The following is a 115,343-nucleotide window of genomic DNA, read 5'->3' as shown; positions in this document are numbered from 1 at the left end:
CGTCCGGGAGACGCTGCGGTGCCTCACCCCCAGGGTGCGCGAGAAGAGCGGCCGCAAGTTCCTGGACCGGATGCTGAAGAAGCACGCGGACGCGCTGGAGGGGGTGGTCAAGGCGTACACCCGCAAGGTGGAGAAGCACGTCCCGATCCACCCCGAGTACGTCGCCTCGGTGCTCGACGAGGAGGCCGCCGACGATGCGGTCTTCACCGTCGACACCGGCATGTGCAACGTCTGGGCGGCCCGCTACCTCACGCCCAACGGGCGCCGGCGGGTGATCGGTTCGTTCAGCCACGGCTCGATGGCCAACGCGCTGCCGCAGGCGATCGGCGCCCAGTTCGTGGACCGCGGCCGGCAGATCGTCTCGATGTCGGGCGACGGCGGCTTCTCGATGCTGATGGGCGACTTCCTCACCCTGGTCCAGTACGACCTGCCGGTGAAGGTGGTGCTCTTCGACAACTCCTCGCTCGGGATGGTGGAGTTGGAGATGATGGTGTCGGGGCTGCCGGCGTACGGCACCACCAACCACAATCCCGACTTCTCCGCCATCGCCCGCGCGGCCGGCGCGTACGGCGTGCGGGTGGAGAAGCCCAAGCAGCTGCGCGGGGCGCTGCGCGACGCCTTCCGGCACGAGGGGCCGGCGCTGGTCGACGTCGTCACCGACCCCAACGCGCTGTCCATCCCGCCGAAGATCAGCGCGGAGATGGTCTCCGGCTTCGCGCTCTCCGCCGGGAAGATCGTGCTGGACGGCGGGGTCGGGCGGATGGTGCAGATGGCCCGCTCCAACCTGCGGAACATCCCGCGGGTGTGAGGCCGGGGGACCGGGGGCGCGGTGGGGCGGGCCCGACGGGCGGGGCGGGCCGACGGGTCGTCAGGCCGGCGGCGCGGCGGACGGGTACTGCGGCCGGAGCCGCAGGGTGCGGATCTCGAACGGGCGCAGGGTGAGCGTCAGCTCCGAGGTCGGGCCCTCCTCCTCGTCCCGCAGGGGGCGTTCCAGCAGGTCGGTGACGGTGGCGTGGGCGAGGGGGAAGCCGGGGGTGAGGGTGCCGGTGGCACGGCTGCCGCGGGACTCGTAGAGCCGGACGACGACGTCGCCGCTGCGGTCGTCGGCGAGCTTGACCGACTCGACGGTCAGGGCCGGGTGGTCGACCCGGACCAGCGGGGCGCGGTACCGGGGAGCGGGGGCCGGGGCGGTGCGCAGCGGGAGGTTGAGGGCCAGGCCGCCGGCGACGGCGTCACCGGTCCCGGCGCCGGGCAGCAGCGCGTAGCGGAAGCGGTGGCTGCCCTGGTCGGTCTCCGGGTCCGGGCTGTGCGGGGCGCGCAGCAGGGTGAGCCGCACGGTCGTGCCGAGGCCGTCCTCGTGGGGTGCGCGGGTGACGTCGTGGCCGTAGGTGGAGTCGTTGAGGAGGGCGACGCCGTAGCCGGGTTCGGCGACCCGGAGCCAGCGGTGGGCGCAGATCTCGAAACGGGCCGCGTCCCAGCTGGTGTTGGCGTGGGTGGGGCGGTGCACATGGCCGAACTGGATCTCGGCGGTGGACCGTTCGGCGTGCACGTCCAGCGGGAACGCCGCCTTGAGGACCTTCTCCGACTCGTGCCAGTCGATGTCGGTGGTGATGTCCAGGCGGCGCGAGCCGGCGTGCAGGGTCAGGTCCTGGGTGAGGTGGGAGTCGCCGAAGGTGCGGGTGACCCGCACGGTGGCAAAGAGCGGTCCGGCGGCGACGAGTTCGACGGCGTCGGCGGCGGTGAGGTCGGTGTGCCGGTTGCGGTAGTGCCGGTCGAGGTCCCAGGCGTCGTACTGGTTGGGGTGGTCGGGGTGCAGCTGGAGGAGGTTGCCGCGGGCGCCGGGCGCCAGCACCTCCCGGCCGGCGGTCAGATCGCGCACGGAGGCCAGCAGGCCGTCGGCGTCGATGCGGACCCGCAGCCGCCCGTTGTCGAGGGTGAGGTGGTGGGCCTCGGCGGTGGCGCGCACCGGGACCGGTCCTGACCCGGACCCGGGCCGGGGGAGCGGGGCGGAGCCGAGGGCGGGGACGTGGACGGCGACCGCGGCCGGGCCGTCGTCGCCGGTGTGCTCCTCGCCGGCGGGCAGTGCGACGATCTCGTGGCGGTCGTAGGGCGAGGCGTTGAAGACCGCGCGGCCGGGCGCCGCCCCGGCCGCGAGCGCGGCGAGGGCCTCCTCGGTCAGTGCGGTCAGTTCGGCCGCCACCGCCGCGTAGGTGTCGCGGGCCTCGCGGTGGACCCAGGCGATCGACGAGCCGGGCAGGATGTCGTGGAACTGGTGCAGCAGCACGGTCTTCCAGAGCCGGTCCAGGGCCTCGTACGGATACCGGTACGCGGCGCCGTCGGTCGCACCGGCGGTGCGGACGGCCGCGGTCGCGGCCCACAACTCGGCCTCCCGCAACAGGTGTTCGCTGCGCCGGTTGCCCTGTTTGGTCCTGGCCTGCGAGGTGTAGGTGCCGCGGTGGAACTGGAGGTAGAGCTCACCGGACCACACCGGGGCCGCTGCCCCGTACTCCTCGTGCGCGGCCTCGAAGAAGCGGGCCGGCGGCTCGACCGTCACCCGCGGGGAACCCTCCAGGGAGCGCAGTCGGCGGGCCCGCTCCAGCATCTCCCGGGTCGGACCGCCGCCGCCGTCGCCCCAGCCGAACGGCACCAACGAGCGCGTGGCTCGGCCCTGCTCGGCGAAGTTCCGTTCGGCGTGGGCGAGTTCGCCGCCGTGCAGCTGGGAGTTGTAGGTGTCGACGGGCGGGAAGTGGGTGAAGATCCGGGTCCCGTCGATGCCCTCCCACCAGAAGGTGTGGTGCGGCATCCGGTCGGTCTGGTTCCAGGACAGCTTCTGGGTGAGGAACCACTTCGCCCCGGCCAGCCGTGCCAGCTGCGGGAAGGCGCCGGTGTAGCCGAAGGAGTCGGGCAGCCAGATCTCCTCGGTCTCCACGCCCAGCTCGTCCAGGAAGAACCGTTTGCCGTGCACCAGCTGCCGTGCCAGGGCCTCGCCGCCGGGCATGTTGGCGTCGGACTCCACCCACATCGAGCCGACCGGGGCCCAGTTCCCCTTCCGCACCGCCTCCTTGATGCGGCTCCAGATGTGCGGCTGGTGCTCCCGCACCCAGGCGTACTGCTGCGCCTGCGAGCAGGCGAAAACCAACTCCGGGTATGCGGTGACGAGTTGGGTGACGTTGGCGAAGGTGCGGGCGGCCTTGCGCACCGTCTCGCGCAGTGGCCACAGCCAGGCGGAGTCGATGTGGGCGTGCCCGGTGGCCGAGACGCGGTGCGCGCTGGCGGCGGCCGGGCGGTGCAGGACGTCCTCCAGTTCTGCCCGGGCCGCGGCCGCCGTGCCGCCGACGTCGTGCAGGTCGAGCGCGTCCAGCATGTTCTCCAGCGCCCGCAGGATGCCGTGCCGGCGCGGCCGGTCGACCGGCAGTTCGTGCATCAGCTCCGAGAGCACCTCGATGTCGAGGATCAGCTGCCAGACCGTCTCGTCGAGCACCGCGAGGTCGGCGGCGGCGAAGCGGTGGAGCGGCCGGCGCGGGGCGGTGTGGATGTCGCCGAGGTCGGTGGGGCGGAAGTCCCGCAGGACGGTGGGGTTGGCGGCGGCCTCCAGCAGCAGCCTGACCTGTTCGCCGCCGCGTGCCGGGGCCGCGACGGGGACGTACCGGTTGCGCGGGTGGATGCCCTTGAGGGGCACGCCGGCCGCGTCGTGGACCAGGCCCTCCGCCTGGAAGCCCGGCCCGTCGTCGGTGAAGCCCGGGTCGAGGACGGCCTCCACCCGGCGCCCGGCCCACTCCGCGGGCACCTCGCCGGTCAGCCGGAACCAACTCGTCGACCACGGCGGTCCCCAGGCGTCCCCGACCGCGAACGGCTCGTAGTCGGCCGACAGCGCCTCCGCGGCCGGACGGGTTCCCTCCGCTCCGGGCACGTGCCACACCTCCAGCCGCAGCGGGACCCGGGCCGGGTACTGCGCGGGCCGGATGTGCTGCCCGAGCGCCCGCGCGAGGCGCCCCTCCACCAGCAGTCGGTCGTCGTGCACAGCGGGCTCCTCACGCTCGTACGGCACGCGGGCCCGGGGCCGGCCCGCGGACCGGCTCGCTCCGGGCGGTCGCGGAACGTATACCCACCTCGGCCCGCCGGGGCCCGTGCCGGCGGGTCGCCGCTGACCGCCCGCCGGGCCGCCGCGCGGGGCGGACGCCCGCCGACGACAAGCGGAAGCATGGGGGCGGGCCCGGTGGGAATGCTGACCGTGAGGCTGTTCGAGGTGGAGCGCCGATGGTTCGTTGGGGGCGGGGGAGAGCATGCGTCAGCCTGTGCGGTGCGAGGAACGGAACAGAAGGCAGCGAGCGGACGGCGGGCACGGGGGCGGGCCGGTCGCGGTGCGGGCGCCGAGGATGCTGGAGCGCAAGGTGCGGCAGGCCGATCTGAAAGCGGTCGGCGAGGTGCGCCGGGAGTTGCGGGAGTTACTCGGCCGCTGGGCGCCGCCGGACGGCGGAGCACCGGCGGATCCGGAGCTGGCGGCGCTGCTGACCAGCGAGTTGGTGACCAATGCCCTGCTGCACACCGAGGGCGGGGCGGTGGTGACGGCGTGGGTCACCGACCGGCTGCGGGTCGAGGTGCGGGACTTCGCGGAGAGGTGTCCGGAGCCGCGTGCGCCGTCGGTCGACGGGACGTCGGGGCGGGGGCTGATGCTGGTCCGGGCCCTGGCCGACGCGTGGGGCATCCGGCCCGAGCGGGTCGGCAAGTGCGTGTGGTTCGAACTGGGCGGCGGACCGGCCTGACGCGAAGCCGGGGGTGAGGGTCGGCGCGGTCCGCCACCGTTCAGCCGAACTGCCTTTCGATCTCGGCGAGTTTCTCCTCCAGGGAGTCCAGCCGGGGGATCGTCTGGGTGTCGTCCTCGGCGGTGAGGTCGACGGTGCCGCGCCGGCCGGGCGCGTCGGGCTCGGCGCCGGCCACGGCCTTCAGGGCCGGCCGGGGGCGCTTGGCCGGGTCGCCGTGGCGCAGCGGCGCCGCATCGACCGGTCCGGCGGCGTCCGGCCCGGCCGACGGAACGGGCTCCGCGGTGGGTGCCGCGGACACCGCCGGCGGGCTCACCGTGACGGCGACCTGGCGTCCGCCGCCCCGTCCCCAGGAACGGTGCTGCCGGTTGAGGGCCTTGATCCGGGCCCGGTCGAGCTTGCCCTGCTCCCGCCTGCGGAGGCGGCTTCGGGCCTTCTCCCGCTTGTCCTCGCGGACCTCTTCGACCGCCTCGTCCAGCGTCCGGACGCCTTCCAGCAGCATCAGCGACCAGGCCGCGAAGGTCTCGCGGGGCGCGCGCAGCCAGCGCACGATCCGGATCTGCGGCAGCGGGCGGGGCACCAGGCCCTGCTCGCGCAGCGCCGCCCGGCGGGTCTGCTTCAGCGCCCGGTCGAAGAGGACCGCCGCCGACAGCGACATCCCGGCGAAGAACTGCGGGGCGCCCGCATGGGCCAACCCGCGGGGCGCGTGCACCCAGTTGAACCACGCGGCCGCGCCGGCGAACGTCCACACCAGCATCCGGGAGCCGAGCGCCGCGTCTCCGTGACTGGCCTCGCGCACCGCCAGGACGGAGCAGAACATCGCGGCGCCGTCGAGTCCGAACGGCACCAGGTACTCCCAGCCCCCGGAGAGGCCGAGGTTCTGCACGCCGAAGCCGACCAGGCCGTGGAAGGACAGCGCCGCGGCGACCGCGGCACAGCAGAACAGCAGCACGTAGGAGGCGGAGGCGAAGACGGCCTCTTTGCGGCGGCGACGTTCCTCGCTGCGCTCCCAGGAGTCGTCGGCGCCGGCCGGCCGGCCCGCTCGTCTGCCGCGCAGCAGGAGGACGGCGGTGGTCATGACCCCGGCGAGCAGCAGAATCGACGGAATCAGCCAATTCAGCGATATATCAGTCATTTTCATCCCGGAATCCCTTGTTCAGGTTGCGGCACGTTCGCGGATTCGCGAGTGCGCGCGCCATCCTGACGGAACCCGTCACGCCCGCACGGGGTTTCGGAGCAAGAGAACGCCAAGGGGTAGCGGGGTGGGCAGTTGAGCCGTTCCGGGCTCGAACTGCCGTGCAGTGACCGGCGGTTGTGTACGAGACGCGACCGCCGGTGCGGGTGGCGGCCGCGTCAGGAGGTTGCGGTGAGGCGGCTGATGCGCTCCGCGTCGCAGGTGCGCGGGCAGGTGACGCAGGTGTCCTCGGGGCGCAGCGTGTAGTACATGCAGCAGCTGGCCCGGTCCCGGGTGGGCAGGGCGGTGCCGTCCGGCCCGGTCAGCTCGCGGAACCCGGCGCCGGCCGCGTACGGCGCGGTCGAGCCCGGCAGCAGCCGCGCCAGCTCCGCCGCCGCGCGCCGCTCCTCGCCCAGCAGGTGCCCGATGTACCAGAGCCCCTCGACGATCTCGTCGGACGCCATGCCCCAGGCCGCGCGGGGGCCGCGCCGCATCCGGGAGCGGAAGCCGTCCAGGATCGGCCGCAGGTGGTCGGCGACCGCGCCGCGGACCTCGGCGCGCAGCGCCTCCTCGTCCGGCACCACCCGGGCGCCGGGCAGGGCCGCCGCCGGGTCGTCCGGAAGGCACCCGAAAGAGCCTGCGCGTACCGCCATCCGGCGTAGCTCGCGGTGGAAGCGGACGTCTCCCGCGGCGAGGTGCGGCACCCGGCGGTGCAGGAACCACGGGACGGTGATCAGCAGACAGGCCGGCCAGGCGTAGCGGTGCAGCGCGAAGCCGGCGACCACGTCGGGCCGGGCGGCCCGCCCGTAGTCCCGGGTGATCCGGGCCGCCTCGTCGGCGAGGAAGCCGTCCAGCACCGGCCCGTCCGTGAACAGGGCGGACGCGTCCAGCCAGTCGTCCCCCTCGGGGGGCGTGGCGCCCCAGAGCGTCACCTGCAGGTCCGGGAAGACCTCGGCGAGCCGGGCGTAGGCGTCCGCGGCGGGGTGGGCGGCGGGGGCGACGGGCGCGGCAGCAGCGGCAGGAGGCATGCGGGGGACCACCGAATCGAGATCGTTGGCAGGTAAGGCTTACCTTATCCGAAATCTCTACCCGTGCCCGCTGAGGTGTGAACCGGTACTTCGGGCGCTTATGGTGCTATGGCCCCTCGCCCGGCGCCCGGTACGTCCGCCCGGCGGACGACGCGGGGCGGCGACGGGCCCGAGCCCCGATCGCCGGACGCCCGTCGTCCGCCCGGACCCAGCACGCCAGCAGGAGGAACGCCATGGAGCAGGGCACAGCGGAGCCGCAGCCGGAGGCCCGGGTGCGGGCGCCCGGGTCCGGCCCCCTGCTGCCCCGGCCGCGCCGGCACTCGGTGCGCGGCCAGGTCCTGGACGCCCTGCGCCAGGCGCTGGCCGCCGGCGAACTGCTCCCCGGCGAGGTCTACTCCGCGCCGGCCCTCGCCGAGCGCTACGGCGTCTCCGCGACCCCGGTCCGCGAGGCCATGCAGCAGCTCGCCACGGAGGGCGCAGTCGAGGTCGTGCCCAACCGCGGCTTCCGGGTCAGCGAGCGCAGCTCCCGCGATCTCGCCGAGCTCGCCGAGGTCCGCACCATGCTGGAGGTGCCCGCGATCCTCCGACTGGCCAGGGCGGTGCCGCCCGATCGCTGGGAGAAGCTCCGCCCGCTGGCCGAGGACGGGGTGGCCGCCGCGGCCCGGGGCGACCGGGCCGGGTACGCCGACGCCGACCACGCCTTCCATCAGGGCCTGATGGCGCTCACCGGGAACCGCCGACTCACCCAGGTCACCGGCGACCTGCTGCGCCGTGCACAGTGGTCGGCCGGCGGCGGTGCCCGGCTCCGCACGGCCGAGCTGCTGGCCGACGCCTCCGAGCACACCGCGCTGCTCGACGCGCTGATCGCCCAGGAGTACGCGGTGATCGAGCGGATCGCCCGCGAGCACCTGTCGGCGGCCCGGCACCCGTACTGAGGCGGCGGGGGCGCGGCGCGGGCTCAGAGGGCCGGCAGCAGCTCCGCCAGCGGCAGCGCCGCGACATCGGCGGCGGGCCGGGAGACGTACAGCTCGGCGTGGTAGAAGCCGTCGGCCTCCTTGCCGCCGACGGTCAGTCCGCGGGTCGCCAGCGCGTCCAGGGCGGCCCGTCGCTCGGCCTCGTCGGCGAACTGCCGCTGCCGGAACGACCGTGTGGTGAGTCGCTCGGTCACCAGCCCGGCCCGGGCCAGCAGCGCGGAGACCGGCCGGTACGACACCGTGCGCAGCACGAACGCGGCGACCCAGGGCGGCGCGGTGATGCAGTCGAAGAGCCGGGCGAAGGTGCGCGCGGTGATGTAGCCGACACCGCCGGTGACGGTGATCAGGTCGGTGCCCTCCAGCGCCCGGCACAGCTCCGGGGCGGGCGCGTCGGCCTCCAGGTTCGCCGCGAAGCCCTGGTCGAGCAGGCCGGCCGCCACGGCGTAGCCGACCGCGCGTTCCGCCGCGTCGATGCCGATGATCCGGGCGGCTCCGGGCCGCCGCAGGGCGGCGTAGAAGGGCCGGTCCTCCTGGGCCAGGCGGTCGCCCTGCGGGGCGTCGGGCCCGGCGTCGGCGTAGCGGTGGTAGAGGTCGTCGAGGGTCACCCGGTGGTTGAGCAGTGCCGCGTTGACCCCGTAGGAGCAGCACAGGTCCACGACGCGGAGCGGCCGACGTCCGCCGCGGTGCTGTTGCAGGGCGTCGGCCAGCGCGCGGAAGATCGCCTGGCCGTGGTGCGGGATCTGGTAGGCGAGGGGTTGCAGCGTGCTGAAGTACCGGCGCGGATCAGGGCAGTTGTAGATCGACTCGAAATGCGCCTTGCCCCAGTCGATTCCGGTGCTGGTGTGGGTCACTCCTGCCACGGTGCGCCTCCTGACAGGCTTTGCCAAACGGAGCTGGTCCCGGACCAGCATCCAGGCCGCGCCGTCCGGTCGCAGTGCGACTTGTGGCCATTCTCGGGGCAGGTGGTGCGTGGCGCTACCGACCGGTCGGCGACCGGGTACCCGCCGCCAGCCCCCTCGGCCCGGCCGATCCGCCGCCGGCGGGGGTACGGATCCGGCCAATCGGCGCGGCGCGCGGCATGGCCGAGGTCGGGGGGTTGACGACCGGGACGCGCCCGCCGGGGCCGCTCCCGGGCGCGGGGAACCCAGGGCCTGCCCTGCCCGATGGGTCGGGGTCGGGGTCGGACAGACCCTAGGCCGCGTCGGTCGGCTGCTCCGGCTGCTCCGGAGGGGCCGGGGGGAGCTGGTGCGCGAGCCAGGTGGGGACGCCGCCCATGAGGCGGAACAGGCGGGCGGCCTCGGTGCGCAGGCGGACCGCCTCGTCCTCCGGTGCGGCATCGGCCAGGGCCGCCAGTGCCGGTGCGGTGCCGACCAGGAAACCCAGCTCCTCGCGGATCCGCAGGGACTCCGCGAAGCCGTGCCGGGCCTCCGCCAACTCCCCGTCGCGCAGGGCGAGTCCGGCCAGGTGACGCCAGGTGAAGGAGAGCAGTAACGCATCGCCCTGGGCGGTGGCGCCGGCGTGTGCGCGGCGGTAGGCGGCGCGGGCGGCGTCCGGGCTGTCGGCGATGTGCTCGGCCATCAGGCCGCGGCGGAAGTCCAGCAGCGGGCGGCCGGCCGCACTCGGGGCGAGCAGCGCGGCGGCCCGGCCCAGCGCCGACCGCGCCTCGTCGGCCCGGTCGCGGATGCCCAACACCGTTGAGGTGTAGGCGAGTTGGCCGCGTTCGCAGGCCGCTCCGCCGCGCTCCTCGTCGTCGCCGGCCAGGGCCTCCGCGGTGCGCAGCGCGTCCTCGGCCTCGGCCCAGCCGGTGGCGGTGAACATGCAGCGTTCCACCAGGAGCGCGGCGCGGCGCAGCGCGGCGGGTGCCTGTCGGGCCGCGCGGGGTTCCAGGAGGGCGGCCGCGTCGGCCCAGCAGCCTCGGGAGCGCAGTCGCCACACGGCGCGGTCCAGGGGGTCGTCCCCCGCCGGGCCGGTCGCCGCCGGTGGGATTCCCGGTCGTGGTGCCGGGACCGGTGCCTGATCCGCGGACCTCATGGAATCCGCGGGATCCGCGGATCCGGACATGGCGGTATCCGCCACAGTGCCCTCCCCGAGCGCCATTGAGCGGGAACACAGGATGCTGTGGGCGCATCTCAGCACGAATCCCGTCGTCGGGCCAAGGGGGTGGGTGAAAGATTTCACAATCGCGCGGGGCGGTCATGGTGGCCGATACGCGGTGGTTTGGCGGCGTCGCGGGGCGGAGCGTTCGCCCGGCGCGGCAACGGTGTTGACGCGATGCCGCCCGATCGGGGGAACCCCGGAGGAGGCGGGGTGACGGTGGCGCGGTACACGCCGGGCGGGTCGGTGCGCGCTCCGCGCCGACCCGCCCGACATCGCCCGCCTGACAAGCCGTCAGCTCATCCGCAGGGCCAGGAAGAAGTCCAGCTTGTCCTCCAGGCGCGAGAGGTCACGGCCCGTCAGCTGCTCGATCCGGCCCACCCGGTAGCGCAGGGTGTTGACGTGCAGGTGGAGGCGGGTGGCGCAGCGCGTCCAGGAGCCGTCGCAGTCGAGGAACGCCTCCAGGGTGGGGATCAGCTCGGCCCGGTGGCGGCGGTCGTAGTCCCGCAGCGGGTCCAACAGCCGCGCGGTGAAGGCCCGGCGCACGTCGTCGGGGACGAACGGCAGCAGCAGCACGTGCGAGGCCAGCTCCTCGTGGCCGGCGGCGCAGACCCGGCCGGGGCGGGCGGCGGCGACCCGGCGGGCGTGCCGGGCCTCCTCCAGGGCGCCGCGCAGTCCCTCGGCCGAGTGGACGGAGGCGCTGACGCCGATGGTGAGCCGACCGTCGCCGTCCAGGCCGCGGCCGAGCGGCTCATGGATGGCGCGCAGCAGGTGGTCGGCGTGCAGGCCGTCCGTGGTGGCGGTGTCGGTGGAGTCCTCCGGGACGGCCGGCAGCGGCACCAGCGCCACCGCCTCGTCGCCGGTGTGCGCCACCGCGATCCGGTCCGAGGGCTCGGGGCCGAACGTGCCGGGATCGACCAGCACCTCCTCCAGCAGGCTCTGCGCCACCGGGCCGCCGGGGACGTCGCCGCCCTCCCACTCGACCCGGGCCACCACGATCTGCCAGTGCGGGGCGGCCCCCAGACCGGGCAGCAGGACCGGGGCGGCCACCCGCAACCGGGCGGCGATCTCGGCCGGCGGGGCGCCGGTCTGGACCAGCTCCAGGACCTCCTGCGCGAGCCGGCGGCGGACCGTGCGGGCGGCGTCCCGGCGGTCCCGTTCGACGGCGATCAGCTGGGTGACGCCGTGCAGCAGGTCCAGGCGCTCCTCGGACCAGTCGCCGGCGTCCGCCTCGACCGCCAGCAGCCAGTCGCTGAGCAGCGTCTGCCGCAGGTCGCGGCCCTCGTGGCGGATCGGGAAGAGCGAGTAGGTGGCCCCGGCCCACCCGTCGCCCGGCCCCCGCCCCTCATCGAGGCGCTGCGCGCCGCCCCCTTCGATGGTGATCCGGTGCGGGCCGCGGCGGCCGCTCCGGGCGGCGGCCAGGTGCTCGCCGGCCAGGCGGGCGCCCAGCTCCGCGGGCAGCTCCGGCCCGGCGCCGGCCAGCGAGGAGCCGGCGATCTGCCGGCCGGTGGGGGAGAGCACCCAGGCCCGCAGGTCCAGGTCGGAGCCGAGCAGGTCCAGGACCACCTCGGGGCCGCCGCCGGCCGGCCCGGAGGTCATCAGCCGCCGGTGCCGGTCCACCACGGCGGCCAGGTCGCCGGCCCGTTCACTGGAGACCTGCCGGACGACGTGCTCGGTGATCGAGGCGAAGGAGACCTTCTCGTCGACCGCGAACAGCGGCAGCCGGTGCCGGGCGCACGCCTGGACGAGGTCGTCGGGGATGGCGCCCAGCTCGGCCTCGCCGGCCGCCAGCCCGGCGACGCCCGCGCCGGCCAGGATGCGGACGAACCGCTCGGAGTCCTCCGGTTCCCGGCGCCAGGCCAGGCCGGTGAGGACCAACTCGCCGCCCGAGAGGTAGCGACTGGGATCCCGCAGGTCGGTGGTCATCACGCCACGGACGGTACGGTCCAGCTCATCCTCGCCCCCGAGGAGCTTCAGGCCCAGAGAGTGTGTGTCCAGGAGTGCGCGGAGCCGCATGACCTCGCCCGCCGTTCTGTGCTGTCTCGTGTTGCCGGTGGAATGCCGCGAGGTTTTGATCCCTCGTCTTTCGTTCGAATCTACAAGACGGGCGGCGTGGCCAGCCAACCGCTTCATGGTTTCAGTGACTGCACCGGGTGGGTGCCGGGCGCGTTCACTAAGCCCAACCGCGTTAACAAGACATGAACGGCAGCATGGCGACAGGGTCCGAAGGTCCCGACCATGTGCAGCGAACGACCCGATTTCGTAGAAGAGGCCAACCATGGACTTCCTTCGCCCCGCCAGCTGGGAGGAGGCGCTCGCCGCCAAGGCAGAGCACCCTACCGCTGTACCCATCGCGGGCGGTACGGACGTGATGGTCGAGATCAACTTCGACCACCGCCGCCCGGAGTACCTGCTCGACCTGAACCGGATCGGTGACCTGGGGGAGTGGGAGGTCGGGGAGAAGACCGTACGCCTGGGCGCCTCCGTCCCGTACACCAAGATCATGGAGAACCTGCGGGGCGAGCTGCCGGGACTGGCCCTGGCCTCGCACACCGTGGCCTCCCCGCAGATCCGCAACCGCGGCGGCGTCGGCGGCAACCTCGGCACCGCCTCCCCGGCCGGTGACGCGCACCCGGCGCTGCTCTCCTCCGGCTGCGAGGTCGAGGTCGAGTCGGCCGCCCGCGGTGTGCGGATGATCCCGATCGACGAGTTCTACCTCGGCGTGAAGCGGAACGCCCTCCAGGCGGACGAGCTGATCCGCGCGGTGCACCTGCCCAAGGCCGACGGCCCGCAGCAGTTCTCCAAGGTCGGCACCCGCAACGCCATGGTCATCGCGGTGTGCGCCTTCGGTATCGCGCTGCACCCCGAGACCCGCACGGTCCGCACCGGCATCGGTTCGGCCGCACCCACCCCCGTGCGGGCGAAGGAGGCCGAGGCTTTCCTCGCCGCCGCGCTCGAAGAGGGCGGGTTCTGGGAGAACGGCAAGATCATCACCCCGTCGGTCGCCAAGCAGTTCGCGGACCTGTGCTCCGCCGCCTGCAACCCCATCGACGACGTGCGCGGCACCGCCTCGTACCGCCGTCACGCGGTCGGCATCATGGCCCGCCGCACGCTCGGCTGGGCCTGGGAGTCCTACCGCGGCCAGTCCGCCCGCACGGAGGGAGTCGCGTAATGCGCGTCAATTTCACGGTCAACGGCCGTAAGCAGGAAGCCGACGACGTGTGGGAGGGCGAGTCCCTGCTGTACGTGCTGCGCGAGCGGATGGGCCTTCCCGGTTCCAAGAACGCCTGCGAGCAGGGCGAGTGCGGTTCGTGCACCGTCCGCCTCGACGGCGTGCCGGTGTGTTCGTGTCTGGTGGCCGCGGGACAGGTCGAGGGCCGCGAGGTCGTCACCGTCGAGGGGCTCGCCGACTTCGCCAAGAACCGCTCCTGCGGCGGCCACGAGGGCGACGCCTGCGGCACCTCCCTGCAGGAGGCCCAGGGCTGGTCCGCCAAGGGCACCGACTCGCAGACCGGCGAGGGCACCGAACTCGCCCCGATCCAGCAGGCGTTCATCGACGCCGGCGCGGTGCAGTGCGGCTTCTGCACGCCGGGTCTGCTGGTCGCCTCCGACGAGCTCCTGGAGCGCAACCCGAACCCGAGCGACGCGGACATCCGCGAGGCGCTGTCGGGCAACCTGTGCCGCTGCACCGGCTACGAGAAGATCATGGACGCGGTGCGCCTCGCCGCGGCCCGCCAGTCCGAGCCCGAGGGGGTCTGACGCCATGGCAGACACACGCACCACCGGTATTCCGTCCAAGGTCACGCAGGGGTCGCAGACCAAGGGCGGCATCGGCGAGTCCACGCTCCGTCCCGACGGCATCCTGAAGGTCACCGGCGAGTTCGCGTACTCGTCCGACATGTGGCACGAGGACATGCTGTGGGGCCAGATCCTGCGCTCCACCGTCGCGCACGCCGAGATCGTCTCGATCGACACCAGCGAGGCGCTCGCGACCTCCGGCGTCTACGCGGTCCTCACCTACGAGGACCTGCCGACCGAGGTCAAGAACTACGGCCTGGAGATCCAGGACACCCCGGTCCTGGCCCACGGCAAGGTCCGCCACCACGGTGAGCCCGTCGCCCTGGTCGCCGCCGACCACCCGGAGACCGCGCGCCGCGCCGCCGCGAAGATCAAGGTCGAGTACAAGGAGCTGCCGGTCATCACGGACGAGGCGTCCGCGACCGCTCCCGACGCCGTCCTCGTCCACGAGAACCGCGACGACCACCACAGCGGGCACGTCCCGCACCCGAACATCGTGCACCGCCAGCCGATCATCCGCGGCAACGTGGCCGAGGCCCGCGAGCGGGCCGACGTCATCGTCGAGGGCGAGTACACCTTCGGCATGCAGGACCAGGCGTTCCTCGGCCCGGAGTCCGGCCTCGCCGTGCCGTCCGAGGACGGCGGTGTCGACCTCTACGTCGCCACCCAGTGGCTGCACTCCGACCTCAAGCAGATCGCCCCGGTCCTCGGCCTGCCCGAGGACAAGGTGCGGATGACGCTCTCCGGCGTCGGCGGCGCGTTCGGCGGCCGCGAGGACCTGTCGATGCAGATCCACGCCTGCCTTCTGGCGCTGCGCACCGGCAAGCCCGTCAAGATCGTCTACAACCGGTTCGAGTCGTTCTTCGGCCACGTCCACCGCCACCCGGCGAAGCTCTACTACGAGCACGGCGCCACCAAGGACGGCAAGCTCACGCACATGAAGTGCAAGATCGTCCTGGACGGCGGCGCCTATGCGTCGGCCTCCCCGGCGGTCGTCGGCAACGCCTCCTCCCTCTCCGTCGGCCCGTACGTCATCGACGACGTCGACATCGAGGCCATCGCGCTCTACAGCAACAACCCGCCCTGCGGCGCCATGCGCGGCTTCGGCGCGGTCCAGGCGTGCTTCGCGTACGAGGCGCAGATGGACAAGCTGGCCGACAAACTGGGCATGGACCGGGTGGAGTTCCGCCGGCTCAACGCCATGGAACAGGGCACGATCATGCCGACCGGCCAGCCGGTCGACTCCCCGGCCCCGGTCGCCGAACTGCTGCGCCGCATCAAGGCGATGCCGCTGCCGCCCGAGCGTCAGTGGGAGTCCAGCGAGGGCGCCGACGTCCGTCAGCTGCCCGGCGGTCTGTCCAACACCACGCACGGCGAGGGCGTCGTGCGCGGTGTCGGCTACGCGGTCGGCATCAAGAACGTCGGCTTCTCCGAGGGCTTCGACGACTACTCCACCGCCAAGGTGCGCATGGAGGTCATCGCCGGCGAGCCCGTCGCCACCGTGCACACGGCCATGGCGGAGGTCGGCCAGGGCGGCGTCACCGTCCACGCGCAGATCGCCCGCACCGAGCTCGGCGTCCACCAGGTGACGATCCACCCCGCCGACACCCAGGTGGGCTCGGCCGGTTCGACGTCCGCGTCGCGTCAGACGTACGTCACCGGCGGCGCCGTCAAGAACGCCTGCGAGCTGGTGCGCGAGAAGGTCCTGGAGATCGGCCGCCGCAAGATGGGCACGTACCACCCGGCGTGGGCGACCGCCGAACTCCTGCTGGAGGGCGGCAAGGTCGTCACCGACGGCGGCGAGGTCCTCGCGGACATCGTCGACGTGCTGGAGGACGAGGTGGTCGAGCTGGAGGAGGAGTGGCGCCACCGGCCCACCGAGGCATTCGACCTGACGACCGGTCAGGGCAACGGCCACGTCCAGTACTCCTTCGCCGCGCACCGCGCGGTCGTCGAGGTGGACACCGAGCTGGGCCTGGTCAAGGTCATCGAGCTGGCCTGCGCCCAGGACGTCGGCAAGGCGCTCAACCCGCTCTCCGTCATCGGCCAGATCCAGGGCGGCACCACCCAGGGCCTGGGTGTGGCGGTGATGGAGGAGATCATCGTCGATCCCAAGACCGCGAAGGTGCGCAACCCCTCCTTCACGGACTACCTGATCCCCACCATCCTCGACACCCCGACCATCCCGGTCGATGTGCTCGAACTCGCCGACCAGCACGCCCCCTACGGGCTGCGCGGCATCGGCGAGGCCCCCACCCTGTCGTCCACCCCGGCCGTCCTCGCGGCGATCCGGAACGCGACCGGGCTGGAGCTCAACAAGACCCCGGTACGGCCCGAGCACCTGACGGGTTCGTAACGGAGCACCGCCTGGGGGCCGCCTCCCCAGGCCCCCGATCCTCCGGGCGGTGCGCGGCAAGGGGTGTCCCTGTCCGTCCTCCTTCGCGCACCGCCCGGAGTCTCCCCGCACCATCCGCACCATCCCCAGGCTGACCTGCTCCAACTCGACGCAGGCAGTACCACGTTCGTCTCGGGCCGTCCCCCGGGTCGTGCAGCCGAATATCCATCCCAAATCTCGTCGCCTCGGCGAGGGCCCCTATGAACCTTGGGAGTAAGGCACCATGACCCAGCAGTCCACTGAGCCGAGGACCACGGCGGAAGACGCGGGTGACGGCTCGCGCCAGCCCGCCGGCCGTTCCTGGCTCGACCGGTACTTCCACATATCCGACAGAGGGTCGACCCTCGCGCGGGAGACGCGCGGCGGCATCACCACCTTCATGGCGATGTGTTACATCCTGCTGCTCAACCCGGTGATTCTGGGCTCCGTACAGGACGTCCAGAAGCACGGCCTCGATCACTCCGCCCTGGTGACCGCCACGGCCCTGGGCGCGGCGGTCTGCACCCTGCTGATGGGCTTCATCGGCAAGGTGCCGCTGGCCCTCGCCGCCGGCCTCAACGTCTCCGCCGCACTGACCACCCAGGTGGTCCCGCACATGACCTGGCCGCAGGCGATGGGCATGTGCGTGATGTACGGCGTCGTCATCTGCCTCCTGGTCGTCACCGGGCTGCGCGAGATGGTCATGAACGCCATCCCGCTCGCGCTCAAGCACGCGATCACCATGGGCATCGGCATGTTCGTCGCCCTGCTCGGCCTGGTGAAGGCCGGCTTCGTGGGCAAGGGAGCCGGCGGCCCGGTCACCCTCGGCAGCGACCTCTCGGGCCACCTGGTCGGCTGGCCGGTCCTGTTCTTCTGCATCACCCTCCTCCTGATCTTCATGCTCCAGGCCCGCAAGGTGCCCGGCGCCATCCTCATCGGCATCGTCGTCGGCTCCGCGCTGGCCATCGGCGCCACCAAGCTCGGCGGGCTGACGGCCAAGGACTGGGGCGGCACGCCCCCGACCCTGGACGGCAACGCGGTCTCCATGCCGGACTTCGGGCTCTTCGGGCACGTGGAGTTCGGCGGCTGGGGCTCCATCGGCGCACTCAGCGTCACCATGATCGTCTTCACCCTGGTGCTGGCCGGGTTCTTCGACGCGATGGCCACCATCATCGGTGTCGGCACCGAGGCCAAGCTCGCCGACGACAAGGGCCGGATGCCGGGCCTGTCCAAGGCGCTGTTCGTCGACGGCGCCGGCGGTGCGATCGGCGGTCTGACCGGCGGTTCCGGCCAGACCGTGTTCATCGAGTCGGCCAGCGGCGTCGGCGAGGGCGCCCGGACCGGCCTGTCGTCCGTCATCACCGGTCTGCTCTTCGCGGCCTGCCTCTTCTTCACCCCGGTCACCCAGCTCGTGCCCGCCCAGGTGGCCGCCGCCGCGCTGGTCGTCATCGGGTCGATGATGATGAGTGTGGCGGGGCACGTGGACTGGAGCGACCGGGCGACGTCGATCCCGGTGTTCCTCACCGTGGCTCTGATGCCGTTCACTTACCAGATCACCACCGGCGTCGGTGCCGGCGTCATCGCCTACACCGCCATCAAGGCGGCCCAGGGCAAGTGGCGCGAGATCGGTGCCTTCATGTGGGTGCTGACCGGCATCTTCCTCGTCTACTTCTCGCTCCATCCGATCGAGCAGTGGCTGGGCGTCAAGTAACGCCCGCCCCGCTCCCATCCGTAAGGAGACCGACATGCTGGACATCGCCGACGAGCTGAACCGGTGGGTCGAGCAGGGACGCACCTTCGCCGTGGCCACGGTCGTGGCGACCAACGGCAGTGCGCCCCGCCAGCCCGGCGCCGCGCTCGCCGTCGACAGCGACGGCACGGCGATCGGGTCGGTCTCCGGCGGATGCGTGGAGGGAGCGGTCTACGAGCTGTGCCAGGAGGCACTGCAGACCGGTCGGCCGGTCCTGGAGCGCTTCGGCTACAGCGATGAGGATGCCTTCGCGGTGGGTCTGACCTGCGGCGGAATCATCGACATCTTCATCACTCCGGTACGGGCGAGCATCCCCGGCGCCGCCGCCGACGGCGGCCCCGCGGGGGACCCGGTGGACAGCGACGCCGCGACGCTCGCCGCCGCGCTGACCGCCGCCTCCTCAGGGGAGGCGGCGGCGGTCGCGCGGATCATCAAGGGCCCGGACGATCTGCTCGGCCGCGCCCTCCTCGTCCGCCCCGACGGCAGCCACACCGGCACCCTCGGCGGACACCCGGCCCTGGACCGCACCGCCGTCGAGGAGACCCGCGCCCTGCTGGACGCCGGGCGGACCACGACGGTGGAGATCGGGGCGGACGGTTCGCAGTGCGGCCGGCCGGTGCTCCTGCTCGTCGAGTCCTCGGTGCCCGCCCCGCGCATGATCGTCTTCGGGGCGATCGACTTCGCGTCCGCGCTGGTCAGGGTCGGCAAGTTCCTCAACTACCACGTCACCGTCTGCGACGCCCGCCCCGTCTTCGCCACCCGGACCCGCTTCCCGGACGCGGACGAGATCGTCGTCGACTGGCCGCACCGCTACCTCGATTCCCAGGAGCTCGACTCCCGCGCGGTGCTCTGCGTCCTCACCCATGACGCGAAGTTCGACATCCCGCTGCTGGAGCGGGCGCTCAGGCTCCCGGTCGCCTACGTCGGCGCGATGGGCTCCCGCCGCACCCACCTCGACCGCCAGCAGCGGCTGCGGGACGTCGGACTCACCGAACTGGAGCTCAACCGGCTGCGCTCGCCCATAGGGCTGGACCTGGGCGCCCGCACGCCCGAGGAGACCGCGCTGTCCATCGCCGCCGAGATCGTCGCCAACCGCCGCGGCGGCACCGGCGCCCCGCTGACCGGCGCGCACACCCCCATCCACCACGATGCCCCCCGCTCGGTGGGGCGGATCGGCGAGGTTGCCTGACGCATCGTCAGGAAGGCGTGGAGGGGCGCCTGTTGACGCACCTACCGCCGTTCCCGGACCCGTACCGGACGGCGAGTGCCGCGGCGCACCGCCGCACACGGGATGCACCAGACCTACGGGACCGGTGTACCTGACACCGCCGGTCCCGCGGGAGGGCGGGCGTGCCGTCCGTCACGGCACGGGCGTGGCGTGGGGGCCGTGCCCGTGCCGGCTCGCCTCCTGATCCCGCTCGGGACCCGGCGCGGCGCCCGGCGGCCCGGACCGGCGGCGCCGCACCAGCGCGGTCACCCCCAGCGCCAGGGCCAGCAGCGCCAGTCCGGCCGGCACGGTCAGCCCCGCGTGATAACCGGCGAGCGCGGCGCCCGGCGAGCCGCCGGACCCGGTCACCGCGACCGTCACCGCGGTCACCGCCGACAGCCCGAAGGCCGCACCGAACTGGAACGAGGTGTACAACAGGCCGCCGGCCAGGCCCTGTTCGGCGGCTTCGATCCCGTCCGTCGCCACGATCGTCAGCGGCCCGTAGACCAGGGCGAAGGCGATCCCCACCAGCAGCATGCTGGGGAACATCGCCGGGTACGGCCAGTCCGCGCCCACCGGCAGGAACAGCGCATAGCCCAGCCCGGCGCACAGCAGGCCGGCGACGATCACCCGGGCATGCCCGAACCGCCGCACCAGCCGCGGGGTGAGCACCGGCGCCAGCACCGCATCGGCGCCCATCGCCAGCATCGCGTAACTGGTCCGCTCGGCCGACCAGCCGCGCAGCTCCTGGAAGTAGAGCACCGCGACGAACTGGAAGCCGAAGAAGCCCGCGGTGAACAGCAGCGCCATCGCATTGGCCCGGACCAGCGGCCAGGAGCGCAGCAGGCCCAGGCGCACCAGCGGCGCAGCGGACCGCCGCTCGATCACCACGAACGCCGCCAGCAGCGCCACCCCCGCGGTGAGCACCGCCGCGGTGCGCAACACCGGTGCGTGCGCGGCCTGTTCGACGCCGAGGACGAGCAGCAGCACCGCGCCGGTCACGGTGAGCGCGCCGGCCAGGTCCACCGGTGGCCGGCCACCGGTGCGCACCGGGTCCCGGGGCACCAGGCGCAACCCGGCCATCAGCACCAGCAGCGCCGGCACCATCGGCGCGAAGAACACCCAGCGCCAGTCGACCGCGGTCAGCAGCCCGCCGGCGATCAGTCCGGCCGAGAAGCCGCCGCCGGAGGTCCCGGAGTAGATCAGCAGTGCCCGGTCCCGGCGCGGTCCGGCCGGGAATCCGGTGGTGATGATCGACAGCCCGGCGGGCGCCATGAACGCCGCGCACACCCCGGTCACGAAGCGCGCCGCGATCAGCGTGGCGCCCTCGGTGGCCAGCCCGCCCAGCCCCGAGAAGACCGTGAACACCGCGAGCGGCACCAGGAACATCCGGCGCCGCCCGAACAGGTCGGCGGCCCGCCCGCCGAGCAGCATGAACCCGCCGTAGCCCAGCACGTAGGCGCTCATCACCCACGTCAACGCGCCGGTGGAAAGGCCCAGTTCGCCGCGGATCGGGGGCAGCGCGACATTCAGCATGCCGATGTCGATGCCCTCCAGGAAGATCGCCCCACACAGGACGAGCAGCAGCGGCCAGGACGCCGCCGGGGACCGGGACATAGCGGTGCTCCTTACATGACGCGCATGGTTACCTCTTGTTACTGACCGCATCGTGCGGCACCGTTGGGGATCATGGAAGAAGGCACTATGAAGTCACCCGGTCACCTGACAGGAACCATGGGCGGACAACCGGCCGCCGCTGCCACTGCCGCCGTTCCCGGCGTTCCCGGCGGCTGTGCCGACGGCGGCGCGGCGGACGCCGACTGCGACTACGACGCCCGCCAGTGGGACGTCCGGGAGGGCTGCGAGGTCCGGCAGATCCTCGACCGGGTCGCCGACAAGTGGTCGCTGCTGGTCATCGCCCTGCTCGACCGGCGGGTGCTGCGCTTCACCGAACTCCGCCGGGAAATCGACGGCATCAGCCAGCGGATGCTGACCGTCACCCTCCGCCAGCTGGAGCGGGACGGCCTGGTCGGCCGGACCGTCCATCCGGTCGTGCCGCCCCGGGTGGATTACGAACTCACGCCGCTGGGCGCGACCCTGCACGACACCATTCAGGCCCTGGTCACCTGGACCGAGGAACACCAAAGCGAAATCGCGGTGGCCCGGGCCGCCTATGACGAGCGGGTCGCCCGCGAACGAGGCGACGCAGCTCACACCCCGCACTGAGGGAATGGGGTGAAAGAATGACGGGCAACCGGTGAACGTATGGCAGTATGGGGCAGCGAGGGGCCCTTCCAAGGGGTGTCCCCGCGATGTCCGCGCGAGCAAGGAGGTGATCGGGATGAGTCCCGAAGGAAGTCCTTGCCGCAGCGCTGCCCGCTGCTGATCGCGCCGTTCTCCGCGTGATCGCGGCTTTTCCCCGCACTGCTGTGTGCTCCCACCGGTGAATCCCGGGCGCTTTCCGCTGCCCGCCGGACCCGGCACATCCGCACGCCCGCAAGGGTGCGGAGCCTTCGGTCCCAGGGTGCCGGCGGTACCTCCGCACGGTCCGGTTCACCGATGAATGCCTTTCCCGGTAATTTTCCGTAATTCTCAGCGCCCGCGCGCACCGGTTTCTTCGGCCTGCCCGAAAACATTCCGACAAGGATTCCGTCCGGCGAATTCCGGACGCAGGGATCACCTCCTCCGGGGGATTCTCCTGTGTTTTCCGACCGTTCTCCGGCTGATTCCCCAAGGACCCCACCCGGTCTTCTCCCCGCCTTCTCCCGGCTTTTCCCGCTCTCCTCCCGGTCGTCCATCGACCTTCTCCCGGCCTGCTCCCGGATGTTCTTCCGGACCGTTCGCGGGGGGGGGCTTCCGGGACTTCCGGGGGCTTCCGGGATTTCCGGCGGAGGCCGGGGCCGGCCCGCCCGCGGGTGCGTCAGGAGGTTTCGTCATGATCACGAAGACCACCCCGACCACCACCCCCACCCCGCCCACCCCCGAGACGCTCGCGCCGCCGGGCCGCCGCCCCCGCCGGGAGCGCCGGGCCGCCGAGCTGGCGGCCCGCACCCGGCGGATCGCCGGCCGGCTCTCCGAGTTCAGCGCCCTCCCCGCCGAGACGGTCCTGCACGACCTCGGCAGCACCCCGGCCGGCCTCACCCACCGCGAGGCGGAGCTGCGCCGGGAGCGGGACGGTGCCAACGCCATCGCCCAGGACCGCCCGGCGCGCTGGTACGTCCAGTTGGCCAAGGCGTGTCGGAACCCGTTCATCCTGGTGCTCGCCGTGCTGGTCGCCGTGATGTACGGGCAGTGGCTCCAGGTCTCCGACACCGAGCCGTTCGACCTGAAGATCGTCATCCTCGGCGCGATGGTGCTGATCAGCGTCGGACTGCGGTTCTGGCAGGAGTACCGCTCCGGGGCCGCGGCCGACGCGCTGCGCGCCCTGGTCACCACGACCACCGCGGTGCAGCGCCGGGCCGGCCGCGGCCGGATCCCGGCCACCGTCGAGATCCCCATGGCCGACGTCGTCGCCGGCGACGTCGTCAAGCTGGCCGCCGGCGACCTCGTCCCGGCCGATCTGCGGCTGCTCGCCGCCAAGGACCTGATGGTCAGTCAGGCGGCGCTGTCCGGCGAGTCGCTGCCGGTCGCCAAGGCCGACACCCGGCTGGCCACCGACCGCGGCGAGGACACCACCCGCGACCCGGTCGAGGCCGGCAACCTCGTCCTGACCGGCACCTCCGTCACCTCCGGCAGCGCCACCGGCGTCGTCGTCGCCACCGGCGCGGACACCTACCTCGGCTCGATGGCCGGCGCGCTGGTCGGCGAGCGCCCGGAGACCAGCTTCGACACCGGCGTGAAGAAGGTCAGCTTCCTGCTGATCCGCTTCATGATGGTGATGGTCCCGGTGGTGTTCCTGCTCAACGGGCTCACCAAGGGCGACTGGGCCGAGGCGTTCACTTTCGCGGTGGCCGTCGCGGTCGGCCTCACCCCCGAGATGCTGCCGATGGTCGTCACCACCAACCTGGCGCGCGGCGCGGTCGCGCTGTCCCGCCGCAAGGTCGTCGTCAAGCACCTCAACGCCATCCAGAACCTCGGCGCGATGGACGTGCTGTGCACCGACAAGACCGGCACCCTCACCGAGGACCGGATCGTCCTCGACCGCTACCTCGACGTGCACGGCCGGCCGGACACCGAGGTCCTCGAACACGCCTACCTCAACAGCCACTTCCAGACCGGGCTGCGCAACCTGATGGACCAGGCCGTCATCGACCGGATGCACGAGGCCGAGGAGGTTGTCGTCGACGCCCGCTTCACGCTGGTCGACGAGATCCCCTTCGACTTCGCGCGCCGCCGGATGTCGGTCGTGCTGCGCCGCAACGACCTCGACGGCCCCGCCGCCGAACACCTCCTGATCACCAAGGGGGCGGTGGAGGAGGTCCTCGACCGGTGCGACCGGGTCGCCCACGCCGGCGACAGCGTCGAACTCACCGGCGCGCTGCGGGACAGCGTGCTGCGCACCGCCGAGGACCACAGCCGGCAGGGCATGCGGGTGCTGGCGGTGGCCGTCCGCACCCTGCCCGCCGACCCCGACGGCACGGAGACCGTCCGCACCTCCTACGGCGTCGCGGACGAGGCCGGGCTGACCCTGATCGGCTTCCTCGCCTTCCTGGACCCGCCGAAGCGGGACGCGGCCGAGGCGCTGCGGGCGCTCGCCGACAACGGCGTCGCGGTCAAGGTCGTCACCGGCGACGGCGAACTGGTCGCCGCCCGGGTCTGCGAGCAGGTCGGCATCGACCCCGGCACCCCCGTCACCGGCGCCGAGATCGACGCCCTCGACGACCTGGAGCTGCTCGACCGGGCCCGTACGGCGACCCTGTTCGCCAAGGTCAACCCGGTGCAGAAGGCCCGCATCGTGCGCGCCCTCCAGGCCGACGGGCACACCGTCGGGTTCCTGGGCGACGGCATCAACGACGCCGCGGCGCTGCGCGACGCCGACGTCGGCATCTCCGTCGACACCGCCGTCGACATCGCCAAGGAGTCCGCCGACATCATCCTGCTGGAGAAGGACCTCACGGTCCTCGGCCAGGGCGTGCTGCGCGGCCGGCTGACCTTCGGCAACACCATCAAGTACCTGAAGCTGACCGCCTCGTCGAACTTCGGGAACGTCTTCTCGGTGCTGGTCGCCTCGGCGTTCATCCCGTTCCAGCCGATGCTGGCGCTCCAGCTGCTGGTGCAGAACCTCCTGTACGACATCTCCCAACTGGCCACGCCCTGGGACCGGATGGACGCCGACTACCTGCGCACCCCGCGCACCTGGGACGCCCGGGGCATCCGCCGCTTCATGCTCGTCCTCGGCCCGACCAGCTCCGTCTTCGACATCACCACCTTCGCGCTGATGTGGTACGTCTTCGGCGCCGACAGCGAGGTGCACCAGGCGCTGTTCCAGTCCGGCTGGTTCGTCGAGGGCCTGCTGACCCAGACCCTGGTCGTCCACATGCTGCGGACCCGGCGGGTCCCGTTCGTCCAGTCCCGGGCCACCTGGCCGGTGCTGCTGATGACCGCGCTGGTGATGGGCGTCGGCCTGTGGCTGCCGTTCTCGCCGCTGGCCGGGGCGCTGGGCCTGCAGGCGCTGCCGCTGGCCTACTTCCCGTGGCTGGTGGCGACGCTGGCGACGTACTGCCTGCTTACCCAGGGCGTGAAGCGCTGGTACATCCGCCGGTTCGGCGAGTGGCTGTGAGCCGACCCGCGGCGGGCCCCGCGCCCGCGGCCCCGGACCTACGCGCCGGGGCCGCGGGCGCGGGGCCCGCCGCGTCCCCGGACGGCGGGGCGTGCCGGAGCCCGCGCACCGCCCCCGACGCCAGCGGCGCCACCGCGGCCAGCGCGGACACCGCCCCGGCGACCGCGACCACCCGGGAACCGCCGTACGCCTGGGCCAGCGGGCCCACGCACAGCTGTCCCAGCGGGATCGCCGCGTACGCCAGCAGATCGGCGCAGGCCGCGACCCGGGACAGCGCATGGGCCGGGACGTGCTCCTGGAGCGAGGTGTCCCAGGCGATGCCGGTCACACAGACCCCGAGGCCCGCCGCGAAACCGGCCGCGATCAGCCAGGGCGCGCCCAGCCGCGCCCCGAGCACCAGCAGCGGCACCGCCCCCAGCGCACTCGCCACCTGCCCCAGCGCCAGCAGCCGGCCGACCGTCAGTCGGTACAGCACCGCCCCGCTCACCAGCAGTCCGATGCCCCGGGCGCTGAGCACGAGCCCCCAGGCGGCCCGGCCGGCGGCCCGCTCGGTCAGCGCCGGGCCCAGGATCTGCCAGGTCCCGGTCTGCACCAGATTGATCACGAAGAACGACAGCGTCGCCGGCCCGGCCCACCGGACCCGCCGGAACTCCCGCCAGCCGCCGCGGACCCCGGCCCACACCGAGGCCGGCCGCCGCGCGGGCGCGGCGCCGTGGCCCGGGAGCCGCGTCAGGCAGCCGGCGGCGACCGCGTAGCTCACCGCGTCGCAGGCGATCGCCGGCCCGCTGCCGACCGCCACCACCAGCAGCCCCGACAGGCTCGGCCCCAGCACCTTGGTGGCGTTCCGCACCGTGCTCAGCAGGGCGTTGGCGGGCCGCAGCGACGCTGTGCCGACCAACTCGGGGACCAGGCCGCGCAGCGCGGGGGTGGTGAACGCCGCGCACACCCCGCCGAGCACCTCCAGTGCGGCGACCGGGGGCAGCGCGTAGTGCCCGGTCAGCAGCAGCGCGGCGACCGCGCCCTGGGTGCCGGCGGCGCCCAGGTTCGCGGCCATCAGCACCGTCCGGCGCCGGAACCGGTCCGCGGTCGCGCCGCCCACCAGCAGGAACGCCAGCAGCGGCAGCATCCGGGCGGCCAGCACGACGCCGAGGTCGCCGGGCCGACCGCCCGAGCCGTCCAGCACCGCGAACGCCAGCGCCACCGGCGCCATGGCACTCCCCAGCAGCGACACCGCCTGACTGGTCAGGAACCAGCGAAACCCAGGGCGGGAGAGGGGGGAGGCGGCTGCGCGGGAGAGGGGGGAGGCGGCTGCGCGGGAGGGCGGCGGGGCGGGGGCATCGGGGTCGACGGCATCGGGGGAGGGGCGGGAGGCGGAGTCCATGGCCGGAGTCTGCGCGGACCGGCGCGGAATCCTATGCTTTCGGCCGGAGACGAAAGGTCCGGGCACCGGCCGGCGACACCCGGCCCGGCCCGGTGACGACCGCGGGCGAACGGCCGGAGGGAGGCGGCGGCGGATGGCTGTGCTGCGGCTGAGCCCCCTGGCCCTCTCCCGGTCCCGCTTCGCGCTGTCGCCGCTCGCTGAAACGCTCGGCACGGCGATCGCGCTGGCCCGGCCCCGGCCCGCCCCCTGGCTCGCGACCTGGCACGCCCGCCAACTCCCGGCCTTCACCGGTGCGTTGGCCGCCAACCCGTTCGCGGCCGGCCTGGTGGGGCTGGTCGGTACGACGACCTGGCTGCCCCGCTGCGTGGCGATCCCGCCGCCGGACGGCCTGCGCACCACCCTCGTCGACGAACTCGCCGCCGTGCGCGCCGTCCCCGACGCCGTCTTCCGTGCCGAACTGGAGACGTCGCTGGCCCACCCGCATCCCCGCTACGCCGCCGACCCCCGCCGCCCCCGCGACCTGTCCTTCCTCACCGGACAGGGCTGGGGCGCGCGCACCGCCGCTGTGCTGCACGCCCTGTGGGCGGCACACATCGCCCCGGAGTGGCCCCGCCGCCGCGCTCTCCTGGAGCGCGACATCGCCCACCGGGCCGGCCTGCTCGCCACCCGCGGCTGGCCTGGCGCGCTGGACCAGATGAGCCGACACAGCACCTGGGAGGGGCCGGACGCCATCCGCTTCGGGCGCCGCCCCGGGCCCGACCGCGTCATCAGCGACAGCGGGATGCTCTTCGTGCCGGTGAGCCTGGCCACCGGCACCTGGCTGTGCGAGGGCCCGCCCGGCCACTACGCCCAGGTCTATCCGGCGCGCGGCGCCGCCACCGCGCACACCGCCCCGGCGGCCGCCACCACCGGCCCCGGCCGCGCCCTGGAACGTCTCCTGGGCACCGGCCGCGCCACTCTCCTGCACAGCCTGCGGCAGCCCGCCACCAGCACCGAACTCGCCGCCCGGCTCCAGCAGTCCCTGGGCACCGTCGGTGGCCACCTGGCGGTGCTGCGGGACGCCGGGCTGATCGTCGGGACGCGGGTCGGCCGGCGGGTGGTCTACCGGCGCACCGAGCGCGGCGAGCTGCTGGCGGGCGACGGCGACGAGGGCGGTGACGGTGACGAGGGCGGCAACGGGGGTCCGCCCGGGAGTGGGCACCGGGCCGGGGCGCCACGTGGCCGAGATGCGCCCCGGCGCGGAAGACGGGACGAGGGCGGCGGACCCACCCGGTCAGCGTCCCCGACGTGACCCTCGCGCACCGTAGGGACCCGATCGTCCGCGATGCCCCCGACGCGGCACCGGAGACCCAGCGGCTGTCGTTCGACGGGGAGGACTACTGAGCCGGCCCGGCCGGTCGCAGCGCCGCCATCACCAGCACGTCGTGCCAGGCCCCGTCCCAGTACAGGGCCTCGCGCAGCCGGCCCTCCAGGGCGAAGCCGCACCGCTCGTAGGCGCGCCGGGCCCGCTCGTTGTAGGAGTAGACCTCCAGCTGGACGCGGTGCAGGCGCACCCGGTCGAAGGCGTGGTCGAGCAGCAGCCGGATCGCCTCGGGGCCCAGGCCGCGGCCGGTGGCGGCGGGGACCAGGGCGATCCGGAGGGAGCCGTGGGCGTTGTCCCGGTCGATCCGGCTCAGCGCCAGGTCGCCCAGATAGGCACCGCTCTGTCGGTCCTCGATGGCCAGATCCAGCCGGTCGGTGCGGTCGGCGCAGCGGGCCGTCCAGTCGCCGATCTCGGCCCGCGTCCAGTGGTGATGGGTGCCGGTCAGCCGTCTGGTCTCGGGGTCCTGGAAGGTGGCGTGGAAGGCGTCCGCGTGCCGCGGTGCGAGCGGTACCAGCCGGATCCGGTCGCCTTCGAGGACCGGCTTCGCGGCGAGCGCGGTGGCATCGATCATGGAGGGAATGATGTCCGCGCCGTCGCCGGCGCGGCAACGGAATTGAACGGTGGGCGACCGCCGTTGGGAGCCGGTGGCCGACGGGGGCCGTGGCCCTCGGGGCCGGGGAGGGGCGGGCATGGAACTGCAACAGGTGCGCTGTTTCGTCGTGGTCGCGGAGGAAGGGCGGCTCGGACCGGCCACCCTGCGCCTGGGCCTGGTGCGGTCGGCGGTGCAGCAGCGGATCCGCCGGCTGGAACACGAGCTGCGGACCGAGCTGTTCGACCCCGGGACGCCGCAGCCGCGGCTGACCGCCGCGGGTGAGCGGTTCCTCCCGGAGGCCCGGGCGCTGCTCGCCGCCGAGGAGCGCGCCCGTGCCGTGGTCGCGCCCCGCTCGGCCGCGGCGTCCCTCCCGGTGGCCGCCGTCCCGGCCGGCACCCTGCGGCTGGGCACCAGCCGGGGCCTGGCCGGGCGCCTGGACGGGGTGCTGGCCGTGCTCGCGAGGACCGCCCCGCGGCTCACCGTCGGGCCGGTCCTCGTACCGGCCCGGGAGCGGCCGACCCTGGTCGCCTCCGGCGCCCTGGACGCCGCGTTCGTGCGCGGCCCGGCCCCCGGCCCCGCCCTGGGCGGGCTGCGCCTGGTGCCGCTCTGGCAGGATCCCCTGGTCGCGGCCGTCCCGGCCCGGCACCCGCTGGCCGCCCAGCCGGGCGCCCTCAGCCTCGGCGAACTCGCCGGCGTCCCCCTGGCGCTGACCGACCGTCGGCACAATCCGCCGCTGGTCGACCTGGTCGTCACCGTCTGCCACGGCGCCGGCTTCACCCCTGCGCCGGGCCCCCGGTACGACTCGCTGGACGCCACCCTCGCCGCGATCGGCGCCTGCACCACGCTCGCGGGGATGTGGACCGTCGTCTACGACGCGCACGCCCGCCGGCTGCCCGCGCCCGGCGTCGCGTACCTGCCGTTCCGCAACCCGGGCATGGAGTTGACCACCTCCCTCGCGGTGCGCCGCGCCGGCCCGCCCGACGGCGTCGACCTGCTGCTGCGGGCCTGCGCGGCGGCGGGGGAGAGCGGCGCCCCGGCCATCTGCCGCTGACCCGCCCGCCCCGCCGACCCGGACCCCGCTTCCCCCCAACAGGGGGTGGTGGGAGCTCCGTCCCTGCTTACACGATGGCTTGCGACGGGGCGGCGACCAGGACGACGGCCGACACTGCCAGACTCCACCCCACCTCGCGGACGTGTTTGTTCCGGGTACTTCGAGCACAGGAGAGACAGCATGCGGACACCGATGACGATCGCGGACTTCCTGGACCGGGCCGAGTTGGGGTTCCGGACGAGCCCGGGCGTGGTCGACGAGCCGCGGCAACCCGCCCCGCCGGTGCCCGAGTCGACCTACGGCCGGTTCGCCGAACGCATCCGCGCCTGGCAGGCCGGCCTGGACGCGCTGGGCGTCGGCGAGGGCGAGCGGGTGGCGGTCGTCAGCCACAACTCCGCACGCCTGCTGGAGCTGCTGTTCGCGGTGCCGATGAGCGGCCGGATCTGCGTCCCGGTCAACTTCCGCCTCAGGCCCGAAGAGGTCGACTACCTGGTCGAGCAGAGCGGCTCCTCGGTCCTCCTCGTCGATCCGGAACTCGACGAGGCCCTCTCCGGCGTCAAGGCACGCCACCGTTTCGTCCTCGGCGAGCAGACCGAGACCGGCCTGATGCGGTTCGGCGTCGAACCGCGCCCGTGGTCCCGCCCGGACGAGGACGCCACCGCGACCATCAACTACACCTCGGGCACCACCGCCCGCCCCAAGGGCGTGCAGCTGACCCACCGCAACATCTGGGTCAACGGCATGACCTTCGGCCTGCACACCCGCGTCTGGGAGCGCGACGTCTACCTGCACACGCTCCCGATGTTCCACTGCAACGGCTGGGGCATGCCCTACGTCATGGCCGGACTGGGCGTGAAGCAGGTGGCCCTGCGCAAGGTCGAAGGCGCGGAGATCCTGCGGCGGGTGGAGGAGCACGGCGTCACCCTCATGTGCGGCGCCCCCGCCGTGTGGAACATGGTGCTGGACGCCGCGGCGACCTGGGAGGGCGAGATCCCGGGCCGCGACCGGGTGCGGATCGTCTGCGCCGGCGCCCCGCCGCCGACCAGGACCATCCAGCGCGTGGAGGAGGAACTGGGCTGGGAGTTCACCCAGCTCTACGGCCTCACCGAGACCTCACCGCTGCTCACCTTCAACCGCACCCGCCCCGCCGACGTGGGCCTGCCGGCCGAGGAGCGGGCCCGCAGGCTCTCCCGCGCCGGGGTGCCCGCGCTCGGCGTCCGGCTGAAGGTCTCGGAGGCCGGCGAGGTCCTGGCCCGCTCGAACACGGTGCTCCAGGGGTACTGGGAGAAGCCCGAGGAGACGGCGGAGGCGCTGGAGGACGGCTGGTTCCACACCGGCGACGGCGGCACCCTCGACGAGCACGACGGCCATCTGACGATCTCCGACCGCAAGAAGGACGTGATCATCACCGGCGGCGAGAACGTCTCCTCGATCGAGGTGGAGGACACCATCTTCGGCCACCCGGCCGTCGCCGAGGTCGCCGTCATCGGTGTCCCCGACGAGAAGTGGGGCGAGACGATCAAGGCGCTCGTCGTACTCGCCGAGGGCGCGACGGCGCAGGAGTCCGACATCATCGCCCACTGCAAGCGGCACCTGGCCGGCTACAAGGCACCGACCTCCGTCGAGTTCCGCGACGCCATTCCCCGCACGGCCACCGGCAAGATCCAGAAGTTCAAGCTCCGGCAGCCGTACTGGTCCGAGCTGGAGCGCGGGGTCAACTGACCGGCGCCTGCCGGAGGTTGGCAGGACGTAGGGTCTGTCCGGTGGGTCGGGGTCGGGGTTGGGGTCGGACAGGCCCTAGCGCGGGGCGGCGAGGTCCTGGGTCCACCAGGGGCCGCCGGAGCCGTGCACGATGCCGATGCCGACCGCGGTGAACCGGCAGTCGAGCAGGTTGTCGCGGTGCGGGGCGTCGCCCATCCAGTCGCCCACCGCCGCGGCGGCGCTCCGCGGGCCGCGGTCGAGGTTCTCGCCCCAGCTGCTCCACTCGTAGCCGGCGGCGGTGATCCGCGCGTCGGGGCCGACGCCCTCCGGCGAGGTGTGGTCGTAGTAGCCGCGGGCCGCCATGTCGGCGGAGTGCCGCTGGGCCGCGAGGTGCAGTCTGCGGTCGATGCGGAGCGGACCGCAACCGGCCTGCGCACGGCTGCGGTTGATCAGCGCGGTGGCCTGTTCCTCCAGGTCGGGCGGGGTGGCCGTGGGGGAGGGCGGCGCGCTGCTCGGGGTGGCCGTGGGGGTGGGTGTCGGAGTCGGCGTGGGTGTCGGGGTCGGCGTCGCGGTGGGCATCGGGGCGGGCGCGGCCACGGTCCGTTCCGCCGTGGGCCCGGTCGTGGGTGCGGCGGGGCGCGCGTCCCGCGCCGGGCCGGGCCGCCACCACAGGGCGAGGACCACGGCCGCGGCGAGCGCCGCGGTGCCCGCGACGGCCGCCGCCTTGGCGGCCCGGCGCGGGCGGGGCGCTCGCCGCGGCGCGGGATGTGCGCGGTGGCCCGGCGCCGCGGCGCCTGGTCCAAAGGTCGGCGCGGCGCCCGGCGCGGCGGTGCCGGCGGAGGTGCCGGCCGAGGCCGCGGAGGCCGCGGAGCCCGCCGAGGCGGTGGGCGCGGACAGGACGCCGTGCGGGGTGAGGTGCGCCGGCAGCGGCAGCATGGCGAGCCCGGCCAGCAGCCCTTCGGCGGGCAGCAGGTCGTTCCAGTGCGCGGAGCAGATCGCGCAGTGGCGCGCATGGCGGGCTATGCGTTTGCGCCACAGCGGCGCCGGGTTGGCGTCCCAGGTGGCGGTCAGCCGGTCGAGTTCGGGGCACGGCGGCTTGCCCGCCAGGGCGCGGACGACGACCCGCCCGGTCTCCAACTGCTCCTTCATCCGCTGCACCCGGACCGCGGCGTGCCGGGTCCCGCAGCCGAGTGCGGTGGCGAGTTCGGGTCGGCTGAGCTCGCCGGCGGCCTCCAGCCACCACAGCGACAGCAGCGCGCGGTCCCCTTCGTCCAGCCAGCGGGTGGCCTCGGCCACCTCGCGACGCTGGCCGGACAGCCCCAGCCGCAGGATCGTCACGTCCACGAAGTCGGCGGAGCGGTCGGGCCGTTCCACCGTCTGGTCCAGGCCGACGACGGGGGCCCGGTGGGCGACGGTCCAGCGGCGCCGCACCTGGTTCATGGCGATCGCCACCAGCCAGGACCGGAAGGACGCCGGCTCCCGCAGATCCGCCAACGACTCCAGGACCCGCACCATGGTCTCCTGGACCACGTCGTCGACGTCCGCATGGCCGTCCAGCGCGCGGCCGACGACGTTGTAGATCAGCGGCAGATACGCGGAGACGAGCTGCTCTCGGGCAGCGTCGTCACCCGCCCTGGCCGCCTCGACGGTCGCCGTACCGTTTTCCCACTTCACGCCTGTTCGGTCCTGTTCGTCCGTGTGCACCTTCATGGCCCCCGTGCTCAGGTGACCCGTCCGGCGCCTGGGGATAACAGAAAAACCTACGTGGCGCGGGAACGCCGTCGTGGCGCGGGCCCCGGCGGGCCCCGGCGGGCCCCGGCGGGCCCCGGCGGCCCCTCCGAAACCCCCGTGGGAACTCTCCGAAAAAATCCGCGGCATTTTCCGTTGTCCGGGTCCGGGCCGGTGGTCTCCCGTACGGAACGCCCCTCAGGCGCACCGCACACACCCCCGTCCCCCACAGGTCACCGGCACGGGCCGCAGGTCACGGACCAACCGTCACGGACCACACCGGCCCCGCGACCGGACCGGAAACGGAACCATGAACCACGACGACACGCACCGCCCCGCCTCGCACCACGACGCACCGCACCACGCCGCGCCGGCCGCCCCCGGTCACCCGGCGGACGCGCCCACGGCCCCCCGGCGGCACGCCGCGCCCCGACCGGGCCGCCGGACCGGGGCGGGCGGCGGCAACCACCGTGCCGACGCACGTCCGCGTCCCGGCGCGCGGACGACGCTGCTGGTGGTCGCGGCCGTCATCGCCGTGAGCGGCAGCTGCCTGCTGCTGATACGCCCCGGCTCCGGAGCCGACCAGGCACTCGCGGCCGACTCGTCCGCCGCGGTCCACCCCGCCGTGGACGGATCCGTCCCGCAGACCTTGAGCAGCGCCTCGCACTCGCCCCGCCGCCACCGGCCGTCGCCCACCCCCTCGGCCACCGAACGGCCCGCCGAGCAGCACCCGACGCCGCGGACGTCCGTCTCCCCGAGCCCTTCGCACTCCGCCGGCGGGACCACGTCGCACGCGCCCCGGGCCGGCGCCGGCACCGGCCGCACCCCGGCCGTGGCGCGGGCCGCGACCGGCACCGCGGCGGAGTACGCCCAGAAGGTCCTCGACCTGGTCAACGCCCAGCGCTCACAGCACGGTTGCGGTCCCCTCGCCATCGACCCGCACATCCAGGCCGCGGCCCAGGCGCACTCCGACGACATGGCCGCCCGGAACTACTACGCCCACGACACCCCGGAGGGCGTCGACCCGGGCACCCGCCTGACCAACGCGGGATTCCGCTGGCAGAGCTGGGGCGAGAACATCTTCAAGAGCCCCAACGACCCGGCCACGGCGGTGGACGGCTGGATGAACAGCCCCGGACACCGCGCCAACATCCTCAACTGCTCCTACACGTCCACCGGAGTGGGGGTCAACCTCAGCTCCAACGGCCCTTGGTGGACCCAGGACTTCGCCACCCGCGGCTGAACCACCGGGGGCGGCCGCGCGGATACCCGTGACGACCGGTCGCCCCCCCCGCTGCGCGGGAGCCGGGCTTGCCCTGGAGCGGACTCCAAGTCATAAGTTCGCGGCATTCAACGCGAAGACTTCCAGGGAGAGTTCATGCGCAACCGGGCTCTGGGCGGAACGGGCATCGAGGTCAGTCCCTACTGCCTCGGCACCATGATGTTCGGTTTCGTCGGCAATGCCGACCACGACGAGCGCGTCCGGATCATCCATACCGCGCTGGACGAGGGGATCAACTTCATCGACACCGCCGACATGTACTCGGCCGGAGAGTCGGAGACGATCGTCGGCAAGGCGCTGAAGGACCGCCGCGACGACGTGGTCCTCGCGACCAAGGTCCACTTCCCCATGGGGGACGGCCCCAACCGGGGTGGCAACTCCCGGCGTTGGATCATCAGAGAGGTGGAGGACAGTCTGCGGCGGCTGGGGACGGACTGGATCGACCTGTACCAGGTGCACCGGCCGGACCACACGACCGACATCGAGGAGACCCTCTCGGCCCTGACCGATCTCGTGCGCCAGGGCAAGATCAGAGCGTTCGGCTGCTCCACGTTCCCCGCGGACGAGATCGTCGAGGCGTACCACGTGGCCGACCGCCGTGGGCTCCAGCGGTTCCGTACCGAGCAGCCGCCGTACTCGCTGCTGGCCCGGGGCGTCGAGAAGCACGTACTGCCGGTGGCACAGCGGCTGGGGATGGGGGTGCTCACCTGGAGCCCGCTGGCCTCGGGATTCCTGACCGGGCGCTACCGCAAGGGCCGGCCGCTCGACCTGAGCAGCGGACGTCCCACTCTGAACCCGGACCGCTTCGATCCGTCGGCGCCGCGCACCAGCGCGAAGCTGGAGGCCGTCGAGCAGCTGGTCGCCGTGGCCGAGGAAATGGGCTGCACGTTGCCGGAGTTGGCCATCGCCTTCCCTCTCGCGCACCCGGCCGTCACATCGGTGATCATCGGCCCGCGCACGAGGGGGCAACTGCGGAACACGCTCAAGGGCACTTCCGTGATGCTGGACGACGCCGTCCTCGACCGGATCGATGCGATCGTGCCGCCCGGGAGCGACGTCTACCCGCCGGACGGCGCCTGGACCCCGCCGTCGCTCACCACGTCGACGCTCCGGCGCCGCCCGGCCGAGGCCAGGCCCGCCGCCTGACGCAGGCCCCGGAGGGTGCACCGGCACGGGGGATCGCCGCCCGGTTCCAGCACTCCGAGGGGCTCGGCATATGCCTAGCGCTTGTGTTGCAGGCCGGACATGCGTCACGTACGGTGACGAAATGGGGGTGGTCCGTGACTTTGAGGAGGTAGGGATGGGTATGCAGAAGGCGAACTCGGGATCCGGCCTTCCGCGATTCGAGGAGGCGGAACCCCTTGGCCCGCAGGATGCGCAATTCGTCCAAGATCTGATCGTGGTGCTGGAAAAGCACGGCAATCTGGAGCGCTTCGGCCTCTGTCTGCTGCACGAGCACTTCCCGTTGGCGCCCGGTGAAATCCTGGTCGAGACAACCGATACGGAAACGCGCACCCTCCATGCCCACGTGGAGGAAGCGAGCCGGACGAGGCACAGCAAGCCCTCTCAGTGGCGCTTTCTCACCGGCGTCGACCACTCGCGCCGCGCCGAGTTCACCGGCGGGCCCTATGAGCTGGTCATGGTGTGTGACCCCTACAGTGGCTGCCCTCCTCGGAAATGACCCCTCCGGGATGGCGGTGGGTTCTGCTCGTCGTCGCAACGCTTGGATGGTGGGCAGCGCAACCGATGCAGGTGCACGCTGCCGGGAGTTGCCCGCCCATCCGACACCCGGAGAAGGTAACGGTAAGTTCCACCCTTTCCTTCAGTCAACGGCACCCGGATCTCGTCGAGGCGCGACAGGTGACGAACCTCGCGGTGCCGAAACAGCAGTGGACGCTCGCGGACGACCTGACGCTCGGTGCGCAAACGGCTGAGTACCGACGCGCTATGCACTGTCTGCTGCACGGGGACAGTCGGACACGAACGAGATTCGACACCTGGAATCCGGAATGGCGGCCCAGCGCCCCCCAGGCAACCAAGCGCGACGACCTGATCGTGGTGCACTACGAGTCATGGAATTTGATCAAAAACCCTGGTTTCTTCGAAGTGGGCCCGTGGGCGGTGCACGTCGTGCCGGGCAAGGACTGGGCTTCCTCCCTCCGTTCGCCGGAACTTTTGAAAGGCGCCTCCTGGAAGGAAGTCGAAGTCGATCCGGGCAGCCTGAAGATCAGCGAGGCGCCACCGGCATCGAAGGTGAACGCGAATGGCGGCAGGGTGTGGATCGCACACGCGCCGGTCATTGCGGCAAACGTGGTGCCGCCAAAGGCCCTTGGCCTGGCGCTGAGTCGTTACGCCGCCTGGTTCGCACCCCTGGGCGTCGTCTCCTGGTGGATCTGCGCCTCGGCCGTGATCGCCGTATCGGCCTGGCCTTTTCTTGATGCCAGAAAGGCCACCGGTAGCCCCGAAAGGGCCGCTGCCAGGGTTCTGGCCACCACCGTCCTGCAATGGGCCGGACTGAGCGCGGCCCTCGGCCTGACGTTGCTGCTCATCCTGCAGCAGTCCCGCAGCCTCAATCCTGTGCGTGCCGCCGTGGGACTCCTTTCGGGTCTCGCCCTCGTCCTTCTCGCGCGCCCGTGGCTGCCGTTCAAGCGGGATTTCGACGGCGGTCGGAGAGTGCTGAAGAGGCGCGCGAGGCTGATCACCGCGGCCGCGACGACGGTGGCCGTGGTCGGCTTGTTGGTCGTCTGGGATCCCCACCTCATCGGCCTCCCGTCGAACCTCATGCCGACGGTTGCGCCGCCGGCTTCCGGAATCGCGGGTCTGGCGCTCTTGGACCTGGCCATTCTGTGGCTGCTGTTCGCCGCGATGGTTGCCTGGTCCTGGCGCTTCGTGCGCGAGGGGCAGTTGGGGGATTTCTCCACCGGCCGTGCACCCGTGCATTCCGTCCGCCGCCTCACGACAACCGGAGCGGCGCTCGCCCTGGCCGCAGCCATGGTGGTGTCCTTCCGCTGGTATTCCTTCCAGCGGAGGTGGCATCGCACCGACTGGCTGGGAGAGGCGAGCACGGTTTTCGGCGCCGGCTACAGAAGCGTGCTGGGGCAGCAGCTCGCGGAATTCGCCTCCGCGGGCGCTCAGTGGGCGTACGCCTACACCTGGGTGCTGGCGGGAGTCGCGCTGGTAGCGCTGCTGCATCTCAGCCACCGCGCCAGTTCCGGAGTGTCCCTGGCACCCCAGCAGTGGGACCTCCTGCTGGTGACCGCCATCTTCGCGATCGTCGTGGCACTCCGCGGTGGGGTCCTGTTCGCCGGAAGCCTGTCGTTGGCATATGGATTGTGGCTGCCGCTGAACATGGTCGTCCTCTACGCCCTGGTGAAGGCGGGGCGTAGGTGGTCGCTGCTGGGCCGGGTGGACAGGAAAGCCGGGGGGAACTGCGTCGCGATGGAGCTGAGCACCGTGTCCGGGCATCGGCGGCTGCTCGACGACGCCCACCGCTGCCGAGCTCTGCTCCGCCAGCTGCGGGTCGCCTACCAAGGCGACGCGGATGACGCCACCCGGCGAAACCTGGAGAAGCAGCTTCGCTCGCTCCATCGCTGGAGGCCCGCCGGGTGCCGCCACGACTGCCTGCCGGACACCGTGTCCGTGGTCGACGTCGCCCTCAGCTGGGGGCCGCACCGGCATTGGTGGCACAACGCCCTCCACGCCGCACGCTGGGCCGTCGTCTTCGGGATCCTCCCCAGTGCGGTCACCGACTGGTACGGGAATGCCGCTGGTACCGAGCATTGGAGATTCACCCTCAACTCGCCCACTGGTATTCCGGACGTGATGGCGAATTTCCTGATGCAGGAGATCTCCTACGCCGGTGCGGGACTGGTCCTGGGGGCATTGTGGCGCGTGCTGCCCGGCGAGCGCGGCCCGCTCCGGGCCTTCAACCTGTTCCTCGCCTGGCTCGTGCCCATCGGGGTGGTCGCCGCGCTCAGCCTCAGCATCGGCAGTCGGGAAGTGGGCTGGCAAGTGCTGAGCGTCGTCCTGATGCTCATGGTGTTGACACTGACGAGCATGTGGATGGACGCCGACACGTTCAGCGGTGAGCGGCGGTACTGGACGAAGCGGCTCGACCTGCTGACGTCGATCTACCAAGTGCACGGCCTCTCCCGGCAGATCGCCTTCCTGGCCGCACAGCTGGTGACGGCGGTGACGATCTGGCGCACGGTCGTCACCAGCTCGAAGTGATCCGCATCCGCCGACGGACGACGCTCGGGCCACGGCCGAACTCGCCTTCGTGAGGCGTAAAGGTAGGCGATGCGCGGACCCGCGGGGCACGCTGGACGCCATGCTGAGCACGGCGCGTTCCGGATGTCCCTGGGGTGGCTCGGCCCCTCCGGCGGGCAAGCTGGACCGTGTCGACCTGCCGAAGACCGTCTCCGGCACGATCCGCCGCATCGGCCGCGCGAGCCCACCTCGCGGGCGACGGCGGTGCCGCGTACTGGGAGGAGATCCCCTGTTGACCAGTCAGTCGCACACCGAGCCGTCGTACGCGAGCGGGGCGGCGGATCGGCCGCTGCTCGGCCGTACCATCGGCGCCGACCTGGCCCGCACCATCGCCCGCTTCGGCGATCGCGAGGCGCTGGTCGAGGTGGCCGGCGACCGCCGCTGGACCTACGCGGAACTGGGCCGCGCGGTCGACGAGGTGGCGCTCGGGCTGCTCGCCAAGGGCGTCCGCAAGGGCGACCGGGTCGGCATCTGGGCGCCGAACTGCGCCGAGTGGGTCCTCGTGCAGTACGCCACCGCCCGGATCGGCGCGATCCTGGTCAACGTCAACCCCGCGTACCGGGTCCACGAGTTGGCGTACGTCCTGCAGCAGGCCGGGGTGACCGTGCTGGTCTCCGCCGTCGCCCACAAGACCAGCGACTACCGGCGGATGATCGAGCAGGTGCGGGCCGACTGCCCGGCGCTGCGCGACGTGGTCTACATCGGCGATCCGACCTGGGGCGGGCTGTTGGCCGCCGGCGCGGCCGTCCCGCACACCCGGCTCGCCGAGTGCGAGAAGACCCTGACCACCGACGACCCGGTCAACATCCAGTACACCTCGGGCACCACCGGCTTCCCCAAGGGCGCCACCCTCTCCCACCACAACATCCTCAACAACGGCTACTGGGTCGCCGAGACCCTCGGCTACACCGAGCACGACCGGGTGTGCCTGCCGGTGCCCTTCTACCACTGCTTCGGCATGGTGATGGGCAACCTCGGCATCACCTCGCACGGCGCCTGCATCGTCATCCCGGCGCCCGCCTTCGAGCCGGCCGCCACCCTGCGGGCCGTCCAGGACGAGCGCTGCACCTCGCTCTACGGGGTGCCCACCATGTTCATCGCGGAGCTGAACCTCCCGGACTTCGCCGACTACGACCTCGCGTCGCTCCGTACCGGCATCATGGCCGGCTCGCCCTGCCCGGAGGAGGTGATGAAGCGGGTGGTGTCCGAGATGCACATGGCCGAGGTGTCGATCTGCTACGGCATGACCGAGACCTCGCCGGTCTCCACCCAGACCCGCCGGGACGACGACCTCGAACACCGCACCGCGACGGTCGGCCGGGTGCTGCCGCACATCGAGGTCAAGGTCGTGGACCCGTCGAGCGGGGTGACGGTGCCCCGCGGCACCCCGGGCGAACTGTGCACCCGCGGCTACAGCGTGATGCTCGGCTACTGGGAGGACCCCGAGCGCACCGCCGAGGTCATCGACCGGGCCCGCTGGATGCACACCGGTGATCTGGCGGTGATGAACGACGACGGCTACGTCCGGATCGTCGGCCGCATCAAGGACATGATCATCAGGGGTGGGGAGAACGTCTACCCGCGGGAGATCGAGGAGTTCCTCTACTCCCACCCCAAGATCGCCGACGTCCAGGTCGTCGGCGTGCCGGACGTGAAGTACGGCGAGGAGATCGCCGCCTGCGTCATCCTCCGCGATCCCGCCGACACCCTCACCCGCGACGAGCTGGCCCGCTACTGCCGCTCCCGGCTCGCGCACTACAAGGTGCCGCGCTATCTGGAGATCACCGACGCCTTCCCGATGACCGTCAGCGGCAAGGTCCGCAAGATCGAACTCCGCGAGCGGCTCGCGGCGAGGTGGGGCACGGCGGCACCGGAAACGGCACGACCGGCACGACCGGCGCGACCGGCGCAACCGGCGTCGGGAAAAGCCGCCGAGCCGAGCCGGGAGGGCAGCCTGGGGCCGGTGTGAGGGACTGATCCGCCGTGCCGGGGCGGGGAGTTCGGGGCACGCCGCGGGGCCACCGGGCCGGCGCCCGGGTCCCCGCCCCGGCCGCGCCGCGTCCGCGCCTCGGCTTCGGCGGTGCGCACGGCCGCCGGGCCGGGCCGGCGTCGGCCCCGGCGCGCCCGGCCGATAGGGTCCTGGCCTGGCCCGTCCCCGTAGCGGAGGACGGGTGAAAGGCCGTCAACCAGGCCGAACAGCAAGGCCGTTAACCAGGCGGGACATCCCGCGGGATTCCGCCAAGAGGGGACATTCATGACCCGTATCGCACGTTGGGCGACCACTGCCGCCGCCGTGGCCGCCGCCCTGGGGAGCTTCGCCGCCCCCGCCTACGCCGACGTCATCCAGCCCGGCAGCCCGGACGGCCCCACCCGCGAGGTGCTCACCGCCGGCTGCGCGAGCGGCGAGGACGCGGCGACCGTGGCGCCGACCGTGGTCGACGCCGACAGTGCCGCGAGCTTCTACCGCTGCGACCCGGTCACCCACCGCGTGGCGACCCGGGACGGGCACGCGACCTGCGTCCCCGGCGGGCTCTTCGACTGGAGCCGGGGGCTGTGCGAACCGGCCGCCACGGTGCCCGAGATGGCGACCCGGCTGACCGCCGGCAAGGCCACTCTCTCCACCAAGCCGCTGAAGGTCGTCGGGCTGCACGCCACCCTGATGCGGGCCCGCGCCGCCGGCCCGCAGGACGCCGTCTGGAACGCCACCATCACCTTCAAGGACACCACCGGCAAGGTGCTGTGCGTGGCCAGGACGGACGTCGCCGGCCAGGCATCCTGTGACGCCGACCGGCCGCGCTCCGGCGCCGAGGTGCTCAGCGGCGGCTACACCGCCGAGTACGCCGGCAACGGTGCGGTGAACGGTGGTTACGACACCGTCGCCCCGGCCACCGCGCAGGGCGGCATCCGCGCCGTCCTGCCGCCCCGGGGCTGACCGCCCGCCCGGCGTGATGTCCCGCGGTCGCTCCTGACCGGCCGCTCGCGGTCCGGTCCCGGTGGGAGGTCCGACCGCGGGGCATCCGCCGGGTGTCCGGACCGGGTGCGGCAGGCCCGGCTACCGTCGCTCGCCCGGCCAGTCGAGCAGGAGCCGCCGGGCGCGCGGGAGCGAGGCGACGACCAGGTCGTAGGAGTCCTCGATCAGCTCCCGCACCATCCGGTCGGGGAGGTCACCGGTCAGTGAAACGGTGTTCCAGTGGCGCTTGTTGAGGTGGTAGCCGGGTACCACCTCGGGGTGCGCCGCGCGCAGCCGCCGGGCCAGCTCGGGGTCGCACTTGAGGCTGACCGTCAGCGGCGCCACGTCCAGCGACGTCAGCGCGAAGATCTTGCCGCCCACCTTGAACGTCGAGACCTCCGGGTGCCGGGGGAAGGGGTTCTCCTCGGTCGCGCCGTTGAATCCCAGGCAGACGGCGCGGAGGGCGTTCGCATCGATCACCGGCACATTATGGCCCGCACCACCGACAGTGCTGACGGGGCGTCATATCAGTCGTGCGCCGCCGCTTCCCGACGCATGCACACCCGGGGCCAGCGGTCCAGGCCCAACTCCGCCTCATGGGCACGGACCGCCCGCAGCCCCGGCGTCAACTCGGCCGCGGTGAGCGGGCGGAAGCCGAGCCGGCTGTAGTACGGGGCGTTCCACGGGACCTCGGCGAAGGTGGTCAGGGTCAGCGCGGGCAGCCCGCACTCCCGCTCGGCCCGGTCGATCAGCGATCGGCCGACCCCGCGACGGGCCCGCTCCGGGTGGACGGAGACCTGCTCGATGTGGGCGCAGCCGTCGATCCGGTCCCACAGGAGATAGCCGTGCGGCGGTTCGCCCGGCCGCCCGGTGTCGTAGGCGGCGAGTGCCCGTCCGGCCTGCTGATACTCCGTCAGCACGCCCAGTGGCGGTGGCTCGTCGTCCGCGATCGACGCCATGCCGAGCGCCCGGAACGGCTCTCCGGCGGCGCGCTCCAGGGCGCGCAGGGCGGGCAGGTCGGCGGGGTCCGGGACACGGATCGGCATATGCCCAGTGTCGCAGCCCGGGACGCCCGGGGCATGGGGGTACCTCCCATGCCCTCAAGGCAAGGGGGGAGGGTTCCCGGCGTCAGGTCGCGGGCGGCGGGCTCAGCCGGGTGGCCCGCCGCCGTTGCTGATCAGCTCGTCGGCCGCGTCGTTGACCGGCTGCGGGGTGCCGGTGAGGTCCATGACGAACAGCGGGACGTGCAGTTCGTCGGCGCGGGAGCGGGCGTCGCGGGCGTAGCCGGCCAGCGAGAAGGAGACCGGGACCGCGGAGTCGGTCAGGCCGTTGAGCCAGACGCACTCGATGTCGCGGAGAGCGGTGGCCCGGGTCGTCGGATCGACCTGGGCGACCACGCCGGTGCCGCGCAGGTCCACGCCGGCGGCGGTCCGCTCCTGGGCCCGGGCGACGTCGGAGAAGCCCAGCCACTTCAGATACTGCGCGGCGGCCGTGATGCAGTCCCGTGCCGTCCGGATCGTCACCGGGCGGAACACCGGCCGCTCCGGCGGCGGTCCGACGGCCGGCCGCGGCGCCGGCTGCGGGCGGGTGGCCGCGCCCGGGCCGGGCGGCTCCCCCGCGGGGCCGTCGGGCGCGGGCGGCGCGGCGGGCACCGGGGTGATGGGCACCCGGACCACCGTGCCGCAGGCGCACCCGCTCTCCGGCGCCGGCCAGGCGTCCTGCCGCCCGCAGACCTCGCACCGCACCTCCACCCAGGACGCCTCCCAGGTGCGGTGCAGTATCTCGATCGGCACGCCGCCGCGCAGCACCGGCAGGGTCAGCGGTGCGCCGCAGGCGCAGGGGAAGGTCGGCGGGGTGAAGGCGTTCTCGCGGCGGCACGTAGGGCACCGCACCGGCACGCTGTCGGCCATGTTCGGCTCCAGGCAGGTCGGGCAGGCGGTCGGTCGGCTCTGCTTGCCGTCCATGGTCTCGCCAAAAGCGCCCGTCCGGGGCGGGAATGCGCCGAGAGGCGGCGGCCGGGGCGCAGCAGGGGGCGCGGCGTCGGCCGCTCCGGTGGAGCCGGTGCCCGCACCGGGGAGTGCGGGGACGGCACAGGGCCCGGAATCCGTGACCGTACGAACTCCGGGCCCTGCGCGTGGTTTCCGTCCGACGGTGCGGGATCTGGGCGCGACGGGACATTCCCCCAGCTACCGCTGGGAGGTGTTCCCGCACCGTCGGACGGAGTCGGTGGAGAGGGGTGCTGCGAAGGGCAGCGGGGTGGGACAGCAGGCGGGCTCCGCGGCGGGGAGGCGGCCCACCCTCCTTGGCGGGTGAGCCTGCCACCGCACTGGAATCTCCCCGGACTCCGCGGAGCTCCGCGCTACTTCCCCGTACCGGCCGACCACCCCTCAACGGGCCGGCCGGTACGGGTGCGCAAGGTGTCCGACCTCCCGTCAGTCCTCGCGCAGCTCACGGACGCGCGCCTCGACGCGCTTGCCGTAGTCCTGGTCGGCGGCGTGGAAGTGCGCGAGGTTCTTCTCGATCACGTCGTCGCGGCTGACCTGGGAGAGACCGCCGGCGATGTTCTCCACCAGGCGCTTCTTCTCGTCCTCGGACATCAGCCGGTAGAGCTCACCGGCCTGGAAGAAGTCGTCGTCCTTGGCGTGCGCCGGGGCGGCGTGGGTGCCGACGTAGCCGGACACGGCCAGCGGCGCGGAGAGCGGCTGGTCGGTCTGGACCGGGCCGTCGTACGAGTTGGGCTCGTAGTTCTTGGCGTGGCGGCCGTAGGCGTTGGACGCCATGAGGCCGTCCCGGCCGTAGTTGTTGGCGGTGGTCGCCTTGGGGGCGTTGACCGCGAGCTGGGTGTGGTTGACGCCCAGGCGGTAGCGGTGCGCGTCGGCGTAGGCGAACAGCCGGCCCTGGAGCATCTTGTCCGGGGACGGGCCGATGCCGGGCACGAAGTTGTTCGGCGAGAACGCGGACTGCTCGACCTCGGCGAAGACGTTGTCGGGGTTGCGGTCCAGGACCATCCGGCCGACCCGCTGCAGCGGGTAGTCCGCGTGCGGCCACACCTTGGTCAGGTCGAACGGGTTGAAGCGGTAGTTGGCCGCCTCGGCCGCCGGCATGATCTGCACGTACAGGGTCCAGGAGGGGTACACGCCCCGCTCGATGGACTGCAGCAGGTCGGTCTGGTGGCTGTTGGCGTCCTTGCCGACGAGTTCGGCGCCCTGGTCGGCGGAGAGGCTGCGGACGCCCTGGTTCGTCTTGAAGTGGTACTTGACGAAGAACGCCTCACCCTCGGCGTTGGTCCACTGGTAGGTGTGGGAGCCGTAGCCGTTCATGTGGCGGTAGGAGGCCGGGATGCCGCGGTCGCCCATGAGCCAGGTGACCTGGTGGGTCGCCTCGGGGGCGTGCGCCCAGAAGTCCCAGACGTTGTTCGGCTCCTGCTTGCCGGTGAACGGGTCGCGCTTCTGCGAGTGGATGAAGTCCGGGAACTTGATCGGGTCCTTGATGAAGAACACCGGGGTGTTGTTGCCGACGAGGTCGTAGTTGCCCTCTTCGGTGTAGAACTTCACCGCGAAACCGCGCGGGTCCCGGACGGCGTCCGCGCCGCCGAGGCTGTCGGCCACGGTCGAGAAGCGGATGAACAGCTCGGTCCGCTTGCCGACGGTGTCGAGGAAGTCGGCCCGCGTGAAGCCGGTGACGTCGTCGGTCACCTCGAAGTAGCCGTACGCACCGGAGCCGCGGGCGTGCACGACGCGCTCCGGGATGCGCTCGCGGTTGAAGCGCGCGAGCTTCTCCAGCAGGTGCTGGTCCTGGAGAATGATCGGGCCGCCGACGCCGGCGGTCGAAGAGTTCTGGTTGTCGGCGACGGGGGCGCCAGCCTCCGTAGTGAGAACGCGCGCCGTCGGCGTGGGCTTCGACATGGTGACCTTCCGTACGAGAGCGCGGAAGTTGGCTTCCGCATGTCGGAGCGTAGAAAGCGCTCCGACCAAACGTCAACAGTTTGTTGAAACAATCTGTGGTGCTCAGGGGTGGGTATTCCGGGCGGTGGCCGCGCCTGGGCGCGACAGGACAGGTGTCAGCGCGACCACCGCCCGGAAGCTTGATGTCGCGGGCCCGGGAAGCCCCCTCCGCGACGGGCTTCAGGTCCCGTACGCGCGGATGTGCACCGGTTCCGCGGGCAGACCGTCGTACGCGTCCGCCGCACGCTCGGCCCGGACCTCCACCAGGACCGGCCGCCGGGTGGAGACGGCCTCCTTGCGGGCCCACTCGACCGCCGACCGCAGGTCCGCCGGATCGAGCACGTCACGGCCCGCGCAGCCGTACGCCTCGGCGAGCTTCACCGGGTCCGTGAACGGGTCGGCGTCCTCGGCGCCGCCGAGCAGCACCACCACGAACGGCACTTCGTACTGCGCCGCCGCGGCCAACTCCCCGGCCGTCAGCGGGAAGCCGCGACCGTCGACGACCACCACGACCTCCGCCGCCCGCTCGCCCCGGGAGTCCAGTGCCTTCCGGACCCCGATCGCGGTCGGCACCTCCCACCCCGGCGGACCGGTCCGCCGCGGCACCCGGTGCCGTCGCGCGGTGCCCGGACGGGAGGCGCTCGCCTCCGGCAGCCCGCTGACGACATAGGTGTCCGTCAACGACCCGGCGCCGAGGAGCTCGGCCAGCTCCGAGAGAGCCCAGTGGGCCCCGGTGCCCGCCGGGTCCGCGGGCGCGGACAGGGGGAGTACCGCCCCCGGCGCCGGTGACCGGACGCCGTCCACCAGTGCCGGTCCGGCGCCGGGAGCGGAAGGGGCGACCGGCCCCGGGCCGCACACGATCTCCAACCCGGCCAGATCGGCCGGAATGTCGATCAGTACGGGTCCGGGTCGGCCTTCCCGCGCGATCCGGAACGCCTCACGGAAAGCGCCCGGGATCCGCGCGGGGTCCTCGATCCGCTCGGCACGCTTGGCGACCGCACCGGCCAGCCGGACCAGGTCCGGTGGCCGGTACCCCGCGTGCCGCAGCGGTATGGCGGGGGCGGTCGGCGCGGACGCCTCCCGGCCGGTGACGCACACCAGTGGTACGGCGTCCTGCCGGGCCGCGTAGAGCCCGCTGAGCAGCCGGACCGCCCCGGGCCCGGCGGCCACCGCGACCACGCCGGCCTTCCCGGTCGTCCTGGCCCAGCCGTCGGCCATGTGCGCGGCGCCCTCGGCGTGGCCCGCGGACAGATGGGCGATGCCGCCGGTCCGCTCCATCGCCGCGTACAGCGGCAGCAGCGCGGCGCCGGGGCAGCCGAAGACGGTGTCGACGCCCTCGTCCTTCATGATCTCAACGGCCGCCTGGACGGCGGGAACGCGACGTGCCCCCATGATCCGGGTTCAGTCCTTGAGGTCGTATCCGGAGAGGCGTTCGACGCCGCGGAGGAGGGCGGAGTGGTCCAGGCCGCCGTCGCCCTGGGCGCGCAGGGAGGCCACGAGGGAGGCGACGACGGAGCCGACGGGCAGGGCGGCGCCGACGGTGCGGGCGGCGTCGGTGACGATGCCCATGTCCTTGTGGTGCAGGTCGATGCGGAAGCCGGGCTTGAAGTCGCGGTTGATGAAGTTGCCGGTCTTGCGCGCCAGGACGGTCGAGCCGGCCAGTCCGCCGCCCAGGACGTCGAGGGCGGCGGGCAGGTCGACGCCGGACTTCTCCAGGAAGACCACGGCTTCGGCGCAGGCTTGGATGTTGACGGCGACGATGAGCTGGTTGGCGGCCTTGACGGTCTGGCCGGAGCCGTGCGGGCCGCACAGCACGATGGTCTTGCCCAGGGCTTCCAGGATCGGCTTGGCGGTGTCGAAGTCGGCCTGCTGGCCACCGACCATGATCGACAGGACGGCCTCGATGGCGCCGGCCTCGCCGCCGGAGACGGGGGCGTCCAGGACCCGGATGCCCTTCTCGGCGGCGTTCTTGGCCAGGTCGATGGAGGTCTGCGGGGTGATCGAGGACATGTCGATCAGCAGCGCGCCGGACCTGGCGTTCTCCAGGATGCCGTCGGGGCCGTAGGCGATGGCCTCGACGTGCGGGGAGGCCGGCACCATCGTGATGATGACGTCGGCGTCGGCGACGGCCGATGCGATGTCGGTGGCGGCGGTACCGCCGGCCGCGGCCAGGCGCTCCAGCTTGTCGGCTTCCAGGGTGTAACCGGTCACCGCGTAGCCGGCCTTGATCAGATTCTCGGCCATGGGCGAACCCATGATGCCCAGCCCGATCCAGGCGATCGCCGGGCGGGTCGGGTGGGGGGAGTCGGCCAGGTTGCTCATCGAAAAGCCTCTTTCACACGCAACGTAAAGGGGGAGGGGGACGCCAGACAGCGACCGGCGGCAGGCGGCAGGCGGCAGGCGGCAGGCGACGCGGGTGCCGCGGTCAGTGGGCGGCGCGCAGCGGGGCCGGGAGCCAGGCGAAGGACTGGGCGCTCGGGCCGTCGCCCGGCTTGTACTCCAGGCCGACGTAGCCGTCGTAGCCGGCCTTCTTCAGGCGGCCGAGCAACTCCTCCAGCGGGAGCGAACCGGTGCCGGGCGCGCCGCGGCCGGGGTTGTCGGCGATCTGCACGTGTGCGGTCTTGGGCGTGTAGCGGTCGATGACCTCGTCGAGGTCCTCGCCGTTCATGGACAGGTGGTACAGGTCCATCAAGAACCGTGCGTTGTCCAGCCCGGTGGCGGCGTTGACCGCGTCGACCACCTCGATCGCCTTGGGCGCCGAGACGATCGGACACGCCGGCGACTCCGGCGCGTTGAGCGCCTCGATCAGCAGCGTGCCGTCCACCTCGCCCACCGCCCGCGCCGCGAAGGCCAGGTTCTCCAGAGCCAGAGCATCCTGCTCGGCCGCGGTGGCGCCCTCGACGCGGTTGCCGTACAGGGCGTTGAAGGTGGTGCAGCCCAGCGACGCGGCGAACGCGATCGCCACCGGCACGTTCGCCCGGAACTTCTCCGACTCCACCCCCGGAACCGACAGCGCCCCACGATCCGGACCCGGCAACCGCCCGGCGTAGAAGTTCAGACCCGTCAGCTGCGTCCCGGCATCACGCAGCGCATCGCCCAGCGCGTCCAGCTCGGACCGCTCCGGGGTCGGGGCGTCCACCCACGGCCACCACAGCTCCACCGCGGTGAAGCCCGCCGCCCGCGCGGCCGCCGGCCGCTCCCCCAACGGAAGCTCGGTGAACAGGATCGACAGATTGACGTTGAAGCGCGTGTCCGTGAAACCCATAAGGCCCGGCGCTCCTTCCGGATAGCGGAACTTACTTTCTGCGTAATGGAACACTGCCGGGCGGGCGGGGAGGCTGTCAAGGGGGGCCGGGAGCAATTTCTGGTCGGCGGGGCGAAGCGCGCGTAGGTTGAACCGCGTGCGATTGAGAGTTGAGTTCACGACGGAGCCGTTCGACCTGGACGAGGCGCCGGCCCATGCCGTGGTGGCGCGGGAGATCGTCACCGGTGCCGAGCTGGACGCCGTCGACGTCGGCCCCTTCGGCAACACCGCCGAGGGTGACGCCGACCGGGTGCTGGACGCGGTCGGCGCCCTGCTGCGGCAGTCCCTGGAGGCGGGCGCGACCCGGGTCTCCCTCCAGGTCAATGTGATCGCCGACGACCGGCAGGGCGGCGCGGATGACACAGCAGCGCGAAGCGCTTCCGCTCAGGGTGGCGGCGCGGCGGACGACGAGGGGGACGCGACGTGACCGAGCCCGCCGACCACGCCTTCGTCCGGGCGGTCAAACCGCTGGTGGATGCCATGGGCGGCCAGATGGTCGCGCCCGATCAGGCCAGCGGCGACGACGTCGTGCTGGCCTGGGAGGGGCAGGACCGGGTGGCCGTCCGGCTTCCGCACCTGTCGGAGTCGCTCGACCACATCCTCGCCGAGCTGGAGCGCCGGCACGGCATGCCGCTCTCCGATCTGGACCGCAGGACCAAGCAGTCGGTGGTGCGGATATTGGAGAGCCGGGGTGCTTTTTCGGTCCGGCACGGGGTCGAGACGGTCGCCGGCGCCCTCGGCGTCAGCCGATTCACCGTGTACAACTACCTGAACCGGGAAAGCGCCGCGAAGGACGCCGACTGAGGCGAAGCGGGCGTAATTCCCCGTCCTGCGGCCGAAGCCGCCACTCGGAGACCCCGGGTGGCGGCTTTTGTGTTGCCGATTTTTCAACAAAGTGTTGACGTGATGTTGCCAGGGGTCTTAGCTGTTTCCAGCCAACCAGAGCTGTCCAGCACCAGGCCACGGAGGCTTCCCGTGTCTTCGACCACGCCCCAAGGGCTCACCCGGTTCAACACCGCCGATGCCGGTGAGGCTCAGGCCGCGCTGCACGAGGTGTGCGCCAGCCGGGCCTGGGGGAGCAAGGTTCTCGCCCAGCGCCCCTACGCCACCGCCGACGCCCTGTTCGCCGCCAGTGACGCCGCGATGGCGGAGCTGAGCGCGGACGACCTGGCCGAGGCGATGGCCGGGCACCCGCCCATCGGGCGGCCCAAGCCGGGCGACCCCACCTCGAACCGCGAGCAGAGCGGGATGGCCGGCGCCTCCGACGACCTCAAGGCGGAGATGCTCGAACTGAACCTGGCCTACCAGGAGAAGTTCGGGCACGTTTTCCTGATCTGTGCCTCCGGCCGCACCGGGGAGCAGATGCGCGACGCGGTCCGTAACCGGATCGACAACTCGCCGGAACAGGAACGCGAGATCGTCCGTGGGGAGCTCGGCAAGATCAACCGCATCCGCCTGAACCGCATCGCAGAAGGAGATCCATCATGAGCAGCGAGTCGGCTGCACCGACGTCGGTGTCCACGCACATCTTGGACACCAGCGTGGGCCGTCCCGCGGAGGGCGTCGCCCTCACGCTCTCGGTGCGCTCCGGCAGCGGGGGTGCGTGGACCGTCCACGGCGCCGGGAGGACCGACGTCGACGGGCGTTGCAAGAACCTGCCGGCACCGCCGGAGGGCACCACCCACGTACGCATCGACTTCGAGACCGAGGCGTACTTCTCTTCACGTCAGCACAGCGCCAACCAGCAAGCCGAGGAACAGCAGGACGCCCCCGCGCTACGGGACAGCGGAGCCTTCTTCCCGGAGGTGGCAATCACCTTTGCCGTCAAGCCGGGCGAGCACTACCACGTACCGCTGCTGCTCAACCCGTTCGGCTACTCCGTATACCGAGGGAGCTAGCACCGACATGCCCACGATTCTCGGCCAGAACCAGTACGGCAAAGCGGAGAACCGCGTTGTCAAGATCACCCGCGACGGCGACACCCACCACATCAAGGACCTCAACGTCTCGGTAGCCCTCTCCGGCGACCTGGAAGAGGTCCACCTCTCCGGCTCCAACGCCAACTGCCTGCCCACCGACACGACCAAGAACACCGTGTACGCCTTCGCCAAGGAGTACGGGATCGAGTCGGCCGAGCAGTTCGGCATCCACCTGGCCCGGCACTTCGTCTCCAGCCAGGAGCCGATCAAGCGGGCCCGGATCCGGATCGAGGAGTACGCCTGGGAGCGCATCGAGACCTCGGACGGCAACTCGCGCTTCATCGGCGCGGACGAGGTCAAGCACTCGTTCGTCCGCAAGGGCCAGGAGGTCCGCCTGACCGAGATCACCTACGACGGTGAGAACTGGCAGGTCATCTCCGGCCTGAAGGATCTGATCGTGATGAACTCCACCAACTCGGAGTTCTGGGGGTACATCAAGGACCAGTACACGACGCTGAAGGAGGCGTACGACCGCATCCTGGCCACGCAGGTCGCCAGCCGCTGGCGCTTCAACTGGACGTCCGACGAGCAGCGGATGCCCAACTGGGAGCGTTCGTACGAGCAGGTCAAGAAGCACATGCTGCAGGCTTTCGCGGAGACCTACAGCCTCTCGCTCCAGCAGACCCTGTACCAGATGGGGTCGCGCATCATCAACAACAGGTCCGAGGTGGACGAGATCCGCTTCTCGCTCCCGAACAAGCACCACTTCCTCGTGGACCTGGAGCCCTTCGGGCTCAAGAACGATACTGCCGAGGGGGCCGTCTACTACGCGGCGGACCGCCCGTACGGCCTGATCGAAGCCACTGTTCTGCGCGACGGTGTCGAAGCCCGGATCCCGATGGATCTGACGAACCTCTAGCGGCTCGACGCAACGCCGTGCCTCGCGTCCCCTCCCTACCCCGCAGCGGGGAGGGGACGCGATTTCCGAGGGGATCGACCCATGGCACAGCAAGAGCAAGCCCCGCACCACCCAGCCCCACCGGTTCACCCGGTGGATGAGAAGCCGGCCGTCAGACGGCTCGTCCCCGCCGCCCTCCAGCACATCGCGGCGATGTACGCCGGCGTCGTCACCCCTCCGCTCATCATCGGCCAGGCCGTCGGTCTGGACACCGCGGGCCGGACCCGGCTGATCGCCGCCAGCCTGCTCATCGCCGGCCTGGCGACCCTGCTGCAGACGCTCGGCATCCGCACCTTCGCCGGCAACCGCCTCCCGTTCGTCAACGCGGCCAGCTCCGCCGGCATCACCCCGATGCTCGCCATCGCCGAGACCACCGCCAAGGGCCACCAACTCCCCGCCATCTACGGGGCAGTTATGTGTGCCGGGGTGTTCTGCCTGGCGGTCGGCCCGTTCTTCGGGAAACTCCTGCGCTTCTTCCCGCCGCTGGTCACCGGCGTCGTGATCACCCTCATCGGGGTCACGTTGATGCCCGTACCGGTCGGCTGGGCACAGGGCGGCGACAAGGGCGCCGCCGACTTCGGCTCGATGAAGAACCTCGCGCTGGCCGGCTTCACCCTCCTCGTGGTGCTGCTCGTCCAGCGCTTCACCAAGGGCTTCGTCAAGCAGATCGCGCTGCTGATCGGACTGGTCGTCGGCACCCTGGCCGCGATCCCGTTCGGGATGGCCGGCTTCGACGGGCTGCGCTCGGCCCCGATCGCCGCGCTGCCCGCGCCCTTCGCCTTCGGCCCGCCGGAGTTCCAGCCCGCCGCCGTCCTCTCCCTGTGCATCGTGATGCTGGTGCTGATGACGGAGTCGTCGGCCGGGATGCTCGCCCTCGGCGAGATCTGCGACCGGCGGACCACCGGCACCACCATCACCCGCGGCCTGCGCACCGATGGCATCGCGACCCTTCTCGGCCCGATCTTCGGCGGCTTCCCGACCAGCGCCTTCGCGCAGAACGTCGGCGTCGTCTCGCTGACCCGGGTCCGCAGCCGCTATGTCGTCGCGCTGGCCGGCGCGGTGCTGCTGGTCCTCGGCGCCTTCCCCGTCCTGGGCGCCGTGGTCTCGCTGGTGCCGATGCCGGTCCTCGGCGGCGCGGGTATCGTCCTGTTCGGATCGATCGCGGTCAGTGGCATCCGCACGCTCTCCGAAGCCGGACTCGATGACAGCTCCAACATCATCCTGGTGGCCGTGTCGCTCGGCGCGGGAATCATCCCGCTCGCCGCGCCGACCTTCTACGCCGGGTTCCCCGCCTGGGCACAGACCGTGCTCGGCTCCGGGATCAGCGCCGGAGCCCTGGTCGCGGTCGCGCTCAACCTGTTCTTCCACCATCTCGGCACCCGGGGCACGACACGGGCAGCGGTACTGTCAGCCGCCTCGCCCGGCTCCGGCACTCAAATCCCCTAGGGCCATGCCGTGCCCAACCGCCACTGAAAGAACGAGGAAAGCACCATGGCACCAGCACCGGCATCCCCTGACAGCGCGGTGAAGCAGCGCATCGTCATCGAGAACTGTGCCATCGCGACCGTCGACGCCGACGACACCGAGTACGCCAGCGGCCACCTCGTCGTCGCCGACAACGTCATCGAGTCCATCGGCGCGGGCAAGGCGCCCGAGGGCCTGGCGAACGTCGTCCGCCGCATCGACGCCACCGGTCACCTGGTCACCCCGGGCCTGATCAACACCCATCACCACTTCTACCAGTGGATCACCCGTGGCCTGGCCACCGACCACAACCTCTTCAACTGGCTGGTCGCGCTCTACCCGACCTGGGCCCGGATCGACGCGCAGATGCTCACCGCGGCCACCCACGGCTCGCTCGGCATGATGGTCAAGGGCGGCGTCACCACCGCCTCCGACCACCACTACGTCTTCCCGCAGGGCTCCGGGGACCTGGTGGGCGCCGAGCTGGCCGCGGTCGCCGACATCGGCGCCCGGATCACCCTGGCCCGCGGCTCGATGGACCGCAGCGAGAAGGACGGCGGCCTGCCCCCGGACTTCGCCGTCGAGACCACCGAGGGCGCCCTGATCGGCACCGAGGAGGCCATCGACAAGCACCACGACGCCTCGTTCGGCTCGATGGTGCACATCGCGGCGGCCCCCTGCTCTCCGTTCTCCATCTCCACCGAACTCCTCCGGGAGGGCGCCGCGCTCGCCCGCCGCAAGGGCGTGCGGATGCACACCCACGGCTCGGAGACGGTGGAGGAGGAGAAGTTCTGCCACGAGCTGTTCGGCATGGGCCCGACCGACTACTTCGAGTCCACCGGCTGGCTCGGCGAGGACGTGTGGATGGCGCACTGCGTCCACATGAACGACTCCGACATCGCCGCCTTCGCCCGCACCAAGACCGGTGTGGCGCACTGCCCGTCGTCCAACGCCCGCCTGGCCGCCGGCATCGCCCGCGTACCGGACATGCTGGCCGCCGGCGTTCCGGTCGGCCTCGGCGTCGACGGCACCGCCTCCAACGAGTCCGGCGAACTCCACACCGAGCTGCGCAACGCGCTGCTCATCAACCGCCTCGGCGCCCACCGCGAAGCCGCCCTCAACGCCCGCAAGGCGCTGCGGCTCGGTACCTACGGCGGCGCCCAGGTCCTCGGTCGGACCAGCGAGATCGGCTCCCTGGAGCCGGGCAAGCTCGCCGACCTGGTCCTGTGGAAGCTCGACGGGCTGGGCCACTCCTCGATCGCCGACCCGGTGACCGCCCTGGTCTTCGGGGCGGCCGCCCCGGTCACGCTGTCGCTGGTCGACGGCAAGCCGGTGGTCGAGGACAACCACCTCACCAACGTCGACGAGGACGCCATCGCCCGCTCCACGCGGGCCGAGGCCCAGCGTCTGGCCCGTATCGCGGCCGAGGGCTGATCCCCCCGGACGCGACACCCCCGAAGACTCGGCCGGGAGGGACGGCTCCCGGCTGAGCTTGCGGACCCGAGCGGGGTCCGCAAGCGCCGTCACCCGGGGGTGCGGATTCCCCGCACCCCCGGGCCGGTCGCCCCCACACCAGCCGCCCATGCGCCACAAGCGCGGCCTTCGTACGCTCACCAGCGCGACTTCGGCACCCCGCACCACATGGCACGCCCTCCGTGACAGGCTCGCACCGCCGGCTTCCGGCGGAGCAGAAATCGACAGGAGGCCCGCAGTGGCCGCACCTACCGGGCAGAAGTCGGAGGTGGACCGGAAGCATCCGGTCGACGAAACCCTCCCGCCCTTCAAAATGTTCACCAGCGGCCTACAGCACGTAGCCGCCATGTACGCGGGCGTGGTGGCCCCGCCGATGATCGTGGGACCCGCCTGCGGGCTCAGCCCCACCGAGACCGCTTTCCTGATGGGGGCCAGCCTCTTCACCGCGGGCATCGCCACCCTGCTCCAGACCCTGGGCTTCTGGAAGGTCGGAGCCAAGCTCCCCTTCGTCAACGGCGTCTCGTTCGCCGGTGTCACCCCCATGGTCGCCATCGCCAAGGAGCACAGCCCGCACGACGCGCTGCCGATCATCTTCGGCGCGGTCATCGTCGCCGGCGTTCTCGGCTTCCTGCTCGCGCCCTACTTCTCCAAACTCGTCCGCTTCTTCCCTCCAGTGGTCACCGGCACCGTCATCACCCTGATCGGTGTCTCGCTGCTCCCGGTGGCCTTCCGTTGGTCCCAGGGCGGCAACGAACAGGCCGCGAACTACGGCTCGTTGACGAACATCGGGATGGCCGCGGCCACCTTCCTGATCGTGCTGGTGCTGCGCCGGGTGCTGCGCGGCTTCCTCCAGCAGATCGCCATCCTGCTCGGCCTGGTCGCCGGCACGCTGGTCGCGATCCCGGTCGGCATCACCGACTTCTCGGCGCTGACCAAGGCGAGTCCGATCGGCTTCCCGACGCCGTTCCACTTCGGCGCCCCGCAGTTCGACGTGGCGGCCATCATCTCGATGTGCATCGTCATGCTGGTCTGCATGACCGAGTCCACCGCCGACATGCTCGCGCTCGGCAAGATCGTGGGCCGGCCGGCGGACGAGCGCACCATCGAGGGCGGCCTGCGCGCCGACACCCTGGGCACCGCCGTCAGCCCGCTGTTCAACGGCTTCGCCAACAGCGCCTTCGCCCAGAACATCGGCCTGGTCGCGATGACCAAGGTCCGCAGCCGCTTCGTCGTGGCCACCAGCGGGGCGATCCTGGTCGTGCTCGGGCTGTGCCCGGTCGCCGCCTCGATCATCTCCCTCGTCCCGCTGCCGGTCCTCGGCGGCGCCGGCATCGTCCTCTTCGGGTCGGTCGCCGCCAGCGGCGTCCAGACGCTGGCCACCGCCGCCATGGAGAAGGGCGAGAACTCGCTGATCGTCGCCGCCGCCCTCGGCATCGGCCTGATCCCGATCGCGGCGCCGGAGTTCTACCACAACTTCCCCAAGGACCTCCTGGTCGTCCTGGACTCCGGCATCAGCACCGGCTGCCTGGTCGCCATCGTCCTCAACCTCGCCTTCAACCACTTCGGCTCGAAGGCCCCGTCCGCCCCGGCCGACCTGCACGCCCCCGACCCGCACGCCGCTGATCCGCACGCCTCGGCCGGCGCCCCGGAGGTGCCCCGGCAGCCCGACCGCGGCCGCATGGACGACGGCGAGACCGCCACCTCGCCCACCCACTGAGGCCCGCCCCCTTCGCAACGGCCCGTACGGAAACGGCAACCGCCGCCTCCCTACGGGCCGTTGGGCTTCCCCTGGGGCTCAGCCGATGTGGTAGCTGTCCCCGTAGACCTTCCAGTCCAGCGGAGTGTGCAGGTCCAGGTTCCCCCGCTCCAGGAACACCCGCTGCTCGGTGTCCACCCGGCTGGTGTCGCTGTGCGCCTCCTCCTGCTTCATCGCCCAGACCCGGGCGTCGAGGAAGGCGCCCAGGTAGGTCTTCTCGTCGCCGCCCCGGGCCGGCGGCCGGGCCTTCGCCAGCGCCCGCTTGCGGATGTTGGAGAAGCTGGTCTTCTCGTCGCCGTCGCCGTGCATCACGATCGCGTCGTAGTACGCGAACTGCCCCAGCACGCCGAGCCCGTCGGCCTTACCCTGCTCGACCGCCGGGTTGAAGTACACCCGGTCCCGCTCGTCGTCCTGCGCCTTCCGGAAGACCGGGTCCTGGGCGGCCTTCCGCCAGTCCTTCGGGTAGTTCGGGTCCAGACCCTCGTGCGAGTCGCTGCCGTCCACCTTGCGCAGCGCCGGCAGGTACGGGGCCAGGACGTTGTCGGGCTTGCGCTTGGTGTAGAGCTCGACCAGCTCCAGCATGTCGTGGGTGCCGGAGGTGAAGCCGATGATGCCGCCGGTGTAGCCGCGGCCGTCACCGATGTCCTCGATGTACGTGTACTGGGCCTTCCAGTCCAGCGAGGAGTTCTCCGCGCTGGACACCAGCTGCATGGCGATCTCCTTCTTCGCCGGGTCGTCCAGCCCGACGGCGGCCCGCGCGGTGCGGGGTGTCGCGTGGGCCGGGACCGCCGCCCGGCCGGTCGGCGCGGCGGTGGTGGCGACCGCGGTCGCGGGGACGGCGAGCAGTGCCAGGCCGAGCGTGACGCGGGTGGCGGTTCTGGCTATCGATCGGGAGCGCATGGAGTCCTCCTGTCCGGAGTGTGCCGTGGGGGGTTCCCCAATCGTTAGGAAGCTTTCCTACCAGACTCCGGAGGTGTCGCATAGCCGTCGCGCACCCCAACGTGCCGCCCACCGCGCCCAGTTGGTCGAGCACCCCACCTCCGGTCCGGGCCCCGACGACCGCCGCGTTCCGCCGCCGACCGCCCCGTCAGCCGGCGTGCCCGCCCGTCGCGCCGCCCCGCACTTCGCCCCGCGCTCCGCCCTCCGGGCCGGCCAACAACCCGCCCACCAGCGCCCGCATCTCCTCCGCGGGGTCGAACGCGCCATCGGGGAAGGCGAGTTGGCGCATCACCACCCCTTCCAGGTGGTCCACCAGGATCCGCCCGTGCCGCTCCGGCACCCCGGAGCCCAGTCGGCGCACCCACTCGGTGCTCCGCTCCAGCACCGCCTGCCGCCCCCGCCCGAGCGGCGCCCGCAGCCCGGGGCGCACCGCGGACTCCAGCAGCAGCGCCCATCGGGCGGCCGTACGCGCCCGTCCGGGTCCCGCGGCGTGCCGGGCGAAGGCGGTCATCGCCGCGGCCAGTTCGCCGGGGCCGGCCGGCGCCGGCCCCGCCGTCAGCGCCTCCCACTCCCGCCGCTCCAGCGTCAGCAGATGCTCGGCGATGCCGTCGACCAGCGCGGCCCGGTTGCGGAAGTAGTTGGACGTGGTCCCCGTCGGCACCCCCGCGGCCCGGTCCACGGCCTGGTACGTCAGCCGCCGGGCCCCCTCGACCCCCAGTACCTCGACCGCCGCGTCCAGCACCTGGTCCCGCCGCCGCGCCAACGTTCCACCCACCCTTACAACTCCGTTACTACGCCCATAGTAGTGCGATTCCCTCGGGTGCCATGGCGGCTGACGCGGCGTCGACGTCACGGTCACGGGTGCCGGCGGTATGCCCGATATGCTGCATTGTGCACGAAAGTGACAGGCATTCAACGCGTGCGTTCGCGCAGTCGGGCGCCGCAGAGAGGGGGCCCGCGGTGCCCCACGGAGCCCACGCGTCAGGGGCCGCCCCGGCGCTGGAAACCACCGTCGACGGCCTGATGGACGACCTCTGCGCCGACCTCGAACGGCTCGCCGCCATCCCCTCCATCGCCTTCCCCGGCTTCTCGCCCGAACCCGTCCTCCAGGCCCGCGACCTCGTCGTCGAACTGCTCAGGGGCGCAGGCGTCACCGACATCGGCGAACTGAACCTCCCCTACACCGCCCCCGTCGTCACCGCCACCGTCCCCCCGCCCACCCCGGACGCCCCCACCGTCCTCCTCTACGCGCACTACGACGTCCAGCCGGCGGCCGACGAACACCTCTGGGATTCCCCGCCGTTCGAGCCCACCCGCATCGAGGGCGGCATCCGCGCCCGCGGCATCGCCGACGACAAGGTCAATCTGATGGTCCACCTCGGCGCCCTCCGGGCGTGGCGCGGACGGCCACCGGTCGGCATCAAGATCGTCTTCGAGGGGCAGGAGGAGTACGGCAGCGCCTTCGACGGCTACCCGCCCACCGACCCCACGGCGTTCGCCTGCGACGCGATGATCATCGCCGACACCGGGAACATCCGCCCCGGCACCCCCACCCTCACCACCGCCCTCCGCGGCAGCGTCGACGTCTTCGTGGACGTCCGCACGCTCGATTCCGCCGTCCACAGCGGCCAGTACGGCGGCGCCGCCCCGGACGCCCTGCTCGTCCTCGTCAAGGCGCTGGCCACCCTCCACGACCTGCACGGCGACGTCGCCGTGGAGGGCCTGCGGCGCGAACCGTGGCACGGCACGGCCCTTGCGGAGGACGACTTCCGCGCACTGGCCGGCGTGCCCGACGGCACCCCGCTGCTCGGTTCCGGCGGGCTCGGCGAGCGGCTCTGGAGCGGCCCCGCGCTCACCGTCGTCGGCCTGGACGCGCCCTCCGCGGACCGCGGCGCCGCCGCCGTCGTCCCGCACGCCCGCGCCAAGCTCAACCTCCGCGTCCACCCCCGGCAGGACCCCCAGGAGGCCCAGGACGCCCTCGTCCGCCACCTGCGGCGGCTGCGCCCGTTCGGCATCCCGCTCACCGTCACCCCCGGCGACACCGGCCCCGGCTACGAGGCCGGCACCGACGGCCCCGCCTACCGCGCCGCTCGCACCGCGCTGCGCCGCGCCTGGGGCGCCGAGCCCGTCGACGCGGCGGCCGGCGGATCGGTCCCTCTGGTCAACGGCCTGGCCACGGCGGTGCCGCAGGCCGAGATCCTGCTCTTCGGCGCCGCGGACAGCCTCTGCCGCATGCACGCCCCCAACGAACGGATGCTGCGCTCCGAATTCCGCGGGGCGCTGCTCGCCGAAGCCCTCTTCTTCGCCGAGTATGCCGCCGCGCACCGCCCCGGGGGCGCGGCGTGACGTCCAAGGCGCAGGAGCGGCGCCGCTTCACCTTCCCCAGCGCCCTCACCGTCCTCGTCCTCGTCACGATCGTCATCTGGGCGCTGGCCTTCGTGCTGCCCTCCGGCACCTACGCCCGCAACGCCGCCGGCCGCCCCCTCCAGGGCTCCTACCACCGCATCCCGTCCGGCCGGACCTTCCCCGAGCGGCTCGGCGACCTCTTCCTCTCCCCGGTCAACGGCCTCTACGGCATCAAGGACGCCCGCACCGGCCTGGTGGGCCCGGACCTCACCGGCGAGTTGTACGGCAGCGCCGGGGTCTTCCTCTTCGTCCTCGCCATCGGCGCCTTCATCACCGTCGTCTTCGCCACCGGCGCCCTGGACCGCGGCATCGGCCGCCTCGCCCACCGGCTCCGCGACCGCGGCGCGCTCCTCATCGCCGGCGTCATGGCGGTCTTCTCCCTCCTCGGCACCGTCGAGGGCTTCGCCGAGGAGACCCTGGGCTTCTACGGACTGATCGTCCCCCTGATGCTCGCGCTCGGCTTCGACCGCCTGGTGGCCACCGGCGCGATCATCCTCGGCGCCGGCATCGGCGTCCTGTGCTCCACCGTCAACCCGTTCGCCACCGGCGTCGCCTCCTCGGCGGCCGAGATCTCCCTCGGCGACGGCATCGGGCTCCGCGTCGCGATGTGGCTGGTGCTGACCGCCACCACCATCGCCTACGTCATCCGCTACGCACGCCGGGTGCGCGCCGACCCCGACCGCTCGCTCTGCGGCTTCCTCCCCGGCGACCGCGAGCACGCCCAGACCGCCCCGGACGTCCCCGAGCCGCCCCCGCTCACCACCCTCCACAAGACGGTCCTGGTCGCCGTCGCCCTGCTCTTCGCCTTCATGATCTTCTCGGTGATCCCGTGGTCCGGCGCCCTCACCGGCCGCGCCGACGCACCCCCCTACGCCTGGGAACTCGACTGGTCCTTCCCGCAGTTGGCGGCGATGTTCCTGGTCGGTGCGGTACTGGTCGGCCTGCTGGCGAGGATGGGTGAACAGCGGCTGTCCGCGACCTTCGTCCAGGGCGCCGCCGACTTCATCTCGCCCGCCCTGGTCATCGTCCTCGCCCGCGGTGTCACGGTCATCATGAACAACGCCAGGGTCACCGACACCGTGCTGCACTCCATCGAGGGCGTGGTCTCCGGCACCCCCGCGGCGCTCTTCGGCGTCATCGTCTTCATCGTCAACCTCCCCCTGGCCTTCCTGATCCCCTCCACCTCGGGGCACGCCACGCTCGCCATGCCGATCCTCGCCCCGCTCGCCGACTTCGCCGGCGTCACCCGCCCGGTCGTCGTCACCGCCTGGCAGGCCGCCAGCGGCTGGATGAACCTCTGGGTCCCCACCACCGCCGTCATCATGGGCGGCGTCTCCCTCGCCAAGGTCGGCTACGACACCTACCTCCGCTTCGCCGCCCCCCTCCTCGCCCTCCTCTTCCTCCTGATCTGCACCTTCGTGGCATTGGGGGCGGCGGTGACGTGAGAACTCCGCGGACCCGACCCTGACCCATCGGACAGGCCCTAGAGTTGGCCCGTGGCCGAAGAGACGTGGAACAGCGTGGCGGGGGACGCACAGGTGGGGAGCCTGGTGCAGGCCGGACACATCGAGGTGGTGCACGTGCACGAGCCGTCGGGCCGGCCGCCACGGGCCCCCTGTCAGTTACCGCCGGAGATCCAGCACTTCGAGAACCGGGAGGGCGAACAGGCGCGCGCCTTCCAGGCCACCGAGGACTGGTTCGGGGGCGGCTCCGACCCGGCGCGTCCGTTGATCATCAGCATCAGCGGACTGACGGGTGTGGGGAAGACGACCCTCGGCTTCCGGCTCGCCCGACGACTCCAGGAGAGCTGCCCGGACGGCGTGCTCTACGCGGACCTCGACGAGGGGCGGCGCGAGGGGACCACGGACATCGCCGACGTGCTGCGACAGATGCTGCGGGCGCTCGGGGTTCCCCAGGACGAGGTCGAGCGCCCGCTCTCCGCACGCCACCGGCACTATCTGGACGAAACCCGGCACCGACGGCTCGTCGTCGTCCTCGACAACGTGCGGCGCTTCGAGGGGGAGGCCGAACTGCTGATGCCCGCCTCGGCCGGCAGCGCCGTCGTGCTCGTCGGCCCGCGGACACCCGCCGACCTCGACCCGGGCGTGGCGGTCGAGCTGCCACTGCGTCCGCTCACCGAAGAGCACGCGGTGCAACTCCTGCTGCGCGTCGCCGGCGATCCGGAACCGGCCGCGGACCGGGAAGCCGCCGCCGAACTGGCCCGGTTGTGTGCCGGCCTGCCCGCCGCACTGCGCGTCGCGGGCCGGTGGGTGCGCAGGCACCGGCGGCGCGGTTGGGCGCGGCTGCTCGCCGACCTGACCATCGAACTTCAGGAGAACGGGGTGCCGGAGACGGAGCCGGTGTGGAACGCGACGTACCACGACCTCGGCGCCCCGGCCCGTACGCTCTACCGTCTGCTTGCCGCCGAACCCGGGCCGGTGATCGGCCCGCAGGCCGCGGTCGCCCTCCTGGGCGCGGGGGCGGAAGTCGCCGAGGAGGCGCTGGAGGAACTGGAGGACGCCGGCCTGCTGGACCTCGTCCCGGATCTGGACGACGACCACGACCCCGACGACGACCCGGCCGTCCGGCTGCGGATGCACGCCCTCGTGCGCGCCCATGCCCTCCGCCGCGCGGCCTCCGACGCGGCGGGCGGCGAAACGGCCGGCGGGCGGCGGCGGAACATCCGCTGGCACCTGCGCCAGGCACAACGCGCCGACGAACTGGGGGCCGGGAAGCGGATGACCCTCGCCGCACGGGTATCGGCACTGCCGGGTACCCCGGACGTCGACTTCCGCGGCAAGTCGGCGGCCCTGCGCTGGCTGCACACCGAGCGGCGGGTGCTGCACGCATGCGTGCGCGTCGCCTACGAGGCCGGCCTCGACGCCGAGTCCTGGGCGCTGTGCGAACCGCTGTGGACGCATCAGCTCGACCATCCCGGCAGCGCCGACGACATCGACTCCTTCAGCATCGGGCGGGACGCCGCCCTGCGCGCCGAGGACCTGCCGGCGGCCATCCGGATGCGCTGCCAGCTCGCCCGGCCGCTGTGGGAGAGCGAACGGTTCGCCGAGGCCGGACGGGAGTTGGACGCCGCGGTGAGCGCGGCAGCGCTGCTCGGCAGCGGCCACCGGGACCGCAAGCTCTATGCCTCCGCCCTCGAATTCCGCGGCCGGCTCCAGGCCGAACAGGGCGCTTGGGCCGCCGCGGTACCGGACTACGAACACTCCCTGCGCCTGCACCAGCAGATCGAGAACCCCTACGGCGAGATGCTGCTGACGTATCTGCTCGGCCAGGCGAGCGCGGGCCTGGACGAACTCGACCGGGCCGCCGAGGATTTGGGGCGCGCCCATGCGATGGCGCGGGAGCTGGAGCGCGAGCGCATGACCGCACGCACCGGATTCGCGCTGGGTCGGGTGCTGCTGCGACTGGGTCGGCCCGCGGAGGCCCACCGGCTGTACGAGGCCGCCCTCGACGGGGCCCGGCGGCGCAGGTCCACCTCCGAGCAGGTGCGCGTGCTGGAGGCGCTCGCCGAACTGTACGGAGCGGAGGGGGACCCGGACGCCGCCGAACAGTGCCTGGCTGCGGCCCGGGCCCTCCGCTCCCGGCCCCAGGGCCTGTCCGATGAGTCAGGGTCGGACAGGCCCTAGGACGCTTCTGAAGGATCTCTCAGACCGCTCTCAGACCGCTCCCAGACCGCTCTCAGAACGCGTGAGCCGCCTCGTCACCCGTGGCCGGTGCGAGGCGGACCGGATAACTGCGGTCGCCGATGCGGCAGTCCAGGGTCGCGGGCAGAGCCGGCGCGCGGGCCGCGGTGAGCCAGCAGTGCACCGCGGACACCACCGCCGCCGGATCGGGCCGGAACACCCGTCCGGCCTCGGTGCACGCCCCGATCCGGGCCGACAGCAGCGGTCCGCCGCGCCGCCGCAGCAGGCAGCGGGAGGCGGACAGCACGACGGCGGCGGTGCGGCGGCCCGGGTACCGGTCGAGTGCCCAGGTGATCCAGCCGTCCACGGTCCAGCCCGCCACGGCCCGTGCGCCGTCGGCCGGCCCGCCGCCGGCGCGGCGGAAGAGCACCGCCGCGCTCTGCGCGTGCCGCACGCTCGCCGCGTCCTCCTCGGCGGCGAGGTGCCCGGCCGGTCCGCCGTAGTGCGGCGGACGGCGTTCGACGCGCACCCGGTCGCCGTCGACGGAGGCGGACACCGCGTGGACGGCCGGGGCGCGCGCCGGAACCCGGGGCACCGGCAGCAGCCGGGGCTCGGCCGGTGTGTCCGGCGGTGTCAGACCGAGCCGCGCGTACAACTCCGCGCGCAGCAGCGGCAGGGCGCGTCCCTGTTCGGCGAAGGCGGGCCCGGCCAGGGCGCGCACGGATCCTGGCAGGTGTCCCTCGGTGGCCCGGACGATGGCCTCGGCGGCCTGGACGGTGTCCTCCGCGGCGCCGCTCAACTTCGGTGCCGCATCGAGCAGTCGGGCCATCGGGCTGCCGGGGATCAGCTCGTCACCGCCGTCGCAGACGGTCAGCAGCGGACGGTCCAGGGCCGCCGCGTACAGGGCCGTCGAGCCGTGGTCGGTGAGCACCGCGTCCGCGGCGACCAGCACCGCCGCCCACTCTTCGTACGGTCGGGGTGTCAGGAGTCCGGTGTCGAGGGCCGGGGCGTGGCGCTCGGCGAGATCGTGCGCTCCGCTCCGGCCGTAGTCGTTCGGGTGCATGATGAGCGCCAACTGGTAGGAGTCGGCCGGGAGTTCCGTGCTCAGCCGGGTCGGCAGGTCCGGGTACCGGGCGAGCAGGGACTCCGGGCCCCAGGTCGAGGTGAGGGCGACCAGCCGGCGGCCGCCGGTGCCCAGCGCGGTGCGGTACCTGTCGCGCAGCCCCTGTGAGGCGAGCAGCCGGTCGAGGGTCGGGTCGCCGACCACGGTGGCGCGTTCGGCCGCCGCGGGACACCGTACGGCCAGCTCGGCGACCTGGCTCCGGTGGGCGAGGGCGTGCAGTGCGGCCAGTGGGGTGCCACGGCGCAGCAGGTAGGCGGGGTCCAGACCGGACGCGGAGTCCGCCGTGCCCTCCTCGGGGAGCGCCTTGCCGAAGCCCGCTCCGTGCGGCAGCAGGACGAGCGGTCCCCGGAGCCGGTCGAGCTCGCCTTTGGGGCTCGCGGCGAGCGTCAGGTCGTACGGGGTGCGCACGGCCTCTTCCCAGGGGACGCAGCGGGCCCCGACGGAGTCCAGGGCGGCGAGGGCATCGGTATCGAACTCGGAGCCGGGGATCAGCGAGAAGCGGCGATCGATGCGGTCGTCACCGGAGAAGACGGGCAGGACGTCCAGGAGCCGGTGCAGCGCGACCGCGGAACGTGCCGCGAAGAGCACCGCCCTGCGGCCGTCGGCCCCTGCTGCCTGCTGCCTGCTGCCTGCTGCCTGCTGCCTGCTGCCTGCTGCCTGCTGCCTGCTGCCTGCTGCCTGCTGCCTGCTCTGGCAGGATCCGTCCATCCTAGTGGGCCAAGCCGCCTCCCGTACGCCTTTTCCGCAGTTCGGAGCGGGTTCCGGCAGGGGTATCGGCGGCATGCCAGCGATGGTACCGGGGGCGCGCCGAAGGGCCGGTGCGGCGGTCCGTACCGGCCCTTCGGGGTTCCCGTGGGGGCTCAGCCCAGCAGCTCGTACGCCGGCAGGGTCAGGAAGTCGGCGTAGTCGGCGTCCAGGGAGACCTTCAGGAGGAGGTCGTGGGCCTGCTGCCACTTGCCGGAGGTGAAGGCTTCCTCGCCCACCTCGGCGCGGATGGCGGCGAGTTCGTCGGCGGCGATCGTGCGGACCAGGTCGGCGGTGACCGTGGTGCCGGCGTGCTCGCCGTCCTGGAAGACGACGCCGGCGTCGACCCACTGCCAGATCTGGGAGCGGGAGATCTCGGCGGTGGCGGCGTCCTCCATGAGGCCGAAGATGGCGACCGCGCCGAGGCCGCGCAGCCACGCCTCGATGTAGCGGGTGCCGACCTGGACGGCGTCGATCAGGCCCTGGTACGTGGGTCTGGCGTCGAGGGAGTCGACGGCGATGAGGTCGGCGGCGGCCACCGAGACGTCCTCGCGGAGGCGGTCCTTCTGGTTGGGCTTGTCGCCGAGGACCGCGTCGAAGCAGGCGCGGGCGACCGGGACCAGGTCGGGGTGGGCGACCCAGGAGCCGTCGAAGCCGTCGCCGGCCTCCCGGTCCTTGTCGTTCTTGACCTTGGCCAGGGCCTTCTCGTTGGCCTCGGGGTCCCGGCGGTTGGGGATGAAGGCCGCCATGCCGCCGATGGCGTGCGCCCCGCGCTTGTGGCAGGTGCGGACCAGGAGTTCGGTGTAGGCGCGCATGAACGGGGCGGTCATCGTCACCGCGTTGCGGTCCGGGAGGACGAACTTGGCGCCGCCGTCACGGAAGTTCTTGACGATGGAGAAGAGGTAGTCCCAGCGACCGGCGTTCAGGCCCGAGGCGTGGTCGCGCAGCTCGTAGAGGATCTCCTCCATCTCGTACGCGGCGGTGATGGTCTCGATGAGGACCGTGGCGCGGATGGTGCCCTGCGGGATGCCGACGTAGTCCTGGGCGAAGACGAAGATCTCGTTCCACAGGCGGGCTTCGAGGTGGGACTCGGTCTTGGGCAGGTAGAAGTACGGGCCCTTGCCGAGGTCCAGTAGACGCCGGGCGTTGTGGAAGAAGTAGAGGCCGAAGTCGACCAGCGCGCCGGGGACCGGGCGGCCCTCGAACTGCAGGTGGCGCTCCTCCAGGTGCCAGCCGCGCGGCCGCATCACGACGGTTGCGAGCTCCTCGGCCGGCTTGAGGGCGTAGGACTTGCCGGTGCGGGCGTCGGTGAAGTCGATGCGGCGCTCGTAGGCGTCGATCAGGTTGAGCTGGCCACCCACCACGTTCTCCCAGGTGGGAGCGGAGGCGTCCTCGAAGTCGGCGAGCCACACCTTGGCGCCGGAGTTGAGCGCGTTGATGGTCATCTTGCGGTCGGTGGGGCCGGTGATCTCGACCCGGCGGTCGTTGAGCGCGGCGGGCGCCTCGGCGACCTTCCAGCTGTCGTCCGCGCGGATCTGCGCGGTCTGGGGGAGGAAGTCCAGCGTGCTGGTCCGGGCGATCTCGGCGCGGCGCTCGGCGCGGCGGGCGAGCAGCTCGTCACGGCGGGGGGTGAACCGCCGGTGCAGCTCGGCGACGAAGGCGAGCGCGGCGTCGGTGAGGACCTCGCCCTGTCGTTCGGGGGTGTGGGCGGGGTCGACTTCGACGATGGCCAGCGGGGACGGCGCTGGTGCGGACATGAGCTGTCACTCCATTCAGCGGCGGTGCCTTGCGGCCGCCGGGGGCACCTGTGCGGCACGGGGTGCCGTGGGTTCCGAAACACGGTCGCGGGCGCCGTACGGGTAGCAGGGCGCTTCTGACCAGTGGAGACTAGTTTCCTTATCGCGGAACTTCAATGGTTTGTTGATGTCGAGATTCTCCGGGTCGACACAAGTGGTGATCGAATGGCTCTCGGTGCCACTGTGGTCACTCTCCATTACTCCCGCTCCGGAACGACGGATTCCCGTCAACCTGCGGCCGGGGCGGGTGTTCTGGTCGCCCGGTGCGCCGGCCGCCGCAGGATGTGCGGCGGGCGAGGGGGCGCGCCCGACGCGGAGGGGGTTGTGGGGCGCCGGTCCGGCGGGCGCCGGTCACTCCAGCCGCCGCAGATCGTCCGGCGTGTCGATGTCGTACGGCTCGGCCACATCGCCGCACTCGACGAGCGTGAGGGCGCCGGCGTGCCGTCGGAGATAGCTCCGGGCGCCACGGTCCCCCTCCGCGTCGGCCGCGATCTCCGCCCACCGCTCGGCGCCGAACAACACCGGATGCCCCCGCTCGCCCCCGTACGCCGCGGCCGCCAGTGCGTCCCGCCCCGTGCACGCGGCCACCACGCGGGCCACCGCGGCGGCGCCGATGCCCGGCTGGTCGACCAGCGACACCACCACCGCGTCCGCCCCCGAACCGGCCAGCGCGGCCAGTCCCACCCGGAGCGAGGAGCCCATGCCCCGCGCCCAGCCCGGGTTCACCGAGACGCCGTAGGCCGCCAGATCCGCCCGCTCTCGGACGGCCTCGGCGGCCGCGCCCAGCACGATGTGCACCGGTCCGCAGCCGCCGTCCCGCAGGACCCGTGCGGCATGCTCGACCAGCGGGCGTCCCCGGTGGTCGAGCAGTGCCTTGGGCCGTCCCCCCAGCCGCCGTCCGCCGCCCGCGGCGAGCAGCAGCCCGGCCACCCTCCCCTCGGGCCGTCCGGCCCCCTTCGTCCCCCCGGCGCCTGCGCTTTCCCCTTGATGTGCCATGGGGCCTGCTTACCCCATGGCGTCGCGCGGCGCCCCGTGCCGCCCGGAATCGGGCGGCGTCAGGTGGCATCAGGCCGCGTCGCCCGCTGCCCGCTGTCGCGGGATCCGCGGGCGCAGCCGGCTCCGGAGCTGCTCCGTCCGCTCTTCCCCGTGCCGGTGCTCGCTGACGTAACGCTGTATGTGCTCCTCGGTGATCTCGGACGCGTCGGCCAGACCGTACGCCCGGCAGATGAGCTGGATGACGCTGAGGCGCCGGGACTCGGGGTCGGGGGTGGGGCCTGCGTCGGGCTCCATGATGTTCTCCGATCCGGTGGTCCGGTGGTGGGTATTCCCGTGGTCCGGTGGTGGTGGGTCGTTCCGTGGGTCCGGTGAGGCGCGAGGGTGGTTCCCGTGGTCCAGTGAGGTGCGATTCAGTGATATGCCGGACATTTCCTGGAAGGGAGAATGCTCCATCGCGCGGCGCCGTACGCCTTGTACGGGATACGCCCACGCCAACGGGTGCCCGGGGGAACGCACGTGCTGACGCATGGTCAGAAGAGGCGCGGGTACTCGCGCGTGGCCCGCACACGCGGCGCGTGGGGCACATGAGGTGCATGGTGTACGAGGGGCGTGCGGGGACGGCGTGGAACCGGCCGCGGGGTCGGGGAACCGGGAGCCGAGGGACGAGAACCGGCCAGGGGAGTCGGGTGGGGAAGGCGGGGCGGGAGTCGGTTCGCGCGGCCCCCGCGCCGACCCGCGCGCCGGCCCGTACGAACGTCAAGTGGCAGGCGGCAGACGACGCACAGCGGACGGTGCGGGGCGGTTGCCGTTGCGGCGCGGCAGACGACGCACCCGGTGCCGGTGGTGCCGATAGTGCCGGTGGCGTCGTCGGCGCCCGGGGCAGCCGGGCCCGCGACCCGCACCGTGCGGTGATCGGGATTTTCGTCCCTCTGTATGGCGCTGGCCGCACACCGTGGCGTTAACTGTCCCGCATCGCGGAACGGGCAACGGCCTGGGAGGGCGCCGTCGTTGTGGAACAGCTGCCGAGGGACAGCCTGGTGACCGGGGTCGGGAGCGACCCGCGGGTCCGGGAACTGCGTGTGGCGGTGGCCCGACTCCGCCGTCAACTGGCCCTGCTTCCGGGGGAGTTACCCGACCGGACCGCCGCCGACGAGGAGCTGGCCGCGCTGGACGCGATGGTGAGCCACGGCGCGCCCGAGGTGGCCCGGCTGCGCCGTTCGCTGCTGCTGATAGCCGGGGCGGTGGGGTCGGTGAGCGCACTCGCCGCGGCGCTGTCCGAGGTCCGCGAGCGGATCGATCACTTCGGCGAGCTGCCGAGGGGGTGAGGCGGCGCCGCGCGGCCGCCCCACCCGGGTGTCACGCCGGCGTCTGGTTGGCCAGGGCCACCGACAGCTGGGCCGCGACCTCCTGGAGCACCGGGACGATCTTGTCCGTCGCGGCCTCCGTCACCCGGCCGGTCGGCCCGGAGATGGAGATCGCCGCGGAGGTGGGGGAGTTGGGGACCGGGACGGCGAGGCAGCGGACGCCGATCTCCTGCTCATTGTCGTCGACCGCGTAACCGAGGCGGCGGACATCGGCGAGGGCGTCGAGGAAGCGGTCCGGGTCGGTGATCGTCTTCTCGGTCGCGGCGGGCATGCCGGTGCGGCCGAGGAGGGCGCGGACCTCCTCCGGCGGGTGGTCGGCCAACAGGGCCTTGCCGACGCCGGTGGAGTGCGGCAGGACGCGCCGGCCGACCTCGGTGAACATCCGCACCGCGTGCCGGGACGGGACCTGTGCGACGTAGACGATCTCGTCGCCGTCGAGGAGGGCCATGTTGGCGGTCTCGCCGGTCTCCTCCACCAGGCGGGCCAGGAACGGGCGGGCCCAGGTGCCCAGCAGTCGGGAGGCGCTCTCGCCGAGCCGGATCAGGCGCGGGCCGAGGGCGTACCGGCGGTTGGGCTGCTGGCGGACATAGCCGCAGGCCACCAGTGTGCGCATCAGGCGGTGGATGGTGGGCAGCGGGAGCCCGCTGCTGCCGGAGAGCTCGCTCAGGCCGACCTCGCCGCCGGCGTCGGCCATCCGCTCCAGGAGGTCGAAGGCGCGCTCAAGGGACTGGACGCCGCCGCTGGCGCCTGCGGGCTTGGCATCGGCGGCGGAGGTGCTGGCGCTGGACGGCGGCACGTCGCGTTCCTTTCGGGGCGGGTCGGATCGGTCTCGGCTCGGTCTCGGCTCGTCTGCCTTGCGGGCGCCGGGCCCGACCGGAGCAGCCTACCGGTCACACCGGGCCGGCACACCGCGTATCGCACAGTCGTTCCCGCCGGTCAGCGCCCCTGTGCCCCAAGGTGTCGCGTCCTTGCCCGAGATCTCTTGACGGTGCCAGTGGCCATAGCTACGTTCTGCTGTGCGAAACCTACTGTCCATTCTGTGGAATCCTCCAAATCGTTGGAGCGTCATGCGCATTCTCGTCATGAACCCGAACACCACGGCTTCCATGACCGCTTCGATCCGCGCCACCGCCACCGCGGTCGCCGCGCCGGGCACCGAGATCCTCGCCACCGAACCCCTGTGGGGGCCCGAGTCCATCGAGGGGCACTTCGAGGGGTACCTCAGCGCCGCCGCCGTCCTGGACCGGCTCGCCACCCTGGACACCCCGTTCGACGCGCTGGTCATGGCCGGCTTCGGGGAGCCGGGCCGGGAGGGCGCACAGGAACTGCTGGACGTCCCCGTCCTGGACATCACCGAGTGCGCGGCGCAGATGGCCCTGATGCTCGGCCACGCGTACGGCGTCGTCACCACCCTCGACCGCGCCGTTCCGCAGATCCGGGACCGGCTGCTGACCGCCGGGCTGCTCCAGCGCTGCGCCGGCGTCCGCGGCACCGGGCTCGGCGTGCTGGAGCTGGAGGAGGACCTGGAGCGCACCGTCGCGGTGATCATCGAGACCGCGCGCGAGGTGGTCCGGGACGGCGCGGAGGTGATCTGCCTGGGGTGCGGCGGTATGGCCGGGCTCCGGGAGAAGGTCGCCGCGGCGCTGGGGGTGCCCGTCGTGGACGGCGTCGCCGCCGCGGTGAAGTTCGCGGAGGCGGTGGTCGGCCTCGGCCTGACCACCAGTACGCAGCGCAGTTTCGCACCGCCGCGCCCCAAGGCCATCGGCTCCTGGCCGCTGAGCCGCCACCTCGCGGGCGTCGCCGCGGGGGAGCGGGGCGGGGTCCGGCATGCCGTCCGTAACACCGAATTTTCCCCGAAGACATCAGGCATCTGACGACTGATACCTAAGCTCCACCCAACCTGCCTGGGAGGACTCATGAGCACATCCCCGCAGCACCGTCCGGGACCGCCGGACCCGAGGCTCTTCAACGAGGACCTCGCGCCGGCGGCGCGGCGCAACTGGGGCACCTACAGCGTCTTCGCGCTGTGGATGTCCGACACCCACGCGATCAGCAACTACGCCTTCGCCGCCAGCCTCTTCGTGCTGGGGCTGCCGGCCTGGGAGGTGTTCGCCGCGCTGCTGGCCGGCATCACGATCGTCCACTGGCTGATGAACCGGATGGGGCACGCGGGGCACCGCACCGGCGTGCCCTACCCGGTGCTCGCCCGGGCCAGCTGGGGCGTCTACGGCGCCAACATCCCGGCGCTGCTGCGCGCGGTGATGGCGGTGGCCTGGTACGGCATCCAGACCTGGCTGGCCTCGACGGCGGTGGTGCTGCTGACGCTCCAGATCGCGCCCGGCCTCGACGCGTACAACCACAACTCGGTGCTGGGGCTGTCCACCCTGGGTTGGATCGCGTTCATGGTGATGTGGGGGCTGCAGGCGGTCCTGCTGACCCGTGGGATGGAGTTCATCCGCAAGGTGCAGGACTTCGCGACCGGGCCGGTGGTCTGGCTGGTGGTGCTGGCGCTGGCGGTGTACCTGGTCGTCGAGTCGCACGGCGACATCTCGCTGACCCGCAGCCTGACCGGACTGAGCGGCACCGCGCAGCTCCGGCAGAGCCTGATCGCGGTCAGCCTGACCGTGGCCACCTTCCTGACCCTGGTCCTCAACTACGCCGACTTCGCCCGCTTCACCCCCGACCACCGCTCCTACCGGCGGGGCAACCTCATCGGACTGCCGGTGAACTTCACCGCCTTCGCGGTGGTCGCCGTGCTGGTCACCGCCGGCACCATCGCGGTCTTCGGTGAGGCGATCTACGACCCGGTGAAGGTGATCCAGAAGATCGACAACCCGGTGGTCACCGTCATCGGCGCGCTGGCCTTCATCGTCGCCACCATCGGGATCAACGTCGTGGCCAACTTCGTCTCGCCCGCCTACGACTTCGCCAACCTGCTGCCGAAGTACCTGGACTTCAAGCGCGGCGGGATGATCACCGCGGTGCTGGCGGTGCTGGTCATGCCCTGGAAGCTGTACTCCTCGGCGCTGGTGATCCAGTACTTCCTGGGGGCGCTGGGGGCCTTCCTCGGGCCGCTGGTGGCGATCCTGCTCGTGGACTACTACCTGGTGCGGCGCGGTCGGATCGACGTCGATGCGCTGTTTTCGGCCGATGCCGCCGGCGCCTACTTCTATCGCAGGGGCTACAACCCGAAGGCCGTGCTCGCGTTCCTGCCGGCCGCCGCGGTCGCCGCCTCGCTCGCGCTGATCCCGGCCTTCGACGCTCTGGCGCCGTTCTCCTGGATCTTCGGGATGGCGCTCTCCGGGCTGCTCTACGCCCTGGTCTCGGGACGCGACCGGGCGGCGGCGGGCGTCGGCCCGATTCCGCAGGACATCATCTCGTCGCAGGTCAGGGGCGGGGTGGCGGCGGAGGGTGAGCAGCCGGAGCGGTCCGGGGCGCTCGCCGGACCGGCCGCCGCACAGGGGTCTTGACGGGCTGCGGTCCGAAGTGAAGACTCATTCAACAGACTGTTGAATTCCGTATGGCGACGGTTCGCACCGTCACCCCGGGGTTCCCGGGAATCCGCGCCGGCGGCGGCACGGCCCGCGGTGGCCGTGCCCCCCGCGCTCCGAACCGCGACCATGAAGCACACGATAGGGGAGGTACTGGGTGTCCGAAATAGAGCTGGTGCTGCGTTCCACGCGCGTCGTCACGCCGGAGGGGACGCGCGCCGCGTCCGTCACCGTCCAGGACGGGAAGATCGTCGCCGTCCTGCCGCACGACGCCGCGGTGCCGGCCGGCGCCCGGGTGGAGGACTTCGGCGACGACGTCCTGCTGCCCGGCCTCGTGGACACCCACGTACACGTCAACGACCCCGGCCGCACCGAGTGGGAGGGCTTCTGGACGGCCACCCGCGCGGCCGCCGCCGGCGGCATCACCACGCTCGTGGACATGCCGCTCAACAGCCTCCCGCCCACCACCAACACCGCCAACCTCGACATCAAGCGCGAGGTCGCCCGCAGCAAGGCCCACATCGACGTCGGCTTCTGGGGCGGTGCCATCCCCGGCAACGTCAAGGACCTGCGCCCGCTGCACGAGGCCGGCGTGTTCGGGTTCAAGTGCTTCCTGTCGCCCTCCGGCGTCGACGAGTTCCCGCAGGTCGACCAGGAGCAGCTGGCGGCGGCGCTCGGCGAGATCGCCGCCTTCGACGGGCTGCTGATCGTGCACGCCGAGGACCCCGGCCACTTGGACGCCGCCCCCGAGGCGCACGGCCCCAAGTACGCCGACTTCCTCGCCTCCCGGCCCCCGGTCTCCGAGAACGACGCGATCGCCGGCCTGATCGACCTCGCCCGGAAGCTGGACGCCCGGGTCCATGTGCTGCACCTCTCCTCCGCCGAGGCGCTGCCGCTGATCGCCGCCGCCCGCGCCGACGGCGTCAAGATCACCGTCGAGACCTGCCCGCACTTCCTCACCCTGACCGCCGAGGAAGTCCCGGACGGCGCCACCGAGTTCAAGTGCTGCCCGCCGATCCGCGAGGCCGGCAACCAGGACGCCCTGTGGCAGGGACTGGCCGACGGCACCATCGACTGCATCGTCTCGGACCACTCGCCCTCCACCACCGACCTCAAGACCCCCGACTTCGGGACGGCCTGGGGCGGCATCTCCTCCCTCCAGCTCGGCCTGCCGGCCATCTGGACCGCGGCCCGGGAGCGCGGCCACGGCCTGGAGGACGTGGTCCGCTGGATGTCCGCCGCCCCGGCGCGGCTGGTCGGCCTCGGCGCCAAGGGCGCCATCGCACCCGGCCGGGACGCCGACTTCGCGGTGCTGGCGCCCGAGGAGACCTTCACCGTCGACCCCGCCGACCTCCAGCACCGCAACAAGATCACCGCGTACGCCGGCAAGACGCTCCACGGCGTGGTCCGCTCCACCTGGCTGCGCGGCCGGAAGATCAACGACGGCACCGCCCTCGCCGAGCCCACCGGCGAACTCCTCGAAAGGCCGCGCGCATGACCACCGGCGACCTCCCGCGCTACACCGGGGACGCCAGCCCCTACGGCGGCGGCGACCCCTATGCCGACTACCGGACCCCGGGCCCGGCCGGCTTCCCCTTCTCCCACCTGCCCGACCTCGCCGACCGGCGGCTCGGCGCCGGGGTGCTCGCGGCCAACGACGAGTTCTTCGCCGAACGCGAGAACCTCCTGACGCCCGAGGCCGCCCACTTCGACCCGGCGGCTTTCGGCCACAAGGGCAAGGTCATGGACGGCTGGGAGACCCGTCGGCGCCGCGGCACCGACGGCGACCACCCCTTCCCGGCCGAGGGTGACCACGACTGGGCGCTGATCCGGCTCGGCGCCCCGGGCGTGATCCGCGGCATCGTCGTCGACACCGCCCACTTCCGAGGCAACTACCCGCAGTCGGTGAGCGTCGAGGGCGCCTGCGTGGAGGGCTCCCCGGCACCGGCCGAACTGCTCGCCGACGACGTCGAGTGGACCACCCTCGTCCCGCGCACCGCCATCGGCGGGCACGCCGCCAACGGCTTCGCCGTCCACGCCGAGCGGCGCTTCACCCACCTGCGGCTGAGCCAGCACCCCGACGGCGGCATCGCCCGCCTCCGGGTCCACGGCGAGGTCGTCCCGGCGCCCCGCTGGCTGGCCGCGCTGGGCACCTTCGACCTCGCCGCGCTGGAGAACGGCGGCCAGGTCGAGGACGCCTCGGACCGCTTCTACTCCTCGCCCACCAACACCATCCGGCCGGGCCGGTCCCGCAAGATGGACGACGGCTGGGAGACCCGGCGCCGCCGCGGCACCGGCAACGACTGGGTCCGCTACCGGCTCACCGGGCAGTCCGTGATCCGCGCGGTGGAGATCGACACCGGCTACCTCAAGGGCAACGCGGCCGGCTGGGCGGCGCTGTCCGGACGCGACGGCGAGCACGGCGACTGGGTCGAACTGCTGCCCCGCACCCGGCTCCAGCCCGACACCGTCCACCGCTTCCTGCTGGCCGGCGCGCCCGCGGTGACCCACGTCCGGCTGGACATCTTCCCCGACGGCGGCATCGCCCGGCTCCGGCTCCACGGCTCGCTCACCGAGGAAGGGGCGGCCCGACTGGCCACCCGCCACCGGGAACTGGGCGGCTGACCTCCACCTCCGGCCCGCCGCCCCAGTTCTGACGCCACGTCAGGACCGGGGTGGTCGCCGACCGGCGGTCACTCCGGCGCCCCCGACGCGCCGGATCAGTCGCCCAGCGAGTCCCAGAACATCACCTCGTACGCCTGCAGGAGCCGCCCGTGGCGGTGGGCCGTCGCCGGTCGCGCCTGGCCGGTGTCGATGCCCTGCTGCACCGCCGCGCGGGCCGCGACCGCCAGCTCCGGCGCCGGGTCGGCGAAGAACGTGAAGAAGCCGCGCGCCGTCTCGGGGAAGCCGTAGTGCTCCGTCAGCGCGGTGCGGACGGTGTCGCAGTAGCCGCCCCAGGTCGCCAAGTTGGCGGTGAGCGCGATCGCCACGTCGGCCGGCTCGGCGACCAGCGCCAGTCGTGCCGTGTACGACGGGTACGCCTGGCAGCCCGGTCGCGGCTGGTACCCGGCGATCTCCCGGGCCGTCAGCCCGCAGGCGTCCGCCAGGCCCGCCAGCCGCGCCAGGGCCCGCGTCTCCCCCTCGGCGAGCAGGTCGAAGAAGTCCGCCACCGGCGGATCGCCGTCCGCGCGGCGCGCCAGGTGCTGGAAGCTGATCCGGTCGGCGGCGATGAGCTGGTGCTGCTCCAGCGCGAAGGTGGCGAACACCGTGCGCGGCGCCTGCCCCCGGGCGATCCGTTGGACCAGCCGGTTGGCGCCGTTCTCCGGGGCGAGCGCGCGGACCGCCTCGTCGAGGACGGCGGCGGCGCTCGGACGCGGGGCACCGGCGTCACCGCGATGCGACGAGGGTCCCCCGGGGCGAGGTCCGGGGGAGCTTCCCCTCGGGGCGGTGGCGGGCGACGGCCGGGCGGGTCGGTCCATGGCGGTCTCCTCCGGGGGGCGCGAGGGGGTGGCAGCGGCCTCAGCGTAGGCCCCGGCCACCCCCTCGGCGCGGCAGCGGCCCGCCGTCGGCCGCGCGGGATCACCTCATTGCGCGCCCCGCCGGGCCAGCGCGTCCGCGACGAAGGTGTCCAGCACCCCGTCGCCGACCACCACCGGGATCCGCTTGCCCTTCATGTCGACGTAGACATAGGACTTCGCCTTCGTCACCAACCCCGGGATGCTTTCCCGTAGTTGACGGGCCGTCGCCGCGTCGCCCGACCGGTCCGCCACGATCAGCCGCAGGGCGTCGCGGGCCGCCACCGCCCAGGAGCGGGTGGCGTCCAGCCATGGCGCGCTCTCCCGGGCGAAGTCGCGGACGGGGAGCCGGTCGCGCAGCACGCCGGGCGCGTCCCGCAGTGCGCTCAGCACCGCGTCCAGCGGCCGGGCCCGGCCGTCCTTGCGGAACCGGTCCAGGGCGGCGGACAGTTCGGGCGCCTGGTGCGGGTTGATGGCCGAGGTGTAGTTGACGTCCGCGAAGGCCCGCAGGGCGCGGGCGGTTCGGGCGTCGCCGCCGGCCAGCTCCTCGATGGCCGCGCCCCAGGAGGCCCGCGCGTCGTACGCCCGGTCGTTCCAGGTGTAGTCGGCGACGGTGGCCAGGGCCAGCTTGGACGCGGCCGGCTGGATCATCGGGTTCGCGGTGAGCCCGGCCAGCTGGGCCGGCACCCCGGGCGCCCGCCCGTTGAACGGCCCGAGCATCAGCCGCTTGCTGACGTAGTCGTTGACCGGGTAGTTGTCCCAGACCAGGATCGGGTGGCCGAAGACCTGCCGGGCCTGCTTCGCCTGCGCGACGGTCATGGTGGGCGCGATCACGCCCACGCCCGTCCACTCCACCAGCACATCGGCGTCCAGCTTGGCGGCGAGCGCCGCCTTGTAGGGCGTCGCCTTGAGGTCGTAGTACTCGGTCGGCACCATCTGGAGCGGGCGGGCCCCCCGGTGGCGGGCGATGAACTCCCGGTTGACGCGGTTGAGCAGCTGCGCCTGCGCGGTCCCGGCCGCCCCGCCGCCGGTCCCGAACTTCTCCTTGTCCGCCGCGCAGTTCCACTTGGTGTAGCTGATGTCGTCCAGCGGCACCGCGAAGGTCCGCACCCCGATGTCCCACAGGGTCGCGAACTTGGCGGTCAGCGCCTTGACGTCGGCGTCCGAGCTGTAGCAGACGGAGAGCCCGGGGGAGAGGGCGTAGGTGAACTCCACGTGCCGGGCCCGGGCCCGGTCCACCAGCTCCTGGATCCGGTTCAGTTGGGCCGCGGGGTAGGGGTCGCGCCACTTCTCCCTGAGGTAGGCGTCGTCCTTGGGGGAGTAGACGTAGATGTTCATCTTGTGCCGGGCGGCGAAGTCCAGCTGGTCGAGGCGGGCGGCGTGCGACCACGGGGTGCCGTAGAAGCCCTCGATGACGCCGCGCAGCGCGGTCGCCGGCCAGTCCCGTACGACGGTGCCGCGCATCCGGGCGCCCGGACGGGTGCGGTGCGGCAGCAGTTGGCTCAGCGTCTGGGCGGCGTAGTACGTGCCGGTGGCGTCCTTTCCGGCCAGCGCGATCCGGTCGCGGCCGGCGGCCAGCGCATAGCCCTCGGCCGGGAGCCCGGCGGTGCCGCGCGCCCCCAGCTCCTCAAGGGCGCGCTCGGCGCCCGCCCCGTCCACGTAGACGGTCAACCGCCCGCCTCCTGCGGCGGCGTGGCCGGCCCGTACGACGCGCTCGGCGCCGGCGTCCTTCAGGGCCCGCGTCACCAGCGCCAGCGCCGGGGCGTCGGCGCCCGGCCCGGCGACGAGGGCCACGGTCCGGGTGACGGTGAGGTGGTCGGAGCGGTCGTGGACGGACTGCGGGACGGGCGAGAGGGCGGCCGTTGGTCTGGCCCGGTCGCCGCCGGACTCGTGGGCCGGAGCGGCGCCGGACGGCCCCGTCATGCCCGCCAGCGGGAGCACGGCGAGGGTCACGGCGAGGCCGGTGGTGGCCGCGGTGCGCGTACGGTGCATCCTTCGGTCCTCCTCGGTCAGCGAGGTTCACGGACGAGTCTGGCGCGTGCGTCGCGCCGCGGGCGCGCTGCCGGGCGCGCGTCGGGCACGGTGTGGCAGCAGGGTTCACCCGATCGCCGGGGCGGGGCAAGGGGGCCCGGGCCGGCCGGACCTCGGCCCCCTCGCCCGCTCCGACCTAGCGGGACTTGGCGATGACCACCAGCAGGCTCATGAAGGCCAGCAGCGCATGGGTCGCCACGACGTAGATGAAGACCCGTACGTACAGGCCGCGCGGTGGCTTGTTCTCGACGAAGCGACGGGAGGTCGGGGCGGCCGGCGCGCCGTCGGCGGCCGGGGGAGTGGACGGGGCGGGAGCGGTGTGGTCGGGCACGGCGGACGGACCTTCCCTTCCGGAACGGTGAACGGTGAACGGGCGGTCGGCGGGAGGACGGTGGACGGACGGCGGGGCTCAGCCGCCGCGGCGGTGCGGCGCGTGGTCGCCCAGGCACAGCTCGGCGGCGCCGCTCTGCAGCAGCGTGTGCACGAACAGCAGCTCCGCCCCGTCGCGCGAGGCGGCGGCCAGCCGGTGCGGGACGAGCGAGTCGAAGTGCGCGGCGTCCCCCGGGTCCAGTACGTGCACCGCCTCGCCGAGCGTGAGCCGCAGCCGACCGGTGAGGACGTAGAGCCACTCCTCGCCCGGGTGCACCCGCACCAGGTCGCCCTGTGCCCGCTGCGGCACGTGCACCCGCAGGGCCTGCATGGCGCGTCCGGCGCCGCCCACGGTCCAGTACGTCCAGCCGCCGGCCTCCGAGGGCTCGGCGCGGCCGGCCCGCACGATGGGGTCCCGCTCCGGGGCGGTCTCCCCGAGCAGGTCGGATACCGTGGTTCCGTAGGTCCGTGCCAGGGCCAGCAGCATCGGGAGCGAGGGCTGCCGCTGACCGGTCTCCAGCCGGGACAGGTGCGCGGGCGACAGGCCCACCCGCCGGGCCGCGGCCTCCAGTGTCAGTCCGCTGCGCCGCCGCAGGTCGCGCAGGCGCGGGGCGACGGTGGACAGCTCCTCCGGGGTGGCGCCGGAGGGCGGATCGGGGAACTCGGTCATGTCTCCGGTATAGCCAGCCCTCGCCTCACAGGCAAAAGATTTGCCTCTGAGGCAAAAGGTTGTCGGGAAACGAGCGGAGCGGGCGGGACGGCGGAACATTTCGGATGTCCTTCGCGGACCGTGCGGTGGTCGCGTGAACTCCCGGGAAACATCAGCTCTTTGGGATTGACAGGGGCATGTCTACGCGCGTCATGCTGATGGGCATGAGAATCCCCCCACGGATGACCAGGATCGGCGCTGCGGGCGCCCTCGTTGCGACTCTTCTCCTCGGCGGCACGGCGGTCGCCGCGACACCCGCCGCCACGGCGCACCCGGCCGCGGTTCACACCGCGACCGTCCACGTCAAGTCGGTCGGCAACATCTGCAAGTCCCAGCTGCCGTCCCAGGCGATCGACACCCTCAACCTGATCGACCAGGGCGGCCCCTTCCCGTACCCCGGCAAGGACGGGTCGGTCTTCACCAACGTCGAAGGCGTCCTCCCGCCCCAGAGCGCCGGCTACTACCACGAGTACACCGTCATCACTCCGGGCGCGCCCACCCGCGGCGCCCGGCGCATCGTGACCGGTGACGAGTCCCAGAAGGAGGACTACTACACCTCCGACCACTACAAGACCTTCAACCTCATCGACTTCGGCTGCTGACGCAGGCGGACAGCACGGCCGCGCGAGCGGCCACCCGGCGGCCGGGGTGCCCACGCACCCCGGCCGCCGTCGTGCTCCCCCAAACTCCCCGGCCCCACCGGCCACTTCCCCCTCTCCTTCGCCCATTCTCGGCAGAAGGGGCGCACAGGGGCGCACCCCGAGAGAGGATTGTCAGGGGTTGCCGGTAGCGTTTCGGCAGAAACGAGAAATGGGCGGGCATCGGCGGCAAACGGGCTTCGAGCGATCAGCCGGCGCGGCACGCCCCGGAAGTGCTGGGTCTGTCGTGAGCCGCGTCACAGCGGCGAGGGCGTCGGAGAAGAAGGAAGGACGGCGAACTGCCGTGTATCGCTGGGAGATCACCCGGGCCGCACTGGCGCAGCGCGTTTTCGCCATCGTCCGCAGCAAGACGTACGACGAGGCGAGCGCCACCGCGGACACCCTGCTGTCGGCCGGCATCACGAGCCTGGAGATATCCCTCACCACGCCCTTCGCGCTGGAGGCGGTCACCACGCTCACCCGCGAACTGGGGGACGACGCGGTCATCGGCGCCGGCACCGTCCTTGACGCCGCGTCGGCCCGGATGGCGGTGGACGCCGGCGCCCGCTTCCTGGTCTCCCCGAGCCTGGATGCCGCGGTCATCAGCACCGGCCACCGCTACGGCGTCCCGGTCTTCGCCGGGGTCTCCACGCCCACCGAGATCGTGCGGGGCCTGGAGCTGGGCGCCGACGCCCTCAAGCTGTTCCCGGCCGCGGACCACCACCCGTCCTGGGTCGGCGACGTCCGCGCCGCCCTGCCGCAGGCTCCGTTGGTGCCCGTGGGCGGCGTGACGATCGAGACCGCACCGGAGTGGATCGCGGCCGGCGCGGTCGCGGTGGGCATGGGCTCGGCCCTGTCCGAGGGCGACCGCGAGACGGTCGCCAAGCGCGCCGCGGACCTCCTGGCCCGGCTCGCCGACGCGGTGCCCGAGCCCGGCGAGGCCGGGGCGCTGGATCCGTACGGGGACTGACCGGCGTCCGGCCGGCGCCGCCCGGCCGTCCACGGGCCGGGCGGGGGCTTCACCCGGGGGCCGGGCTCTGCCACCCTGAGCGCTCCGGCCATCTGATCAGGAGTCAGCCCACGATGAAGCGCGCCGCGACCCTCCCCGCCCTCGCCTGCCTGCTCGCCGTCACCGCCGCGGCCCCGGCGGCCTCCTACGCCTCCGCCCCGGCCGCCGGTGCCGCCGCAGCGGCCACCGCCCAGCGGGACCGGCGGCCGGCCACGCTCCTGGACGCCGTCCCGCGCCGCGGGGTGCTGCGGGTCTGCACCACCGGCGACTACCGCCCCTTCAGCTACCGCGACCCCGCCACCGGCAACTACCGCGGCGTGGACATCGACATGGCCCAGGACCTCGCCAAGAGCCTGGACGCCACGCCCCGTTATGTCCCGACGACCTGGGCCGGGCTGGTCGGCGACCTGACGGCCGGGCGCTGCGACATCGGCATGGGCGGCGTCTCGATCACCCTGGCCCGGGCCCGCTCCGTCTCCTTCAGCGAGCCGACCCGCACCGACGGCAAGACCCCCGTCGTCCGCTGCGCGGACCAGGACAAGTACCGGACCCTGGACCAGATCGACCGGCCCGGCACCCGCGTCGTGGTCAACCCCGGCGGCACCAACGAGCAGTTCGCCCGCGCCCACATCAAGCGGGCCACCCTCACCGTCCACCCGGACAACACCACGATCTTCGACGAGATCATCGCCGGCCGTGCCGACGTGATGATGACCGACGCCAGCGAGACCCGCTACCAGGCCAAGATCCATCCCGAACTGTGCGCGGTCCACCCCGACCGGCCCTTCACCTTCGCCGAGAAGGCGTACGCACTGCCCCGCGGCGACGACCAGTTCAAGGCGTACGTGGACCAGTGGGTCCACCTCGCCACCCACGACGGCACCTACCGGAAGTACGAGGACGCCTGGATGAAGTAGGCCGACGGCGCCGCGGCACCGCCCGCGGACCGGGCGGCTCCGGTCAGCCGTCCGCCGGGCGGCGGTGCCCCAGCACGTTGACCACCCGCCCGTCCGGATCCTCGACGAAGAAGCGGCGGACGCCCCACTCCTCGTCCCGCAGCGGGTGCACGATCCGCGCGCCGGAGGCCAGGACGGCCGCGTACGCCGCGTCCACGTCCTCGACCTCGATGCTCAGGTCCGGGGCGACCGGCGCGGAGGCGTCGTGCGTGAGGAAGGTGAGCTGCGCGGTGGGGTTCGCGGGCGAGGCCAGCGTCATCACCCAGCCGTGGTTCATGACCTCCTCGAAGCCGAGCAGGCCGTAGAACGCGCGGTGGCCGGCCAGCGCCTCCGGGGCGCCGTCGTGGGCGATGCGCAGGTCGGGGACGACGCGGCGGACGGACACGGGGGGCTCCTTGGCGGGCCGGGGACGACGGACCGACGGCCGGGCGCGGCGAGCCGGCTGACGGGATGCTACGCGTCCGGGCGGGCCCGTCGGGCGGCTTCGACGACATTGCCGACCCCCCTTGTCCGGACAATGTGACCTCCGGACTTCCCGTCATCTGTGCGGGCGGATACGCTCGCGAGCGTGGGGAAACGCGATGCAGATGCCGAGGGCGCCGAGGGCCCCGTCCAGTTCAGCGTGGATCGGAACAGCCCGGTCCCGCTGTATTTCCAGCTGTCGCAGCAGCTGGAGGCCGCGATCGAGAACGGCAGGCTGGCCCCCGGCAGCCTGCTCGGCAACGAGATCGAGCTGGCCGGCCGGCTCGGCCTGTCCCGGCCCACGGTGCGCCAGGCGATCCAGTCGCTGGTCGACAAGGGCCTGCTGGTCCGCCGGCGCGGCATCGGCACCCAGGTCGTGCACAGCCAGGTCAAGCGCCCGCTGGAGCTCAGCAGCCTCTACGACGACCTGGAGGCGGCCGGGCAGAAGCCGGCCACCCGGGTCCTGCTGAACACCACCACCGAGGCGGACGCCGAGGTCGCCGCCGCGCTGGGGATCGCCGAGGGCGCGGAGGTCGCCCTGGTCGAGCGGCTGCGGCTGACCCACGGCGAGCCGGTCGCCCACCTGCGCAACCACCTCCCCGCCGGGCTGCTGAAGCTGGAGACCGCCGAGCTGGAGCAGACCGGCCTCTACCGGCTGATGCGGGCCGCCGGGATCACCCTGCACAGCGCCCGCCAGGCGGTCGGCGCCCGCGCCGCGTCGGCCGAGGAGGCCGCCCGTCTGGAGGAGCCCGAGGGCGCGCCGCTGCTCACGATGCAGCGCACCACCTTCGACGACACCGGTCGCGCGGTGGAGTTCGGCTCGCACGTCTACCGTGCGTCCCGCTACGCCTTCGAGTTCCAGCTGCTGGTCCGGCCCTGAGCCGTCGGGCCGTACGGTGGACGGCGGGCCCGGAGTCCTTCGTTCCGCTCGTCAGAATGTTCTGACAAAGCATTGACGTGACTCCGCCCACGCCGCTAGAACTCCTCCAGCCGCAATCCGGCGGCGGGGGAGCGAAGGCGGTCCACCATGATCTGCGTCAGCACGGCCCGACCCGGAAGCAGTTGGTCCGGAACGGTCCGAACCCTTACCACTCCGCGCACGGCGACCGGGGTCCGGACCCCGTGAAACGGTACAGAACGCCGGTAACGGATACTTGGAAGGTTGCCCGGCCCGGCCGCCGGCCGGCGGTGCGGCGACAGCAGACAGACCCGGGACAGCGACAAGAGCGGGAAAGGCAAGTCCTCGTGGCAAGGGTTCGAAGAAGAGGACGCGTCGTGGGCGCCGTGCTGGCAGCGGTGCTCGGCGTCTCCCTGGCGGGGTGCAGCAGCACCGGAGGCAAGCGCGCGGAGGAGGAGCGCGCCGCGCGGACCGCCGGCGGCAAGGCCGCCGTGCACACCCCCCGGTGGACTTTCGCGATGGTCACCCACTCGGGAGACGGCGACACCTTCTGGGACATCGTGCAGAACGGTGCCCAGCAGGCCGCCGTCAAGGACAACATCAACTTCGTCTACGCGCACGACAAGGAGGCCCAGCGGCAGAGCCAGCTCGTGCAGTCCTACATCGACCAGAAGGTCGACGGGCTGATCGTGTCGCTGGCCAAGCCGGACGCCATGAAGGACGTCGTCCTCAAGGCGGAGAAGGCCGGCATCCCGGTGATCACGGTGAACTCCGGCGCCGAGGAGTCCAAGGCGTTCGGCGCGCTCACCCACATCGGCCAGGACGAGACGGTGGCCGGCGAGGCGGTCGGCGAGGAGCTGACCAAGCGCGGCAAGAAGAAGGCCCTGTGCGTCCTGCACGAGCAGGGCAACGTCGGCCACGAGCAGCGCTGCGACGGGGCCGCGAAGACCTTCAAGGGCGAGATGCAGAAGCTGTACGTGGACGGCACCAACATGCCCGACGTGCAGGCGTCCATCGAGTCCAAGCTCCAGGCCGACCCGGACATCGACGCCGTGGTCACCCTCGGCGCGCCGTTCGCCCCCACCGCCGTCAAGGCCAGGGAGCAGGCCGACAGCAAGGCCGAGATCGACACCTTCGACCTCAACGCGCAGGTCGCGAGCGGTCTGGAGGACGGCTCCCTGGGCTTCGCGGTCGACCAGCAGCCCTACCTCCAGGGCTACCAGGCGGTCGACCTGCTGTGGCTGTACAAGTACAACGCCGACATGCTCGGCGGCGGCAAGCCGGTGCTCACCGGCCCGCAGGTGATCACCAAGCAGAACGCCGCGGCCCTCCAGGAGTACACGAAGCGGGGGACCCGATGAGCACGGCCGACGCACCGACCCGGCAGCCCGCGCCGTCCGGCGGCGCGGGCGACGAGCGGCTGGTGCACCGTTCCCTGGCGCGCCGGCTGATGAGCCGCCCCGAGCTGGGCTCGGTGGTCGGGGCGATCGCGGTCTTCGTCCTCTTCTCGCTGGTCGCCGAACCGTTCCTGCGGCCCGCCAGCCTCTCCACGGTCCTGTACGCGTCCTCGACGATCGGCATCATGGCGGTGCCGGTGGCGCTGCTGATGATCGGCGGGGAATTCGACCTGTCGGCCGGCGTGATGGTCGTCAGCTCGGCGCTGATCTCGTCGATGTTCAGCTACCAGATGACCGCCAACACCTGGGTCGGCGTCGGGGTGTCCCTGCTGGTCACCCTCGCCATCGGCGTGCTCAACGGGGTGCTGCTGACCCGGACGAAGCTGCCCAGCTTCGTGATCACGCTGGGCACCTTCTTCATGCTGACCGGCCTCAACCTGGGCTTCACCAAGCTGATCAGCGGCACCGTCTCGACCAAGTCCATCGCCGACATGGAGGGCTTCGACTCGGCCCGCGCGGTCTTCGCCTCGCACCTGACCGTCGGCGGTGTGGACATCCAGATCACCATCGTGTGGTGGCTGGTGCTGGTCGCGCTCGCCACCTGGATCCTGCTGCGGACCCGGGCCGGCAACTGGATCTTCGCGGTGGGCGGCAACGCGGACGCGGCCCGGGCGGTCGGCGTCCCGGTCACCCGCACCAGGATCGGCCTCTACATGGGCGTCGCGTTCGCCGCCTGGATCTCCGGCCAGCACCTGCTGTTCTCGTACGACGCGATCCAGTCCGGCGACGGCGTCGGCAACGAGTTCCTGTACATCATCGCGGCGGCGGTCGGCGGCTGCCTGATGACCGGCGGCTTCGGCTCGGCGATCGGCGCCGCGGTCGGCGCGTTCATCTTCGGCATGGCCAGCAAGGGCATCGTCTACGCGCAGTGGAACCCGGACTGGTACAAGTTCTTCCTCGGCGCGATGCTGCTGCTCGCCACGCTGCTGAACGCCTGGGTCCGCAAGCGGGCGGAGGACAAATCATGACCGCGCTGGTCGCACTCGACGACGTCAGCAAGTTCTACGGCAACGTCAAGGCGCTGACGGACGTGTCGCTGGAGGTGCACGCGGGCGAGATCACCTGCGTCCTCGGCGACAACGGCGCCGGCAAGTCCACCCTCATCAAGATCATCGCGGGGCTGCACCGGCACGACGCCGGCACCTTCACCATCGAGGGCGAACAGGCCCGGCTCGGCTCCCCGCGCGAGGCCCTGGACCGCGGCATCGCCACCGTCTACCAGGACCTGGCCGTGGTGCCGCTGATGCCGGTGTGGCGGAACTTCTTCCTCGGCTCCGAGCCGACCACCGGCGTCGGCCCGTTCCGACGGCTCGACGTGCGCACCATGCGCGAGACCACCCGCGCCGAGCTGCTGCGGATGGGCATCGACCTGCGCGACGTCGACCAGCCGATCGGCACCCTCTCCGGCGGCGAGCGGCAGTGCGTCGCGATCGCCCGCGCCGTCTACTTCGGCGCCAAGGTCCTCGTCCTGGACGAGCCGACCGCGGCGCTCGGCGTCAAGCAGTCCGGGGTGGTGCTCAAGTACGTCGCGGCCGCCCGGGACGCCGGGCTCGGCGTGGTGTTGATCACCCACAACCCGCACCACGCCTACCTGGTCGGCGACCGCTTCGTCCTGCTCAAGCGCGGCACGATGGCCGGCAGCCACCTCAAGTCGGAGATCGCGCTGGAGGAGCTGACCCGCCAAATGGCGGGCGGCAGCGAGCTGGAACAGCTCAGCCACGAGCTGGCCCGCGGCGGCCCGGCGGAGTTCCCCGGAGGTCACCGACCCGAGTGAACGTCGACGCGCCCCGGGACGGCCGCAGGCCGCCGCCGGGGCGCTTCGTCCCGCACCGCGGTGCGCCGGACGGCGCGGGTGATGCACAATCGCACCGGACCATCCAGCGAGGCCCCGGCCTCCCCGAGACCCGCAGGGACGAGACGACTCTTGCGCGCACGCAGCCGCCGAGACGGTAACGGCAGCCGAACCGGCGACGAGGTCCGAGGGGTGACCCGATGAGCATGTACCGGGACCGGGCGCACCGCGGCACCGCCCGCGCCACCGTCCTCCGCACCGTCGGCGCCAGAGAGCGCCGCTCCCACCTGACCGCCCCCCGCGTGCCCACCGTCGGCATCGACATCGGCGGCACCAAGGTCATGGCGGGTGTCGTCGACGCCGACGGCACCATCCTGGAGAAGGTCCGCACCGAGACGCCGGACAAGTCCAAGAGCCCCAAGGTCGTCGAGGACACCATCACCGAGCTGGTGCTGGACCTCTCCGACCGGCACGACGTGCACGCGGTGGGCATCGGCGCGGCCGGCTGGGTCGACGCCGACCGTTCCCGGGTGCTCTTCGCCCCCCATCTGAACTGGCGCAACGAGCCGCTGCGGGACCGCCTCGCCGGTCGGCTCGCGGTCCCGGTCATGGTCGACAACGACGCCAACACCGCCGCCTGGGCGGAGTGGCGGTTCGGCGCCGGCCGCGACCAGGACCACCTCGTGATGATCACGCTGGGCACCGGCATCGGCGGCGCGATCCTGGAGGACGGCGCGATAAAGCGCGGCAAGTACGGGGTGGCCGGCGAATTCGGCCATATGCAGGTGGTCCCCGGCGGCCATCGCTGCCCGTGCGGCAACCGCGGCTGCTGGGAGCAGTACAGCTCCGGCAACGCCCTGGTCCGCGAGGCCCGGGAGCTGGCCGCCGCCGACTCCCCGGTGGCGTACAACATCATCGAGCGGGTCGGCGGCCGGATCGGCGACATCACCGGCCCGCTGATCACCGAGCTGGCCCGGGAGGGCGACGCGATGTGCGTCGAGCTCCTCCAGGACATCGGCCAGTGGCTCGGCGTCGGCATCGCCAACCTCGCCGCCGCCCTCGACCCGTCCTGCTTCGTCATCGGCGGTGGCGTCAGCGCCGCCGACGACCTGCTGATCGGCCCGGCCCGGGACGCCTTCCGGCGCCACCTCACCGGCCGCGGCTACCGCCCCGAGGCCACCATCACCAAGGCCCAGCTGGGCCCCGAGGCCGGGATGGTCGGCGCCGCCGACCTCGCCCGCCTGGTGGCCCGCCGCTTCCGGCGCGCCAACCGCCGCCGCGTGGAGCGCTACGAGCGCTACGAACGGTCCGGCCGCCGATGACCGAACCGGACACCCTGCACGACGACCACCACCCGGGCGGCACGCCGCGCCCCCGGACCCGCCGGCCGTTCCTCATGGCCCTGGTCATCTTCCTGCTGATCACCATTCCGGCCGGCTACATCGTCATCTCGGCCGAGCAGAGCCGCGACAGCGGCGAGGACAAGGAGGCCGAGGCCGCCGCCACCGGCCTGACCAACGCCTTCCCCTCCAAACTCCAGCAGCGGATCTACAACGTCCCGGTGCCGATCGGCTCCACGCCCGTCTACTACTACGAGACCAACTCGTGGAAGACCAGCTCGCTGTTCGTGCAGTTCCGCACCAACGACTGGGGTCTGACGCAGTACCTCGCGGCCGTCGGCACCAGCACCGCCGCCCTGAAGCAGGGCGCGGTCACCATCCCGCCGGAGCAGGCGGCGAAGGTCGGCTGGGACTTCAGCGCCGACTGGCCCTGGCGGGGCACCGCGGTCGACCGGCCGGCACCGCAGCCCTCCCAGCGGATCGTGGTCAGCAACGACGAACCCGGGCACCCGGTGGTTTACGTGGTTTCGACCGTGCGGTTCTGATTGTGCCCGTCGCTTCCTGACCCGGGTGTCAGGACCGCGTCACGGCGTCGGTTAGCGTGGTCGGGTGAGCGAGAAGACCCTGCAGCACCGGATCGACGGTCCCGATGGCGCCCCCGTCCTCGTCCTGGGGGCCGCCCTCGGGACGACCTGGCACATGTGGGACCGGCAGATACCCGAGCTGACACGTCAATGGCGCGTCGTCCGCTTCGACCTGCCCGGCCACGGCGGATCGCCCGCGCACGCAGCGACCTCCATCGCCGAAGTCGCCGACCGGCTGGTCGCCACCCTCGACGCCCTGGGCGTGGAGCGGTTCGGCTACGCCGGCTGTGACCTCGGCGGCGCCGTGGGGATCCAGCTGGCCCTCACCCGCCCGCAGCGCGTCACCTCCCTCGCGCTGGTCTCGTCCTCGCCGCGCTACGGCACCGCCGACGCCTGGCGCCAGCGCGGTGTGGTGATCCGCACCAACGGACTCGAACCGATCGCCCGCACCGCGCCCGAGCACTGGTTCACCCCGGCTTTCGCCGGCGGCCAGGCCGCCATCGTCGAGTGGGCCGTCCAGATGGTGCGGACCACCGACCCCGGGTGCTACATCGCCGCCTGCGAGGCGCTGGCCGCCTACGACGTGCGGTCCTCCCTGGGCCGGGTGGGCGTGCCCACGCTCGTCGTCGTCGGTGCCGAGGACCAGGTCACGCCCACCACCGAGGCCCGCACCCTGGTCGCCGGCATACCGGACGCCAGCCTGGCGCTGATCCCCGGCACCTCGCACCTGGCCCCCGTCGAGCAGCCCGCCGCCGTCAGCGAACTGCTCATCCGCCACTTCAGCACCGCCTGGCAGGACAAGCCCGGCCCCGCCGCCATCAGTGCGGCCGCCCCCAAGCCGCAGCTCGCGCCCCCGATGCCCACCCACGCGCCGCCCGCCATCGAATCCGGCCTCGCGCAGCCCGCCCAGGTCCGCGGCGGCATGTACGAGCAGGGCATCAAGGTCCGCCGCGAGGTGCTCGGCGACGCCCACGTGGACCGGGTGGAGGCCACCACCGACGACTTCAGCGCCGACTTCCACGACTTCATCACCCGCTACGCCTGGGGCGAGACCTGGACCCGACCGGGCCTGGACCGCCGCACCCGGAGCGTCATCACGCTCACCGCGCTGGTCGCCCGCGGCCACCGCGAGGAACTCGCGCTGCACACCCGCGCCGCCCTCCGCAACGGCCTGACGCCCGCGGAGATCAAGGAGATCCTGCTGCACACCGCGGTCTACTGCGGTGTCCCGGCCGCCAACTCCGCCTTCGCGGTGGCCCAGAAGGTCATCCAGGAGGAGACGACCCCGGAGGGCTGAGGCCCGGGGGCAAGATGGCCTCATGGAACTCACCAAGAAGACCCATGCCTGCGTCCGGATCGAGAAGGACGGGCGGACGCTGGTCATCGATCCCGGGGCGTTCAGCGAGGAGGACGCGGCCGTCGGCGCGGACGCGATCCTGGTGACGCACGAGCACCTGGACCACTTCGACGAGGGCCGGCTGCGACGGGCCATGGAGGCCGCACCCGCCGCCGAGATCTGGACCCTCGCCAGCGTCGCCGACCAGATCTCCGCGGCCTTCCCCGGCCGGGTGCACACCGTCGGCGAGGGCGACGCCTTCACCGCCGCCGGCTTCGAGGTCGAGGTGTACGGGCAGCTGCACGCGGTGATCCACCCCGACATCCCGCGCATCACCAACGTCGGCTTCCTCCTGGACGGCACCGTCTTCCACCCCGGCGACGCGCTGACCGTCCCCGAGGGCCGCGCCGTCGACACCCTGCTGCTGCCGGTCCACGCCCCCTGGAACAAGGTCGCCGAGATCATCGACTACGTCCGCGCGGTCGCCCCGCGCCGGGCCATCGACATCCACGACAGCCTGCTCCAGGACCACGCCCGCCCGGTCTACGACGGCATGATCGACAAGCTCGGCGGGACCGACCACGGCCGCCTCACCCCGGGGGCGCATACCGAGGTGGGCTGATTGTCGGTGCCGCGCTGTAGGTTTACGGATATGCGCATCGCGACCTGGAACGTCAACTCGATCACCGCCCGCCTGCCGAGGCTGCTGGCCTGGCTGGAGAAGTCCGGCACGGACGTGCTGTGCGTCCAGGAGACCAAGTGCTCCGACGAGCAGTTCCCCTACGACCAGCTCCGCGAGCTGGGCTACGAGGCCGCGGTCAACGCCAACGGCCGGTGGAACGGCGTCGCGCTGCTCTCCCGGGTGGGGCTGGCGGACGTGGTCAAGGGCCTGCCCGGCGGCCCGGAGTACGACGGTGTGCAGGAGCCCCGTGCGGTCTCCGCGACCTGCGGCCCGGCCCGCGTCTGGTCGGTCTACGTCCCCAACGGCCGCGAGGTCGATCATGCGCACTACACCTACAAGCTCGGCTGGTTCGAGGCCCTGAAGGCGGCCGTGGCCGAGGACGCCGCGGGCAGCCGCCCGTTCGCGGTCCTCGGCGACTACAACGTCGCCCCCACCGACGAGGACGTCTGGGACCCGGCCGTCTTCGAGGGCCTCACCCACGTCACGCCGGCCGAGCGCGCCGCCCTGGCCGCCCTGCGCGAGGCCGGCCTGTCGGACGTCGTGCCGCGCCCGCTGAAGTACGACCGTCCCTACACCTACTGGGACTACCGCCAGCTCGCCTTCCCCAAGAACCGCGGTATGCGCATCGACCTGGTCTACGGCAACGCGCCGTTCGCCAAGGCCGTCTCGGACGCCTACGTCGACCGCGAGGAGCGCAAGGGCAAGGGCGCCTCGGACCACGCGCCCGTGGTGGTCGACCTCGACGTGTGAGCCGGTCGTGCGCCGGTCGCCTCCCCGATGCGCCGGGGTGGCGCACGGCGGTGCGGAGGCGGCCCCGTCGCCGCGCCGCGCGCCCTGTGGCCGCGGTGCGGGGGTGGGTGGGACCCTCGCACCATGAACCTGTCTTTCCTGGACAAGTGGCGTAGGCGCACGGACACGGCCGGATCGGTGCCGCTGGCCGAGTCGGTTCGCGCGGATCCCGAGAGCGTCGTCGAGCTGCTCTCCGAATGCGAGTTGCTGCGCGACCAGGCGGCCACCGCCGGGGTCGAACTCGACGACTCCGTACGGTCGTTGGAGGAACTCGACCAGCTCCAGCCGGTGTGGCGCGACGACCCCGAGGTGCTGACCTGGCTCGGCAACGACGCCGGGTTGTACCTCGGCACGGTCCTGGTGCGCACGGTCCGCGACGCGGTCTGGCACGTCTGGCCGGACGGGCAGCCGGTGGTGCGGCTGGCCTCCGGCCGGGAGATCGACGTGGTGGCGGCCGGCCATGCCTGGGCCGACGACGGCGCCCCCGAGCTCTCGCACCTCTACGCCGAGGTCGCGGAGGGCTGACCCGCCGGGGCCGATCGGCCCGCCCCCGCGCGTGTCACCGGCGAAGTGCCTCGTGTGCATGGGTACGTTGCGATCTCTCCGCTGCACGGACGAGAGGGGGCGGGGCGGCCCATGGCCCGTGACGCACTGACCGAGCCGCGCGGGATCCCGGCCGATACACGTTTCGCGCAGCCCTCGGGCGGCCGGCGGCCGGGCGCGCCCCCGGGCCGTTCGGGCGGCCGGACCGTCGAGCACTGAACGGCGCCCCGCGATGCCGCACCCTCCCGCCCCGCGCCGCCGCGCCCGCCCGGCCCTGCTCGCCGCGCTCCTGCTCGCCCTCCTCGCGCCGGCCGCGGCCGGCTGCGGCCGTCCCGGCAGCCCGCCCGTCAAGGGCCCCACGGCCGCCGACCTGCCCAGCTACCCGGTGGCCCGGCACTTCTCGCTGCCCGACTCGCCGACCTGGACGGCCGCCAAGCGCCGCGGCCGACTCGTCATCGGCGTCAAGGAGGACCAGCCCTACCTCGGCGAACGGGACCCGGCCACCGGCACCTACCGCGGCTTCGACATCGAGATCGCCAAGATGCTGTCCGCCGCGCTCGGCTTCCCCGAACGCGCCGTCACGTTCCGCACCGTCGCCTCCGCCAACCGCGAGACCGCGCTGAAGAACGGCCAGATCGACCTCTACGTCGGCACGTACACCATCAACGCCAAACGGAAGCAGCAGATCGGCTTCGCCGGCCCGTACTACCTGGCGGGCCAGTCGCTGCTGGTGCGCAGCGACGAGCGCGACATCCGCGGCCCGCGGGACCTGGCCGGCAAGCGCGTCTGCTCGGTCGCCGGCTCCACCGCGTACCAGCGCATCCGGACCCGGTACCCCAAGGCCGTCCTGGTCGCCTACGACAGCTACTCGGTGTGCGTGGACAACCTGCTGACCTACCAGGTCGACGCGGTCACCACCGACGACGCGATCCTGCTCGGCTACGCCGCCAAGGTGCCCGACCAACTGAAGGTCGTCGGCGCGCCGTTCTCCAAGGAGCCGTACGGCATCGGCGTGCGGCGCGACGACGCCGCGTTGCGGTTCGCGCTGGACGACGCGCTCGCCGCGGCCGAGCGGAACGGCACCTGGCGGAAGGCGTACGAGGCGACGCTCGGCGTGTCCGGGATGCCGCCGCCCGCACCGCCCCCGATCGACCGCTACCCGGCGACCTGAGGAGCCAAGGAACCGACCGATGAACGTCCTCCTCGACAACCTCTCCCTCTACGGGCACGGTCTGCTGGGCACCGTCGAACTGACCGTCTACGCCTCCCTGTTGGCCCTCGTCCTCGGCTTCCTGATGGCGGCCTTCCGGGTCGCGCCGGTCCGCTCGCTGCGGGTCTTCGGCACGGCCTGGGTGACGGTGCTGCGCAACACCCCGCTGACCCTGCTGTTCTTCGCGGTGCTGCTGGGGCTGCCGCGGTTCGGTCTGGTGCTGCCCTTCACCCTCTTCGCCGTCCTGGCACTGGGCTGCTACACCTCCGCGTTCGTCTGCGAGGCGGTGCGCGCCGGCATCAACACCGTGCCGGCCGGGCAGAGCGAGGCGGCCCGCAGCCTGGGCATGACCTTCCGGCAGACGCTCGGCCTGGTGGTGCTGCCGCAGGCGTTCCGCGCGGTCATCCCGCCCGTCGGATCGACCCTGATCGCGTTGGCCAAGAACTCCGCGATCGCCGGCTCGTTCAGCGTCGTCGAACTCCTCGGCGTCTACCGGCCGCTCAACGAGACGGGTTACAGCATCATCTGGTCCTTCGTCTGGATCGCGGTCGGCTACCTCCTCGTGACCCTGACCATCAGTGCGCTCTTCAACGCGCTGGAGAAGCGGTACGGAGTGGTCCGATGAGCACCGTCCTGTACGACCTGCCGGGTCCGCGGACCCGGCGCCGGCACCGGTGCGTCGGGCTCGTCGGGACGCTGGTGCTGCTTGCCCTGGTCGGCTGGATCCTCTTCCTCCTCTTCCACACCCACCAGTTCACCGCGGCGAAGTGGACCCCCTTCGCCTATCAGGGCATCCAGGAACTGCTGCTCACCGGGCTGGGCAACACCCTGCGGGCGTTCGGGCTGGCGGCGGTGCTGGCGCTGGCGCTGGGCGGGGTGCTGGCGGCCGGGCGGCTCTCCGAGCACCGGCCGATCCGCTGGGCCGGCACCCTGCTGGTGGAGTTCTTCCGGGCCATGCCGGTGCTGGTGCTGATCTTCTTCATCTATGTCGCGCTGCGCGCGGAGCCGTTGACGGCCCTGGTCAGCGGGCTGACGCTGTACAACGGCTCGGTGCTGGCGGAGGTGTTCCGGTCCGGGGTGAACGCCGTGGAGCGCGGCCAGGGCGAGGCCGCGTACGCGCTGGGGATGCGCAAGACCCAGGTGATGCGGTACGTGCTGGTGCCGCAGGCGGTCCGGGCGATGCTGCCGGCGATCATCTCCCAGTTGGTGGTGGCGCTGAAGGACACCTCGCTCGGCTTCCTCATCACCTACGAGGAGTTCCTGCACGCCGGCAAGCTCATCGCGTCCAACCTCGACTACGACCTGCCGTTCATCCCGGTCGTCGTGATCATCTCGCCGGTGTACATCGGGATGTGCATGCTGCTGTCCTGGTCGGCCACCTGGGTCGCCCGGCGGCAGCGGCGCAACCCCAAGGTCGAGGCGGGCGGGGTGGCGGCCCCGGAGCCGGCGACGCTCCAGCAGGAGGACCACCGGGCGCGGGGGTGAACGGGCCCCGCCCGGCGGTCCGTTCACCGGGGCGGGCGGGCGACCGGTGGTCGAGCGCGGACCGTGCGACGTCAGACCCGCCAGACGCCGTTCCGCATCAGTTCCCGCCCGGGCAGCTCGTTCTCCTCGCGCCAGACCAGCAGCCGGTGCGGCGTGAAGCGGAGGAAGACCCATGGCGCGTGGCCGCGCGGGTTCCAGCCGAGCTTGGCCCCGAGGGCGTCCGCGGCGTCCTGCGGCAGCGCGTCGTTGGCCAGGACCTCCACGGTGCAGTCGGCCAGCACCACGTCCCGGGTGGTGCCCAGCGCCACCCGGCTCTCCGGGCGGGCGGCGAGGTTGCGGGCGGTGGGGTTCGTGCCCTTGGTGGACATCACCAGGCGCTCGCCGTGCCAGACGAACGACAGCGGCACCAGGGTGGCCGCGCCGTCGGCGGAGGAGGACGCCACCCAGGCGTCCTCCTCCGTCTCCAGCAGCCGCAGCGCGTCCCGTTTGCGTTGCCCGGCGTCACGGGGCGGGGGAAGAGTCCTCATGGCGGCGAGCGTAACGAGCCCTCCCCGCCCACCGCTTCGGCCGCCGGCCGTAGGGCGACGGACCTAGGGCGCTTCTGATGGATCTCCGCGGCGTCGCGGCGCCTGCCACGCACGCTCGCGGCGTTGCCGAAATGCCCCCATAGCTCCGCTATGAAGACATCCCGGCGCCTTGCGATCGCACGCACCAGGCGCCGCTCCTTCTTCCACGGAGATCCATCAGAAGCGCCCTAGGTGTTCTGTCCGGGGAGGTTGTGGACGGGTGAGCCAGGTCTCGGCTGGGGGATCTTGAACGGGTGAGGGCCTTCCGGTTCGGTGTGGATTGCGACGTCTACACCGACAGAAAGGCCCTCATGCCCCACCGTAATGCACCCCTGACCGAGACCGGACGCCTGCGCCTGGCCCGCTGTGTGGTCGAGGACGGCTGGCCCCTGCGCAGGGCAGCCGAACGTTTCCAGGTCTCCCCGACCACGGCCCAGCGATGGGCAGACCGCTACCGTCAGCTCGGCGAGGCGGGCATGGCCGACCACTCCAGCCGCCCGCACCGCAGCCCGGGACGAACCCCGACCCGCACCGAACGGCGGATCATCAAGGTCCGCCTCCTGCGCCGGTGGGGCCCCGCCCGCATCGCGGGCCTGCTCCACCTGGTGCCGTCCACCGTGCACCGCGTCCTGACCCGCTTCGGTCTGGCCCGCCTGTCCCACCTCGACCGTGCCACCGGCCGTGCGATACGCCGCTACGAGCGTGAACGACCAGGAGAGTTGGTGCACGTGGACATCAAGAAGCTCGGCAACATTCCCGACGGCGGCGGCCACAAGGCGCTCGGCCGGCAAGCAGGCCGCAAGACCCGCTCGAACGCCGGCTACAGCTACATCCACACCGCCGTCGACGACCACTCCCGCCTCGCCTACAGCGAGATCCACACCGACGAGCGCAAAGAGACCGCCACCGCCTTCTGGCAACGCGCCCAGGCGTTCTTCACCCAGGCAGGGATCACCGTCGAGCGGGTCCTGACCGACAACGGCTCCTGCTACCGCTCACACGACTGGCGGGACGCGCTGGCAGCGGCCGGGATCACCCACAAGCGCACCCGGCCCTACCGACCCCAGACCAACGGCAAAGTCGAACGCCTCAACCGCACCCTGCTCGACGAATGGGCCTACGCCCGCCCCTACCGCTCGGAAACCGAACGACGCGAAGCCTTCCCACAATGGCTACACACCTACAATCACCACCGCGGACACACCGCACTCGCAGGCCAACCACCCGCCAGCCGCGTCCCCAACCTCACAGGGCAATACACCTAGGGCCTGTCCGATGGGTCAGGGCCGGAGGTCCGTCCGCGGGCCCCTGTGGTCTCAGTCGCGGACCGGCACCGAGACATACGACGGGTCGTTCGTCGGGGAGGAGAACGTCAGCCGGGCGCCGGCGGGGTTCTGGGCGATGTAGAGCGGGTCGACGGTGTCGACGACCACCGCGAGCCGGTGCCCGGCCGGTACGTCGTAGGCGGTGGCGAAGAGGTCCAGGTCCACGCCGAACGGCCGGTCCGGGGTCCTGTCGTGGAAGGTGAACGGCGCGTGGGTGACGAGCTTGCCCAGGCCCAGCGGGCCGACGTCGTAGAGGTAGGCGATGGCGGTGCCGCTGCTCGCGGTGCTGGTCACGGTGGTGTGCAGCCGGGTGGTGCCGCGCACCCGCTGCCCGGTCGAGTACGGCGCGGACTGCCAGACGGCGGCGGCCGAGCGCGGCAGCAGCGGGATCGACGCCATCGGCGGCAGCCGGAAGAACTGGTCGAGCATGCTGGAGAGGAAGATCAGTCCGCCGTCGGCGCCGGAGTCGATGCCGGAGCGGACGCGCCGGGTGCCGTCGAGGGCGATCCGGCGGTGCGCGGAGGGCACGTCCCGCCAGCTCTTGTAGCCCTCGTAGGCGCCGGTGGAACGGGACTTGAGGAGGACCGGCGGCTCCCGGTCGATGCCGTTGTCGACGCCCTTGAGGTAGTGGTCGAGCCAGCGCTTGGAGTCGTTCCAGGTGTCGTTGGGCAGTCCGAACAGCCCCAGCCCCTCGGCGGTGGCGTGGTCGCCGGGGCGGAACTCCAGCCGCTTGGGGCCCTTGAGCTTCTCGAAGAACGCCGCGTACTGGTCGGGCGGGAAGAGCGAGTCGCCCCAGGCGTTGCCGAGCAGGATCGCCGCGCCGTTGGCGTTGATCCGGTCGAGGTAGGTGGCGGGCGAGCGCTTCTCACCCCACGCGATCATGTCCTTTTCCTTGGACATGTCGGCGCTCAGGAAGTCCTTGAGGACCTGCTGGAGTTCGGGGCTGGGCCGGCCGGTCAGCGCGCCCGCGCCGCCCAGCATGGCCGCCGCCTGGAGGTGCGGGGTGCGCCCGCTGTAGATCGAGCCGATCAGGTCGGCCCAGCCGCTGAGCGCCGCGACCGCCTTGATCCGCTTGTCGGACGCGGCGGCCAGCAGGCTGATCCCGGCGCCGTAGGAGACCCCGGCCATCCCGACCTTGTGCGGGTCGGCCGGCGTGTGCGCCAGCGCCCAGTCGACGACCTTGGAGGCGTCGGCGACGTCCTGCGGCCCGGCGGTCTCTATCTGCCCGCCCGACTGCCAGAAGCCGCGCGAGTTGTAGCCGACCACGACGTATCCGGCCTCGGCGAGCCGGCGGGCCTGCGCCAGGTATTCGACCTGTGGCATCGCCCAGCTGGTGGGCAGCACGACGAGCGGGTACCGACGGCTGCCGTCGGCCCCGGCGGGGGTGTAGACGTTCGCCTTGAGCGTGATCCCGCCGTCCCCGGTGATGTCGACGAACCGCAGGGTGGGGGAGCCGGTGGCCGCCGGCCGGGCGGTGGCCGCGGTGTGGGCGGGCGCCGGGGCGGCGCTCGCCGGGGCGCCGGTGAGGACCGTGCTGGCGAGTACCGCCGCGGAGACGGTACCGATGGCGGCGCGCAGCGTGGTGCGGGAGGACGTCATCTTCTGCTCCAGATCTCGACGCGAGCCGCTCGGGACGCTGTCCCGAGGATCGTGGGACAGGAGGGGCGCCCGGTGGCCCGATGTGACTGGAGAGTAAGGTCCGTTGCTTACCCCTGGTAACCCATCGGTGGGTTACGGCTGGGTAACGCCGATGTGGCGAGGGAGAGTTCGGTGCCGCCCGCGACGTTCACGGAAGGGGCGTCACGGAACGAGACGCAAGGGGGCGGCGTGGCGACCATCGGACGGGTCGCGACCTCCCGGGGCCCCGGGACGGTCGAGCGGATCCGGCACCATTTCCTGGCCCTCGCCGCCGAGTTCACCCTCCCCGACGGGCAACTGCCGTTTCCGCACACGGCGTTGCCGGCATCCGGGCAGGTTGACGCGTAGCGGGGCCGCGGGCGGTGTCGACCGGCGGCCGGGGTGACGCCGCCCCGAGCCGGCCGTCCTCGCCGACGGCCGCCGGGATCCGCCGCGCACCCGCGTGCTCAGTCCTCCGGCGCGACCTGGGCGGGCATCGTCGCCAGGAATTCGGTCAGTGCCGCGTTGAACTCCTCCGGGCGCTCCAGATTCGGCATGTGGCCCGCTCCCTGAATGACCGTCAGGCGCGAACCGGGCGTCGCCTCGTGGATCGCCCGGGCGTCGGCGACCGGGGTGAACTCGTCCTCCGTGCCCACCACGACCAGGGTGGGCACGGTGATCCGCGGCAGCAGCCCGGTGTAGTCCCGCCGCTCCGCCCGACCGCGCAGGGCGGCCGCGGCGCCCTCGGGGGAGGTGTTCCGCATCATCCCCAGGACGTGCTCGGCGACCGTCGGCAGCGCCGTGACGTTGGCCGGCGCGATCATCTTGGGCAACACCTCGTGCGCGTACCCGTCCATGCCCTCCGCGAGCAGTCGTTCCGCGGTCCGCAGCCGCACAGCCCGGCCCTCCGCGGTGTCCGCCGCCGCGAAGGTGTCGGCGAGCAGCAGACCCCGGATCCGCTCCGGGAACTGTCGGTAGCACTCCATGACGATCTGCCCGCCCATGGACAGTCCGCCCAGTACGCAGCGCTCGATCCCGAGGTGGTCGAGCAGGGCGGCGACGTCCCGGGCGAAGGTCTCCAGGAGGGTCTTGCCGGGCACCACCGAACTCCCGCCGTAGCCGCGGAGGTCCGGTGCGATCACCCGCATCCCGGCGCGGCTGAAGTGCGCCGTCTGCGGGCGCCACATCGAGCGGTCGAAGGGGTGCCCGTGGATGAGGACCAGCGGTGCACCGCTGCCCTCGTCCTCGTAGGCGACCGTGATCTCTCCACATTGCACCGATGTCATGACACACCTCTCCTTGCCGCACCACCTGCGGCCTTGCTGCGTCGGGGAGTTGACGGCTCGATGCTATGAGGGGCATTGTCTCGGCACAATAGAAACAATGCGCTCGGTGCAATGTCGGGGAGGGGAGCAACAATGACGGGGGAGGACTACCGTGCCATCGCCGACGAGCTGGCCGCGGCCATCACCCAGGGCCGGCTCCGCCCGGGGGACCGGCTGCCGCCGCTGCGCCGGTTCGCCCGGCGGCGACGGATCGCCGACTCGACCGCGGCCCGGGTCTACCGCGAACTGGGCCGCCGCGGCCTGACGGTGGGCGAGGTCGGCCGCGGCACCTTCGTCCGCACGGCGCCCCCGGCGACCGAGCCCGCGCTGGCCGAGCCCGGCGGCCACCGGATCGACCTGGAGCTCAACTTCCCCGTCCTGCCCGGGCACGACGCGCTGCTCGCGCGCAGCCTCGGTCAGCTGCTCCAGCAGGGCGACGCGCGGGCCGCGGCGCTCCGCCCGGGCACCGCCGCCGGCACCCCGGCCGCCCGGCAGGCCGTCGCCGCACACCTCGCCCGGGCCGGCTGGGCCCCCGACGCCCACCGGCTGCTCTTCGCCGGCAGCGGCCGGGAGGCCCTCGCCGCCGCCTTCGCCGCCCTGGTCCCGCCCGGGGAGCGCCTCGGCGTCGAAGCGCTCACCTTCCCCGTCGTCAAGGGCATCGCGGCCCGCCTCGGCATCACCCTCGTCCCGCTGGCGATGGACGAGCACGGGGTCACCCCCGCCGCGCTGCGCGCCGCCGCGCCGCTGCGCGCGGTCTATCTGCAACCGGCGCTGCACAACCCGCTCGGCACCACCATGCCCGACACCCGCCGCGCGGAACTCGCCGCCACCATGGTTGAGTTGGACCTCTACGCGGTCGAGGACGCGGTCTACGGCTTCCTCCGCCCCGACCTGCCGCCGCTCGCCGCCCTCGCGTCGGAGCGCACGGTGCTCGTCGACAGCCTCTCCAAGCGGCTCGCCCCCGGGCTGACGCTCGGGTTCCTGGTGCCCCCGGACCGCGCGGACGCCCCCGACTTCGCCGCGGCGCTCCGCTCCGGCGCCTGGACGCCGTCCGGTTTCGCCCTGGAGGCGGCGGTGCGCTGGCTGGGCGACGGCACCGCCGCCGCCGTCGAGGCCGAGAAGCGCGCCGACGCGGCGGCCCGCCAGCGGCTCGCCGCGGAGCGCCTCGCCGGCCAGCGGCTGCGCACCGACCCGCACTCCTACCACTGCTGGTGGGAACTGCCCGAGCCCTGGCGGGCGGACACCTTCGTGGCCGCCGCGGCCCGCCACGGCATCGCGGTCACCCCGTCCGGCGCCTTCGCCGCCGGCGCCGGGCACGTCCCCAACGCGGTGCGGCTGGCACTGTCCTCGCCGCCCCTCGACGTCCTGGCCGACGCCCTGGACGTGCTGGCCGGGTTGGCCCGCCGGGCCCCGGAGGACGCCGGCGCGGAGTAGCCGCCGACGAACTTCAACAGTGTTTATGCGTAGGCGAGTTGGCGCAGATGGCTCAGCGTCCTTGGCGTGTGCCCGAGGGAGCGCGTCGGGGCCCGGTCCGTCACACCGACGTCCGCTCCACCGGTATCCAGAGCTCCGCGGTCGCCCCCGTCCCGTCCGGCGCCCCCTGCACGCGCAGGATCTCCGGGCCGGGCCGGCTGCGGTACGGGTTCGACGGGAACCACTGGGCGTAGATGTCCCCCCACAGGGTCTGGAGCGCCTGGGGGAAGGGGCCGGTGTTGGTGAAGACCGCCCAGGTGCCGGCCGGGACGGTGAGCGCGTCCAGGTCGCCGGGGACCGGGGCGTTCGACACCACGGCGTGGTAGTAGTCGAGTTCGCTGCCCTCGGCGCGGCCGGGGTCGAGGTCGTCACAGACCGACACGATCCCCTTCGGCTCCTGGTCGGACAGCTCCTCGATCCGCCGACGCGTCTCCGGCCCCAGGCCCTTGACGAACGCGGCGATGGCGGGGTTGACCCCCTGGTACACCAGGGGCACCCGGGCCTTCTTGCCGACGACCCGGAACTCGTCCTTCGCCACGATCCGGTACTGCATGGTGCTGCTCCCTTCGACGATGAGGCGGAAGGCCATCCGAGGCTGGGAGCGCAGTGCCGCACCGGTCCGCCGGGCCTCGCCCGGGCCCACGCCGTGCATGCTGCGGAACGCGCGGGCGAACGCCTCGCCCGAGCCGTAGCCGTACCGCACCGCGATGTCCAGCAGCGTCCGCTCGCCGGCCAGTACCTCCGCGCCCGCGACGGTCAGCCGCCGACGCCTCAGGTACTCCGACAGCGGCATTCCGGCCAGTGCGGAGAACATCCGCCGGAAGTGGTACTCCGACGTCATGGCGATCCGCGCCAGCTCGCCCGACCCGACCGGTCGGTCGAGATGGGCCTCGATGTGCTCCATGGCTTCGTTCAGCCGCTCCAGCACCTCGGTCTCCTTCCCTTTCGGTTCCTCACGCTAGGGAAGGTCCACCTTGCCGCACCCGACATTCGGTGCCCGCTCCGGTCGGGTGGTCAGGGGCGCCCCGACGGCGGGACCTCCTCGCCCGGCCGGACCGGGCCCGGCGGTGTGCCGTCGCCGAACGGCCGGCCGCCCAACTCCTCGCGGTGGTGCGGCGTCAGCCAGCCGGAGAGGTCCGGGCCGAGCGGGACGATGCCGGTGGGGTTGATGCCGGTGTGCACCCGGTAGTAGTGCTGCTTGATGTGGTGGAAGTCCACCGTGTCGCCGAACCCGGGCGTCTGGAACAGGTCCTTGGCGTACGCCCACAGCACCGGGTCCTCGGCGAGCTTGAACCGGTTGCACTTGAAGTGGCCGTGGTAGACGGGATCGAAGCGGACGAGGGTGGTGAACAGCCGGATGTCGGCCTCGGTGAGCGTGTCGCCGACCAGGTAGCGCCGGTCCGACAGCCGGTCGGCGAGCCGGTCCAGCCGGTCGAAGAGCGGGCCGAACGCCGCGTCGTAGTCGTCCTGGTCGGTGGCGAAACCGGCCCGGTACACCCCGTTGTTGACGTCGCGGTAGACGTCCGCCATCACCTCGTCGATCTCCGCGCGGCGGGCCTCGGGGTAGAGGTCGGGCGCCCCGGGTCGGTGCAGCGCCGTCCATTCGGTCGCGAAGTCCAGGGTGAGCTGCTGGAAGTCGTTGGTGACCAGCTTCCCGCTGGGGACGTCCACGAGGGCCGGGACGCTGACACCGCCGGGGTAGCCGGTTTCGCGGGCGTCGTACGCCTCGCTGAGGAAGCGGATGCCGAGGACCGGGTCCCGGCCGTCCGGGTCGAGGGTGAACCGCCAACTGCGCTCGTCCTGGAGGGGGTCGACGATGGCCAGCGACAGCGCGTCCTCCAGGCCGAGCAGCCGCCGGGAGATCACCGCGCGGCTCGCCCAGGGGCAGGCGCGGCTGGCCACCAGCCGGTAGCGGCCGGCCGCCACCGGCCAGCCGTCGCGGCCGTCGGCGGTGACGCGGTCGGCGAAGTGGCTGAGGGAGCGGGTGAAGGGCCGGCTGCCGGACGGGCGGTTGCCGACGCCGTCGGGCGCCGGGGCGGAGTCGGGGGAGGGCTCGGGGGCGGGGCCGGGCATCGCGGGTTCCTTCCGTCGGGGCGCGGGCGGCGTCCCCCGGATCCTTCCCGGGCCGTCGGTAATTCTCCGGCATGTCAGCCGCCCGGCGCACGGCCGATCCTGACGAAGCGCCCGGAGAGCGCGCCGCGGCGGGAATTCCCAACTCGCCGGTGATTGACGGTATTCACCTGTCATTGGCCGGTGATCAGGAGAGTGGGGGAGCGGCCCTCGTCGGCGTCGCGCCGCCGGCGTCGGCGACGGCCACCGCACAGGCCGGGTCGTCCCGGGCCGCCACGTGTTCCGGCTGCCCGGTGCGGTGCGACCGGCCCCGGTCAGCTTGACCCGGTCAGCCGGACCTGGTCACCGACCCGGTCAGCCCAGCCACGTCAGATCGGGCCGCAGGCGGTGCCAGACCGGATGCCGGGTCCGGCCCGCCGACGTCCACCCGCTGAAGGCGATCTCGGCCACCAGCCGCGGCTCCGCCCAGTGCACCCCCGCCAGCTCCACGTCGTTGACGAACGGCGAGCGGTCCAGCGGGATCACGCTCAGATAGCCCGCCAGCTCCCGTCGCTCGTGGTCGGAGAGGCCCGAGCCCACCGCGCCCACGAACCGCAGCCCGCCCGGCTCCTGGACACCCGCCAGCACCGACCCCGGCAGCCCGCCGAGCGCCCCGTGTCCCTCCGTCCAGCCGCCGATGACGATGTCCAGCGTCTCCTGGTACTTGGTCTTCACCCAGTCGGGTGAGCGCAGCCCGGGGAGGTACGGCGAGGACAGCCGTTTGGCCATCACGCCCTCCAGGCCGCCGCGCAGCGCCGCCTCCCATGCCTGGTGGCCGTGGCCCGCCACATACCCCGGCACCGACCAGTTGGGTCCGGCCAGCCCCAACCCGGCCAGCACCGCCCGCCGCTCGTGGTACGGCGCGTCCAGCAGCGGCCCGCCCAGATACATCACGTCGAAGAGCACCAGTTGGACGGGGAGTTCCATCGCCAGCCGGGCGGTGCGGCGCGGGTTGAGCACGCCCATCCGCCGCTGCAGCAGCCCGAAGTCGGGCCGTCCGGCGGGGTCCAGCACCACCACCTCGCCGTCCAGCACCGCGGGCCGGCCGCGCAGTTGCCGCCCGAGCGGGCCCAGTTCGGGATAGGTCGTGGTGACGTCGTTGCCGGCCCGGGTGACCAGTCGCACGGTGCCGTCGTCGGAGACGTTGACGATGCACCGGGCCCCGTCCCACTTGGCCTCGAACGCCCAGGCCGCCTGCTCCGGCTCGGGCGGCAGCGGCCCGAGCACGGCCAGCATCGGCCGGATCACGGGATACGGGGGCGGGGCCGCGCCGCCGCCCCCGGGGGTCAGGGCCATACTCCGATGATCGGCGGAGGCGGTGGTCCCTGCAGGCCGGGCGCGACGGGGCCGCGGTCCCGTCGCGCCCGGGCCGCCGCCGACCCGGCCGGCCCCGGTGGGCCCCGCGGTCAGTGCTCCGCCGCCCCCGCCCGCTCCACCGGCTCCGCGGCCCGCGGCGGTCGGGGCCGCGGTCGTGCCGCTCCTTCCGGATCCACCACCGGCAGCGCCCGGTCCAGCCACCACGGCACCCACCAGGCCCGCGGGCCCAGCAGCGCCAGCGCCGCGGGCACCAGCAGCAGCCGCACCACCGTCGCGTCGATCAGCACGCCCACCGCCAGGCCCAGCCCGAGCATCTTCGCCTCCGCGTCGTCGCTGAGCAGGAAGGCCGCGAAGACCCCCGCCAGGACCAGTGCGGCGCAGCTGATCAGCCGGGCGGTGCCGGCCAGCGCCTGCGCCACGCCCTCCGCCGGGTCGGGGTGCCGCGGCCGGCCCGCGTGGATCCGGGACAGCAGGAAGATCTCGTAGGCCATGCTCAGCCCGAAGGCGAGCGCGCACATCAGCAGCGGCACATGGGCCTCCACCGGTACCCGGCCCGCGACCCCCAGTGCCGGGCCGCCCCACCCCCACTGGAAGACCGCCACCACCGCCCCGTACGACGCCGCGAGCGAGAGCAGGGCGACCACCGCGGCCTGCGCCGCGACCAGCACGCCCCGGAACACGACCAGGACGGTCAGGAAGGCCAGGCAGACCAGCACCGCGAGGATCAGCGGCAGCCGGGCGGCGATCAGGTCCCGGAAATCCACCTGGGTCGCGGTGGCACCGGTGACATAGCCGCGGGCCTCGTAACCCCGCAGGGCCCGGGGGAGCACGGAGTCCGCCAGGCGGCGGGTGAGCGCGGCGGTCTCCGCGTCCTGCGGGGAGTGCGCGGGATAGGCGGTGGCGGACAGCACCGCGCCGTCCGGGGACGCCCGGAGCGGGGTGACCGCGGCGGCGCCGGGGATCCGCCCGAGGACCTGCCGAGCCTGGTCCGCCAGCGCCGGACGGTCCGCTTCCGGCACCGCGCTCCGGTCGACGACCAGTGTCAGCGGCCCGGTCGCGCCGGGCCCGAACGCCGCGGACACCAGGTCGTGCGCCCGCCGGCCGGTGGCCGACGGCGGGTCCGTGCCGTCGTCGAGGTGCCCCAGCCGCATCGAGAACGCCGGGACGGCGAGCACCGCCAGTACCAGTACCCCGCCCACCAGATGCGGCCACGGGTGGCGGGTCACCCGCCGGGCGGCGCGCAGCCCGCGGTGCGCCCCGGCGCCGGGTTCCCCGGCCGCGGCGTCCGGGCGGCGCACCCGGAACCGGTCGATCCGTCGGCCGAGCAGCCCGAGCAGGGCCGGGACGAGGGTGAGCGCGCCGAGCACCGCGGTGACCACGGTCAGGGCCGCCGCGGCGGCCAGTGCGGCGAGGAAGCCGACGCCCGTGACGGCCAGCCCGGCCAGCGCGACGAGCACGGTCCCGCCGGAGACCAGGACCGCCCGCCCGCTGCCGGCCACCGCCCGACCCGCGGCCACGGCCGGGTCCGCGCCGTCCCGCAGCAGCTGCCGGTGACGGGTGATCAGGAACAGCGCGTAGTCGATGCCCAGGCCGAGGCCGATCATGGTGGCCAGGGTGGGGGAGACGGCGGCGAAGGTGAACGCGGCGGCCAGCAGCCCCAGGCAGCCCAGCCCGCAGACCACGCCGATCAGCGCGGTCAGCAGCGGCACCCCGGCGGCCAGCACGCTGCCGAACCCGGCCAGCAGCACCAGCCCCGCCACCGCGCACCCGAGCAGTTCGCTCAGCCGGTCGTCGGTGCCGGGGCGCGCCAGGTCGCCCAACGCCCCGCCGTACTCCACCTGGACGCCCGCCGCGCGCAGCGGCGCCACGGCCCGGTCCACGCCCGGCAGGACCTCCGGCCGCAGGCTCCCCGGCGGCTCCCGGAACCGCACCGTGAGGTACCCGGTCCGGCCGTCGGCCCGGCGCGCCCCGGTGTGCGGCGCGTCGGACGGCGGCGGCGGGCCCTGCGCGGACACCACACCCGGCAGCCCGGCCAGGTCGGTGGTGGCGCGCGCGATCGGGCCGGCGAGGCCGGTCAGCGGCCGGCCGGCGTGCAGCACCACCTGGCCGGCGAATCCGCCGGCGGCAGGCTGGTGCGCGGCGAGGACCGCCCGGCCCCGGGTGGACCGGGCGTCGGGCAGCGAGAAGTCGTCGGCGTGGGCCCCGCCGAACGTCCGCTGGAGTATCTGGACGCCGGCCAGTCCCACCAGCCACAGCACGACGACGGTCACGGCGTGTCGGGCACACCACTCCCCGAGGCGCCCCAGCGCCCCTTCGGGCCGCCGGCGGCCCGGCGCATTCGGCAACGACATGCCTCGCATTCAAGGCGCGTTCCGGCGCGGCGGCATGCGGGGGGAGCAGGACGGGTGGTCCGGCGGCGGGCGGTACGGGGGTGGAGGTCGCGCCGTACCGGGCCGGGAGGAGGGGGGAAGCCCCGGCCGGACGGGGGAACCCGACCGGGGCGGATCGTGGGGCGCGGCCCATTGGGCACGTCACCAATTGAACGGTAAACCATCGGGCGGAGGTTCGGAGCGCAGAGTGACGACTCTCACGCTCTGATCACCCTGTGTCACTGATCGGCCCCGGGGGTGCCGCCCGCCTCCCGTTGCCGTGGATGACGCGCGGCCCACGCGTCCCCTCAGGGGCTGACCGCCAGCACGAGGTACGCCGCGAACAGCGTCAGGTGGACGCTGCCCTGGAGCAGGGTGGCCCGGCCCGGCACCACCGTCAGCGTGCCGACGACGACCGTGAGCGCCAGCAGCACCATGTGGCTGGCGCCCAGGCCCAGGACGAGCGGGCCCTTGAGCCAGATCGTGGCCAGCGCGACCGCGGGGATCGTCAGGCCGATGCTGGCCATCGCCGAGCCCAGGCCGAGGTTGATGCTGGTCTGGATCCGGTCCCGGCGGGCCGCGCGGACCGCCGCGATGGTCTCCGGGAGCAGCACCAGCAGCGCGATCACCACGCCCACCACGGACGACGGCATCCCGGCCGAGGCCACCCCGGACTCGATGGTGGGCGAGACCGCCTTGGCCAGTCCCACCACCGCGACCAGCGCCAGCACCAAGAGCCCCAGGCTGCTCAGTGCGACCCTGAGGGACGGCGGGTCGGCGTGGTCCTCGGTGTCGATCACCTCGCCGGCCGTGGTGACCGGCAGGAAGTAGTCCCGGTGCCGGATGGTCTGGGTGGTCACGAACAGCCCGTACAGCGCCAGCGCGGCGAGCGCCGCGAAGATCAGCTGCGGACCGGAGAACTGCGGACCGGGCGTCGTGGTGGTGAAGGACGGCAGCACCAGGCTGAGCCCGGCGAGCGTGGCGACCGAGGCCAGCTCCGCCCCGGTGCCCTCGGCGTTGAAGACCGCCACCCTCCGCTTGAGCGCGCCGATCAACAGGCAGAGCCCGACGATGCCGTTGCAGGTGATCATGACGGCCGCGAAGACCGTGTCCCGGGCCAGCCCGGCGCTCTTCTCCCCGCCGTCCACCATCAACGTGACGATCAGCGCCACCTCGATGATGGTCACCGCGACCGCCAGCACCAACGACCCGAACGGCTCGCCCACCCGGTGCGCGATCACCTCCGCGTGGTGCACCGCGGCCAGTACCGCCGCGGCCAGGAACAGCGACACCACCCCCACCAGCGCCGTCGGCAGCGACCGCCCCCAGATCAGGGCCAGCAGCACCACCGCCACCAGCGGCAGCGCACCGGCCCAGTGCAGCAGTGGCGTACGCGGACGGGGGCTCATGCCCCGAGCTTCGCAGAGAAGTCGGGCCCTCGCCCGTCGGTGAAGCGGCCTCAGGCGGTCGCCCGGTGCTGCCCCTTGGTCTCGGCCGGCGCCAGCGCCGCCTTGCTGACGTCGGCCACCAGCTCCACCACATCGGGCCCGTACGCCTGCGAGTTGACCACCTTCAGCAGCAGTGCGAACTGCCCGTCCGCGCCGTACCGGCGGGCCAGCCGGGACCGGTTGCGGACCAGATGGCGGACCGCGGCCCGGTGGGTGACCGGCCGCTGACCGGCCGCCAGGAACACCGGCCGGCCGCCCTCCCCGGCCGTCAGCCGGGCCAGCAGCACGTACTCCACCGCTCCCGGCTCCAGCCGGTACGTCGTCCCGCCGACGGTGAGGGCGCCCCGGCCGGCGCCCGTCGCGTCACCCGGGTGGACCGCGACACCCGGCAGCAGGTTCGCCATGTGCGCGGCCAGCCGGCGGTGCGCGGTCGGGTCGCCGACGCAGAACTCGGTGCGCGCCCCGAAGCCCTGGAGCCCGGTGTCGTGCGGGGCGACCTCCGGGTGCGCGCCGCAGTTCTCGATCACCGAGGCCAGCCCCAGCAGCGCCAACGCGTCGTGCCGCGGGATGCTCCACTGGGCCGAGGCGCTGTCCCGGTGGGTGACCAGGACGCACTCGGATCCGTCGGGCAGCCCGAAGAACCCCTGTTCGCGGGTGCGCTTGCGGCGGGTGGCCGCGGAGCGCCCGGCCCAGCCGGCGGCCAGCCCCACGACGAGGGCCAGCGCCGCGGTCAGGAGCAGCAGCAGGGTGTCATCCATGGCGGGCGAGCGTAGCCGCTGTCGGGCGGATGTTCGGTGGCGGGCCGCCGGACCGTACCGCTTGCCCCGGTCCGTATGGATACGGCGGGACCGTACGGCTCGGCCCCGAACCGTCCCGGCCCGCTGACCGCCCCGCCGAACGGCGGTCGGCACCCGAAACACCCCCTGTCGGCGCGCTGTTGACGCCGGTAGGCTCCGGCCCCTGCCGCCCCCTCTGCACCGCCCTAGGAGGAAGTCCAGGTATGTCGAAAGCCCGACGTCTCACCGTCCTGGGAGTCACCGCCGCGCTGGCCGGCTCCCTGATGGCGGTCCCGGCCGCCGCCCGGACCGCGGCACCCCGGCCCGGCCCCGCCGCCCCCGGCCCCACCTCCGCCAAGACCCCGGTCGCCGTCGGCTACGGCGGGGCGGTCGCCAGCGTCGACGCGGACGCCTCCGCCGCCGGCATCGCCGTGCTCCGCAAGGGCGGCAACGCGGTCGACGCGGCGGTCGCCACCGCCGCCGCCCTCGGCGTCACCGAGCCCTACTCGGCCGGCGTCGGAGGCGGCGGCTACTTCGTCTACTACGACGCCGGAACCAAGACCATCCGCACCCTCGACGGCCGGGAGACCGCCCCCCGCACCGCCACCAAGGACCTCTTCCTGGAGAACGGCAAGCCCATACCGTTCGACGACGCGGTCACCAGCGGACTCAGCATCGGCACCCCCGGCACCCCGGCCACCTGGGACAGCGCCCTCAAGAAGTGGGGCAGCCGCTCCCTGGCACAGGTCCTCGAGCCCGCCGAGCAGCTCGCCGCGCAGGGCTTCACCGTCGATCCGACCTTCCGCAAGCAGACCGCCGACAACGAGGCGCGGTTCCGCGACTTCCCGGCCACCGCCGCCCTCTTCCTGCCCGGCGGCAAGCTCCCGGTCGTCGGCTCGACGCTGAAGAACCCCGACCTGGCGCGCACCTACCGGGAGTTGGGCCGCAAGGGCGTCGGCGCCCTCTACCACGGTGCGATCGGCCGGGACGTCGTCCGCACCGTCCAGCGGCCACCGGTCCGCGCGGGGAGCACCCGCAAGATCCGCCCCGGTGCCCTGACCACCGCCGACCTCGCCGCGTACCGGACGCTCGGCCACGCGCCGACCCACACCACCTACCGCGGCCTGGACGTCTACGGCATGGCCCCGTCCTCCTCCGGCGGCACCAGCGTCGCCGAGGCGCTCAACATCCTGGAGAAGAGTGACCTTTCGCACCTGACCGAGAAGCAGTTCCTGCACCGCTACATCGAGGCCAGCCGGATCGCCTTCGCCGACCGCGGCCGCTGGGTCGGCGACCCGGCCTACGAGAACGTCCCGGTCAAGGGCCTGACCTCCAAGCGGTTCGCCGCCTCCCGGGAGTGCCTGATCAACGACGGCAAGGCACTCACCAGCCCGCTCGCACCCGGTGACCCGCGCCACCCGACGCCCTGCGGCACCACCGGCCCGGCCGCCCCGACGACGTACGAGGGGGAGAACACCACCCACCTCACCGTCGCCGACAAGTGGGGCAACATCGTCTCCTACACCCTCACCATCGAGCAGACCGGCGGCAGCGGCATCACCGTCCCCGGCCGCGGCTTCCTGCTCAACAACGAACTCACCGACTTCTCCTTCGCGCCGGCCAACCCGGCCGTCCACGACCCGAACCTGCCCGGCCCCGGCAAGCGGCCCCGCTCGTCCATCTCCCCGACCATCGTGCTGCGCCACGGCACCCCCGTGCTGGCGCTGGGCTCGCCCGGCGGCGCCACCATCATCACCACCGTGCTGCAGACCCTCGTCAACCACCTCGACCGCGGCATGCCGCTGGTGGACGCCATCGCCGCACCGCGCGCCAGCCAGCGCAACGCCGCCGCCACCGAGCTCGAACCGGCCCTGTGGGACAGCCCGCTGCGGGGGCAACTGGAGGCCCTCGGCCACAGCTTCAAACCGAACCCGGAGATCGGCGCGGCCACCGGCGTGCAGCGGCTGCCGGACGGCCGCTGGCTCGCGGCGGCCGAGAAGGTCCGGCGCGGCGGCGGCTCCGCGATGGTCGTCCACCCCGCGCCGTAACGCCCCCGCGGGGCCGGTCGGCGCCGCCGGCGGCACCCGGACGGGCCGTGTGTGCCGTCCGTGTGTCGTCGCCGTGTCGCGCCGCGCGGCGCCGTTGCCGCCCCCCGCTGGGCCGATTAGCCTCCTGGGACCGTTCGTTCGAATGAGCGGTCCCAGGGAGGGCACGCAGCGTGAGCGTCGACGAGAGCCAGGAACGCCGGACCGGACCGTCCCCGGAACGCCCGCACCGCCCGGGGCCCGCCGGCCGCCTGGACGGACAGTGGGAGGGCCTCGCCGAGCAGGCCGAGGCCCTGGCCGCCGGACGGGTCACCGCCACCGACCTGGTGCACCGCTCGCTGGACCGCATCGCGGCCAGCCAGGACACCATCAACGCCTTCCGCCGGGTGCGGGCCGAGGCGGCGCTCGCCGAGGCCGCGGAGGCGGACCGCCGGCTCGCCGCCGGGGAGCGGCTGCCGCTGCTCGGCGTGCCGGTCGCGGTCAAGGACGACACCGATGTGGCGGGCGAACCCACCGCGTTCGGCTGCGCCGGGGTGTTCCCGCCCAAACCGCACGACTCCGAGGTGGTCCGGCGGCTGCGCCTGGCCGGGGCGGTCATCGTCGGCAAGACCAACGCCTGCGAACTGGGCCAGTGGCCGTTCACCGAGGGCCCGGCCTTCGGCGACACCCGCAACCCCTGGAGCCTCGCGCACACCCCAGGTGGCTCCTCCGGCGGCTCGGCCGCCGCGGTCGCCGCCGGCCTGGTCCCCGCCGCGCTCGGCACCGACGGCGCCGGCTCGGTCCGGATCCCGGCCGCCTGGTCCCACCTCGTCGGCATCAAACCCCAGCGCGGCCGGATCTCGACCTGGCCGGACCCCGAGGCGTTCCAGGGCATCACCGGCATCGGCCCGCTGGCCCGCACCGTCGAGGACGCCGCGCTGCTCCTGGACGTCGCCAGCGGCAACCACGACGGGGACCTGCACCGGCCGCCGGCCATCGCGGCCCGCGAGGCCGCCGGCCGGGACCCCGGGCGGCTGCGCATCGCGCTGTCCTGGAAGACCGCCGCCACCTTCACCCGCAAGTCGCTGCACCCGGACGTCCGGGCCGCGGTGACCGCGGTGGCCCGCACCCTGGCCGGCCTCGGCCACTTCGTCGAGGAGGCCGAACCGGACTACGGGATGGTCGGGCTGGCCTTCCTGCCGCGCGCCACCGCCGGTGTCGACGAGTGGGCCGCCCGGGTCCCCGACCCCCGGCTGCTGGACCGCCGCACCCAGGAGGCGGCCCGGCTGGGCCGGCTGCTCGGCGGGCTGCCGCTGCGCCGGGCCCGCGCCGTGGAGCGCCGGCAACAGCAGCGCATCGGCGCGCTGTTCGGCTCCTACGACGTCCTGCTGACGCCGACCACCGCGACCCCGCCGCCGCGCGTCGGCGCCCTCGCCGGGCTCAGCGGCTGGCAGACCGACAAGGCCATGATCGCGGCCTGCCCGTACGCCTGGCCGTGGAACGTGCTGGGCTGGCCGGGCGTCAGCGTCCCGGCCGGCTTCAGTGCGGACGGGCTGCCGCTGGGCGCCCAACTGCTCGGCCCGGCGCACGGCGAACCGCGGCTGATCTCGTTGGCCGCCCAGCTCCAGGACGCCCTGCGCTGGCACGAGCGGCGGCCCCCGGAGCAGGCCGCCGCATCGGCCGCCGACCTCAGCCCAGAAGACCGATGATCGCCTCCGTGGTGTCGGTCTCGCCCAGCCGCGGGAAGATCCGCTCCACGCTGTTGCGGTGCGCCTCCGCGTCGAGGTCGGTCACCGCGTCGACGGCGACGGTGACGTGGTAGCCGTGCTCGTGCGCGGCGCGGGCGCTGGACTCCACGCCGATGCTGGTGGCGATCCCGGCGAACACGACCTGGGTGACGCCGCGCCGGCGCAGCTCCGCGTCCAGCTCGGTGCCGTGGAAGGCGCCCCACCGCTGCTTGGTGACGAGGATGTCGCCGGGCTGCCGGTCGAGTTCGGCGACCAGCTCGGCCCAGTCGGCCGGCGGGGTGCCGGTGCCGCCGGCCCGCCCGGCCTCGGTGCGGCCCGGCGCGCCGCCGGTGACGTTCACCAGGACCACCGGCAGTCCGTGGGCGCGGAACGCCGCGGCCAGCCGGGCCCCGCGGGCCACCACCTCGGCGGCGGGATGGACGGTGGGCAGTCCGGTGATGCCCTTCTGAAGGTCGATCAGGACCAGTGCGGTGGTCGGGTCCAGGGTGCTGGCGGGCATCGTGACTCCTAGGGGGCTAAGGGCAGTTGAGGGAGCGTCAGAACACCGGGGGTCCGGCGAATCCGGCGAATCCGGGGCCCGGGGGCTCGGGGGTCGAGGGGATCAGCCGACGGTCCGGCTGTCGGTGGTGCGCAGCGACCGGTCGGCGAGGGTGAGGGCCAGGAGCAGCACGCCGAGGGCCGCGCCGAGCAGCGCGATGGCGTGCAGCCCCGCGTCCGTGGCGCGCTGCCCGTAGAGCAGCCCGATCAGGCTGGCGGCGGTGATCGCGCCGAGGTACTGGGCGGTGCGCTGGAGCCCGGCCGCCGCGCCGACGCCGTCGGCCGGGGCCTGGGCGTAGACGGCGGTCTGGTTGCCGGTGGCGGCCAGCCCCTGCGGGATGCCGAACAGCGCGGCGGCGACCAGCAGCACCGGCAGCGGACTGCTGCCGCGCAGCAGCACGAGAACCGCGCTGCCGGCGATCAGGCAGGCCGCGGCGATGGCCAGCGGGGCGCGGATGCCCTTCGTCTGGGCGCCGGCGAGCGAGCAGATCGCCGCCGCGCCGGACATCGGCAGCATCACCAGCCCGGCATGGAAGGACGAGAAGCCGTGCGCCTGCTCCAGCCACTGGCTGAAGCCGTAGAGCACGCAGTAGATGAGCAGATAGGCCAGCCCGTGCCGCAGGTAGGTCAGCGTCAGCGCCCGGTTGCGGGCCAGCATCCGCAGGTCGATGAAGGGCTGCGGATGGCGCAGCTGCCACCACACCAGGACGGCGGCCAGCACCGCGGTCGGCGCGAGCAGCGGCCAGCGCGGGGCGTCCAGTCGCAGCAGGAAGAACATCGCGCAGGTCAGCGCGGAGGCGAAGAGCGCGATCCCGAACGGGTCGAGGGAGCCGCGGGCCGCGCCGCCGGCCCCGTCGGCAGTGGTCGATTTCCGGCCGTTCCGGTCGGGCGGGAGCCAGGCCAGGGCGCTGACCAGCGCCAGCAGCGCGAGCGGGACGTTGACCGCGAACACCGCCCGCCAGCCCGCGGTGACGGCGAGCAGTCCGCCGAGCGTGGGCCCGACCGCCGCGCTGGCCAGCGCGGCCAGCGAGATCCGGCCGAGCACGGCCCGGGGCGTGGGCCGTCCCACCCGCTGTGACTCGGCACGCAGCATCGCCATCGCCGCCGGGTAGGCCGCCGCGGTGCCGACGCCGAGGACGACCCGAGAGACGATCAGCAGCGTGAAGGTCGGCGCCAGCGCCCCGAGGAGGCCCGCCGCGCAGACCGCGACGGCGCCGCCGACGAAGACCCGCCGTGGCCCGATCCGATCGGCGACCCGGCCCAGCGACGGCTGACCCACCGCGCTGGCGAGGTACATCGCCGAGACCAGCCACGCGGTGTCGGCGGCGCCGACCCGGAAGTCCTGGCCGATGGCCACCAGCGCGGTGGCGATCATGGTCGAGTTGATCGGGTTGAGGAGCGACCCCAGGAGCAGCGGGGTCATCAGGCGGGCGCCGAAACCCGCCTCGCCGGAGGGGAGTTCGGGCCTCCCGGCGGCCGGTCCGGTGGTGCGGTCCCCGGCCCGGTCCGGCGCGTCGGGGGCGCTCATTCCTCGGTCAGCCGTCGTATCAGCGCGGTCGCCTCCGCCAGGGTCCGCTGCTCGTCGGCGGTCAGCCGGTCGGCGAGGGCCACCGCGAGCCAGTCGTTCTTGGCGGCCCGGACGTCCCGGAGCACCCGGTGGCCCTCGTCGGTGAGCGAGAAGACCACCTGGCGGCCGTCGGTGGGGTGCGGGCTGCGGGCGAGGATCCCGCGCTCCTCCAGCACGCCGACGATCATCCGCATCGACTGCGGGCGTACCAGCTCGGCGCGGGCCAGCCCCGCGATGGTGGCCGGTCCGTCGGCGTCGACCCGGGCGAGCACCGCGCGCTGGGTGGGGGTCAGTTCGCCCTGCGGTGAGGCCGCGCGCAGTCGGCGCATCAGCAGGGACACGGTCGCGCCGAGGTCGGCGGCTAGTCGTTCCTGGTCCTTGTCGGGCATGGTGCGAGCGTAGATTCATGACAGGAAGACTTGCAAGTTTATCTGTCATGTTGCGTGTCGTGGCCCCGTCCCGCGGTGCGCGCGGCCGACCGCCCCGACGCCCCCGGCGGTCCCCGCCCGCCGCGCCGCGCAGAGAGATGGTCTTGCCACGGTCGGTGACGACCCTTACGGTCGCCTCCACGCGAGCAGACGCGCGCACCGCAGGCTGACGCATCGACAAAGGAGCAGCTCATGGCCGATGTTGTGCGTGCCGCACTGGTCCAGGCGACCTGGACCGGCGACACCGAATCGATGATCGCGAAACACGAGGAGCACGCCAGGGCGGCGGCCGCGCAGGGTGCGAAGGTGATCGGCTTCCAGGAGGTCTTCAACGCCCCGTACTTCTGCCAGGTGCAGGAGCCGGAGCACTACCGCTGGGCCGAGCCGGTGCCGGAC

The 115,343-nt window shown here is 72.9% G+C and carries 97 protein-coding genes and 1 pseudogene (2 of these 98 running past the window's edge); 57 read left to right on the top strand and 41 right to left on the bottom strand.

Annotated elements, in window-relative coordinates; genetic code table 11:
- Positions 1–808, top strand: partial view of a pyruvate dehydrogenase gene (locus SNOUR_RS10705; RefSeq protein ID WP_067346014.1) — the end only. The gene continues 935 nt to the left of window position 1, outside the view; the window shows 808 of its 1,743 coding nt (coding positions 936–1,743); the start codon falls outside the window, past its left edge; its stop codon occupies positions 806–808.
- Positions 809–868: 60 nt separating this feature from the next.
- Here the strand turns inward: SNOUR_RS10705 and SNOUR_RS10700 are convergent, their stop codons facing one another.
- A complete protein-coding gene (locus tag SNOUR_RS10700; RefSeq protein ID WP_067346012.1) occupies positions 869–4,021 on the bottom strand; it encodes an alpha-mannosidase in 3,153 nt (1,050 codons plus the stop codon).
- Between the two features lie 355 nt (positions 4,022–4,376).
- Between SNOUR_RS10700 and SNOUR_RS10695 the strand changes: the two genes are divergently transcribed.
- Positions 4,377–4,763, top strand: coding sequence for an ATP-binding protein (locus SNOUR_RS10695; RefSeq protein WP_174717861.1), 387 nt, complete (start codon positions 4,377–4,379; stop codon positions 4,761–4,763).
- A gap of 40 nt (positions 4,764–4,803) precedes the next feature.
- On the opposite strand, the gene SNOUR_RS10690 is transcribed toward SNOUR_RS10695, so the two are convergent.
- Complete coding sequence (locus SNOUR_RS10690; protein ID WP_067346009.1) at positions 4,804–5,901, bottom strand: DUF2637 domain-containing protein; 1,098 nt, start codon at positions 5,899–5,901, stop codon at positions 4,804–4,806.
- A gap of 212 nt (positions 5,902–6,113) precedes the next feature.
- Positions 6,114–6,962 carry a (2Fe-2S)-binding protein gene (locus SNOUR_RS10685; protein ID WP_067346007.1) on the bottom strand — a complete coding sequence of 283 codons (849 nt, stop codon included), beginning with the start codon at positions 6,960–6,962 and terminating at the stop codon, positions 6,114–6,116.
- Between the two features lie 233 nt (positions 6,963–7,195).
- Between SNOUR_RS10685 and SNOUR_RS10680 the strand changes: the two genes are divergently transcribed.
- Complete coding sequence (locus SNOUR_RS10680) at positions 7,196–7,897, top strand: GntR family transcriptional regulator (RefSeq protein ID WP_067346005.1); 702 nt, start codon at positions 7,196–7,198, stop codon at positions 7,895–7,897.
- Positions 7,898–7,920: 23 nt separating this feature from the next.
- On the opposite strand, the gene SNOUR_RS10675 is transcribed toward SNOUR_RS10680, so the two are convergent.
- From SNOUR_RS10675 to SNOUR_RS10665, 3 genes are all read right to left on the bottom strand, one after another.
- Positions 7,921–8,787 carry a hypothetical protein gene (locus SNOUR_RS10675; RefSeq protein WP_067346003.1) on the bottom strand — a complete coding sequence of 289 codons (867 nt, stop codon included), beginning with the start codon at positions 8,785–8,787 and terminating at the stop codon, positions 7,921–7,923.
- 340 nt (positions 8,788–9,127) lie between these two features.
- Complete coding sequence (locus tag SNOUR_RS10670) at positions 9,128–9,967, bottom strand: hypothetical protein (protein WP_067358084.1); 840 nt, start codon at positions 9,965–9,967, stop codon at positions 9,128–9,130.
- A 357-nt stretch (positions 9,968–10,324) separates the two neighbouring features.
- Positions 10,325–12,046 (bottom strand): PucR family transcriptional regulator, encoded by a 1,722-nt coding sequence (locus tag SNOUR_RS10665; RefSeq protein WP_067346001.1) that lies wholly within the window; start codon positions 12,044–12,046, stop codon positions 10,325–10,327.
- Positions 12,047–12,308: 262 nt separating this feature from the next.
- Here SNOUR_RS10665 and SNOUR_RS10660 point away from each other — a divergent pair, with 262 nt between their 5' ends.
- The 5 genes from SNOUR_RS10660 to SNOUR_RS10640 all read left to right on the top strand — a co-directional run bounded on the left by SNOUR_RS10660 (position 12,309) and on the right by SNOUR_RS10640 (position 19,141).
- Positions 12,309–13,202: an FAD binding domain-containing protein gene (locus tag SNOUR_RS10660; RefSeq protein ID WP_039631690.1), complete on the top strand. Its 894-nt coding sequence runs from the start codon at positions 12,309–12,311 to the stop codon at positions 13,200–13,202.
- Positions 13,202–13,789, top strand: a complete 588-nt coding sequence (locus SNOUR_RS10655) for a (2Fe-2S)-binding protein (protein ID WP_067346000.1) — start codon at positions 13,202–13,204, stop codon at positions 13,787–13,789. The genes SNOUR_RS10660 and SNOUR_RS10655 overlap by 1 nt, the downstream gene beginning before the upstream one ends.
- A 4-nt stretch (positions 13,790–13,793) precedes the next feature.
- Positions 13,794–16,184: a xanthine dehydrogenase family protein molybdopterin-binding subunit gene (locus SNOUR_RS10650; RefSeq protein ID WP_067345998.1), complete on the top strand. Its 2,391-nt coding sequence runs from the start codon at positions 13,794–13,796 to the stop codon at positions 16,182–16,184.
- 262 nt (positions 16,185–16,446) lie between these two features.
- Positions 16,447–17,913: an NCS2 family permease gene (locus SNOUR_RS10645; protein ID WP_067345997.1), complete on the top strand. Its 1,467-nt coding sequence runs from the start codon at positions 16,447–16,449 to the stop codon at positions 17,911–17,913.
- A 34-nt stretch (positions 17,914–17,947) separates the two neighbouring features.
- A complete protein-coding gene (locus tag SNOUR_RS10640) occupies positions 17,948–19,141 on the top strand; it encodes an XdhC family protein (RefSeq protein WP_067345995.1) in 1,194 nt (397 codons plus the stop codon).
- A gap of 171 nt (positions 19,142–19,312) precedes the next feature.
- Here the strand turns inward: SNOUR_RS10640 and SNOUR_RS10635 are convergent, their stop codons facing one another.
- On the bottom strand, positions 19,313–20,776 hold the full coding sequence (locus SNOUR_RS10635; RefSeq protein ID WP_067345994.1) for an MFS transporter: 1,464 nt from the start codon (positions 20,774–20,776) through the stop codon (positions 19,313–19,315).
- Positions 20,777–20,848: 72 nt separating this feature from the next.
- On the opposite strand from SNOUR_RS10635, the gene SNOUR_RS10630 reads away from it, so the two are divergent.
- Positions 20,849–21,385, top strand: coding sequence for a winged helix-turn-helix transcriptional regulator (locus SNOUR_RS10630; RefSeq protein WP_079142495.1), 537 nt, complete (start codon positions 20,849–20,851; stop codon positions 21,383–21,385).
- A gap of 709 nt (positions 21,386–22,094) precedes the next feature.
- Positions 22,095–24,878 (top strand): magnesium-translocating P-type ATPase, encoded by a 2,784-nt coding sequence (gene mgtA / locus SNOUR_RS10625; protein WP_079142494.1) that lies wholly within the window; start codon positions 22,095–22,097, stop codon positions 24,876–24,878.
- Here mgtA and SNOUR_RS10620 read toward each other — a convergent pair.
- Positions 24,826–26,259: an MFS transporter gene (locus SNOUR_RS10620; protein WP_079142493.1), complete on the bottom strand. Its 1,434-nt coding sequence runs from the start codon at positions 26,257–26,259 to the stop codon at positions 24,826–24,828. The genes mgtA and SNOUR_RS10620 overlap by 53 nt on opposite strands.
- A 133-nt stretch (positions 26,260–26,392) precedes the next feature.
- Between SNOUR_RS10620 and SNOUR_RS10615 the strand changes: the two genes are divergently transcribed.
- Positions 26,393–27,550 (top strand): helix-turn-helix domain-containing protein, encoded by a 1,158-nt coding sequence (locus SNOUR_RS10615; RefSeq protein WP_067345989.1) that lies wholly within the window; start codon positions 26,393–26,395, stop codon positions 27,548–27,550.
- Positions 27,551–27,635: 85 nt separating this feature from the next.
- Here the strand turns inward: SNOUR_RS10615 and SNOUR_RS10610 are convergent, their stop codons facing one another.
- Positions 27,636–28,193 (bottom strand): GNAT family N-acetyltransferase, encoded by a 558-nt coding sequence (locus SNOUR_RS10610; RefSeq protein ID WP_067345987.1) that lies wholly within the window; start codon positions 28,191–28,193, stop codon positions 27,636–27,638.
- Positions 28,194–28,311: 118 nt separating this feature from the next.
- Here SNOUR_RS10610 and SNOUR_RS10605 point away from each other — a divergent pair, with 118 nt between their 5' ends.
- Positions 28,312–29,265 carry a LysR family transcriptional regulator gene (locus tag SNOUR_RS10605; RefSeq protein WP_067345986.1) on the top strand — a complete coding sequence of 318 codons (954 nt, stop codon included), beginning with the start codon at positions 28,312–28,314 and terminating at the stop codon, positions 29,263–29,265.
- 180 nt (positions 29,266–29,445) lie between these two features.
- Positions 29,446–30,987 (top strand): AMP-binding protein, encoded by a 1,542-nt coding sequence (locus tag SNOUR_RS10600; RefSeq protein WP_067345984.1) that lies wholly within the window; start codon positions 29,446–29,448, stop codon positions 30,985–30,987.
- Between the two features lie 75 nt (positions 30,988–31,062).
- Here the strand turns inward: SNOUR_RS10600 and SNOUR_RS10595 are convergent, their stop codons facing one another.
- The gene (locus SNOUR_RS10595) at positions 31,063–32,676 is read right to left on the bottom strand and encodes a sigma-70 family RNA polymerase sigma factor (RefSeq protein WP_067345983.1); all 1,614 of its coding nucleotides are present in this window, start codon (positions 32,674–32,676) and stop codon (positions 31,063–31,065) included.
- 328 nt (positions 32,677–33,004) lie between these two features.
- On the opposite strand from SNOUR_RS10595, the gene SNOUR_RS48275 reads away from it, so the two are divergent.
- The 6 genes from SNOUR_RS48275 (at position 33,005) to SNOUR_RS10565 (ending at position 41,177) form a co-directional block, all read left to right on the top strand.
- The gene (locus tag SNOUR_RS48275) at positions 33,005–33,937 is read left to right on the top strand and encodes a CAP domain-containing protein (RefSeq protein WP_312632455.1); all 933 of its coding nucleotides are present in this window, start codon (positions 33,005–33,007) and stop codon (positions 33,935–33,937) included.
- A 135-nt stretch (positions 33,938–34,072) separates the two neighbouring features.
- Positions 34,073–35,122 carry an aldo/keto reductase gene (locus SNOUR_RS10585; protein ID WP_067345981.1) on the top strand — a complete coding sequence of 350 codons (1,050 nt, stop codon included), beginning with the start codon at positions 34,073–34,075 and terminating at the stop codon, positions 35,120–35,122.
- A gap of 154 nt (positions 35,123–35,276) precedes the next feature.
- Entirely contained in the window at positions 35,277–35,657 is a 381-nt protein-coding gene (locus tag SNOUR_RS10580; RefSeq protein ID WP_099055812.1) for a hypothetical protein, read from the top strand.
- Positions 35,654–38,206 carry a DUF6185 family protein gene (locus tag SNOUR_RS10575; RefSeq protein WP_312632454.1) on the top strand — a complete coding sequence of 851 codons (2,553 nt, stop codon included), beginning with the start codon at positions 35,654–35,656 and terminating at the stop codon, positions 38,204–38,206. Before SNOUR_RS10580 ends, SNOUR_RS10575 begins: the two co-directional genes overlap by 4 nt.
- A gap of 271 nt (positions 38,207–38,477) precedes the next feature.
- Positions 38,478–40,214 carry an AMP-binding protein gene (locus SNOUR_RS10570; protein WP_067345977.1) on the top strand — a complete coding sequence of 579 codons (1,737 nt, stop codon included), beginning with the start codon at positions 38,478–38,480 and terminating at the stop codon, positions 40,212–40,214.
- 285 nt (positions 40,215–40,499) lie between these two features.
- On the top strand, positions 40,500–41,177 hold the full coding sequence (locus SNOUR_RS10565; protein ID WP_067345976.1) for a hypothetical protein: 678 nt from the start codon (positions 40,500–40,502) through the stop codon (positions 41,175–41,177).
- Between the two features lie 120 nt (positions 41,178–41,297).
- Here the strand turns inward: SNOUR_RS10565 and SNOUR_RS10560 are convergent, their stop codons facing one another.
- The 7 genes from SNOUR_RS10560 to SNOUR_RS10530 form a co-directional block, all read right to left on the bottom strand.
- Positions 41,298–41,675 carry an MmcQ/YjbR family DNA-binding protein gene (locus tag SNOUR_RS10560; RefSeq protein WP_067345974.1) on the bottom strand — a complete coding sequence of 126 codons (378 nt, stop codon included), beginning with the start codon at positions 41,673–41,675 and terminating at the stop codon, positions 41,298–41,300.
- A gap of 47 nt (positions 41,676–41,722) precedes the next feature.
- Positions 41,723–42,241: a GNAT family N-acetyltransferase gene (locus SNOUR_RS10555; RefSeq protein ID WP_067345972.1), complete on the bottom strand. Its 519-nt coding sequence runs from the start codon at positions 42,239–42,241 to the stop codon at positions 41,723–41,725.
- A gap of 102 nt (positions 42,242–42,343) precedes the next feature.
- Positions 42,344–43,105 (bottom strand): hypothetical protein, encoded by a 762-nt coding sequence (locus SNOUR_RS10550; RefSeq protein ID WP_067358073.1) that lies wholly within the window; start codon positions 43,103–43,105, stop codon positions 42,344–42,346.
- A 522-nt stretch (positions 43,106–43,627) separates the two neighbouring features.
- Entirely contained in the window at positions 43,628–45,100 is a 1,473-nt protein-coding gene (locus tag SNOUR_RS10545) for a catalase (protein WP_067345971.1), read from the bottom strand.
- Positions 45,101–45,319: 219 nt separating this feature from the next.
- The gene (locus SNOUR_RS10540; protein ID WP_079142492.1) at positions 45,320–46,531 is read right to left on the bottom strand and encodes a thiamine pyrophosphate-binding protein; all 1,212 of its coding nucleotides are present in this window, start codon (positions 46,529–46,531) and stop codon (positions 45,320–45,322) included.
- Between the two features lie 9 nt (positions 46,532–46,540).
- Complete coding sequence (locus SNOUR_RS10535) at positions 46,541–47,461, bottom strand: 2-hydroxy-3-oxopropionate reductase (protein ID WP_067344219.1); 921 nt, start codon at positions 47,459–47,461, stop codon at positions 46,541–46,543.
- A gap of 103 nt (positions 47,462–47,564) precedes the next feature.
- On the bottom strand, positions 47,565–48,404 hold the full coding sequence (locus tag SNOUR_RS10530) for a TIM barrel protein (RefSeq protein WP_067345969.1): 840 nt from the start codon (positions 48,402–48,404) through the stop codon (positions 47,565–47,567).
- A gap of 136 nt (positions 48,405–48,540) precedes the next feature.
- Between SNOUR_RS10530 and SNOUR_RS10525 the strand changes: the two are divergent.
- The 8 genes and pseudogenes from SNOUR_RS10525 to SNOUR_RS10490 form a co-directional block, all read left to right on the top strand.
- Positions 48,541–48,801: pseudogene (locus SNOUR_RS10525) on the top strand (thiamine-binding protein); the annotation flags it as partial.
- Positions 48,802–48,866: 65 nt separating this feature from the next.
- On the top strand, positions 48,867–49,247 hold the full coding sequence (locus SNOUR_RS10520; protein WP_067345967.1) for a helix-turn-helix domain-containing protein: 381 nt from the start codon (positions 48,867–48,869) through the stop codon (positions 49,245–49,247).
- A gap of 171 nt (positions 49,248–49,418) precedes the next feature.
- Positions 49,419–49,931, top strand: a complete 513-nt coding sequence (gene uraD / locus SNOUR_RS10515) for a 2-oxo-4-hydroxy-4-carboxy-5-ureidoimidazoline decarboxylase (RefSeq protein ID WP_067345966.1) — start codon at positions 49,419–49,421, stop codon at positions 49,929–49,931.
- On the top strand, positions 49,928–50,341 hold the full coding sequence (gene uraH, locus SNOUR_RS10510; protein ID WP_067345964.1) for a hydroxyisourate hydrolase: 414 nt from the start codon (positions 49,928–49,930) through the stop codon (positions 50,339–50,341). The genes uraD and uraH overlap by 4 nt, the downstream gene beginning before the upstream one ends.
- A 7-nt stretch (positions 50,342–50,348) precedes the next feature.
- On the top strand, positions 50,349–51,281 hold the full coding sequence (gene pucL / locus SNOUR_RS10505) for a factor-independent urate hydroxylase (RefSeq protein WP_039631643.1): 933 nt from the start codon (positions 50,349–50,351) through the stop codon (positions 51,279–51,281).
- Positions 51,282–51,362: 81 nt separating this feature from the next.
- Positions 51,363–52,766, top strand: coding sequence for a nucleobase:cation symporter-2 family protein (locus SNOUR_RS10500; protein WP_067345963.1), 1,404 nt, complete (start codon positions 51,363–51,365; stop codon positions 52,764–52,766).
- 45 nt (positions 52,767–52,811) lie between these two features.
- On the top strand, positions 52,812–54,218 hold the full coding sequence (locus tag SNOUR_RS10495) for an 8-oxoguanine deaminase (RefSeq protein ID WP_067345961.1): 1,407 nt from the start codon (positions 52,812–52,814) through the stop codon (positions 54,216–54,218).
- 277 nt (positions 54,219–54,495) lie between these two features.
- Entirely contained in the window at positions 54,496–55,974 is a 1,479-nt protein-coding gene (locus tag SNOUR_RS10490; protein ID WP_099055678.1) for a nucleobase:cation symporter-2 family protein, read from the top strand.
- A gap of 78 nt (positions 55,975–56,052) precedes the next feature.
- Here SNOUR_RS10490 and SNOUR_RS10485 read toward each other — a convergent pair whose 3' ends face one another.
- Positions 56,053–56,913 carry a chitosanase gene (locus SNOUR_RS10485; RefSeq protein WP_067345959.1) on the bottom strand — a complete coding sequence of 287 codons (861 nt, stop codon included), beginning with the start codon at positions 56,911–56,913 and terminating at the stop codon, positions 56,053–56,055.
- Between the two features lie 187 nt (positions 56,914–57,100).
- The gene (locus SNOUR_RS10480) at positions 57,101–57,727 is read right to left on the bottom strand and encodes a TetR/AcrR family transcriptional regulator (RefSeq protein ID WP_312632436.1); all 627 of its coding nucleotides are present in this window, start codon (positions 57,725–57,727) and stop codon (positions 57,101–57,103) included.
- A 185-nt stretch (positions 57,728–57,912) separates the two neighbouring features.
- Between SNOUR_RS10480 and SNOUR_RS10475 the strand changes: the two genes are divergently transcribed.
- The 3 genes from SNOUR_RS10475 to SNOUR_RS10465 are packed head-to-tail and all read left to right on the top strand — an operon-like array spanning position 57,913 to position 63,002.
- The gene (locus SNOUR_RS10475; protein WP_312632434.1) at positions 57,913–59,298 is read left to right on the top strand and encodes a M20/M25/M40 family metallo-hydrolase; all 1,386 of its coding nucleotides are present in this window, start codon (positions 57,913–57,915) and stop codon (positions 59,296–59,298) included.
- Positions 59,295–60,803 carry a YfcC family protein gene (locus SNOUR_RS10470; protein ID WP_067345956.1) on the top strand — a complete coding sequence of 503 codons (1,509 nt, stop codon included), beginning with the start codon at positions 59,295–59,297 and terminating at the stop codon, positions 60,801–60,803. Before SNOUR_RS10475 ends, SNOUR_RS10470 begins: the two co-directional genes overlap by 4 nt.
- Before the next feature lie 51 nt (positions 60,804–60,854).
- Entirely contained in the window at positions 60,855–63,002 is a 2,148-nt protein-coding gene (locus SNOUR_RS10465; protein WP_079142488.1) for an AAA family ATPase, read from the top strand.
- Between the two features lie 52 nt (positions 63,003–63,054).
- On the opposite strand, the gene SNOUR_RS10460 is transcribed toward SNOUR_RS10465, so the two are convergent.
- The 4 genes from SNOUR_RS10460 to SNOUR_RS10445 all read right to left on the bottom strand — a co-directional run bounded on the left by SNOUR_RS10460 (position 63,055) and on the right by SNOUR_RS10445 (position 67,952).
- Positions 63,055–64,830, bottom strand: coding sequence for a translation initiation factor 2 (locus SNOUR_RS10460; RefSeq protein WP_312632427.1), 1,776 nt, complete (start codon positions 64,828–64,830; stop codon positions 63,055–63,057).
- A gap of 152 nt (positions 64,831–64,982) precedes the next feature.
- Entirely contained in the window at positions 64,983–66,623 is a 1,641-nt protein-coding gene (gene aceB / locus SNOUR_RS10455) for a malate synthase A (RefSeq protein WP_067345953.1), read from the bottom strand.
- Between the two features lie 390 nt (positions 66,624–67,013).
- Positions 67,014–67,592: a nucleotidyltransferase family protein gene (locus SNOUR_RS10450; protein WP_067345951.1), complete on the bottom strand. Its 579-nt coding sequence runs from the start codon at positions 67,590–67,592 to the stop codon at positions 67,014–67,016.
- Positions 67,593–67,727: 135 nt separating this feature from the next.
- Complete coding sequence (locus SNOUR_RS10445; RefSeq protein ID WP_067345949.1) at positions 67,728–67,952, bottom strand: hypothetical protein; 225 nt, start codon at positions 67,950–67,952, stop codon at positions 67,728–67,730.
- 743 nt (positions 67,953–68,695) lie between these two features.
- Here SNOUR_RS10445 and SNOUR_RS10440 point away from each other — a divergent pair.
- Positions 68,696–68,983: a DUF5955 family protein gene (locus SNOUR_RS10440; RefSeq protein ID WP_174717954.1), complete on the top strand. Its 288-nt coding sequence runs from the start codon at positions 68,696–68,698 to the stop codon at positions 68,981–68,983.
- Between the two features lie 31 nt (positions 68,984–69,014).
- Here SNOUR_RS10440 and SNOUR_RS10435 read toward each other — a convergent pair whose 3' ends face one another.
- The gene (locus tag SNOUR_RS10435; RefSeq protein ID WP_039631619.1) at positions 69,015–69,818 is read right to left on the bottom strand and encodes an IclR family transcriptional regulator; all 804 of its coding nucleotides are present in this window, start codon (positions 69,816–69,818) and stop codon (positions 69,015–69,017) included.
- 271 nt (positions 69,819–70,089) lie between these two features.
- Between SNOUR_RS10435 and SNOUR_RS10430 the strand changes: the two genes are divergently transcribed.
- From SNOUR_RS10430 to alc, 4 genes are all read left to right on the top strand, one after another.
- Positions 70,090–70,896, top strand: coding sequence for an aspartate/glutamate racemase family protein (locus tag SNOUR_RS10430; protein WP_067345946.1), 807 nt, complete (start codon positions 70,090–70,092; stop codon positions 70,894–70,896).
- Between the two features lie 42 nt (positions 70,897–70,938).
- Positions 70,939–72,492 carry an NCS1 family nucleobase:cation symporter-1 gene (locus SNOUR_RS10425; protein WP_067345944.1) on the top strand — a complete coding sequence of 518 codons (1,554 nt, stop codon included), beginning with the start codon at positions 70,939–70,941 and terminating at the stop codon, positions 72,490–72,492.
- Positions 72,493–72,670: 178 nt separating this feature from the next.
- Positions 72,671–74,011 (top strand): allantoinase AllB, encoded by a 1,341-nt coding sequence (gene allB / locus SNOUR_RS10420; protein WP_067345943.1) that lies wholly within the window; start codon positions 72,671–72,673, stop codon positions 74,009–74,011.
- Positions 74,008–75,138 (top strand): allantoicase, encoded by a 1,131-nt coding sequence (gene alc, locus SNOUR_RS10415; protein WP_067345941.1) that lies wholly within the window; start codon positions 74,008–74,010, stop codon positions 75,136–75,138. The genes allB and alc overlap by 4 nt, the downstream gene beginning before the upstream one ends.
- A 95-nt stretch (positions 75,139–75,233) precedes the next feature.
- Here alc and SNOUR_RS10410 read toward each other — a convergent pair whose 3' ends face one another.
- The 4 genes from SNOUR_RS10410 to SNOUR_RS10395 form a co-directional block, all read right to left on the bottom strand.
- Complete coding sequence (locus SNOUR_RS10410) at positions 75,234–75,992, bottom strand: thiaminase II/PqqC family protein (protein WP_067345939.1); 759 nt, start codon at positions 75,990–75,992, stop codon at positions 75,234–75,236.
- Positions 75,993–76,097: 105 nt separating this feature from the next.
- Positions 76,098–78,020 carry a glycoside hydrolase family 84 protein gene (locus SNOUR_RS10405; RefSeq protein WP_067345937.1) on the bottom strand — a complete coding sequence of 641 codons (1,923 nt, stop codon included), beginning with the start codon at positions 78,018–78,020 and terminating at the stop codon, positions 76,098–76,100.
- Between the two features lie 175 nt (positions 78,021–78,195).
- Entirely contained in the window at positions 78,196–78,390 is a 195-nt protein-coding gene (locus SNOUR_RS10400) for a DUF6126 family protein (RefSeq protein WP_067345935.1), read from the bottom strand.
- Positions 78,391–78,468: 78 nt separating this feature from the next.
- Positions 78,469–79,098 carry a helix-turn-helix domain-containing protein gene (locus SNOUR_RS10395; protein WP_067345931.1) on the bottom strand — a complete coding sequence of 210 codons (630 nt, stop codon included), beginning with the start codon at positions 79,096–79,098 and terminating at the stop codon, positions 78,469–78,471.
- A gap of 203 nt (positions 79,099–79,301) precedes the next feature.
- On the opposite strand from SNOUR_RS10395, the gene SNOUR_RS10390 reads away from it, so the two are divergent.
- The 3 genes from SNOUR_RS10390 (at position 79,302) to SNOUR_RS10380 (ending at position 81,701) form a co-directional block, all read left to right on the top strand.
- Positions 79,302–79,739, top strand: a complete 438-nt coding sequence (locus SNOUR_RS10390; RefSeq protein WP_067358057.1) for a guanyl-specific ribonuclease — start codon at positions 79,302–79,304, stop codon at positions 79,737–79,739.
- 340 nt (positions 79,740–80,079) lie between these two features.
- Positions 80,080–80,745 (top strand): bifunctional 4-hydroxy-2-oxoglutarate aldolase/2-dehydro-3-deoxy-phosphogluconate aldolase, encoded by a 666-nt coding sequence (locus SNOUR_RS10385; RefSeq protein WP_067345929.1) that lies wholly within the window; start codon positions 80,080–80,082, stop codon positions 80,743–80,745.
- 113 nt (positions 80,746–80,858) lie between these two features.
- Entirely contained in the window at positions 80,859–81,701 is an 843-nt protein-coding gene (locus SNOUR_RS10380) for a transporter substrate-binding domain-containing protein (RefSeq protein WP_067345927.1), read from the top strand.
- Positions 81,702–81,744: 43 nt separating this feature from the next.
- On the opposite strand, the gene SNOUR_RS10375 is transcribed toward SNOUR_RS10380, so the two are convergent.
- The gene (locus SNOUR_RS10375) at positions 81,745–82,125 is read right to left on the bottom strand and encodes a VOC family protein (RefSeq protein WP_067345925.1); all 381 of its coding nucleotides are present in this window, start codon (positions 82,123–82,125) and stop codon (positions 81,745–81,747) included.
- 183 nt (positions 82,126–82,308) lie between these two features.
- On the opposite strand from SNOUR_RS10375, the gene SNOUR_RS10370 reads away from it, so the two are divergent.
- From SNOUR_RS10370 to SNOUR_RS10310, 13 genes are all read left to right on the top strand, one after another.
- Positions 82,309–83,082 carry a GntR family transcriptional regulator gene (locus tag SNOUR_RS10370; protein ID WP_067345923.1) on the top strand — a complete coding sequence of 258 codons (774 nt, stop codon included), beginning with the start codon at positions 82,309–82,311 and terminating at the stop codon, positions 83,080–83,082.
- A gap of 365 nt (positions 83,083–83,447) precedes the next feature.
- Positions 83,448–84,461, top strand: a complete 1,014-nt coding sequence (locus tag SNOUR_RS10365) for a sugar ABC transporter substrate-binding protein (RefSeq protein ID WP_067345922.1) — start codon at positions 83,448–83,450, stop codon at positions 84,459–84,461.
- Positions 84,458–85,525: an ABC transporter permease gene (locus SNOUR_RS10360; protein ID WP_039631594.1), complete on the top strand. Its 1,068-nt coding sequence runs from the start codon at positions 84,458–84,460 to the stop codon at positions 85,523–85,525. Before SNOUR_RS10365 ends, SNOUR_RS10360 begins: the two co-directional genes overlap by 4 nt.
- A complete protein-coding gene (locus SNOUR_RS10355; protein ID WP_067345920.1) occupies positions 85,522–86,331 on the top strand; it encodes an ATP-binding cassette domain-containing protein in 810 nt (269 codons plus the stop codon). The genes SNOUR_RS10360 and SNOUR_RS10355 overlap by 4 nt, the downstream gene beginning before the upstream one ends.
- A gap of 218 nt (positions 86,332–86,549) precedes the next feature.
- The gene (locus SNOUR_RS10350) at positions 86,550–87,671 is read left to right on the top strand and encodes an ROK family glucokinase (RefSeq protein WP_039631591.1); all 1,122 of its coding nucleotides are present in this window, start codon (positions 86,550–86,552) and stop codon (positions 87,669–87,671) included.
- Positions 87,668–88,234, top strand: coding sequence for a hypothetical protein (locus tag SNOUR_RS10345; protein WP_067345916.1), 567 nt, complete (start codon positions 87,668–87,670; stop codon positions 88,232–88,234). The genes SNOUR_RS10350 and SNOUR_RS10345 overlap by 4 nt, the downstream gene beginning before the upstream one ends.
- Before the next feature lie 64 nt (positions 88,235–88,298).
- Positions 88,299–89,570, top strand: coding sequence for a bifunctional 3-oxoadipate enol-lactonase/4-carboxymuconolactone decarboxylase PcaDC (gene pcaDC / locus SNOUR_RS10340; protein ID WP_067345914.1), 1,272 nt, complete (start codon positions 88,299–88,301; stop codon positions 89,568–89,570).
- 22 nt (positions 89,571–89,592) lie between these two features.
- Complete coding sequence (locus SNOUR_RS10335; RefSeq protein WP_067345913.1) at positions 89,593–90,231, top strand: MBL fold metallo-hydrolase; 639 nt, start codon at positions 89,593–89,595, stop codon at positions 90,229–90,231.
- 30 nt (positions 90,232–90,261) lie between these two features.
- Positions 90,262–91,041: an exodeoxyribonuclease III gene (locus SNOUR_RS10330; RefSeq protein WP_067345911.1), complete on the top strand. Its 780-nt coding sequence runs from the start codon at positions 90,262–90,264 to the stop codon at positions 91,039–91,041.
- A gap of 123 nt (positions 91,042–91,164) precedes the next feature.
- Positions 91,165–91,605 carry a DUF6278 family protein gene (locus SNOUR_RS10325; RefSeq protein ID WP_067345909.1) on the top strand — a complete coding sequence of 147 codons (441 nt, stop codon included), beginning with the start codon at positions 91,165–91,167 and terminating at the stop codon, positions 91,603–91,605.
- 250 nt (positions 91,606–91,855) lie between these two features.
- Entirely contained in the window at positions 91,856–92,794 is a 939-nt protein-coding gene (locus SNOUR_RS10320) for a glutamate ABC transporter substrate-binding protein (protein ID WP_067345907.1), read from the top strand.
- 19 nt (positions 92,795–92,813) lie between these two features.
- On the top strand, positions 92,814–93,458 hold the full coding sequence (locus tag SNOUR_RS10315; RefSeq protein WP_067345905.1) for an amino acid ABC transporter permease: 645 nt from the start codon (positions 92,814–92,816) through the stop codon (positions 93,456–93,458).
- Complete coding sequence (locus SNOUR_RS10310) at positions 93,455–94,318, top strand: amino acid ABC transporter permease (RefSeq protein WP_067345903.1); 864 nt, start codon at positions 93,455–93,457, stop codon at positions 94,316–94,318. Before SNOUR_RS10315 ends, SNOUR_RS10310 begins: the two co-directional genes overlap by 4 nt.
- Positions 94,319–94,389: 71 nt before the next feature.
- Here the strand turns inward: SNOUR_RS10310 and SNOUR_RS10305 are convergent, their stop codons facing one another.
- A complete protein-coding gene (locus SNOUR_RS10305) occupies positions 94,390–94,845 on the bottom strand; it encodes a pyridoxamine 5'-phosphate oxidase family protein (protein ID WP_067345902.1) in 456 nt (151 codons plus the stop codon).
- A 350-nt stretch (positions 94,846–95,195) separates the two neighbouring features.
- Here SNOUR_RS10305 and SNOUR_RS10300 point away from each other — a divergent pair, with 350 nt between their 5' ends.
- Entirely contained in the window at positions 95,196–96,149 is a 954-nt protein-coding gene (locus tag SNOUR_RS10300) for an IS481 family transposase (RefSeq protein WP_067358055.1), read from the top strand.
- A gap of 51 nt (positions 96,150–96,200) precedes the next feature.
- On the opposite strand, the gene SNOUR_RS10295 is transcribed toward SNOUR_RS10300, so the two are convergent.
- A complete protein-coding gene (locus SNOUR_RS10295; protein ID WP_067345900.1) occupies positions 96,201–97,808 on the bottom strand; it encodes a CocE/NonD family hydrolase in 1,608 nt (535 codons plus the stop codon).
- A 228-nt stretch (positions 97,809–98,036) separates the two neighbouring features.
- Between SNOUR_RS10295 and SNOUR_RS10290 the strand changes: the two genes are divergently transcribed.
- Positions 98,037–98,195, top strand: a complete 159-nt coding sequence (locus SNOUR_RS10290) for a hypothetical protein (RefSeq protein WP_312632381.1) — start codon at positions 98,037–98,039, stop codon at positions 98,193–98,195.
- 98 nt (positions 98,196–98,293) lie between these two features.
- On the opposite strand, the gene SNOUR_RS10285 is transcribed toward SNOUR_RS10290, so the two are convergent.
- A complete protein-coding gene (locus SNOUR_RS10285) occupies positions 98,294–99,112 on the bottom strand; it encodes an alpha/beta fold hydrolase (protein ID WP_067345896.1) in 819 nt (272 codons plus the stop codon).
- 132 nt (positions 99,113–99,244) lie between these two features.
- On the opposite strand from SNOUR_RS10285, the gene SNOUR_RS10280 reads away from it, so the two are divergent.
- Entirely contained in the window at positions 99,245–100,585 is a 1,341-nt protein-coding gene (locus SNOUR_RS10280; RefSeq protein ID WP_067345894.1) for an aminotransferase-like domain-containing protein, read from the top strand.
- Between the two features lie 100 nt (positions 100,586–100,685).
- On the opposite strand, the gene SNOUR_RS10275 is transcribed toward SNOUR_RS10280, so the two are convergent.
- The 6 genes from SNOUR_RS10275 to SNOUR_RS10250 form a co-directional block, all read right to left on the bottom strand.
- Positions 100,686–101,552: an AraC family transcriptional regulator gene (locus tag SNOUR_RS10275; RefSeq protein ID WP_067345892.1), complete on the bottom strand. Its 867-nt coding sequence runs from the start codon at positions 101,550–101,552 to the stop codon at positions 100,686–100,688.
- Between the two features lie 86 nt (positions 101,553–101,638).
- Positions 101,639–102,697: a glutathione S-transferase family protein gene (locus tag SNOUR_RS10270; RefSeq protein ID WP_067345891.1), complete on the bottom strand. Its 1,059-nt coding sequence runs from the start codon at positions 102,695–102,697 to the stop codon at positions 101,639–101,641.
- Between the two features lie 351 nt (positions 102,698–103,048).
- On the bottom strand, positions 103,049–104,029 hold the full coding sequence (gene ligD, locus SNOUR_RS10265) for a non-homologous end-joining DNA ligase (protein ID WP_067345889.1): 981 nt from the start codon (positions 104,027–104,029) through the stop codon (positions 103,049–103,051).
- A gap of 110 nt (positions 104,030–104,139) precedes the next feature.
- A complete protein-coding gene (locus tag SNOUR_RS10260; protein WP_067345887.1) occupies positions 104,140–106,401 on the bottom strand; it encodes an MMPL family transporter in 2,262 nt (753 codons plus the stop codon).
- 326 nt (positions 106,402–106,727) lie between these two features.
- Complete coding sequence (locus SNOUR_RS10255) at positions 106,728–107,828, bottom strand: calcium:cation antiporter (protein WP_067345886.1); 1,101 nt, start codon at positions 107,826–107,828, stop codon at positions 106,728–106,730.
- A 50-nt stretch (positions 107,829–107,878) separates the two neighbouring features.
- Entirely contained in the window at positions 107,879–108,625 is a 747-nt protein-coding gene (locus SNOUR_RS10250; protein ID WP_067345884.1) for a hypothetical protein, read from the bottom strand.
- 242 nt (positions 108,626–108,867) lie between these two features.
- On the opposite strand from SNOUR_RS10250, the gene ggt reads away from it, so the two are divergent.
- Together ggt and SNOUR_RS10240 are read left to right on the top strand one after the other, a co-directional pair.
- A complete protein-coding gene (gene ggt, locus SNOUR_RS10245; protein WP_067345882.1) occupies positions 108,868–110,691 on the top strand; it encodes a gamma-glutamyltransferase in 1,824 nt (607 codons plus the stop codon).
- 170 nt (positions 110,692–110,861) lie between these two features.
- Positions 110,862–112,376: an amidase gene (locus SNOUR_RS10240; RefSeq protein ID WP_067345881.1), complete on the top strand. Its 1,515-nt coding sequence runs from the start codon at positions 110,862–110,864 to the stop codon at positions 112,374–112,376.
- On the opposite strand, the gene SNOUR_RS10235 is transcribed toward SNOUR_RS10240, so the two are convergent.
- The 3 genes from SNOUR_RS10235 to SNOUR_RS10225 form a co-directional block, all read right to left on the bottom strand.
- The gene (locus tag SNOUR_RS10235; protein ID WP_067345878.1) at positions 112,357–112,914 is read right to left on the bottom strand and encodes an isochorismatase family protein; all 558 of its coding nucleotides are present in this window, start codon (positions 112,912–112,914) and stop codon (positions 112,357–112,359) included. The genes SNOUR_RS10240 and SNOUR_RS10235 overlap by 20 nt on opposite strands.
- A gap of 102 nt (positions 112,915–113,016) precedes the next feature.
- The gene (locus SNOUR_RS10230; RefSeq protein ID WP_067345877.1) at positions 113,017–114,480 is read right to left on the bottom strand and encodes an MFS transporter; all 1,464 of its coding nucleotides are present in this window, start codon (positions 114,478–114,480) and stop codon (positions 113,017–113,019) included.
- Positions 114,477–114,908 (bottom strand): MarR family winged helix-turn-helix transcriptional regulator, encoded by a 432-nt coding sequence (locus tag SNOUR_RS10225; protein WP_067345875.1) that lies wholly within the window; start codon positions 114,906–114,908, stop codon positions 114,477–114,479. Before SNOUR_RS10225 ends, SNOUR_RS10230 begins: the two co-directional genes overlap by 4 nt.
- Before the next feature lie 231 nt (positions 114,909–115,139).
- On the opposite strand from SNOUR_RS10225, the gene SNOUR_RS10220 reads away from it, so the two are divergent.
- Positions 115,140–115,343 carry the beginning of a nitrilase-related carbon-nitrogen hydrolase gene (locus SNOUR_RS10220; RefSeq protein WP_067345874.1) on the top strand. The gene runs 639 nt beyond the window's last position, so 204 of the gene's 843 nt are visible here — the first part of the coding sequence; its start codon is at positions 115,140–115,142; its stop codon lies off the right edge, out of view.

Origin of the sequence: Streptomyces noursei ATCC 11455, assembly GCF_001704275.1 — a bacterium.
Taxonomy (GTDB): Bacteria; Actinomycetota; Actinomycetes; order Streptomycetales; family Streptomycetaceae; genus Streptomyces; species Streptomyces noursei.
This window is presented reverse-complemented; position numbering and strand designations above follow the sequence as displayed.

Coding starts and splice junctions, on each gene's coding strand:
- SNOUR_RS10430 (WP_067345946.1), top strand. CDS start 70,090: ATGCGCATTCTCGTCATGAACCCGAACACCACGGCTTCCATGACCGCT.
- SNOUR_RS10660 (WP_039631690.1), top strand. CDS start 12,309: ATGGACTTCCTTCGCCCCGCCAGCTGGGAGGAGGCGCTCGCCGCCAAG.
- aceB (WP_067345953.1), bottom strand. CDS start 66,623: ATGTCCGCACCAGCGCCGTCCCCGCTGGCCATCGTCGAAGTCGACCCC.
- SNOUR_RS10260 (WP_067345887.1), bottom strand. CDS start 106,401: ATGTCGTTGCCGAATGCGCCGGGCCGCCGGCGGCCCGAAGGGGCGCTG.
- SNOUR_RS10405 (WP_067345937.1), bottom strand. CDS start 78,020: ATGCACCGTACGCGCACCGCGGCCACCACCGGCCTCGCCGTGACCCTC.
- SNOUR_RS10615 (WP_067345989.1), top strand. CDS start 26,393: ATGGCTGTGCTGCGGCTGAGCCCCCTGGCCCTCTCCCGGTCCCGCTTC.
- SNOUR_RS10485 (WP_067345959.1), bottom strand. CDS start 56,913: ATGCGCTCCCGATCGATAGCCAGAACCGCCACCCGCGTCACGCTCGGC.
- alc (WP_067345941.1), top strand. CDS start 74,008: ATGACCACCGGCGACCTCCCGCGCTACACCGGGGACGCCAGCCCCTAC.
- SNOUR_RS10300 (WP_067358055.1), top strand. CDS start 95,196: ATGCCCCACCGTAATGCACCCCTGACCGAGACCGGACGCCTGCGCCTG.
- SNOUR_RS10225 (WP_067345875.1), bottom strand. CDS start 114,908: ATGCCCGACAAGGACCAGGAACGACTAGCCGCCGACCTCGGCGCGACC.
- SNOUR_RS10495 (WP_067345961.1), top strand. CDS start 52,812: ATGGCACCAGCACCGGCATCCCCTGACAGCGCGGTGAAGCAGCGCATC.
- SNOUR_RS10305 (WP_067345902.1), bottom strand. CDS start 94,845: ATGAGGACTCTTCCCCCGCCCCGTGACGCCGGGCAACGCAAACGGGAC.
- SNOUR_RS10345 (WP_067345916.1), top strand. CDS start 87,668: ATGACCGAACCGGACACCCTGCACGACGACCACCACCCGGGCGGCACG.
- SNOUR_RS10605 (WP_067345986.1), top strand. CDS start 28,312: ATGGAACTGCAACAGGTGCGCTGTTTCGTCGTGGTCGCGGAGGAAGGG.
- SNOUR_RS10640 (WP_067345995.1), top strand. CDS start 17,948: ATGCTGGACATCGCCGACGAGCTGAACCGGTGGGTCGAGCAGGGACGC.
- SNOUR_RS10335 (WP_067345913.1), top strand. CDS start 89,593: ATGGAACTCACCAAGAAGACCCATGCCTGCGTCCGGATCGAGAAGGAC.
- SNOUR_RS10540 (WP_079142492.1), bottom strand. CDS start 46,531: ATGGGGGCACGTCGCGTTCCCGCCGTCCAGGCGGCCGTTGAGATCATG.
- SNOUR_RS10250 (WP_067345884.1), bottom strand. CDS start 108,625: ATGGATGACACCCTGCTGCTGCTCCTGACCGCGGCGCTGGCCCTCGTC.
- ggt (WP_067345882.1), top strand. CDS start 108,868: ATGTCGAAAGCCCGACGTCTCACCGTCCTGGGAGTCACCGCCGCGCTG.
- SNOUR_RS10635 (WP_067345994.1), bottom strand. CDS start 20,776: ATGTCCCGGTCCCCGGCGGCGTCCTGGCCGCTGCTGCTCGTCCTGTGT.
- SNOUR_RS10575 (WP_312632454.1), top strand. CDS start 35,654: ATGACCCCTCCGGGATGGCGGTGGGTTCTGCTCGTCGTCGCAACGCTT.
- SNOUR_RS10255 (WP_067345886.1), bottom strand. CDS start 107,828: ATGAGCCCCCGTCCGCGTACGCCACTGCTGCACTGGGCCGGTGCGCTG.
- SNOUR_RS10395 (WP_067345931.1), bottom strand. CDS start 79,098: ATGACCGAGTTCCCCGATCCGCCCTCCGGCGCCACCCCGGAGGAGCTG.
- SNOUR_RS10295 (WP_067345900.1), bottom strand. CDS start 97,808: ATGACGTCCTCCCGCACCACGCTGCGCGCCGCCATCGGTACCGTCTCC.
- SNOUR_RS10330 (WP_067345911.1), top strand. CDS start 90,262: ATGCGCATCGCGACCTGGAACGTCAACTCGATCACCGCCCGCCTGCCG.
- SNOUR_RS10695 (WP_174717861.1), top strand. CDS start 4,377: ATGCTGGAGCGCAAGGTGCGGCAGGCCGATCTGAAAGCGGTCGGCGAG.
- SNOUR_RS10650 (WP_067345998.1), top strand. CDS start 13,794: ATGGCAGACACACGCACCACCGGTATTCCGTCCAAGGTCACGCAGGGG.
- SNOUR_RS10235 (WP_067345878.1), bottom strand. CDS start 112,914: ATGCCCGCCAGCACCCTGGACCCGACCACCGCACTGGTCCTGATCGAC.
- SNOUR_RS10410 (WP_067345939.1), bottom strand. CDS start 75,992: ATGGACCGACCCGCCCGGCCGTCGCCCGCCACCGCCCCGAGGGGAAGC.
- SNOUR_RS10280 (WP_067345894.1), top strand. CDS start 99,245: ATGACGGGGGAGGACTACCGTGCCATCGCCGACGAGCTGGCCGCGGCC.
- SNOUR_RS10320 (WP_067345907.1), top strand. CDS start 91,856: ATGCCGCACCCTCCCGCCCCGCGCCGCCGCGCCCGCCCGGCCCTGCTC.
- SNOUR_RS10325 (WP_067345909.1), top strand. CDS start 91,165: ATGAACCTGTCTTTCCTGGACAAGTGGCGTAGGCGCACGGACACGGCC.
- SNOUR_RS10315 (WP_067345905.1), top strand. CDS start 92,814: ATGAACGTCCTCCTCGACAACCTCTCCCTCTACGGGCACGGTCTGCTG.
- SNOUR_RS10390 (WP_067358057.1), top strand. CDS start 79,302: ATGAGAATCCCCCCACGGATGACCAGGATCGGCGCTGCGGGCGCCCTC.
- SNOUR_RS10565 (WP_067345976.1), top strand. CDS start 40,500: ATGACCCGTATCGCACGTTGGGCGACCACTGCCGCCGCCGTGGCCGCC.
- SNOUR_RS10595 (WP_067345983.1), bottom strand. CDS start 32,676: ATGAAGGTGCACACGGACGAACAGGACCGAACAGGCGTGAAGTGGGAA.
- SNOUR_RS10270 (WP_067345891.1), bottom strand. CDS start 102,697: ATGCCCGGCCCCGCCCCCGAGCCCTCCCCCGACTCCGCCCCGGCGCCC.
- SNOUR_RS48275 (WP_312632455.1), top strand. CDS start 33,005: ATGAACCACGACGACACGCACCGCCCCGCCTCGCACCACGACGCACCG.
- SNOUR_RS10670 (WP_067358084.1), bottom strand. CDS start 9,967: ATGAGGTCCGCGGATCAGGCACCGGTCCCGGCACCACGACCGGGAATC.
- SNOUR_RS10610 (WP_067345987.1), bottom strand. CDS start 28,193: ATGATCGATGCCACCGCGCTCGCCGCGAAGCCGGTCCTCGAAGGCGAC.
- uraH (WP_067345964.1), top strand. CDS start 49,928: ATGAGCAGCGAGTCGGCTGCACCGACGTCGGTGTCCACGCACATCTTG.
- ligD (WP_067345889.1), bottom strand. CDS start 104,029: ATGGCCCTGACCCCCGGGGGCGGCGGCGCGGCCCCGCCCCCGTATCCC.
- SNOUR_RS10585 (WP_067345981.1), top strand. CDS start 34,073: ATGCGCAACCGGGCTCTGGGCGGAACGGGCATCGAGGTCAGTCCCTAC.
- mgtA (WP_079142494.1), top strand. CDS start 22,095: ATGATCACGAAGACCACCCCGACCACCACCCCCACCCCGCCCACCCCC.
- SNOUR_RS10500 (WP_067345963.1), top strand. CDS start 51,363: ATGGCACAGCAAGAGCAAGCCCCGCACCACCCAGCCCCACCGGTTCAC.
- SNOUR_RS10535 (WP_067344219.1), bottom strand. CDS start 47,461: ATGAGCAACCTGGCCGACTCCCCCCACCCGACCCGCCCGGCGATCGCC.
- SNOUR_RS10355 (WP_067345920.1), top strand. CDS start 85,522: ATGACCGCGCTGGTCGCACTCGACGACGTCAGCAAGTTCTACGGCAAC.
- SNOUR_RS10580 (WP_099055812.1), top strand. CDS start 35,277: ATGGGTATGCAGAAGGCGAACTCGGGATCCGGCCTTCCGCGATTCGAG.
- SNOUR_RS10360 (WP_039631594.1), top strand. CDS start 84,458: ATGAGCACGGCCGACGCACCGACCCGGCAGCCCGCGCCGTCCGGCGGC.
- SNOUR_RS10685 (WP_067346007.1), bottom strand. CDS start 6,962: ATGCCTCCTGCCGCTGCTGCCGCGCCCGTCGCCCCCGCCGCCCACCCC.
- SNOUR_RS10310 (WP_067345903.1), top strand. CDS start 93,455: ATGAGCACCGTCCTGTACGACCTGCCGGGTCCGCGGACCCGGCGCCGG.
- SNOUR_RS10600 (WP_067345984.1), top strand. CDS start 29,446: ATGCGGACACCGATGACGATCGCGGACTTCCTGGACCGGGCCGAGTTG.
- SNOUR_RS10620 (WP_079142493.1), bottom strand. CDS start 26,259: ATGGACTCCGCCTCCCGCCCCTCCCCCGATGCCGTCGACCCCGATGCC.
- SNOUR_RS10665 (WP_067346001.1), bottom strand. CDS start 12,046: ATGCGGCTCCGCGCACTCCTGGACACACACTCTCTGGGCCTGAAGCTC.
- SNOUR_RS10380 (WP_067345927.1), top strand. CDS start 80,859: ATGAAGCGCGCCGCGACCCTCCCCGCCCTCGCCTGCCTGCTCGCCGTC.
- SNOUR_RS10550 (WP_067358073.1), bottom strand. CDS start 43,105: ATGGCCGACAGCGTGCCGGTGCGGTGCCCTACGTGCCGCCGCGAGAAC.
- SNOUR_RS10690 (WP_067346009.1), bottom strand. CDS start 5,901: ATGAAAATGACTGATATATCGCTGAATTGGCTGATTCCGTCGATTCTG.
- pucL (WP_039631643.1), top strand. CDS start 50,349: ATGCCCACGATTCTCGGCCAGAACCAGTACGGCAAAGCGGAGAACCGC.
- SNOUR_RS10545 (WP_067345971.1), bottom strand. CDS start 45,100: ATGTCGAAGCCCACGCCGACGGCGCGCGTTCTCACTACGGAGGCTGGC.
- SNOUR_RS10350 (WP_039631591.1), top strand. CDS start 86,550: ATGAGCATGTACCGGGACCGGGCGCACCGCGGCACCGCCCGCGCCACC.
- SNOUR_RS10530 (WP_067345969.1), bottom strand. CDS start 48,404: ATGGGTTTCACGGACACGCGCTTCAACGTCAATCTGTCGATCCTGTTC.
- SNOUR_RS10680 (WP_067346005.1), top strand. CDS start 7,196: ATGGAGCAGGGCACAGCGGAGCCGCAGCCGGAGGCCCGGGTGCGGGCG.
- SNOUR_RS10285 (WP_067345896.1), bottom strand. CDS start 99,112: ATGACATCGGTGCAATGTGGAGAGATCACGGTCGCCTACGAGGACGAG.
- SNOUR_RS10555 (WP_067345972.1), bottom strand. CDS start 42,241: ATGCCGATCCGTGTCCCGGACCCCGCCGACCTGCCCGCCCTGCGCGCC.
- SNOUR_RS10630 (WP_079142495.1), top strand. CDS start 20,849: ATGGAAGAAGGCACTATGAAGTCACCCGGTCACCTGACAGGAACCATG.
- SNOUR_RS10425 (WP_067345944.1), top strand. CDS start 70,939: ATGAGCACATCCCCGCAGCACCGTCCGGGACCGCCGGACCCGAGGCTC.
- SNOUR_RS10645 (WP_067345997.1), top strand. CDS start 16,447: ATGACCCAGCAGTCCACTGAGCCGAGGACCACGGCGGAAGACGCGGGT.
- SNOUR_RS10230 (WP_067345877.1), bottom strand. CDS start 114,480: ATGAGCGCCCCCGACGCGCCGGACCGGGCCGGGGACCGCACCACCGGA.
- SNOUR_RS10460 (WP_312632427.1), bottom strand. CDS start 64,830: ATGGACGGATCCTGCCAGAGCAGGCAGCAGGCAGCAGGCAGCAGGCAG.
- SNOUR_RS10655 (WP_067346000.1), top strand. CDS start 13,202: ATGCGCGTCAATTTCACGGTCAACGGCCGTAAGCAGGAAGCCGACGAC.
- SNOUR_RS10445 (WP_067345949.1), bottom strand. CDS start 67,952: ATGGAGCCCGACGCAGGCCCCACCCCCGACCCCGAGTCCCGGCGCCTC.